The organism is Apibacter mensalis (assembly GCF_001418685.1).
GTDB lineage: Bacteria > Bacteroidota > Bacteroidia > Flavobacteriales > Weeksellaceae > Apibacter > Apibacter mensalis.
This window is the reverse complement of sequence record NZ_LIVM01000002.1, coordinates 1-115,343: the sequence shown is the minus strand read 5'-3', so window position 1 is coordinate 115,343 and position 115,343 is coordinate 1. Positions and strand designations below refer to the sequence as shown.

General features: G+C 28.8%; 97 protein-coding genes and 1 tRNA gene (1 of these 98 running past the window's edge). 55 read left to right on the top strand and 43 right to left on the bottom strand.

Features of this window, described 5'->3' with window-relative positions:
• On the top strand, positions 1-1,823 hold the 3' portion of the coding sequence (locus tag ASC36_RS01830) for a heavy metal translocating P-type ATPase (RefSeq protein ID WP_055424782.1). 163 nt of this gene lie to the left of the window's left edge; the window shows 1,823 of its 1,986 coding nt (coding positions 164-1,986); its start codon lies beyond the left edge, outside the window; the stop codon is at positions 1,821-1,823.
• A gap of 136 nt (positions 1,824-1,959) precedes the next feature.
• Here the strand turns inward: ASC36_RS01830 and ASC36_RS01825 are convergent, their stop codons facing one another.
• Entirely contained in the window at positions 1,960-2,958 is a 999-nt protein-coding gene (locus ASC36_RS01825) for a tyrosine-protein phosphatase (protein WP_055424781.1), read from the bottom strand.
• A 313-nt stretch (positions 2,959-3,271) separates the two neighbouring features.
• Between ASC36_RS01825 and pnuC the strand changes: the two genes are divergently transcribed.
• Entirely contained in the window at positions 3,272-3,901 is a 630-nt protein-coding gene (gene pnuC, locus ASC36_RS01820; RefSeq protein WP_055424780.1) for a nicotinamide riboside transporter PnuC, read from the top strand.
• Between the two features lie 29 nt (positions 3,902-3,930).
• Positions 3,931-4,170 (top strand): GlsB/YeaQ/YmgE family stress response membrane protein, encoded by a 240-nt coding sequence (locus ASC36_RS01815; RefSeq protein WP_055424779.1) that lies wholly within the window; start codon positions 3,931-3,933, stop codon positions 4,168-4,170.
• A gap of 50 nt (positions 4,171-4,220) precedes the next feature.
• Here the strand turns inward: ASC36_RS01815 and ASC36_RS01810 are convergent, their stop codons facing one another.
• The 7 genes from ASC36_RS01810 to ASC36_RS01780 form a co-directional block, all read right to left on the bottom strand.
• Complete coding sequence (locus ASC36_RS01810; RefSeq protein ID WP_055424778.1) at positions 4,221-4,823, bottom strand: superoxide dismutase; 603 nt, start codon at positions 4,821-4,823, stop codon at positions 4,221-4,223.
• A 180-nt stretch (positions 4,824-5,003) separates the two neighbouring features.
• Positions 5,004-7,601: a DNA gyrase/topoisomerase IV subunit A gene (locus ASC36_RS01805; protein ID WP_055424777.1), complete on the bottom strand. Its 2,598-nt coding sequence runs from the start codon at positions 7,599-7,601 to the stop codon at positions 5,004-5,006.
• Between the two features lie 37 nt (positions 7,602-7,638).
• Positions 7,639-8,124, bottom strand: a complete 486-nt coding sequence (locus ASC36_RS01800; protein ID WP_055424776.1) for a hypothetical protein — start codon at positions 8,122-8,124, stop codon at positions 7,639-7,641.
• Positions 8,125-8,174: 50 nt separating this feature from the next.
• Positions 8,175-10,013: a DNA topoisomerase IV subunit B gene (locus tag ASC36_RS01795; protein ID WP_055424775.1), complete on the bottom strand. Its 1,839-nt coding sequence runs from the start codon at positions 10,011-10,013 to the stop codon at positions 8,175-8,177.
• Positions 10,014-10,144: 131 nt separating this feature from the next.
• Positions 10,145-10,834, bottom strand: a complete 690-nt coding sequence (locus ASC36_RS01790) for a hypothetical protein (RefSeq protein WP_055424774.1) — start codon at positions 10,832-10,834, stop codon at positions 10,145-10,147.
• Positions 10,824-11,324, bottom strand: a complete 501-nt coding sequence (locus tag ASC36_RS01785) for an RNA polymerase sigma factor (protein WP_245630717.1) — start codon at positions 11,322-11,324, stop codon at positions 10,824-10,826. Before ASC36_RS01785 ends, ASC36_RS01790 begins: the two co-directional genes overlap by 11 nt.
• A 68-nt stretch (positions 11,325-11,392) precedes the next feature.
• Complete coding sequence (locus tag ASC36_RS01780; RefSeq protein WP_055424772.1) at positions 11,393-12,781, bottom strand: FAD-binding oxidoreductase; 1,389 nt, start codon at positions 12,779-12,781, stop codon at positions 11,393-11,395.
• A gap of 65 nt (positions 12,782-12,846) precedes the next feature.
• On the opposite strand from ASC36_RS01780, the gene ASC36_RS01775 reads away from it, so the two are divergent.
• Together ASC36_RS01775 and ASC36_RS01770 are read left to right on the top strand one after the other, a co-directional pair.
• Positions 12,847-13,866 (top strand): FecCD family ABC transporter permease, encoded by a 1,020-nt coding sequence (locus tag ASC36_RS01775; protein WP_082435375.1) that lies wholly within the window; start codon positions 12,847-12,849, stop codon positions 13,864-13,866.
• Positions 13,867-13,870: 4 nt separating this feature from the next.
• The gene (locus ASC36_RS01770) at positions 13,871-14,869 is read left to right on the top strand and encodes an ABC transporter ATP-binding protein (RefSeq protein WP_055424770.1); all 999 of its coding nucleotides are present in this window, start codon (positions 13,871-13,873) and stop codon (positions 14,867-14,869) included.
• Here the strand turns inward: ASC36_RS01770 and ASC36_RS01765 are convergent.
• On the bottom strand, positions 14,866-16,398 hold the full coding sequence (locus tag ASC36_RS01765) for an anaerobic C4-dicarboxylate transporter (protein WP_082435373.1): 1,533 nt from the start codon (positions 16,396-16,398) through the stop codon (positions 14,866-14,868). The genes ASC36_RS01770 and ASC36_RS01765 overlap by 4 nt on opposite strands.
• 180 nt (positions 16,399-16,578) lie before the next feature.
• Positions 16,579-17,757 carry a MalY/PatB family protein gene (locus ASC36_RS01760; protein ID WP_055424769.1) on the bottom strand — a complete coding sequence of 393 codons (1,179 nt, stop codon included), beginning with the start codon at positions 17,755-17,757 and terminating at the stop codon, positions 16,579-16,581.
• A gap of 253 nt (positions 17,758-18,010) precedes the next feature.
• Here ASC36_RS01760 and ASC36_RS01755 point away from each other — a divergent pair, with 253 nt between their 5' ends.
• Entirely contained in the window at positions 18,011-18,433 is a 423-nt protein-coding gene (locus ASC36_RS01755; protein ID WP_055424768.1) for a DUF4359 domain-containing protein, read from the top strand.
• Positions 18,434-18,615: 182 nt separating this feature from the next.
• Here the strand turns inward: ASC36_RS01755 and surE are convergent, their stop codons facing one another.
• Positions 18,616-19,392, bottom strand: a complete 777-nt coding sequence (gene surE / locus ASC36_RS01750) for a 5'/3'-nucleotidase SurE (RefSeq protein ID WP_055424767.1) — start codon at positions 19,390-19,392, stop codon at positions 18,616-18,618.
• Between the two features lie 153 nt (positions 19,393-19,545).
• Here surE and ASC36_RS01745 point away from each other — a divergent pair, with 153 nt between their 5' ends.
• The 14 genes from ASC36_RS01745 to ASC36_RS10410 all read left to right on the top strand — a co-directional run bounded on the left by ASC36_RS01745 (position 19,546) and on the right by ASC36_RS10410 (position 40,297).
• Positions 19,546-21,645 (top strand): carboxy terminal-processing peptidase, encoded by a 2,100-nt coding sequence (locus ASC36_RS01745; RefSeq protein WP_055424766.1) that lies wholly within the window; start codon positions 19,546-19,548, stop codon positions 21,643-21,645.
• Positions 21,646-21,752: 107 nt separating this feature from the next.
• Positions 21,753-23,810 (top strand): polyphosphate kinase 1, encoded by a 2,058-nt coding sequence (gene ppk1, locus ASC36_RS01740; protein WP_055424765.1) that lies wholly within the window; start codon positions 21,753-21,755, stop codon positions 23,808-23,810.
• Complete coding sequence (locus ASC36_RS01735) at positions 23,810-24,706, top strand: Ppx/GppA phosphatase family protein (protein WP_317038626.1); 897 nt, start codon at positions 23,810-23,812, stop codon at positions 24,704-24,706. Before ppk1 ends, ASC36_RS01735 begins: the two co-directional genes overlap by 1 nt.
• Before the next feature lie 407 nt (positions 24,707-25,113).
• On the top strand, positions 25,114-25,899 hold the full coding sequence (locus ASC36_RS01730) for a polysaccharide biosynthesis/export family protein (RefSeq protein WP_055424763.1): 786 nt from the start codon (positions 25,114-25,116) through the stop codon (positions 25,897-25,899).
• Positions 25,900-25,911: 12 nt separating this feature from the next.
• Positions 25,912-28,302 carry a GumC family protein gene (locus ASC36_RS01725; protein ID WP_055424762.1) on the top strand — a complete coding sequence of 797 codons (2,391 nt, stop codon included), beginning with the start codon at positions 25,912-25,914 and terminating at the stop codon, positions 28,300-28,302.
• Positions 28,303-28,395: 93 nt separating this feature from the next.
• Positions 28,396-29,943: an MATE family efflux transporter gene (locus ASC36_RS01720; RefSeq protein WP_073961183.1), complete on the top strand. Its 1,548-nt coding sequence runs from the start codon at positions 28,396-28,398 to the stop codon at positions 29,941-29,943.
• Between the two features lie 1,247 nt (positions 29,944-31,190).
• Positions 31,191-32,069, top strand: a complete 879-nt coding sequence (locus ASC36_RS01710) for a glycosyltransferase family 2 protein (RefSeq protein WP_055424759.1) — start codon at positions 31,191-31,193, stop codon at positions 32,067-32,069.
• A gap of 118 nt (positions 32,070-32,187) precedes the next feature.
• Positions 32,188-33,081, top strand: a complete 894-nt coding sequence (locus ASC36_RS01705; RefSeq protein ID WP_167336863.1) for a glycosyltransferase family A protein — start codon at positions 32,188-32,190, stop codon at positions 33,079-33,081.
• 2 nt (positions 33,082-33,083) lie between these two features.
• Positions 33,084-33,950: a beta-1,6-N-acetylglucosaminyltransferase gene (locus ASC36_RS01700; protein WP_055424757.1), complete on the top strand. Its 867-nt coding sequence runs from the start codon at positions 33,084-33,086 to the stop codon at positions 33,948-33,950.
• Positions 33,947-35,131: a glycosyltransferase family 4 protein gene (locus ASC36_RS01695; protein WP_055424911.1), complete on the top strand. Its 1,185-nt coding sequence runs from the start codon at positions 33,947-33,949 to the stop codon at positions 35,129-35,131. Before ASC36_RS01700 ends, ASC36_RS01695 begins: the two co-directional genes overlap by 4 nt.
• A gap of 646 nt (positions 35,132-35,777) precedes the next feature.
• Positions 35,778-36,476: an O-antigen ligase family protein gene (locus ASC36_RS10930; RefSeq protein WP_221400554.1), complete on the top strand. Its 699-nt coding sequence runs from the start codon at positions 35,778-35,780 to the stop codon at positions 36,474-36,476.
• Positions 36,477-36,631: 155 nt separating this feature from the next.
• Positions 36,632-37,735: a glycosyltransferase family 4 protein gene (locus tag ASC36_RS01685; protein WP_073961182.1), complete on the top strand. Its 1,104-nt coding sequence runs from the start codon at positions 36,632-36,634 to the stop codon at positions 37,733-37,735.
• Between the two features lie 49 nt (positions 37,736-37,784).
• Entirely contained in the window at positions 37,785-38,903 is a 1,119-nt protein-coding gene (locus ASC36_RS01680) for a glycosyltransferase (protein WP_055424754.1), read from the top strand.
• A gap of 41 nt (positions 38,904-38,944) precedes the next feature.
• Positions 38,945-40,297 (top strand): exopolysaccharide biosynthesis polyprenyl glycosylphosphotransferase, encoded by a 1,353-nt coding sequence (locus tag ASC36_RS10410; protein WP_073961181.1) that lies wholly within the window; start codon positions 38,945-38,947, stop codon positions 40,295-40,297.
• A 79-nt stretch (positions 40,298-40,376) separates the two neighbouring features.
• Here the strand turns inward: ASC36_RS10410 and ASC36_RS01670 are convergent, their stop codons facing one another.
• On the bottom strand, positions 40,377-41,618 hold the full coding sequence (locus ASC36_RS01670) for an OmpA family protein (RefSeq protein ID WP_055424753.1): 1,242 nt from the start codon (positions 41,616-41,618) through the stop codon (positions 40,377-40,379).
• Positions 41,619-42,196: 578 nt separating this feature from the next.
• Positions 42,197-43,525, bottom strand: coding sequence for an RIP metalloprotease RseP (rseP, locus tag ASC36_RS01665; RefSeq protein WP_055424752.1), 1,329 nt, complete (start codon positions 43,523-43,525; stop codon positions 42,197-42,199).
• Positions 43,526-43,637: 112 nt separating this feature from the next.
• Between rseP and ASC36_RS01660 the strand changes: the two genes are divergently transcribed.
• The 4 genes from ASC36_RS01660 (at position 43,638) to obgE (ending at position 46,403) form a co-directional block, all read left to right on the top strand.
• Positions 43,638-44,090, top strand: a complete 453-nt coding sequence (locus ASC36_RS01660; protein ID WP_055424751.1) for a universal stress protein — start codon at positions 43,638-43,640, stop codon at positions 44,088-44,090.
• Between the two features lie 107 nt (positions 44,091-44,197).
• Complete coding sequence (gene hpt / locus ASC36_RS01655) at positions 44,198-44,740, top strand: hypoxanthine phosphoribosyltransferase (RefSeq protein ID WP_055424750.1); 543 nt, start codon at positions 44,198-44,200, stop codon at positions 44,738-44,740.
• Positions 44,741-44,754: 14 nt separating this feature from the next.
• Positions 44,755-45,333 carry an adenylate kinase gene (locus tag ASC36_RS01650; RefSeq protein ID WP_055424749.1) on the top strand — a complete coding sequence of 193 codons (579 nt, stop codon included), beginning with the start codon at positions 44,755-44,757 and terminating at the stop codon, positions 45,331-45,333.
• An 86-nt stretch (positions 45,334-45,419) separates the two neighbouring features.
• Positions 45,420-46,403: a GTPase ObgE gene (obgE, locus tag ASC36_RS01645; RefSeq protein ID WP_055424748.1), complete on the top strand. Its 984-nt coding sequence runs from the start codon at positions 45,420-45,422 to the stop codon at positions 46,401-46,403.
• 113 nt (positions 46,404-46,516) lie between these two features.
• On the opposite strand, the gene ASC36_RS01640 is transcribed toward obgE, so the two are convergent.
• Entirely contained in the window at positions 46,517-48,073 is a 1,557-nt protein-coding gene (locus ASC36_RS01640; RefSeq protein ID WP_055424747.1) for a Do family serine endopeptidase, read from the bottom strand.
• Between the two features lie 229 nt (positions 48,074-48,302).
• Between ASC36_RS01640 and pdxY the strand changes: the two genes are divergently transcribed.
• Positions 48,303-49,163, top strand: coding sequence for a pyridoxal kinase PdxY (gene pdxY / locus ASC36_RS01635; RefSeq protein WP_055424746.1), 861 nt, complete (start codon positions 48,303-48,305; stop codon positions 49,161-49,163).
• Between the two features lie 812 nt (positions 49,164-49,975).
• Here pdxY and ASC36_RS01630 read toward each other — a convergent pair.
• Both ASC36_RS01630 and ASC36_RS01625 read right to left on the bottom strand, forming a co-directional pair.
• Positions 49,976-50,188: a heavy-metal-associated domain-containing protein gene (locus ASC36_RS01630; protein ID WP_055424745.1), complete on the bottom strand. Its 213-nt coding sequence runs from the start codon at positions 50,186-50,188 to the stop codon at positions 49,976-49,978.
• 755 nt (positions 50,189-50,943) lie between these two features.
• Entirely contained in the window at positions 50,944-55,995 is a 5,052-nt protein-coding gene (locus ASC36_RS01625; RefSeq protein WP_055424744.1) for a T9SS type B sorting domain-containing protein, read from the bottom strand.
• Positions 55,996-56,404: 409 nt separating this feature from the next.
• On the opposite strand from ASC36_RS01625, the gene ASC36_RS01620 reads away from it, so the two are divergent.
• Positions 56,405-57,604: a DegT/DnrJ/EryC1/StrS family aminotransferase gene (locus tag ASC36_RS01620; RefSeq protein WP_055424743.1), complete on the top strand. Its 1,200-nt coding sequence runs from the start codon at positions 56,405-56,407 to the stop codon at positions 57,602-57,604.
• 91 nt (positions 57,605-57,695) lie between these two features.
• Here ASC36_RS01620 and ASC36_RS01615 read toward each other — a convergent pair whose 3' ends face one another.
• Together ASC36_RS01615 and ASC36_RS01610 are read right to left on the bottom strand one after the other, a co-directional pair.
• Complete coding sequence (locus tag ASC36_RS01615) at positions 57,696-58,010, bottom strand: hypothetical protein (RefSeq protein WP_055424742.1); 315 nt, start codon at positions 58,008-58,010, stop codon at positions 57,696-57,698.
• Positions 58,011-58,012: 2 nt separating this feature from the next.
• On the bottom strand, positions 58,013-59,008 hold the full coding sequence (locus ASC36_RS01610) for a cation diffusion facilitator family transporter (RefSeq protein WP_055424741.1): 996 nt from the start codon (positions 59,006-59,008) through the stop codon (positions 58,013-58,015).
• A gap of 248 nt (positions 59,009-59,256) precedes the next feature.
• On the opposite strand from ASC36_RS01610, the gene ASC36_RS01605 reads away from it, so the two are divergent.
• From ASC36_RS01605 to ASC36_RS10600, 3 genes are all read left to right on the top strand, one after another.
• Positions 59,257-60,603 (top strand): MATE family efflux transporter, encoded by a 1,347-nt coding sequence (locus ASC36_RS01605; protein WP_055424740.1) that lies wholly within the window; start codon positions 59,257-59,259, stop codon positions 60,601-60,603.
• Positions 60,600-60,887, top strand: a complete 288-nt coding sequence (locus tag ASC36_RS01600; RefSeq protein WP_055424739.1) for a hypothetical protein — start codon at positions 60,600-60,602, stop codon at positions 60,885-60,887. Before ASC36_RS01605 ends, ASC36_RS01600 begins: the two co-directional genes overlap by 4 nt.
• A 470-nt stretch (positions 60,888-61,357) precedes the next feature.
• The gene (locus tag ASC36_RS10600) at positions 61,358-61,534 is read left to right on the top strand and encodes a hypothetical protein (RefSeq protein ID WP_156332301.1); all 177 of its coding nucleotides are present in this window, start codon (positions 61,358-61,360) and stop codon (positions 61,532-61,534) included.
• 148 nt (positions 61,535-61,682) lie between these two features.
• Here the strand turns inward: ASC36_RS10600 and ASC36_RS01595 are convergent, their stop codons facing one another.
• Positions 61,683-62,117 (bottom strand): hypothetical protein, encoded by a 435-nt coding sequence (locus tag ASC36_RS01595; RefSeq protein ID WP_055424738.1) that lies wholly within the window; start codon positions 62,115-62,117, stop codon positions 61,683-61,685.
• 3 nt (positions 62,118-62,120) lie between these two features.
• The gene (locus tag ASC36_RS01590; protein ID WP_055424737.1) at positions 62,121-62,780 is read right to left on the bottom strand and encodes a hypothetical protein; all 660 of its coding nucleotides are present in this window, start codon (positions 62,778-62,780) and stop codon (positions 62,121-62,123) included.
• 292 nt (positions 62,781-63,072) lie between these two features.
• Between ASC36_RS01590 and ASC36_RS01585 the strand changes: the two genes are divergently transcribed.
• Positions 63,073-64,041, top strand: a complete 969-nt coding sequence (locus ASC36_RS01585; RefSeq protein WP_055424736.1) for a hypothetical protein — start codon at positions 63,073-63,075, stop codon at positions 64,039-64,041.
• Positions 64,042-64,524: 483 nt separating this feature from the next.
• Here the strand turns inward: ASC36_RS01585 and ASC36_RS01580 are convergent.
• From ASC36_RS01580 to ASC36_RS01560, 5 genes are all read right to left on the bottom strand, one after another.
• Positions 64,525-64,600, bottom strand: a tRNA-Met gene (locus ASC36_RS01580).
• Positions 64,601-64,999: 399 nt separating this feature from the next.
• Complete coding sequence (locus ASC36_RS01575) at positions 65,000-65,686, bottom strand: hypothetical protein (RefSeq protein ID WP_055424735.1); 687 nt, start codon at positions 65,684-65,686, stop codon at positions 65,000-65,002.
• A gap of 82 nt (positions 65,687-65,768) precedes the next feature.
• The gene (gene lpxK, locus ASC36_RS01570; RefSeq protein WP_055424734.1) at positions 65,769-66,785 is read right to left on the bottom strand and encodes a tetraacyldisaccharide 4'-kinase; all 1,017 of its coding nucleotides are present in this window, start codon (positions 66,783-66,785) and stop codon (positions 65,769-65,771) included.
• A gap of 28 nt (positions 66,786-66,813) precedes the next feature.
• Positions 66,814-67,842, bottom strand: coding sequence for a UDP-N-acetylmuramate dehydrogenase (murB, locus tag ASC36_RS01565; protein WP_055424733.1), 1,029 nt, complete (start codon positions 67,840-67,842; stop codon positions 66,814-66,816).
• Positions 67,839-69,038 carry a pyridoxal phosphate-dependent aminotransferase gene (locus tag ASC36_RS01560; protein ID WP_055424732.1) on the bottom strand — a complete coding sequence of 400 codons (1,200 nt, stop codon included), beginning with the start codon at positions 69,036-69,038 and terminating at the stop codon, positions 67,839-67,841. Before ASC36_RS01560 ends, murB begins: the two co-directional genes overlap by 4 nt.
• Before the next feature lie 215 nt (positions 69,039-69,253).
• Here ASC36_RS01560 and ASC36_RS01555 point away from each other — a divergent pair, with 215 nt between their 5' ends.
• The 3 genes from ASC36_RS01555 to ASC36_RS01545 all read left to right on the top strand — a co-directional run bounded on the left by ASC36_RS01555 (position 69,254) and on the right by ASC36_RS01545 (position 70,309).
• The gene (locus ASC36_RS01555; protein WP_055424731.1) at positions 69,254-69,535 is read left to right on the top strand and encodes a YtxH domain-containing protein; all 282 of its coding nucleotides are present in this window, start codon (positions 69,254-69,256) and stop codon (positions 69,533-69,535) included.
• A gap of 65 nt (positions 69,536-69,600) precedes the next feature.
• Positions 69,601-69,939 carry a hypothetical protein gene (locus ASC36_RS01550; protein ID WP_055424730.1) on the top strand — a complete coding sequence of 113 codons (339 nt, stop codon included), beginning with the start codon at positions 69,601-69,603 and terminating at the stop codon, positions 69,937-69,939.
• On the top strand, positions 69,917-70,309 hold the full coding sequence (locus ASC36_RS01545) for a hypothetical protein (RefSeq protein WP_167336862.1): 393 nt from the start codon (positions 69,917-69,919) through the stop codon (positions 70,307-70,309). The genes ASC36_RS01550 and ASC36_RS01545 overlap by 23 nt, the downstream gene beginning before the upstream one ends.
• Before the next feature lie 124 nt (positions 70,310-70,433).
• Here ASC36_RS01545 and ASC36_RS01540 read toward each other — a convergent pair whose 3' ends face one another.
• From ASC36_RS01540 to ASC36_RS01520, 5 genes are all read right to left on the bottom strand, one after another.
• On the bottom strand, positions 70,434-70,706 hold the full coding sequence (locus ASC36_RS01540) for an HU family DNA-binding protein (protein ID WP_055424728.1): 273 nt from the start codon (positions 70,704-70,706) through the stop codon (positions 70,434-70,436).
• 153 nt (positions 70,707-70,859) lie between these two features.
• On the bottom strand, positions 70,860-71,915 hold the full coding sequence (locus ASC36_RS01535) for a diphosphomevalonate/mevalonate 3,5-bisphosphate decarboxylase family protein (RefSeq protein ID WP_055424727.1): 1,056 nt from the start codon (positions 71,913-71,915) through the stop codon (positions 70,860-70,862).
• Positions 71,908-72,921 (bottom strand): NAD-dependent epimerase/dehydratase family protein, encoded by a 1,014-nt coding sequence (locus ASC36_RS01530; protein ID WP_055424726.1) that lies wholly within the window; start codon positions 72,919-72,921, stop codon positions 71,908-71,910. Before ASC36_RS01530 ends, ASC36_RS01535 begins: the two co-directional genes overlap by 8 nt.
• 542 nt (positions 72,922-73,463) lie before the next feature.
• Entirely contained in the window at positions 73,464-74,468 is a 1,005-nt protein-coding gene (locus ASC36_RS01525) for an acyltransferase family protein (protein ID WP_055424725.1), read from the bottom strand.
• A gap of 249 nt (positions 74,469-74,717) precedes the next feature.
• On the bottom strand, positions 74,718-75,278 hold the full coding sequence (locus tag ASC36_RS01520; protein ID WP_055424724.1) for a helix-turn-helix domain-containing protein: 561 nt from the start codon (positions 75,276-75,278) through the stop codon (positions 74,718-74,720).
• A 130-nt stretch (positions 75,279-75,408) separates the two neighbouring features.
• Between ASC36_RS01520 and rpe the strand changes: the two genes are divergently transcribed.
• The 7 genes from rpe (at position 75,409) to ASC36_RS01485 (ending at position 85,436) form a co-directional block, all read left to right on the top strand.
• On the top strand, positions 75,409-76,062 hold the full coding sequence (rpe, locus tag ASC36_RS01515) for a ribulose-phosphate 3-epimerase (RefSeq protein WP_055424723.1): 654 nt from the start codon (positions 75,409-75,411) through the stop codon (positions 76,060-76,062).
• Between the two features lie 17 nt (positions 76,063-76,079).
• On the top strand, positions 76,080-76,958 hold the full coding sequence (locus ASC36_RS01510; RefSeq protein ID WP_055424722.1) for a diacylglycerol/lipid kinase family protein: 879 nt from the start codon (positions 76,080-76,082) through the stop codon (positions 76,956-76,958).
• Between the two features lie 401 nt (positions 76,959-77,359).
• A complete protein-coding gene (locus ASC36_RS01505) occupies positions 77,360-80,119 on the top strand; it encodes a 2-oxoglutarate dehydrogenase E1 component (RefSeq protein WP_055424721.1) in 2,760 nt (919 codons plus the stop codon).
• 26 nt (positions 80,120-80,145) lie between these two features.
• Positions 80,146-81,366, top strand: a complete 1,221-nt coding sequence (gene odhB, locus ASC36_RS01500; RefSeq protein WP_055424720.1) for a 2-oxoglutarate dehydrogenase complex dihydrolipoyllysine-residue succinyltransferase — start codon at positions 80,146-80,148, stop codon at positions 81,364-81,366.
• A 96-nt stretch (positions 81,367-81,462) separates the two neighbouring features.
• Complete coding sequence (locus tag ASC36_RS01495; protein ID WP_055424719.1) at positions 81,463-82,773, top strand: S28 family serine protease; 1,311 nt, start codon at positions 81,463-81,465, stop codon at positions 82,771-82,773.
• Between the two features lie 405 nt (positions 82,774-83,178).
• The gene (locus ASC36_RS01490; protein WP_055424718.1) at positions 83,179-84,003 is read left to right on the top strand and encodes a lysophospholipid acyltransferase family protein; all 825 of its coding nucleotides are present in this window, start codon (positions 83,179-83,181) and stop codon (positions 84,001-84,003) included.
• 86 nt (positions 84,004-84,089) lie between these two features.
• Positions 84,090-85,436, top strand: a complete 1,347-nt coding sequence (locus ASC36_RS01485; RefSeq protein ID WP_055424717.1) for a UDP-N-acetylmuramate--L-alanine ligase — start codon at positions 84,090-84,092, stop codon at positions 85,434-85,436.
• A 533-nt stretch (positions 85,437-85,969) separates the two neighbouring features.
• Here the strand turns inward: ASC36_RS01485 and recN are convergent.
• The 7 genes from recN to ASC36_RS01450 all read right to left on the bottom strand — a co-directional run bounded on the left by recN (position 85,970) and on the right by ASC36_RS01450 (position 93,145).
• Positions 85,970-87,622, bottom strand: a complete 1,653-nt coding sequence (gene recN, locus ASC36_RS01480; RefSeq protein WP_073961180.1) for a DNA repair protein RecN — start codon at positions 87,620-87,622, stop codon at positions 85,970-85,972.
• Positions 87,623-87,627: 5 nt separating this feature from the next.
• On the bottom strand, positions 87,628-88,560 hold the full coding sequence (gene porD, locus ASC36_RS01475; protein WP_245630716.1) for a type IX secretion system protein PorD: 933 nt from the start codon (positions 88,558-88,560) through the stop codon (positions 87,628-87,630).
• Positions 88,541-89,752, bottom strand: a complete 1,212-nt coding sequence (coaBC, locus tag ASC36_RS01470) for a bifunctional phosphopantothenoylcysteine decarboxylase/phosphopantothenate--cysteine ligase CoaBC (protein WP_055424715.1) — start codon at positions 89,750-89,752, stop codon at positions 88,541-88,543. Before coaBC ends, porD begins: the two co-directional genes overlap by 20 nt.
• Before the next feature lie 14 nt (positions 89,753-89,766).
• Positions 89,767-90,084, bottom strand: coding sequence for a DNA-directed RNA polymerase subunit omega (locus tag ASC36_RS01465; RefSeq protein ID WP_055424714.1), 318 nt, complete (start codon positions 90,082-90,084; stop codon positions 89,767-89,769).
• A gap of 24 nt (positions 90,085-90,108) precedes the next feature.
• Positions 90,109-90,990 (bottom strand): outer membrane protein assembly factor BamD, encoded by an 882-nt coding sequence (locus tag ASC36_RS01460; RefSeq protein WP_055424713.1) that lies wholly within the window; start codon positions 90,988-90,990, stop codon positions 90,109-90,111.
• Between the two features lie 119 nt (positions 90,991-91,109).
• Positions 91,110-91,997, bottom strand: a complete 888-nt coding sequence (dapA, locus tag ASC36_RS01455) for a 4-hydroxy-tetrahydrodipicolinate synthase (RefSeq protein WP_055424712.1) — start codon at positions 91,995-91,997, stop codon at positions 91,110-91,112.
• Between the two features lie 113 nt (positions 91,998-92,110).
• Positions 92,111-93,145 carry an acyl-CoA reductase gene (locus ASC36_RS01450; protein ID WP_055424711.1) on the bottom strand — a complete coding sequence of 345 codons (1,035 nt, stop codon included), beginning with the start codon at positions 93,143-93,145 and terminating at the stop codon, positions 92,111-92,113.
• A gap of 65 nt (positions 93,146-93,210) precedes the next feature.
• On the opposite strand from ASC36_RS01450, the gene ASC36_RS01445 reads away from it, so the two are divergent.
• From ASC36_RS01445 to ASC36_RS01430, 4 genes are all read left to right on the top strand, one after another.
• Entirely contained in the window at positions 93,211-93,561 is a 351-nt protein-coding gene (locus ASC36_RS01445) for a 4Fe-4S dicluster domain-containing protein (protein ID WP_055424710.1), read from the top strand.
• A 63-nt stretch (positions 93,562-93,624) separates the two neighbouring features.
• Complete coding sequence (gene serC / locus ASC36_RS01440) at positions 93,625-94,692, top strand: 3-phosphoserine/phosphohydroxythreonine transaminase (RefSeq protein WP_055424709.1); 1,068 nt, start codon at positions 93,625-93,627, stop codon at positions 94,690-94,692.
• Positions 94,693-94,713: 21 nt separating this feature from the next.
• On the top strand, positions 94,714-95,667 hold the full coding sequence (locus ASC36_RS01435; protein ID WP_055424708.1) for a D-2-hydroxyacid dehydrogenase: 954 nt from the start codon (positions 94,714-94,716) through the stop codon (positions 95,665-95,667).
• 62 nt (positions 95,668-95,729) lie between these two features.
• A complete protein-coding gene (locus ASC36_RS01430; RefSeq protein WP_055424707.1) occupies positions 95,730-96,980 on the top strand; it encodes a DUF1015 domain-containing protein in 1,251 nt (416 codons plus the stop codon).
• A 22-nt stretch (positions 96,981-97,002) separates the two neighbouring features.
• Here the strand turns inward: ASC36_RS01430 and ASC36_RS01425 are convergent, their stop codons facing one another.
• The 3 genes from ASC36_RS01425 to porX form a co-directional block, all read right to left on the bottom strand.
• A complete protein-coding gene (locus ASC36_RS01425; protein WP_167336861.1) occupies positions 97,003-97,551 on the bottom strand; it encodes a DUF4230 domain-containing protein in 549 nt (182 codons plus the stop codon).
• 198 nt (positions 97,552-97,749) lie between these two features.
• Positions 97,750-98,301 (bottom strand): hypothetical protein, encoded by a 552-nt coding sequence (locus ASC36_RS01420; protein WP_055424705.1) that lies wholly within the window; start codon positions 98,299-98,301, stop codon positions 97,750-97,752.
• Between the two features lie 272 nt (positions 98,302-98,573).
• On the bottom strand, positions 98,574-100,118 hold the full coding sequence (porX, locus tag ASC36_RS01415) for a T9SS response regulator signal transducer PorX (RefSeq protein ID WP_055424704.1): 1,545 nt from the start codon (positions 100,116-100,118) through the stop codon (positions 98,574-98,576).
• Between the two features lie 57 nt (positions 100,119-100,175).
• Here porX and ASC36_RS01410 point away from each other — a divergent pair, with 57 nt between their 5' ends.
• The 11 genes from ASC36_RS01410 to prmC all read left to right on the top strand — a co-directional run bounded on the left by ASC36_RS01410 (position 100,176) and on the right by prmC (position 113,029).
• Positions 100,176-101,405 carry an HD domain-containing protein gene (locus ASC36_RS01410; protein ID WP_055424703.1) on the top strand — a complete coding sequence of 410 codons (1,230 nt, stop codon included), beginning with the start codon at positions 100,176-100,178 and terminating at the stop codon, positions 101,403-101,405.
• Positions 101,406-101,446: 41 nt separating this feature from the next.
• Complete coding sequence (lpxD, locus tag ASC36_RS01405) at positions 101,447-102,466, top strand: UDP-3-O-(3-hydroxymyristoyl)glucosamine N-acyltransferase (protein WP_055424702.1); 1,020 nt, start codon at positions 101,447-101,449, stop codon at positions 102,464-102,466.
• A gap of 25 nt (positions 102,467-102,491) precedes the next feature.
• A complete protein-coding gene (locus ASC36_RS01400; protein ID WP_055424701.1) occupies positions 102,492-103,895 on the top strand; it encodes a bifunctional UDP-3-O-[3-hydroxymyristoyl] N-acetylglucosamine deacetylase/3-hydroxyacyl-ACP dehydratase in 1,404 nt (467 codons plus the stop codon).
• Between the two features lie 3 nt (positions 103,896-103,898).
• Positions 103,899-104,687, top strand: coding sequence for an acyl-ACP--UDP-N-acetylglucosamine O-acyltransferase (lpxA, locus tag ASC36_RS01395; protein ID WP_055424700.1), 789 nt, complete (start codon positions 103,899-103,901; stop codon positions 104,685-104,687).
• A gap of 33 nt (positions 104,688-104,720) precedes the next feature.
• Positions 104,721-105,287: an elongation factor P gene (gene efp / locus ASC36_RS01390; protein ID WP_055424699.1), complete on the top strand. Its 567-nt coding sequence runs from the start codon at positions 104,721-104,723 to the stop codon at positions 105,285-105,287.
• 43 nt (positions 105,288-105,330) lie between these two features.
• Positions 105,331-106,242 carry a UDP-3-O-(3-hydroxymyristoyl)glucosamine N-acyltransferase gene (locus ASC36_RS01385; RefSeq protein ID WP_055424698.1) on the top strand — a complete coding sequence of 304 codons (912 nt, stop codon included), beginning with the start codon at positions 105,331-105,333 and terminating at the stop codon, positions 106,240-106,242.
• 38 nt (positions 106,243-106,280) lie between these two features.
• Positions 106,281-107,153 carry a succinate--CoA ligase subunit alpha gene (sucD, locus tag ASC36_RS01380; protein ID WP_055424697.1) on the top strand — a complete coding sequence of 291 codons (873 nt, stop codon included), beginning with the start codon at positions 106,281-106,283 and terminating at the stop codon, positions 107,151-107,153.
• Positions 107,154-107,194: 41 nt separating this feature from the next.
• Positions 107,195-107,776: a porin family protein gene (locus tag ASC36_RS01375; protein WP_055424696.1), complete on the top strand. Its 582-nt coding sequence runs from the start codon at positions 107,195-107,197 to the stop codon at positions 107,774-107,776.
• A 630-nt stretch (positions 107,777-108,406) separates the two neighbouring features.
• A complete protein-coding gene (locus ASC36_RS01370) occupies positions 108,407-108,628 on the top strand; it encodes a DUF2795 domain-containing protein (protein WP_055424695.1) in 222 nt (73 codons plus the stop codon).
• A gap of 96 nt (positions 108,629-108,724) precedes the next feature.
• Entirely contained in the window at positions 108,725-112,057 is a 3,333-nt protein-coding gene (secA, locus tag ASC36_RS01365) for a preprotein translocase subunit SecA (RefSeq protein WP_055424694.1), read from the top strand.
• 99 nt (positions 112,058-112,156) lie between these two features.
• Entirely contained in the window at positions 112,157-113,029 is an 873-nt protein-coding gene (gene prmC, locus ASC36_RS01360; protein ID WP_055424693.1) for a peptide chain release factor N(5)-glutamine methyltransferase, read from the top strand.
• A 457-nt stretch (positions 113,030-113,486) separates the two neighbouring features.
• Here prmC and ASC36_RS10595 read toward each other — a convergent pair whose 3' ends face one another.
• From ASC36_RS10595 to ASC36_RS01350, 3 genes are all read right to left on the bottom strand, one after another.
• A complete protein-coding gene (locus ASC36_RS10595; RefSeq protein ID WP_156332300.1) occupies positions 113,487-113,639 on the bottom strand; it encodes a hypothetical protein in 153 nt (50 codons plus the stop codon).
• A 546-nt stretch (positions 113,640-114,185) separates the two neighbouring features.
• Positions 114,186-114,512, bottom strand: coding sequence for a hypothetical protein (locus tag ASC36_RS01355; RefSeq protein WP_141656167.1), 327 nt, complete (start codon positions 114,510-114,512; stop codon positions 114,186-114,188).
• Between the two features lie 126 nt (positions 114,513-114,638).
• Positions 114,639-115,343: RHS repeat-associated core domain-containing protein (locus ASC36_RS01350; RefSeq protein ID WP_317038625.1), on the bottom strand; the 705-nt coding region annotated here is incomplete at its 5' end.

Genomic DNA, 115,343 nt, shown 5'->3' with positions numbered 1-115,343 from the left:
TGTTGGCTATCGCTCTTATTTTAGATTATTCGCATACTTCATTTTTTAAATCTTGGCTAAGACTTGGAGGGTATATTTTAGCATACTTACCTGTGGGATATCCCGTGTTTAAAGAAATGTTGGAAGAGTTTAAGCATAAGGATTTTTTTAATGAACTATCTTTGATATTTTTAGCATCGGTAGGTGCTTTTTATATAGGTGAATTTCCGGAAGCGGTAGCAGTGATGCTTTTTTATTCCATAGGAGAAAATTTGCAATCGTTAGCGGTGGCTAAAGCAAAAAGTAATATTAACGCTTTATTGGATCAAAGACCTGATGAAGCCACAGTAATAGAAAATCAAACGGTTAGAGTTGTGAAAGCTAATGATGTACAAGTAGGAGAAATAATTCAGTTAAAACCGGGAGATAAAGTAGCTTTGGATGGAGAGTTACTTTCTAGTTCAGCTACTTTCAATACCTCGGCACTAACCGGAGAAAGTGCCCCTCAAATTAAGGAAAAAGGAGAAACTATATTAGCGGGAATGATTAATCTAACTACTTCTTCCATTGTAAAAGTTACCACACCCTATTCCGATAGTAAATTATCCAAAATATTAGATTTAGTTCAAAACGCTACCGGTCAAAAAGCAAAAACTGAGTTATTTATCAGAAAATTTGCTAAGATTTATACTCCTTTCGTTTTCTTTATAGCTTTAATGGTATTTATACTTCCGTATTTTTTTGTCACGAATTATGTATATGAAACCTGGTTGTATCGTTCATTAATATTTTTAGTTATTTCCTGTCCTTGTGCCTTAGTAATTTCAATACCTTTAGGATATTTCGGAGGTATAGGTTTAGCTTCCAGAAATGGGATTTTGGTTAAAGGATCCAACTTCCTGGATATTTTGGCAGATGTTAAGCAAGTTGTGTTCGATAAAACAGGTACTTTAACAAAAGGAAATTTTTCTGTTGAGACCGTACACATTGAACCGGGTTTTGAACAAACTCAAGTTTTACAATGGATAAATATGGCAGAATCTCATAGTAATCATCCCATTGCTGCTGCTATTCTTGAATATGTTGGCTGTAAGCCGGATGTAACTAAAATTACTACCATGGAAGACTTCCCGGGTAAAGGTATAAAAGTGGAAATTGAGGGTAATGAAATATTAGTTGGTAATTTTAAATTACTGGAAGCTTATGGAATTTCTTATCCTAGTAATAGTAAGGAGATAATTAATACGGTAGTTTTAGTTGCAGTAAACCATAAATTTGCCGGGTATTTGGTAATAGCAGATCAAATCAAATCAGGAGCTAAAGAAGATATTAAAAGTATGCATGAATTAGGTATAGGTTTAACAGTTCTTAGCGGTGATAAAAGTTCAATCGTACAAAAAGTAGCAAAAGATTTAGGGATTGAACATGCCTATGGTGAGCTTTTACCTGAAGATAAAGTCTCTAAAATGAAAGAAATAAAATCCTCTATTACCGAAAAAGTAGCTTTTGTAGGTGATGGATTTAATGATGCACCGGTTATTGCATTAAGTGATGTAGGTATAGCTATGGGAGGGCTTGGTAGTGATGCAACGATCGAAGTGGCTGACGTGATCATCCAAGATGATCAAATCTCTAAAATACCAATTGCTGTTAAAATAGGAAAAGCAACTAAATATGTGGTATGGCAGAATGTGTTTTTAGCTTTTGGAATCAAAATTATTATTATGATTTTAGGCATATTTGGTAATATCCATTTATTGGAGGCCGTATTTGCAGATGTGGGGGTAGCTCTTTTAGCTATATTAAATGCAGTTCGACTGCAAAAATCCAACTTGGGTAAATAGTAACTTCACAATTAAAAATAAATATTTACATAGCTAAGAACAGGTAAGTAAATAATTTATTTACTTATCTGCCCACACTGTTTTTACGAAAAAATGCTCTAAATTATCAATTAATTTTAATTAAAATGCTAAAAAATTAATACAATAAATTCTGCTTTAACTTTTCCGTATTTAAATGCATTCTATGTATAAGAAAGTTATGAACCGTACCATAATTTTTTTCAATTTCGTTCAAAGCACTTTCTAAATATTCAGGAATAACAGTATATAAATATTTATTGAAAGGATTTTGTTCAATTAATGCACGATATTTATCAATTAGATAATCATTGGATGCCAAATAATCCTTAATAATTGTTTCCTTTGGAATATCCAGGGCATAAAGCAACAATGCCGCTGCCAAACCTGTACGGTCTTTCCCGGCTGAACAATGAAAAAGGATAGGTAATTTTTCTTGAGCTTGTAAATAAGTGAAAAATTCTTTATATGCGTTTATATATTTATCATCTGTTACTAAAATTTTGTATAAATGCTTCATCGCATTGATGACATCAGTTTTGTTTGTATGGACACTTTTAGCAAATTCTTTTAAACGTCCGGGCTCAATACATAAATAATAATGATTTTTAACACCTGCGGGAATTTTGTCTGGTAAGGCGTTATATTCCTCTTTGGATCTAAAATCAACGATAGTAATAACAGGTATACTGGATAAATAGGTTAAATCGTCATGGGTTAAATTGTATAAATCATCAGTTCTAAATAATTTACCCCATTTTATTCTTTTTCCATTTTTAGCTTCTAAACCTCCTAAATCTCTGAAATTATATCCCCCTTCCATAGGAAGATGTGTTTCTGCAAGTATAGCCGAACCTTCCGAAGTTTCTAATTTAAAATAACTTCTTTTGGATGGTAGCACATATAAGGGATAGATTCCATAATCTTTACCTTGAGCTATCGGTTTTTCTGTATTAATAGTTTGTACTGAATCTCCAGAATATAATTTCCACTCACCTGAAATATTAATATTTAAATAAGCTGACTTCGTATGCTTTTCACGTATAATTTTACATCTTTTTAAAATGTTCATATTATTATCTGAATTTCCTTTTTCTTGGGTCATACTTGCTATCATACTATTGTTTGAATTATATTACTAATTAAAAACTTAAAAAACATTAAATTTATTGCCATAAAAATTATTGAAATAATCTACATTTTAGTTATTCATAAAAGAATACAAATTAAAGTAAGACTTTTTAATATCTTTGCAGGTAAAAAATTAAATTAGTATACGAATTCAGAAATATTATCTATTGATTAATATGCTTAATTTTTGTAAAAATAGTTGAACATTATTTTGAAAATTATATTGAAATCGTGAAAAACTAAAGACGTATAAAATTATAAGATCGTTAAAGTTTAAATTTTTAAATAAATGAGTTTATATGGTTTCAATAAGTGAATGGTGGTTAATTTTAAAACAACAATTTTATCAAATTTCATATCTTGAAGCTATAGGAGTTGCTTTTGGTGTTGCTGAAGCTTTTCTCGCTAAAAATAATAAGGTTTGGTTGTATCCTTGCGGATTAATTAATATTCTTGTTACCATGTATATCTATTTAGATATCCGTTTATATGCAGAAATATTGTTACAGGGATATTATTTTGTAATGAGTTTATATGGATGGTTTATATGGGCTAGTAAAAAAAATAATACAAACCATGTAAGTTTATGTACTACCAAAGATAGGTTAATAGCGTGTTTTATAGTGATCTTTTCATGGATACTTTTATATTTTTTCCTTACTAAATACACCAATTCAGATGTTCCTGTATTGGATTCATTAGTCAGCGCGTTTGCCTGGGCCGGTATGTGGTTGTTAGCAAAAAGAAAGCTGGATAATTGGATTTTTTTAAATATAAGTAATTTTATATCTGTTCCTTTATTAATACATAAAGGGTTAATATTATATTCTATTTTGACAATATTTCTATTTATTATAGCAATTTTTGGCTATTTGGATTGGAAAAAGCTTGTTCATTTACAAAATTTAAAACTAAAAAATAATCCATAATTTTGATGATATAAATACCCTTAAAAATAATGTGGACAATAATTATAGGAATATTAGCCGGTTTTTTGGCTGGAATTTTAATTAAAGGTCGAGGTTTTGGATGCTTTGGAAATTTATTGGTAGGTATTGTTGGCAGTTTTTTAGGAAACTGGATATTTAATTTTCTACAAATTTCAGTGAGTGAGGGCAGTAAAACGGCTATGTTGGCCATGTCGACCGTAGGAGCAATTGCACTTTTATTGTTGGTGTCAATTTTTAATAAAAGATAAAAAGCCATCTAAAAAAGACGGCTTTTTATTAAATTATGCTTTACAAATACTTATTTACTTGATTCAAAAAGTTCAGCAACTTTATTCCAATTAACAACCTTAAAGAAAGCATTGATATAATCAGCTCTTCTATTTTGATAATTAAGATAGTAGGCATGTTCCCAAACATCTAAACCAAGAATAGGTGTTCCTGTAGCACCCACTCCAGGCATTAAGGGATTATCCTGATTAGCTGTTGATCCAATACTTAATTTACCGTTATTGGATAATAACCAAGCCCATCCAGATCCAAATCTTCCTGCAGCTGTTTTTGAAAATTCTTCTTTAAAAGCATCAAAAGAACCAAAAGATTCATTTATTGCTGAGGCTAAACTTCCTTCCGGCTTACCTTTACTATCAGGTGTTAACCACTCCCAAAATAAACAATGATTCAAATAACCTCCTCCATTATTTCGGATAGGAGTTTTATCAAAACCTTTAATTATAATCTGTTCTATAGGTAAATTTTCAAGTTCAGTGCCAGCGATAGCATTATTTAAATTAGTAGTATATGTACCATGATGCTTAGTATAATGGATTTCCATGGTTTTTGCATCAATATAAGGTTCTAGTGCATTGTATGCATACGGTAATTTAGGTAATTCAAATGCCATATTCTCTTGTTTTTAATTAATAATTAAACTTAACTTAAGTTTTTAAATTTATTAAACAAATCTAGTAAATTTAGCAATAAGATTTCATCAATGGTATTATATTATTTGATATAGATATTTAAAATTAATATCAAAACAGATAGTTACTATTTTTAGTAACTAAGATATAAAAAAAGTTTTTCAAAATAGATTAATTTGCTCTCCTTCTGAATCTAAATTATTATCCTGAGAATTCTTGTGTTTAGTAGAATATTCTTCAGATTCAGCAACGGAATTTACCTCATTTTCCTGCTCAGAATACTCTTCTGTTATGGTAATTTTTTTTATTTTTTCTTTAGAAATTTGATTTCCCTGAGCCTTTATACCTTTAATTGCTATAAATTCTTCTAAATTGATAATTTCTTGACTTTTGTCTTTTCCAAAATTGATTTCAGCAATTAATTTCCATCCGGTTCCTGCCCATTCTATAAAAGATCTTGGGTTTTCTGAAATGAAAAATGGTTGAGGATTCAATGTATCATCTAATAAAAAACGTTTAATATAATAAATGGATTTATCCCCATCATAGTATATACAACAAACAGGCTTTTCGGGATTCCATTTTTCAAGAATTAAAAATTCATCATCAAAATGATTTAATAAATCGCATGTGTGAAGCTTAGCAATGCCAGTAGAGGAAAGGGTTAATATTTTATCCGATCCTTTAAATGCACCTAGATATTTACCTCGGCCTTCAACATTTAGGCGTTGCACAGATTCGTCAAACCATATTTTTCTGGGTGCTAAGGTTGAAATTCCTGATTCTTTTAATTCAATTTTCTTTATATAATTTTTTGATACCAAGTTTCCTTTAGAGCTTCTTCCTTTTATAGCCAATTCAGAAAAATCAATGTCGAATTTTAGTTTTTTCAATCTTTGATTGGGCTTAAGAAAAATGGAAACCGATTCTGCTTCTCCATTGGGATTAGCAGTAAAATATTGAATTTCTGAACCTTTAACTAAAGAAGCTAAATTATATTCTTTATCCCTGGTTATAGAGGTAACCGGAAATCTTTTCATATACCAGGGTCCCAATTTTCCTTCCCGATAAATCATATTGTAAATGGTACGAGTATCATTCTTTTTCCAAATTCCGACATGAATAATATTTTTTCCAACAAAGGTTTTTGCATCTGCTTTTGTAACCAACATTACACCATCTTTTCTAAACACAATGATATCATCAATATCTGAACAGTCAAAAAGGTATTCATCTTTTTTGAGGGAGTATCCAATGAACCCTTCTTCACGATTGACATAGAATTTAATATTCGCTACCGCAACTTTTGCTGCGTCGATTGTATCAAAGGTCCGTATTTCAGTTTTTCTTTCTTTGTCTTTTCCGTATTTTCTCTTTATGTTGATAAAATAATCAATTGCATATGGAATTAAATTATTCAAATGATATTTAACTTCTTTTATTTTACCCTCTAATGCAATAATATTTTCTTCTGCTTTATCCAGATCAAAGCGAGTGATTCTTTTAATTCGTATTTCTGTCAGCTTGTTAATATCTTCTTCGGAAACTTTTCTTATCAAATGGGAAGTAAAGGGTTTTAAACCTGTATCGATAGTAGAGACCACATCTTCCCACTTATCAAGCTCTTCAATTTGGTGATAGATCCTATTTTCAATAAAAATTTTTTCTAAAGAAGCAAAGTGCCATTGCTCTTGCAGTTCTGTAAGCTCAATTTCTAATTCTTGTTTAAGAAGGTTTACTGTATTTTCGGTATTTCTTCTTAATATTTCCGAAACACTTAAAAATTCAGGTTTGTCTACATTTATCACACAAGCATTGGGTGAAATTGAAATTTCACAGTCTGTAAATGCGTATAAGGCATCTATCATTTTGTCAGGAGAAACATCATGAGGAAAATGAATTATAATTTCAACCTCAGAAGCAGTATTGTCTTCAACCTTCTTTATTTTAATTTTTCCCTTCTCATTGGCTTTAAGAATGCTGTCTATTAGAGATCCTGTATTAGTTCCGTATGGGATTTCATTAATTAAGAGAAGTCCTTTTTCATAACTTGAAATTCTGGCTCGAGCCCTTATTTTTCCTCCTCGTTCTCCATCATTATAATTTGTAACATCAATTAAACCGCCCGTTTGGAAATCAGGATATAGGGTAAAAGGTTTTCCTTTTAAGATTGCTATAGAAGCATCGAGTAATTCTAAAAAATTATGTGGTAAAATCTTTGTAGACAAGCCTACAGCAATTCCTTCAACACCTTGAGATAAAAGTAGAGGGAATTTTATAGGTAAGTTTACAGGTTCTTTGTTTCTTCCATCGTAAGAAGGCTTCCAAACTGTTGTTTTGGGATTGAAGATAACCTCCAAGGCAAAAGGGGTTAAGCGAGATTCGATATAACGGGCAGCTGCCGCGCTATCACCGGTATATATATTCCCCCAATTTCCTTGAGTATCAATTAATAATTCCTTTTGTCCTATTTGTACAATTGCATCAGTAATAGCAGCATCTCCATGTGGATGATATTTCATAGTATTTCCAACCACATTGGCAACTTTATTATAACGGCCATCTTCTAATTCCTTCATAGAATGAAGTATTCTTTTTTGTACGGGTTTTAAACCGTCGAAGATAGAAGGAATAGCCCTTTCAAGAATAACATAAGAAGCATAATCTAAAAACCAATTCTGGTACATACCAGATATTTTTTGTATAGTTTCAGTATTAGAATTATCTTTATTTATGTTTTCCTGATTGTTTTTGTTCATTATTAGTTTAAAAGTGTTTTTTTATGATTTTAAAATTTTATTGAAAAGTATCTTTTTTATTTTCATTAATTACCTTATTGAGGGAAATTCGTATATCTCTTATCTGTTTGGAATCAAGATAAGAGATATCAAAATTCACTTTAGATAGTCCCGAACTCACCCGTTTGCTTGAGATGTAAATTTCCAATACTTTTTTAAATAAGGGCTTATTTTTTATTACAAATTTAATAAGTTTTCTTTTAGGGAAATCAGATAATGATTCTTTGACTAAAAAGGAAATCGGAAGTGATTTTTCATTTTGGAATATTAGAGTTTCTCCATCGCTATCATATCTAAAGAATGGACATCCTAGATAAGCTAAATAAATAAGTAATAATAGACTTATTAATAACACAAATTCATCACTTCTTCCAAAAGCAGGTATATTTAAATAGATAAATACAAAGCTTGTAAAAAAAATAATTAGTATTACTATATTTATAATTGCAACTTTACTTTTGGTTTTTGGGTTTTGAAATTTCATAAAAACTAGCTTTTAAGTCATTCTTCACATATGTTTTTTAGTTTATACCACTAAAAATTATCAATTACTAAATTATTGATTATAAATTCTTGTCTGGTTTGAGTATTTTTTCCCATATAAAAGTCTAATAGTTCTTCTATGGGAGTATTTTTACTTAGCATAACGGGCTCAAGTTTAATATCTTTACCAATAAAATTTTTAAATTCATCAGGTGAAATTTCCCCCAAGCCTTTAAAACGAGTTATTTCCGGATTTTTTCCTAACTCGTGGATTGCTTTTAATCGTTCTTCATCTGTATAGCAATACCGTGTTTCTTTTTTATTTCGAACTCTAAATAAAGGAGTTTGGAGAATATATAAATGTCCGTTCTTGATCAAATCCGGAAAAAATTGTAAGAAAAAAGTAATCATAAGCAACCTAATGTGCATTCCATCAACATCTGCATCAGTTGCAATTACCACATTATTGTATCTTAAATCTTCTAAACTGATTTCAATATTTAATGCAGATTGAAGTAAATTAAATTCCTCATTTTCATATACTATTTTCTTGGTTAATCCGTAACAATTTAATGGTTTCCCACGAAGACTGAATACAGCTTGTGTTTCCACGTCTCTACTCTTGGTTATGGATCCTGAAGCAGAATCTCCTTCCGTGATAAATATAGTGGATTCCAGTTTTCTTTGGGACTTTTGATCATTATAATGTTGACGACAATCTCTTAATTTTTTATTATGTAAGCTTACTTTTTTTGCTCTTTCTCTTGCCAATTTTTGAATGCCGGAAAGTTCTTTTCTTTCTTTTTCGGAAATAATAATCTTTCTTTGCAAGGCTTCTGCTGCCTCCGAATTTTTATGTAAAAAATTATCTAAATGCTTTTTTAGAAAATCATTTATATAGGTTCGAATTGTAGGTAAATCAGGGCCCATTTCACTGCTTCCCAATTTAGTTTTAGTTTGTGATTCGAATACTGGTTCGATGATTTTAATCGAGACTGCTGCTATTATTGATTTTCTAATATCGGAAGCATCATAATTTTTATTATAGAATTCGCGTATAGTTTTTACAAAGGCTTCCTTAAAAGCATTTAAATGAGTTCCCCCTTGTGTAGTATGCTGCCCGTTGACAAATGAAAAGTATGCTTCTGATTGAGAACGTTCGCTATGAGTGAAAGCTACTTCTATATCCTCATCTTTTAAATGTATGATGGGATAGATGGTATCTCCTTCTATATTATCTTGAAGTAAGTCCTGCAAACCATTTTCCGAAAAGTATTCTTCTCCATTTAAGAAAATTTTTAACCCGGGATTGAGATAGACATAATTTTTAAGCATTTTGTCTATATATTCTTTCCTAAACTTAAAATTTCCGAATATGGAAAAGTCCGGTTCAAAAGAAATTTCAGTACCTTTTCTTTCTTTGGATTCTATTTGAGGACTTTCGTAGGTAAGCACTCCTTTCGAAAACTCAGCATATCGTGAAAACCCATCACGAATGGATTTTACTTTAAAATAGGATGATAGTGCATTGACAGCTTTAGTACCCACTCCGTTCAGTCCTACAGATTTTTTAAACGCTCTGGAATCGTATTTTCCTCCCGTATTCATTTTGGAAACCGCATCAACCATTTTTCCTAAAGGAATTCCTCTTCCATAGTCTCTTATTTTTACTATAGTATTATCAAGAGAAAGATCAATTTTTCTACCAGCCCCCATTACGTATTCATCAATGGAATTATCTATAATCTCTTTTAATAGAATATAGATACCATCATCAGGGGAAGAACCGTCACCTAATTTACCAATATACATTCCCGGACGGATACGTATATGCTCCTGCCATTCAAGAGTTTTAATATTATCCTCGGTATACTGAGTGTTTTGATTCATTTTTTTCCAACTAATATATGCAAAAGTACAATTTTTAAGTTAAAAAAAAATCATAAACAAATAGTATATTGTATATGATTTTGTAATAGCTTTTGTTGTAAGTGTCTACCTTATGTATTTATAATAAATCATTAGTTAACTTTTTCCAATTTTTGAATTTCTTTAAGATTTTTCTTTAATTTTTTAAGTAATATCCCATAAATTAGTAAATAATATGCAATGATTATTAAAAATAAAATTATGCAAATGATAATAAATACAAATATATTTTCAGGATAAGAAAAATTTAGTTGAATTTGGTCAATGTCTAAAATATCTGTTGAATTAAATCCTCGACCCAATCTTTTTCCATACATGAATTCATAAAAACCGGTTAAAATAAGTATAAGTAATCCTAGAAAAATATTAATGATAATAAACCAATTTACACTTTTTCTAAATCTTAATATATTGTTAATTAGATCTTTAGTAGAGTACAGGAGATTAATTTTTTTATAGCATCTGTAGAAATAAAAGATAAATCCAATAGAGGTAATTAGATTAAAATAGATGAGCAACCTACTTATGTGATAATTACGAATATAAACTTTTAGAGCTTCACCTCCCAAGTTTGGCATGATAAGATTCATATCCGCTGCAGTAAAAAGGAGTGAGGTCATTAAAATTATAAATTCAATAATACTTATGATAACAATGTATTTAACATTGTTACGGGATTTTTTATTAAGCATCAATAGTAATTCTGCCTGAGAATATTGATTAGTCTCAGTTTGCTTTTGCCAAGATTTTTTTAGACTGTCTATATCCAATTCATTCTTCATTTTTATTCATTATTTCTTTTAATTTGGTTTTAACGCGATTCATCTTTACACGAGCATTGACTTCTGTAATACCCAGTGTTTCAGAAATTTCTCTATAGGATAAATCTTCTAAATATAGCAATACTAATGCTCGCTCTATTTCAGAAAGTTTTTTAATAGCCTCGTAAAGTCTATTAATTTGCTCTTGTTTTTCGCTAAAATCATCGTTTTCAGAGATTTTATATAAGGTGTTATCAATCTCTTGAGTATTGATGCTTTTAGTTGATTTTCTAAAAAGCGTAATAGCTGTATTTAGTGCAACTCTATACATCCATGTAGTGAATTTAGAATTTCCCTGAAAACTTTTATATGATTTCCAAAGTTGTAATAGAATTTCTTGAAATAAGTCTTGAGAATCTTCTTCATTGTTTGCATAAATTCTGCAAACTTTATAAATAATTCCCTGATTTTTTTCAATTAATTTCGAAAATTCTAATTCAATTTTTTTCACAAGTTTAGTTATTAAATTATAAGTAATTACATTAAATATTTTGTTACATAAATAGAATTCGGATTATTTTAATCGGGGATTAATTTTCCAGGATTCATAATGTTTTTAGGATCTATAGCTTTTTTTATGTTTTTTTGTATTAACAGATTTGCCTTTGAAAAAACAATGGGCAAGAAAGGTTTTTGAAGCAATCCAATTCCATGTTCTCCGGAAATAGTTCCTCCAAGCATATGGATATACTCAAATAGTTCCTTAAGCATGGCATTAATGTTGGGATTTTGGTATGAGTTTTTATATTCGGGATGGTTGAATCTCATGTGTAAATTACCATCTCCTGCATGTCCGTAGCATACTACTTTCATGTTATTTTTTTCTGCTAATTGATGAGCAAATTTTATTAAATCAGGTAACTTTGCTCTTGGTACTACGGTGTCTTCTTCTATGGTATATCCGTTTAATTTTACAATTTCAGAAACTTTTCTTCTCAATTCCCATAAACGATTTTTGTCTATTTCATTGTCGGCAAAATAAATTTCTTCAGTGGGGTAATGTTTAATAACATCTATAGTTTTTTCCATCAAGGGTAACAATTCTTCATGAGAATTACCATCAAAATTAATTAATAAATGTGCTTGAACATTCTTCTGTAAAGAAATAGAATTTTCTTCTAAATGCAATAATGTTTGTTCCAAGGCATTTCTTTCCATAAGTTCAAGTGAGCAGGGGATCAGTCCGCTTTTAAAAACTTCAGTTACAGCCTTTGCCGAATCTTCAAGGTGATGAAAGGGAATTAGTAACGTAATGTCTGTTTTGGGTTTGGTAAGTATTTTCAAAACGGCTTTAGTAATTATTCCTAACGTACCTTCGCTACCAACAAACAATTGGGTAAGATTATACCCGGTTGAATTTTTAAGAGTATTGGCTCCCGTCCATATGATTTCTCCATTAGGGAGAACTACTTCCAAATTCAATACAGCAGCAGCAGTTACACCATATTTCACGGCTCGTAATCCTCCGGCATTAGTCGCTATATTTCCTCCTATATAAGAGCTGCCCCAACTGGATGGGTCCGGACCGTAGAATAACCCGTACGGTTCTAATGCTTGTTGAAGTTGAAAATTTATAACCCCTGCTTCAACGGTCGCTTGAAAGTTTTGAGTGTCAATATCTATTATTTTATTAAGTCTTTCCACGGATAAAACGATACCTCCGTTTATTGGTAAAGCTCCTCCCATAAGTCCGGTTCCTCCGGATCTGGTCGTAATAGGTATATTTTTTTCATTACAGAATTTAACTATTTGAGAAATTTCTTCCGCGTTTTTAGGTTTAACGACCAATGAAGGTTTAAATCTTAAATTTTCAGTATGATCATGTGAATAATATTCAAGACTTTGCTCGTCGTTGAAACAATGTTCAGGACCTAATAATTCAATAAAAAATTCAATATAATCAGGCATATGGTTAAAAATTCATTGCAAAAGTACTAATTTGATTAGAGAATTTAATAGATTATTCTCCACAAATGATTGGGTTGTTTTTTATATTTGTATGTATGTTTTCAAAAAGGTTTATGCTGCTTATAATTATACTTTTGATAAGTTGTATATTGTTATTTATGGTTAATTTATTGACAGGATTTGAAAATATAACTTTATATGATCTTTTTTTTACTCAAGAAGAGACTAAAAATTTAATCATATCTTATCGATTTAACAGAGCTTTAGCTGTAGTATTGGCAGGAATCTCATTGCCAGTAAGCGGATTTTTACTTCAAGAATTATTTAAAAATCCATTGGCAGAACCCTCTGTTTTAGGGATAACATCAGCCTCTGCATTAGCAGTTGCCTTGGTAATTTTCTCAGGCGGAGGCGTTGTCTTGTTACATTATCAATGGTTAAGTGGATGGTTACTAATAGTAAGTGCTTTTGTTGGAGCGTTGCTAACTTCACTATTGTTGTTATTTATTGCTAGAGGAATAAAAAATGTTTCCACATTTATTATTATTGGTTTTCTTTTATCTTCATTTAGCGGCTCCTTGATCAGTACTTTACAATTTTATTCACAATCTGAATCCCTTAAACAATATGTATATTGGTCTTTTGGCTCATTTGAAGGATTATCCGGAAAACAAGTTTTAGTTTTTACAATTTGCACAATAATAGGCTTGCTTTCGGCTTTTATATCGGTAGAAAAATTAATAGGTTTTCTCATGGGGGAAGAATATGCAAAGGTTTTAGGTGTAAATATGACTAAACTTAAAGTTAATATATTGATAGCAGTTTGTTTACTCACAGGAAGTACAACTGCTATGTTGGGGCCAATAGTATTTGTTGGTATTATTATTCCACATTTTTGCCGACAGATATGGAATCCGGCAGCGCTTTGGATGCAAATTAATTTAAATATTTTAACCGGGATCGGATTCATGTTATTGGTAAGCCTTATCATGAGTTATACGCAATTGCCTGTAAATATACTTTCCTCTTTGATTGGAGTACCTACCATATTATTTATCATTTTAAAATACAGAGTTAAAAATTAATCGTTTGGAAAAAAATAGTAATCCTATACTTGAAATTAATAATCTTTCCATAGGTTATCAATCACCGATTCTTTCCGGGATAAATACAACAATTAAAAAAGGAGAAATTATATTATTAGTAGGCAAAAATGGAAGTGGAAAGACAACTTTATTGAAATCTATTTATGGTGAAATTCCTTTGTTAAAGGGAAAGATAAAAATAGAGGGTAAAAACATTTCTGAAATTTCTCCTATGGAAATAGGCAAGCACATCGCGGTAGTTCTTTCACATAATCCAATTAATCCCTCATTACGTGTATTTGATTTAGTCGCTTTGGGTAGGTATCCTTATAAAAAATGGTATCAAAGACTTACAAAAATGGAGATGGATGGTATTAACCATATATTACGAATTTTGAATCTTAACCAATATAGGGAATATTATATTACTAATCTTTCCGATGGGAATCTTCAAAAGGTAATGATTGCCAGGGCTTTAGTTCAAAATAGCCCATTGTTGATTTTAGATGAACCTACTTCACATTTAGATATAAATAATAAATTGGAAATAATGAGAATTATCAAAGCTTATGCTCGTGATCAAGGAAAATCCATTTTACTTACTTCTCATGATTTAGCTTTAGGCCTTGCTATATCTGATCAGTTATGGTTTATAAAAGATAATTTTTTACATACAGGATTTACTGAAGATATTGCTATTAAGCACAATCTATTTGATTATTTTACCAATGATAATGTACGGTTTGATTATCAGGCTAATGAATATTGTTTTTTAAATTCTCATAATCATAAAATTATACAAATAAATAACAATTCACCAGCTATTTATTGGTTAAAAAAAGCCCTGATAAAAAATAATTTTACTATTTCCGATCAAGCTCCCATCCAAATAGTTGAAAAAAATTCTATATTTCATCTAATTGATAAGAATGAAATTGAGTATTGCTTTACTTCTATAGAAGAGGTTATCAATTTTTTGAATTTAGAAATTTCAAGCAATTAGTTGACTACATAGTTGGATAAAAACAATGCTATTGCAGTTGCTGAAATTACACCAATTAATCCCGGAATCATAAAACTATGGTTAAGAATATATTTACCGATATGTGTGGTTCCTGTTCTATCAAAATTTATTGCGGCTAAATCCGAAGGATAAAAAGCAAAAAAGAAATAAGCGTAAGAAGCTGGAATGCATCCGATTAAAATAGACACAGGTATGTCTAACATAAATCCTATGGGCATCATGACTAAGAGGGTGGCTGCCTGACTTTTTAAAAACATGGACACACAGAACATGGCTATGGCAAAGGTCCAAGGGCGTTCTTTTACCATATTACTTATTAAAGATAATAAGTAGGTTTCATTATTTTTTATTACAGTTTCACTCATCCAGGCAATACCGAAAATCATTATTACAGCAATCATTCCTGCATTAAAGACTTTGGTATCCGATATCGATTTAGCTTTAACTCGGGTTATTAGTACAATTAAAGCGCCTACTCCTAACATAGTAAATTGCAATACGCTGGTCATGGGTATAGTTTTACCGTTATTTTTCGGTAAAATCAAATCAGGAAATAATGCAATTAGTATAATAAATAAGATTCCAATAAAAAATAAGCTTAAAGAAATTTTGGCATCTTTTGAAGGTTTTATATTTACTGATCTTTCTAAATCACCTACAATATAAGCTTTCATATCGGGATCTTCCATTTTTTTTAAAAACATAGGATCTTTATAGAGGTCTTTACCTCTGTTTAAACTCCAAGTTGCAGCTAACATAACCCCTATAAAACAAGAAGGAGCAGTAACTAATAAAATGTCAATTAAGTTTATGGTAATTCCTGCTTTATATGCTACTCCTATCATTGCTGCTGTGGCAGCTGCAATCGGACTGGCCGTGATTCCCATTTGACTGGCTATAGAGGCTACAGCCATAGGTCTTTCCGGCCTTATTTTTTGCTTAAAAGATACATCGTATATAACCGGTAGTAAAGGATAAACTGCATGTCCGGTTCCCACGAGCATGGTTAATAAAAAAGTGGATAGCGGAGCTAAATAAACAATATATTTTGGGTTTTTACGTAAAATTCTCTCTGCAAAATTTACCAACATACCTAATGCTCCGGTGGCTTCTAACGTCGATGAGGCGGTAACTACAGCCAGGATAATTAGCATTACATCAATAGGGGGGAATCCGGGTGAATCTCTGAATAATAAAACTAAAATTGCTACTCCCAAACCTCCTAATAAACCTAATGAAACTCCCCCTTTTTTTATTCCAAAATAAATAATAATTAATAATAAGCCTAATTGTGTAATAAATTTGACAGGGGCATTATTTTTATTAGTAGAGTTTGATGTTTCTTGTCTAGTTTTTTTTGATTTAATTTCATTAAAATCTGATAGCGATAAATTTTTTTGATTTAATTCATTAGTTGTAACTAATACATTTAAACTTAAAATATGAGAGTTAACAATAATTGGTGTTAATAAGATAAAAGTTAGTAATATAATATAAATGTTTTTCATATAACTTCTTTTTCAAGGATAAAACTAAGCAATTTATCATTTTTTATTTATATGATTTTTAACATAAATTATTGAATTTTGATCTAATTCAGTGATACACTGTGAATATAAATTTAAGTTATGAGGTTTTAATTTATTTTAATTATAAATTAGTTGATTGTTAAGTCAATAAAATTTAATTTAAAATAGTGAATGGGTGGCATCCATTAGTTGTTTCAAAGCTTTTTCCAATGTAGTACGAGGGCATCCTACATTCATCCTCATAAATCCTATTCCTTCTTTACCAAACATGGCTCCATCATTGAGCGCTAAACGGGCTTTATTTATAAAAAAAGAATTTAATTCTTTTTGGGAAAGCTTTAATTCTCGACAATCCAACCAGATAAGAAAAGATGCTTCCGGTAATACAACCTTTATTCTTGGAAAATTTGCTTTTAAATACTTATCAACAAATTTTATATTTTCTTCTATATAATGCTTTAATTCATTCATCCAATCTTCCCCTTTTTCATAAGCAATCTGTATTGCCATATAGGCAAAAATATTTCCCTGATTCAACTCATTACTAACTAAATATTTATGATAGCGCTCTCTTAAATTTTTATTTTTAATTATAGAATAGGAGGTTACCAAACCGGCAATATTAAATGTTTTAGAAGGTGCACTTAAGATAATACTGTTTTGTTCTGCTTCCTTGGAAACCGTTGCAAAAGGAATATGCTTATTACCAAAAAGAACAAGATCGGAATGAATTTCATCCGAGATAACCAAAACTTTATTTTTATAGCATATTTCTGCAAGTTTTTTCAGCTCTTCCCGATTCCAAACCCTTCCTCCTGGATTATGAGGATTTGATAGTAATAAAATTTTACATTTGTTTGTTATTAATTTTTCCAATCCATCCAAATCCATTCTGTATTGATCTTCCTCTAAAATTAAAGGATTAATAACGACCTCTCTTTCGTGTAATTGAGTAATAATTCGAAAAGGATGGTAAACGGGTGGTTGAATAATAATTTGGTCACCTTTGTCAGAAAAAACATCAATAGCGAACGCAATTCCTTTTACTACACCGGGTAAATAACTAATCTCTTCTTCGCTAACTTTCCACTGATGTTGTTGCCATTGCCAATTAGAAATTGATTGATAATATTCTTTTGAAACAAAAGGATATCCAAAAATTCCGTTCTTTGATCTTTCAACCATAGCATCCACTAATTCCTGTGGAGATTGAAAATCCATATCTGCAACCCAGAGAGGAATTAGATCTTCTCTTCCGAATCTTTCTTTTAGTGCTCTGAATTTTAGCGAATCTGTATTTTTTCTGTTTATAATTTGATCAAAATTATAGTTACCCATTTTCGAATAATATTTACACAAAAATATGAGTTTTTTTAAATTAAAAGTGGAATTTTTTATTTAACCTATCGTAGAATTATTTTGTTAATCAGTGCAATGCGACAGTTTTATTAAAATTTTTATTTAAAAAATGAATGCCAATCTTGTTAGGTAATTTTTTTTGTAAATACGATAATATAAGTGTAAATTAAGTTGGTTATAAATAGGTTTTTATAAATTTAGAGTAAATTTGTAACAGTTTATTTATATAGTTATGAAACTAAGATATCTGTTTACTCCTGTTTTTATTATACTGGCTGGCATACTTTTTTTTACTAATCCTGATAATGAGATGCATAGAACATTTATAAAGGGGAAGTTTATATCTATAGTGAATCAAAAAATGGATGATGAATTAATAAAAACGAAAGATCCCAATATTAAATTCTTCGCTAATTTAAGTAAGAATATATTCCCGTCTTTAGGCGATAAATTTATCACTCATATGATGGATACTCATGTACGAAGAAAAAATTATTTTCTGTTTTCTACCGTACAAATATTATATAATGATCAGTGGAGTACCGTCGGATTGGGAATATTTAATACTATGTTTTTATTTCCTAAAGTTGAAGAAGAACTTCAGAAAGTTGATGTTAAGAAAGAACTTTATAACTTATTGCAATTTGATCCTTAATTTTAATAGGATTTAAAGATTGGATATCGAAAAAATGATAAAATTAATTCTATTTTTTATTATTTAATATAGCAAATAAAACTACTCCCAAAATTGCAAAAATACAAATACCGATAACAACCATCTTTTTTAAATTATTTTTTTAAGATAATGCAATACCTTTTAAAGATAACTAAATTACATTATTCTATTTTAAAATTCCATTGTTTTATTTTTTCAATAAAATGATAAGCTGTTAGATCATATTGTGTTGGAACTATGCTTATATAATTATTATTCAAAGCCCATTCATCCGTATCGTCTCCCTTGTCAGTGTTACACCAGTTTCCGGTCATCCAATAGTAAGTTTTTCCTTTAGGATCGATTCTACGATCGAATTCTTCATCCCAATGCGCAACTGCCTGTCTGCAAATTTTAATCCCTTTGATATCCTTTTCTTCGGCTTTAGGAATATTCACATTTAGAACAATCCCTTCCGGTAATCCGTATTGTAAAATATTTTCACAAATAGATTTAATATGCCTTCTTGCTGCTTTAAAATTCGCAGTATAAGAAAAATCGCAAAGAGAAAAACCAACCGATGGAATTCCTTCAATACCTCCTTCAATTGCTGCAGACATAGTCCCTGAGTAAATTACATTAATTGAAGAATTAGAACCATGATTAATCCCTGAAACACAAATGTCCGGTTTTCTAGGTAATAATTGATCAATGGCTAATTTAACGCAATCTACAGGAGTGCCGCTACAAGCCCATTCTCTGCGTGTATCATTTTCGGTATACATTTTTTCAGCCCGAATAGTGGAATGAATAGTTACAGCATGTCCCATTCCACTTTGAGGTTTATCCGGAGCAACTACATATACTTCACCGATTTCATTCATTATGTCAATCAGTTCACGGATACCTGGAGCATTGATACCGTCATCATTAGTTACTAGTATTAAAGGCTTTTCCATAGGATTTCAATGAAATTTAAAATTTATAACAAAACTAAGATTTTTAGTTGTAAAAATATAGTATCTTTGAATTTATTTTTTAAAATTATAAATAATATACGTAAACCGATGCTTAATTTAAAAAAGACATGGATATTTTTATCGCTATGTTCCATGAGCCTGTTAGTATTTTGTTTTAATGCTTCTTCTCATGATGATAGAGAAAAAGAGTTAATGAAAAGAGTTAGAGAAACATTGCTTTATACAAGCTATGCTCCTAAAAATTTGGATTTGGCTTATTCGAGAGATGTTTTTAAAAAATACATGGAAGATTTAGACCCTTTTAAAAGATATTTTTTAGAATCCGATATGGATGAGTTTTCCGAATATAAAGATAAAATGAGTGATATGTTTATTAATAACGATATTTCATTTTATACATTAACCATTGATAGGTTATATAAAAGGATTGATGAAACTGAACAATATGTTAATGATATTTTCAGTAAGCCGATTACTTTTACTGATGATGATTACTTTTATACAGACGATAAAAAAAGAAAATTTCCAAAAAATAAAGATCAAGCAAAACAATATTGGAAATCCTATATTAAATATAGAGTGTTGCAAGAAATATTTAATAGCCAAAGGGAAAAAGATAGTATCAATACCGTTAATCCGATAAAAACTGATTTTGTTAATGAAAAAAATATTAAAAAAATAGAAAAGCCTAAAACAAAAGAAGAAATACAAGCTGATGCGGTAAAAAAAGTAAAGGAAAACCTGTCAGAATATTTTAGACAAATAAAACTTAGAAAAAAATCGGATTTATTTTCTATATTTATTAATGCATACACAGAGGTTTTTGATATCCACACAACCTATTTTTCACCTAAAGATAAAGAAAATTTTAATAGTTCAATCAGTGGTAAAATTATTGGAATAGGAGCAACCTTACAAGATATTAAAGGATATCCTACTATAAGAGAATTGGTAATTGGCGGTCCGGCGTGGAAATCTAAGGAAATTGAGGCAGGAGATAAAATCATAAAAGTGCAACAAGGTAAAAACGGTAATCCGGTAAGTGTAGTAGGGATGTTGTTGGATGATGCCATACGATTAATAAGAGGTGAAGAAAAAACAACCATAGTATTAACTTTAGAGAAAAAAGACGGAAGCACCAAGACGGTTTCTCTGGTAAGAGAAGAAATAGAAATTCAGGAAACTTTCGTTCGAAGCGCAATTATAACAGACGATAAAGGTAATAAATTCGGAATTTTATATCTGCCAGAATTTTATATCAATCTTGATAATAACAGTAAAGGGAGAGATTGTTCCGATGATATTAAAAGAGAAATTAATGAATTAAAAAAGCAAGGAATTACCGGTTTAATCATGGATGTGAGAAACAATGGAGGAGGATCACTATCTGAAGTTGTAGATATAACCGGTTTGTTTATAGGAAAGGGACCTGTAGTACAAGTTAAAGATACCAGTGGAAAAATTAAAGTATTAAACAGTAAAGAAAAAGATATTGTATGGGATGGTCCATTAATTCTTATGACCAATGAGCTTTCAGCCTCAGCATCAGAAATACTGGCCGGAGCTATGCAAGATTATAAAAGGGCTGTTGTAGTGGGACCTTATCAAACGTATGGAAAAGGAACAGTACAAACCATTTTTCCGTTAGATAGATTTGGTATGAAAGACGATAAATTCGGTGTTTTAAAAGTAACTATTCAGAAATTTTACAGAATAACCGGAAGTTCTACCCAATTGAAAGGGGTTAATTCCGATATTGTTATTCCTGGGATTTTTTCTTACTCCGATATATTCGAAAAAACTCAAGAATATGCTTTGCCTTGGGATCAAATAGCTCCAACTAATTACACCACTTGGCAAGGTACTCCGAAAATAGATTACGAATATTTAAAAGCAAAAAGTGCAGAAAGGTTAAAGGGTAGTACGTATGTTTCATCTATTGAGAAAGCAGGTAAGTGGACAAAAGAACTGGAAAAGGTCGATAAAATTCCGCTTAAATATGATAAATTTATGCAGGAAATGACAAAAAGGATTAATCAAGGAAAAGAATTTGAAAAAGAAACAAATTTTGATGCTAAAATTAAAGTTGAGGCTCCGGCCTATGAATTAGTCAAGTTTAAGGAAGACACTGTCCTTAAAGCAAAGCGCGAAGATTGGTATAAAGGAATGAGAAAAGATTTTAACCTAAAAGAATCTGTAAATATTTTAAACGACATTATAACAAAAAAATAGTTGAACGACATTATTGAAAGCAATCCATAGATTTTATGGGTTGTTTTTTTTAAATTTATTTGAAAATAAAGTAAATTTTTTAAATATAATTATATAATTTTTAAGTTATGGGTCAATCTAATAATCGTTATATCAATAGAGAAATAAGTTGGCTTAAATTTAACTCTCGTGTACTTCAGGAAGCAATGGACAAGAAAAATCCTTTATTGGAAAGGCTTCGTTTTTTAGGAATATATTCGAATAATTTAGATGAATTCTATAAAGTTAGATATGCCTATATAGCGCGAATGATTCAGTTCAATAGAAAATATAACAATATTGTTGAGGAACAAGAGGATGTTAACTTATTGGAAGAAATTAATATGACAGTTGCTCATCAACAAGAAAAATATGATAAGTTGTATGAACAGATCATAAAAGAATTAGCCAAAGAAAAAACTTTGTTAGTAGATGATAAAACCTTACCTGAAAGTTTAAAACCTTTTGTTCAAAATTTTTTTGAAAATAAATTAAGTCATAATCTAACAATTTTGTACTGGAAACAAGGAGATAAAACGATCAATCTTAGAGATAATGTTTTTTATTTAATAGTAACCATGACAAAAAAAAATGGAAATAAGCAATATGCACTTATTGAAGTACCTTCCGATAGATTTTCACGTTTTTTGGTATTACCGGATATTAATGATAAGCATTATGTAATATTTCTGGAGGATATTATCAGGTATCATTTAAGAGATATATTTCAGTTTTTTAAATTCGAGACTATTGAAGGTAAGTCTATAAAATTAACTAAAGATGCAGATTTATCCATAGATAATGATGTGCAAGTCAGTTATGTAGATAGCATAGCAGGGGCTTTAAAAGAAAGATTAAAGGGATTACCGGTTAGATTGGTATATGATAAAACTATAGATTCTAAAACTCTTCAATTCTTAAAGAAAATGTTTGATCTTGATGAATACGATAGTTTGGCTCCCGGAGGAAAGTATCATAATAAGAAAGATTTTATGAAATTTCCTACTTTAGGTAGACAGGATCTTGAATATAAAAAAATAGATCCGATTATTCCTAAAATTTTAAAAGGTGAAAAAAACTATTTTAAGGCTTTTGCAAAAGAAGATACTTTACTTTATACTCCTTATTATGATTACTCTGTTTTTTTAAAATTTCTTAGAGGTGCAGCTATAGATCCCAAGGTAAAAAAAATAAAAATAACTATTTACAGAGTTGCCGGAGATTCACAGGTTCTTAGTGCTATACTAAATGCTGCCAGAAATGGAAAAGAGGTAACTGCAGTATTGGAATTAAGAGCAAGATTTGACGAGGCTCATAATATAAAATGGTCTAAACAATTACAGGATGAGGGAGTAAAGGTCATTTTTGGAGTTCCCGGATTAAAAGTTCATTCTAAAATTGGAATTGTTGAAAGAGAACCTCAACGCGGTGCTGCAACTAAGTACGCATTTATTTCTACTGGGAATTTTCATGAAGGAACAGCAAGATTATATACTGATTTTACTCTTTTTACAGCAAATGAAGCTATAGTTAAACAGGTAGATCAAGTTTTCGATTTTTTCAATACAAATTATTTAGTTAAACATTATAAAGACATAGCGGTAAGTCCATGGGGAATACGTCGCAAACTCATGCTTGGCATAGAACGTGAAATAAAAAATAAGAAAAATGGTTTACCGGCACAAATTAATATAAAAGTGAACAGTATATGTGATAAAGAAATAATTGATTATTTATATGAGGCTAGCAAAGTGGGTGTAGAGGTGAGGATGGTGGTAAGGGGGATTTGCTCAATAATTCCTCAAGTACCGGGTTTAAGCGAAAATATAAAAATAATTAGTGTAGTTGATAAATTTTTAGAACATCCAAGAATTTATTGGTTTAAGAATGGTGGAGATGACCTTATATACATATCATCTGCTGATATTATGGCAAGAAATTTAGATTACAGAGTTGAAGTAGCTTGTCCGGTAACCAGTATTAAAAATAAACATGAAATTATGAAAATTTTTGAGCTAGGATTTAATGATAATGTTAAAGGACGCTTAATTAAAGAAGGCTTTGAAGAACCGTATCAAAAAAATAGAAAAAAGAAAAACAGATCTCAAGAATCAATCTATCAATATATCAAAGAGTTAAATAAATGATGAATATACTAACATATGCAGCTATAGACATAGGGTCTAATGCTATACGGCTACTAATAAATACTATTTATGAAACCCAGGAAACAGTAACATTTAATAAAACGAGTTTGGTACGCGTACCTATACGATTAGGGCAGGATGTTTTTACAGAAAAAAAAATATCCAAGAAAACGATGAATAGATTAAATGAAGCTATGACAGCCTATAGCCTATTGATGAAGGTTTATAATGTTGATAAATATAGAGCATTTGCAACTTCAGCTATGCGAGAAGCTTCAAACTCAAAAGATGTTATAGATTACATAAAAGAAAAAAGCGGAATAAAGATAGATATTATATCAGGAGAAGAAGAAGCAAAAGTGATATTTAGTACTGATCTTAAAAATTTTTTATACTCAGATAATTATTACTTATTCGTAGATGTGGGAGGAGGAAGCACAGAAATATCTCTATTAAATAAAGGTAAAGTTCATTACAGTCAATCCTTTCCTATAGGATCAGTCAGATTATTGGATAAAAAGATCGACGAAAGTTATTTGACAAATATTGTTAAACCATGGGTGACAAAAATAACTAAAGGAAAGTCTGTAGATGTAGTAGGATCGGGAGGAAATATTAATTTTATATTTAAAAATTCGGGAAAAAAAGAAGGAAAATTCCTCTCATCGACTTATATACATCATCAATACGAGTTATATAAAAGCCTTACATATGAAGAAAGAATTGAAAAATTTAATATGAAACCCGATCGGGCTGATGTAATCGTTCCTGCTTTGTTAATATATAGTTCAGTGATGAAATTTGCACATTCTACCCGTATTCACGTTCCCAAAATTGGATTGGCTGATGGTATGATCAATTTAATGTATAAGATGAAGAATAATAATGGAATATAAATAAAAATTTAATTTCATATTGTGAAAAATATTAATTTATACTAATTTATAGTATATAATAAAATTGGCTAAAAAATAGAATTTTCAGCATTAAATTAAATGTGATGGTTTTTTGTTTTATATAATTAAACCAAAAAGTATAATGTATCATTTAATTAGATTTATATTTTGAAATTATTAATAAAATAGATTATTTTTGGCACATAAAATTTAGGTTAAATTGTTTATTAATATTATCCATAAATAAAAATTATTTAAGTATTGTATTTTGAGGTAAATAATATGATTGTAATTGGTATTTAAAATTGAGAAAGAATAAAATCATAATATATATAAATAATTTCTTTTAAACTATTAAATAATAAATTATTTTTTAATAAGTTTTAAATTGTAAAACTAATAAAATAATGAAAAAAACTAGTTCTTTTATCGTTCCTTTAATAATTTTATTTTTTATTTTTAGTCTACTGTCTTGTGCTTCAAAAAAAAATCTTTATTACTTTCAAGGAAATGAAACAGTTTTAAACGAAGTTTATAAATATACTCCCACATTAAAACCTGATGATTTGCTTATTATAACTATTTCTGCTTTGGATATGGAATCGACACTTCCATTTAATCAACAAAGTCCATATAATGTAAGCTCTTCAGGATCAGAAAGTATTACTTCTACCAATCCAAGGTTGAAAACATATTTAATTGATGAAAATGGAGAAATAGATTTTCCGGTACTTGGAAAATTAAAATTAGGTGGATTAACTCGATCTCAAGCTATGGATTTTATGAAAGATAAATTAAGAGTTTATATTAAAGACCCTTCTGTAAATATTCATATTTCCAATTTTAGAATTACTGTTTTAGGAGAAGTAGCTAAACCTGGAACTTATACGTTATCCAATGAAAAAATTACGATTTTAGAAGCGTTAGGTTTAGCCGGTGATTTAACCATATATGGGAAAAGAAAAGATATTATGGTAATTCGAGATAAAGATGGGGATAAAACTTTTACCCATGTTGATTTAACTACTAATGATATATTTAAATCCCCTGTATATTATTTATCGCAGAATGATATAATATATGTACATCCTAACGGTGCGAAAACGAATTCCTCAGCCTATAGTGCTACAAATTCTATATTTATATCTTTAGCAGGAATAATTTTATCTGTTATTTCAATTATTACCCGTTAAATATTTAATATTATGAAAAAAAATCATAAAAATTTATATTTTGAAAATGATAATGATTTAGATATAAAAGAATTAGCCTATCGTTATTTAAAATATTGGAAATGGATAATTTTATCTATGATATTAACTACAGGAATAGGTTATTTATATTTAAAAATTACTCCAAAAAAGTATTTATCTGAATCAAAAATTCTTATCAATTCAGGGAATAATGAAAATTTAATCTTTTCCGGCTTACCTGAAATATCTGATTTTTCCGATTTATCGAGAAGTAAATTAGAAGATTGGATTGAAATGTTAAAATCACGTCGATTGTTATCTAAGGTAATTGAAAAATTAAATCTTAATATACAATATGCAGAAAAAAATGGATTATTATCCAAACAAGTATATGAGAAGGATGCAAGTGTTTATATAAAATTTGTTGATGAAAAATCGAAGTATTTAATTGATAAATCAACAAATCTTGAAGTAGTTATTTTTAATAACGATAAATTTATATGTAAAGATATTGATACTAAGAATGAATTTCATGGAAATTTTGGAAAACCTGTTAAATTTCCTTTTGGCGATATCATTTTTTTACGTAAACCCATATCAAAACCCGGAGATAGAGTCTTTATAACTATCAGACCAATTATTGATGTTACTTTAGAGTGTATTAGCGCACTTGAAATTGAAAATATAACCAAAAATGGCAATACAATTAGCGTTGGAATGCAAAGCATTTTACCTGAAAACGCTAATAAATTAATAGATCTACTAGTTTTACAACTTCAAGATGATATAATTGATGATAGAAATAAAATAGGGCAAAATACTATATCATTTATAAATGAAAGATTGTCATTGATATCGAAAGATCTGAGTGATACAGATCATAATATGGAAAAATATAAATCGGGTAAAAGGATTATTAGTGTTGAGACTGAAGGTAGTAAGGAAGTTCAAGAATCTTCAAGAATAGAAGAGCAATTAAAACAGTTTTCTATACAATTAAGTCTAATTGATTATATGGAAAAATTTATTACTTCTAACAACAATTCTTTATTACCTTCAAATATAGGGCTTACGGACGCATCTCTAATTTCTACCACCCATGAATTTAATAAATTAGTATTAGAAAGGGATAAATTGTTAAAAAGTTCAACAAAGGAGAATCCTATAGTAAAAAATTTAGATATACAAATTCGCGATTATAATAATAATTTAAGAAGGAGTTTAAGAAATTATAGAAATTCAACAAGCATAGCTATTGGAAATTTGCAAAAGCAAATGGATCAAGTTTCAAATAATATTTCAGAGTTGCCTGCTAAAGAAAGAGGATTTAAAGATATTTTTAGAAAGCAACAAACTGTTGAGGCTTTATATCTATTGTTACTTCAAAAACGAGAAGAAATGGAAATAACTACAGCATCAACACCTAATGTTATCAAAGTGGTTGATAAGTCCTTTTATTCTAATAATCCGGTTTATCCTAAATCATATATTATTTTATTTATATCTTCCATAATTGGTTTTATAATTCCTGTGGGTATTTTGTATATAAATTTCTTTTTTGATAATAAAGTAAAATCTAAAAAAGAAATTGAAAAAGTGGTTCCAAATATTCCATTTATAGGTTATATACCCAAAGCAGAAACTAATATAGTAGATATCCAAAGTACAAATTCATCTTCTGCTGAAGCATTTAGAATATTACGTACAAATGTAAATTTTTTACTTCCTGAATTTGAATATCCAACTAAATGCATATATGTTACCTCTACTATTAGCGGAGAAGGAAAAACCTATACTTCAGTAAATTTAGCATTTACATTAGCTCTAGCTAATAAGAAAGTTTTGTTGATTGAAGGCGATATTCGAAAACCTAAAGTTAGAGAAAATTTAGGTATAACAGATAAATTAGAAGGTATTTCAGAATATTTATCTGGTAATATTACAGATTTATCCAGTAAAATAACATCAATTTTTTATTCTTATAACAAAAATTCCTTATCTTCCTTAAAAATAGATATACTTACTTCCGGAAAGATACCTCCTAATCCTTCAGAATTATTAATGAATGGAAAATTTGCGGATATAATTGACTTTGGTCGTAATAATTATGATTATGTTATTGTAGATACAGCTCCAGTGGGAGTAGTGACTGATACCTTATTAATAAATAATTATGCTGATATGGTTTTATATCTAATACGCGTTAATTATTTGCAAAGGAATATGTTAGATGTTTTAGTACAATTGCAAAGAGAAGGAAAATTAAATCTTCATAAAACAGCTATTTTGATCAATAATGTAGATTCCAAAGGTGGGTATGGATATACTTATACATATGGATATGGTGAAACAAAAAAGCCTTGGTTTAAAAGATTTATAAACAATTATATATTAAAATCATAAAATTTTTAAAGATGAAATATGTATATATATGATTCAAATTTAAGATTAATACTTTTTTAAATCCAGACAAAACCAACTACTAATTACTAAATTATGAACAATAATAAACGTATAATAAAAAATACGCTTTTCCTATATATTCGAATGATATTCACTATGGGAGTGAATCTATATACTTCTCGTTTAGTATTAGAGACATTAGGAATAGAGAATTATGGGATATATAATATTGTTGCAGGAGTGATTGTAATGTTTGGCTTTTTAAATGCTTCAATGAGTGGAGCGACATCCAGGTTCTTAACATTTGAACTTGGAAAAGGTAATAGAAAGAGCTTATTAAAAACTTTTTCAGCTTCTTTAACCGTACATTTTATAATTGCAGGAATCATACTTATTTTAGGAGAAACTTTTGGTTTATGGTGGATGAATACTAAATTAGTTATTAGTCCAACTAAATTATATGCAGCACAATGGGTATATCAATTTTCAATTATAAGTGCTATATTTAGTATTATACAAGTGCCGTATAATGCGATTATTATAGCGCATGAAAAAATGAATATTTATGCTTATATAGAAATTTTTAATAGTTCACTAAAACTCGGTATTATTTTATTATTAAATATTTTAAATTATGATAAATTAATATTATATGCTTTTTTAATATTATGCGTATCTGCTATCATTACGATTATCTATAGAATATGTTGTATAAAGATTATAAGTCCATTTAAATTTAATTTGAAATGGAATAAGGAAGTTATTTTGCCCATGTTGAATTTTTCTACTTGGGATTTATATGGTAATATGAGTGTAATTGCAAAAACACAAGGCGTAAATATGCTTCTAAATTTATTTTTTGGGGTATTAGTTAATGCTGCATATGGAATAGCTAATCAAGTTCAGGGTGCCGTGAATAGTTTTTCAAGTAACTTTTTGTTGGCGACACGACCGCAGGTTATGAAATATTTTGCGTCTGGTGAAATAGAAAAAATGAGAAGTTTAATGAATAATTCATCAAAATTTGCTTTTATTCTAATGTATCTATTAGAACTTCCCTTTATATTAGAATGTAATTTTATTCTACATCTATGGTTGAAAAAGGTTCCTGAATATGCTTTAGTTTTTACTCAATTAAATTTAATACCGAGTTTAATATACACATTATGTTCCCCTATGGTTTTTGCTATTCATGCTTCAGGAAAAATAAAAAGTTTTAGTTTTATTACCGGAACAATTTATTTATCAGTAATTCCCTTTTCTTACTTTTTTTTTAAAATGGGATTTTCACCTATAATTCCGTATATATTGAATATCGTTTTAATGATGATTCTTTACATTGCAGTAACTTTAGTGTTGCATTACCTATTGCCCCAGCTTTCATATAGTATTATATCTTTAAAAAATGCTATCTTATCTTTGATTATGGTTGTACTATCTTCTATAATTCTAATTTACATTCACAATTGTTTTCCGGAAGGATGGATAAGATTAATTTCAACCTGTTTATTATCGATACTAATAATCCCTTTATTGAGTTTTTTTGTATTATTTGATAGGAAAATTAGAAAGAAAATAATAAAATTAATTATGGATAAACTTATTTTTTTAAAAAATTTCTTAATAAATAAAAATATATAATTATGAATTTAATTTATTTGTATTAGATTTGTGCAACTAATTATAATATGTAATTTATCAATAATTTTATATGTAAAGTAAAAAATTAATTCATTATTAAAAATTATATTATGACTGCCTTATTATGTTCTTGTATTTTATACCATTTAACTTATTAGCATTTATTTTTTGTTTAAATATTGAATAAATTGAAACTTATTAAAATAATTTTTAATTTATGAATTGATTATCCATAGTAAAAATTTTGATTTTGGGTTTTATGCGTCTGATCTTTATGTATTAATTATTAATAAATTTTCTCAGAAATTTTAACGAATGAGATATAAGCATTTTTTTAATTATTGTTCCAATTTACAATTTTGAAAAATATCTTTCAAAATGTATATATCTTTTAATAAATCAAATGTATGTTGGCTTGGGAATCAATTATTTTTGTAAATGGAGGATTAACATATTGTATCGGGAAAATATGTGATAGGTTGCTTCACATGATAATAGAATTAAAGTAATTTATAAAAAAAGGATTATCAGGAGCTAGAAATGCAGGATTAGATATTGCAAATGAAAATTTTTTAGATTTTAAAGACAGTGATGATTTTATAGTTATATATAAATATTTATGAAATATTGTACAAAATAAAATATGGATCGAATTAAGTAATGATTTATCATTTTGTGATTTAGAATGTTTTTCAAACTTTGATGAATTGAAAAACATTCACTTTAATGATTTTACTATAAATATTTTTTTAGTAGTAAAAGTTTTCGATCATTTTTATAATAAATTTAGTTTAGTTAAATATGTCCTAGTATAAAAAAATTTTACGAAAGAGATATTGAATTCTTTAAAATTTTCTATTGAAAGATTTAATGAAGGAAGAAGAATTATATATCCTGATATATTTTATAATAAAAAATTGCTGAAGTATACCAATATACCAAACAGTGTATTATTATCTACAAAGAGAAAAAAGTATGATGAGTAATTACAAATATTTATACAAACTTAATGCTACTTTAAACTTAAATGCTCTTAAAATTGAAATTGGTCAAAAAAAATTTGTTTAAACTATTTAAAAATTTTATTCTAAAAAAAGATTAATTAATATTTATATACTAATATCCTATGAAAAATTTATGCCATCAATTAAATCAAAGATTAATAAATCGTGGATTCAATAATATAGTTTAAGAGATAAATTAAAAACCATAATTGTTTATTTTTTAAATATTTTAAAATTGAATAAATGAATCCGCTCGTATCGATAATTATCCCTGTTTATAACGTTGAAGAATATCTGGATGAATGTTTGAATTCAGTAATCAAGCAAACCTATTCTAATATTGAAATTATAATTGTAGATGATGGATCTACAGATCGAAGTAAAGATATTATAAAAATATATAAAAAAAACGATCGTAGGATAAAATTTTTTTCGATTAATAATAGTGGTCAAGGTAAAGCAAGAAACATCGGTATCAATAATTCTTTAGGAGAGTATATTTATTTTTTAGATTCAGACGATTTTATTGAATCACATACTATTGACGTTTTGGTAAAATCAATACACACCAATCATATTTGTGTTTTTAATGCAATTTCATTTATGCACGAATCAGGTAAAATTGTTTCCTCAAAATATTTTGAAATAAATAATGATGATCTGATCAGTGAAATAAAAAAAGGAAATCATATTAAATATTTAGCACCATGTATCTCTCCATGTTTAAAATTATATTCAGCAGAATTTATAAAAAAACATACAATTTATTTTCCGGAAGGTATATTTGGCGAAGATGTAGAATTCTGGTTGAAGTGTATTACCAATACTAACCAAATAAATTATATAGAATATAACGGATACCATAGAAGATATAGAAAGAACTCTACCATGACTGGGGGTAGTATTAAAAACATAAAAGATAGAATTTATTCCATGGACAGATTATTAAATATAACTCATCATTCTAATCAGCTAAGACGTTTTATTTTACAATATCTATTAGATATTTGGGGGCAAGCATATAAAAAAAAGGATCAAGATCTGATAAAATACGCTCAATCCAAATTTTCTGAATACGACGTTGATAAATTATGTAAAGATAAAATATTTTATATAAAATAAGATATAATTTGTTCAAAAAAACCATTATTAAACAATTATATGATAATACTATATTTAGATAAATTGTTAATTAATTTAATGAAATTCTGTAACTTATTTAGTTTTAATGATAAATGAAATGATCAATTACACTATAATAATTCCACATAAAAATACTCCAAAATACCTTCAAAGGTGTTTAGATTCCATCCCTGAAAGAGATGATATACAAATAATTATTGTTGATGATAACAGTGATTACATCGACACAATTAATTTTCCGGGATTAAATAAAAAAAATACTGAAGTATATTTTACTAAAGAAGGTAAAGGAGCAGGATATGCAAGAAATATTGGATTATCTTGTGCGAAAGGAAAATGGTTATTATTTGCAGATGCTGATGATTATTTTAATAAAGGATTTCTTGATATTATTGATAAATATCTAAATTCAGATAACGATGTAATATATTTTTCGGCATCAAGTATAGACAATAAAACAGGAAAAATAGCAAATAGAAACAAAGATATAGTAAAAGTAATTAATAATTTTAATAAAGAAAAGTATAAAACTGTAGAAAATTTAATTTTTAAGAATTGGACGCCTTGGAGCAAAATGTTTAAACATAATTTTATAAAACATAAGAATTTATTTTTTGAAGAAGTAAAAGTAGGAAATGATGCATTATTTGTTTTAGAATCTGGTATCAATGCAAAAAAAATTGCTGTAGATAAATTTCCGATATATTGTGTTACCTATAGCATTACCAGTTTGACATTTTCTATAACCAATGAAACTTTTTTTGATGAAAGATTTAATGCAAAAATTAGAATCAATAATTACCTAGACGATAAAGGTAAAGATAGATATAAAATACCATTAGGTGATGACATAGTTATTTCAATTAATTATGGATTTAAAAAATTTTTTAATACAATTAAAAAAGCAAAAATTAATAATAATAAAATTATTTTAAGTACTATTCAATCATTAATAAAAAGATTTTTAAAAATTTTAAATTTTAAAAATTAACTATGAAACAAGCGATATTAATATTAGGTTATAAAGATATTAATAACCTAATTAGAATAATACATTATTTTGATGATAACTTTAAATTTTATATTCATATAGATAAAAAAAGTAAAGCCGATTTATCAAAACTTTATACGATCAAAAATAAATCAATAAATATTTACAGAAAATATGTAGTGAATTGGGGAGGAGTTTTCTTTATGAAAGTTGCATTATTTTTAGTTAAAAAAGCATTAGAAAATGATAATAATAAATATTTTCATTTGATCAGTGAACAAGATTTTCCAATTAAACCATTAGATTATTTTTATGATTTAGCTAGAGAAAATAAAAACTATTTAGCGTTTGAAAAATTGCCTAGGAAAGTTTGGGATGGAAATGGAGGACTTGATCGAGTACATTATTATCATTTTAATGATATCTTTAATGCAAGGAAATACGGACGTGGAAAATTATTGAACTTATTGGTTCATTTTCAAAAAAAAATGAACATTACGAGGCCTTATGGTGAACACTTACCTCAATTATATGGAGGCAGTATGTGGTGGAGTTTAACAAGAGAAGTTTTACTATATGTTATTAAAGAAAGTGAAAATAATTCTTTTCTAATAAATAGATTAAACCATACCCTTCTTCCGGATGAAATATATTTTCAAACAATTCTAGTCAATTCACCCTATTTAAAAGACATTATTAATGATAATTTAAGATATATAGATTGGACCTATAGGGGAGGCAGCAGACCTGCTTTTTTGGATATGAGCGATTATAATAAATTGATTACTTCGAATAAAATATTTGCTAGAAAATTTAATGAAAATTCGCAAGTTTTAATTAATAAATTATGTGGAATAATAAAAAAATGAAAAAAATTTTATTAATTAATACTTTATATCATCCATATATTGGTGGCGGTGCAGAAATAATTTTCCAACAACAAGTGGAAGGTTTAAAAAAAAGAGGATATGAAATATGTGTATTAACAACAGGTAAAAACGAAAATTTAATTAAAGAATATGTAAATGATATTGTAATATATAGAGCGGGTATAAAAAATTTTTATTGGCATTATGGAAATAATAAATCAAATAATAAATTAATTAAATTATTTTGGCATGTAAGAGATTCTTATAATATACAAATGAAAAAGTACATTAATTCAATTTTGGATATGGAGAATCCTGATATTGTCATATGCCATAATCTAGCTGGATTTTCAATTTCAATATGGGATGAAATAAAAAAAAATAATTTAAAAATAATTCAAGTATTACATGATATGTATTTATTGTGTGCTAATAGTACGATGTTTAGAAAAGATCATACTTGTAAAAAGCAATGCACCATATGTAAAGTACTAAGAAAAATACATAAAGGTAAATCAGAAAAGATTGATGTTTTAGTAGGGGTTAGTCAGTTTATAATCCATAAAATGTCCTCTTACAATTATTTTAAGTCAGTTAAAAAACAAGTAATCTATAATGCTCAAAATATTAAATATATAAACAAAGAAAAAATATGGGATGGGACAGATGTACTTAAAATTGGTTATATAGGATCTTTAACCAAGTCAAAAGGTATTGAATGGTTGATTACCCAATTTAATCAGTTAAATATTAATGCAAAATTATTAATTGCAGGTAAAGGAGAATTGATATATGAAAAATATCTTAAAAAACTTGCAAACAATAAAATTGAATTTTTAGGATATGTTGATTCTTCAGAATTTTATAAAAAAGTAGATATAATTTGTCTTCCCTCTATATGTGAAGATAATTTACCTGGAGTAGCTTATGAAGCTACTGCAAACAGTATACCTGTAATTGCAACTAAGCGTGGAGGGATACCTGAAATTATAACTGATCAAGTAAATGGAATATTAATAGATCCTGATCATGAAAATTCTTTAGGAAAAGCTATTTTAGAATTATATAAAAATAAAAAATTATTTAATAGTTTATCAGCACAAGCTAGAAAAAGCGTTGAATCTTTTTTAGATGTTGATAAAATGTTAGATGAATATGAAACTATCATTCAAAATCTATGAAATTATTATCAATTTTTTTATAATAACTATTTATTAATTAAACTAATATTTAAACTAGCTATTTATGAATTATAAATCTCTATTTAAACATATTTTTATAAATAAAGAAATTTCTGCAAAAAATCTTTATTTCAGTATAGAATATCAGTATTATAATTAATATTTATAACATATTAATTTTTATAAAAATCAATATGATAAGAATTCCATAATATTTTTAGAAATGTTTTTTAAAAAAATATATATAATATTAATTTTAATTTTCTTAATAATATTTCCAAAAGGTGGATTTAAGGTGGGAGATATTCCTATAACTTGGGGATATTTGCTATTAATATTTTCAATACCCATATGTTTATTAAGTAAAAATAGGTATATAAATAAAAATAGATATAAAGTATTTATTCTAACCTTACCATTTATAATATATTCATTTATTGTAGTATTATTAAGAATGGAGAAAATCAATTTAGGTTATACTTTATCGTTTTTTTTGAGCTTATTAATTTTACCTTTTGTATTTCTAATTCTATATGATAACATTATAGATAGTAACATTTTTAATAAAATATTTCCTAAAATATTCTTATGGGGAATACGAATTGTGGTTACTTTTGGCTTATTATTATTCTTCTATAGATTATACTTGGGTACTAATTTAGAGATACCTTATCTAACAGTTAATTTTGATGATAATATGGAAGAAAAACACAATAATAGATCAGGAATATCAAAATTATACTCAACATATAATAATGGAAATTTATATGGTATATGCATGATCATATTAACACCATTATTTCTAAAACATGAAAAAAACAATATTTATCGTGCATTATTTTTTATTACACTTTTTTTGACGTTATCAAGAACAATCTGGATAGGAATAATCATCTATTTTTTATTTTTTATATTGAAAAATTTTACAAAAGGTAAAAATATATTCTACATAATATTCGTAGCTCTAGTTTTAATTGTTGGTTTCCCTTATTTATTAAGTTTTATGAATAAGGATATAAGTTTTATCATGGATAGTAATTTAGGTGGTAGAAGATATCAACTTAATATTTTGAAAAATGCCTCTTTATTTGGACAGGGATCATTCAAAGGTATTGCTGAAATTGTTTATCTAACCATTATCGATAAATTTGGAATTATTGGTTTTTTGCTATTTATATTATATTTATCATCTCCAATAATAATATACAAATTAAAGAAGAACACCAGTAATCTTTATTGGGGATTAATTCTATATATGATACTTTGTTTTTCAGACGGTGCAATATTATTAATTCCGGTTATGTCTTTTTATTGGTTTATTGCCTCTTACATGTTTAAAGAGTAAAATACTTATATAAAATTTTAACAATCACATACTATTAAATAAACAGGTTGAAAAGAAAAACCTTATTTCAATAGAGTTATCTAAAAAATATAATGTCGTCGAAAATTAGTATAAATAGCTTATTTATAAGTAATTAAATTAGTAATGTTTATAAGATGAGAAAATTACTTTGTATAGATTGTAGAATGATTTCTATGTCAGGAATAGGGAGGTACATTTCAGAATTATTACCGTATATAATTAAGGAGCTTAAAGAAGATGTGGTCTTATTAGGTAAAAAAAAAGATCTATTACCCTATGATGCTAAAGTTATAAAATTTGATGCACCTATTTATTCCATACAAGAACAAATGGGATACAGGAAAATTATACCTGAGTCGAAATTATTTTGGTCTCCACATTTTAATATTCCCTTATTACCTATTAATTCCCAAAAAAGGATTGCAACTATTCATGATGCTTATCATTTAGCCTATTGTAAAGAATTATCTCTATTACAAAAAATATATGCTAAGAAAGTAATTAATTCAGCCTTAAAAAGATCTGATAAAATTATAACAGTTTCAAATTTTTCAAAAAAAGAGATTTTGCATTATACTGATCAGAAATACAAAGATAAAATAGAGGTTGTGTATAATGGAGTTTCAGATAATAAATTAGAATTAATTAACTACCCGAATGAATTAAACAAGAAACCCATTCCATATCTATTATATGTTGGGAATATAAAACCACATAAAAATTTAGAAAGAGCCATTGAAGCTTATGCTCTTTTTTTAAAAAACCATCCCGAAGATAAGATAAAACCGTTATTTAAAATTGTAGGAAAACGAGACGGATTTATCAATGGAAGTAATAATCGATTAGAAGAACTATTAAACGAACAACCCAATTTAAAAAATTTTATTGTTTTTACAGGTTATATTACAGATATTGAATTGTATAAATTATACTCTGAAGCAATAGCTTTAATATTTCCCTCTAAATATGAAGGTTTTGGGCTACCTCCTTTAGAAGCTATGAAGGTAAAATGTCCGGTATTAGCTTCAGATATACCATCTATTAAAGAAATATGCGGAGATAGTGTTCTCTATTTTGACCCGAATTCAATTATCGATATTTCAAAAAAAATAAATATGATATATTCATCTAAATATTTGCGTAACTCACTCATAATTAAAGGGAACAAAAAATATAGAGAATATACTTGGAAAGAGTCTGCCAAAATACATTTAAATATTTTTAAGAAATTATTGTAATTTTTTTATAAATTGCAATCACTAGCAACTAGATATTCATTGATTTAATATGAACAAAGCATTGGTCCACGATTGGTATTGTACTATAGGTGGTGGAGAGATGGTAGTAAAAGCCCTAAATGAGATATGGGACGATTTTGATCTTTTCTCATTAGTAGATTCTTTTGATGATAAAAAAAGAGATGAAATACTAAATGGCAAAAAAGTTACTACTAGTTTTATACAGAAAATACCTACGGCGAAGAAAAATCATAGAAAATTCTTACAATTATATCCCCAAGCTATTGAGCAGCTGGATGTAAGTAAATATGATTTAATTATAAGTTCTTCCTCTTCTATCGCCAAAGGTGTGTTAAGTCACACTAATCAATTACATATATGTTATTGCCATTCTCCGGCAAGATATGCTTGGGATTTATACCAAAATTATTTATTGGAATCAGGTCTAAATCAAGGTTTGAAAGGTTTATATGCAAAATATATTCTTCACAAATTTAGAATATGGGATGTGATTTCTTCCAATAGAGTAGATTATTTTATAGCTAATTCAAATAATATAGCAAAAAGGATAAAAAAAATTTATAATAAAGATTCTGAAGTTATATATCCGCCCATTGATACAGAATTTTTTAGCTATTATGATCAAAAAAGCGAATTTTATTTAGCAGCCTCAAGAATGGTTCCTTATAAAAAGATGGATCTAATTGTAGAAACTTTCAACACTATGCCGGACAAGAAATTAATAGTAATAGGAGATGGACCAGATTTTAAGAAAATAGCAAGTATAGCAAAGGATAACATTGAACTTAAAGGGTTTGTATCCAATGAAACTTTAAAATTTTATTTACAAAGAGCCAAAGGATTTATTTTCGCAGCAGATGAAGATTTTGGTATATTTCCCGTTGAGGCTCAAGCATGTGGAACTCCGGTTATAGCCCTAGGAAAAGGTGGAGCACTTGAAACGATCATACCTGGAGAAACGGGTGTGTTTTTTAATAAACAAAGCGTTAAAAGTTTAAAGGCTGCTTTAGAAGAATTTTCTAAAATAGAATTTAACTATAAAAAAATAAGAGATCATGCATTAAATTTTTCTAAAGAAAAATTTAAAAATAAAATAAAAAAATTTGTATTAGAAAAATATAAAGAGTTTCAAGATACAAAGCCGTAAGAATTTTAAGAGTGTTAAAGTAATAACATAAACATCTTGTAATGAATCCATATAAATTTTTTATACCAGTGATTCAATTTCTAATTGATATTTTTATTATTATTTATTTGTTCTTCCGTTTTTTAAAATTCCAATATGAAACGCAAGGCGATAAATGGAATCTACTGCTATTATTTGAAAATCACCACAAAGCATTATTGCTATTCATTGTAAGTTGGTATTTTATTTCAGAAAAAACAGGATTATATAAAATAAAAAATAGTAACAATTTTGAATTAATAAGAAAAATTTTTATACAAGTAATTTTTTATGCACTAATAGTATTTGCAATATCAGGATTAAAAAGCAAATATTTATTCAATAACAATATAACATTTCTATATAATATTACGGTTTTAATATCTATCACTTTAATCCATATTCTGGCAGATCTTTATCAAAAACAAAAATTTTCCAGGGCTGTATTTATAGATACTAATAATAACACTAATAATATCATTAAGCATTTTGTACATGGAAAAAAGATACGAAACTTTGGAGAATTTGTTAAATTTCCTCAGAAAAAAGGTCAGTATAAATATGATTTCAACCAATTAAATTTATTCATAAAAAATCATAACATACAAATATTGGTTTTCTCATTAAATGGGGCATTAAGTAAAGAAGTAGAGGACACCATAATTAAATTTTCAGACAGTAAATACATGATTTATATTATTCCGGATTTATCCTATGAATTTTATAAAAATTCGAGTTTAAACTATTTTGAAACTCTACCTATTTATCTTTATAGAAGAAAATTGAATTTATTTAATAAACTTTTTAAAAGAATATTTGATATAACACTTTCATTGATTTTCATTATATTTATATTAAGTTGGCTATTACCTATAATAGCTTTGATAATCAAATTAACCTCAAAAGGCCCCATTATATATAAACAAGAGAGAATGGGTTTACATAGTAAACCATTTAAAATAATGAAATTCAGGTCTATGTATACTGATGCAGAATATAGTGGTCCAAAATTAGCCTCAGATTCAGACCCGAGAATAACATCTATTGGTAAAATTATGAGAAAATACCGTATAGATGAATTTCCACAGTTTATTAATGTACTAAAAGGAGAAATGTCTATAGTAGGTCCACGTCCCGAAAGAAAATATTTTATTGATAAAATTTCAAAATTAGATCCTAATTATAAAAAATTACATAAAGTAAAACCCGGCATAACATCAATTGGGCAAGTATATTTTGGTTATGCAGAAAATGTTGAAGAAATGGCTCAACGTTTAAAATATGATTTATTGTATCTTCAAAATGAGAATTTCTTTTTTGATTTAAAAATTATATATTTAACATTAGTTGTTATGATTCAAGGTAAAGGTAAATAAGTTCTCTATTTCAATAATTTCAGATTAAAGCTAATCCTATTTCATAAAGGGTAGCCTTATAAAGTAACCTTTTTAAAAATTATTTTGAATTAATTAGGGTTAAAATAACTACACGATTATAATAATTTTTAGGATAAGGCTGAATTGTATCCCCTTTACCTGATGAAAAAATACGGTCAGGAGAAATACCATAATCCCTAATTAGCTTATTTTCAATAGCTTTAGCTCTCTTAATGGACAATGCTTCATTGAATTGAGATGAGCCGGTATTTTTATCAGCTAAGCCTACTATTTCAATACTAAAATCTTCATTCTTTTTAAGGAAATCAGCTATATCAAAAATAAGAGTTTCCTGTTTAGGATCAATAGAGCTGCTATTAATGTCAAACTGAATAGAATATGAATTATTTTTAACTATCAGATCTTTAATATATACAGTTTTAGGTTGCAAATTTCTTTGATTTTCCAATTCTCGAAGTAAATTTCTATTTTCCTTAGTTAATGAATCTAATTGTTTAGATAAATTGCTTAATAGCGCTTCTTTGATGGTATATTCAGGTTTAATTGTATTAACGGTATCACAACTTATTTTATCAAATTTTTGTTTATTACTTAATCCTATTATTAATCCCAAATTTACTGAGCCAATGCAATTCCAATCCTGTTTTTTATACGATTTAACCCACTTTCTTTGATATTGAGCATCATTAAATTTGGATTGTACAGTTTGACCTGAAATATCAAAACTAAAAGTTAATTTTTCGTTAATGCGAAAAGTATTAAGTAAGCCCAAAACAATTACCGGTGAATTATTGTCTATTAAATTCCTATCCGTACCCATACCTGCTCCGGCGTAGGTAATTAAGTTATAAAATCTTTTATCTTTATAACCATACAATAAATTTGAAAAATTAAACATTGCATCGGCATGTACCGTAATATAATATCCTCGTGTCATATGATGTATTTTGCTAGGATCAAGTGTATTTAAATCAATAGGTTCTCCAGTGTTGATATCGTAAACAGGTTTTCCATTAACGTTAAAAGTATGTTTTTTTCCACCTTGTAATGTTAATCTTGCTCCTATTAATGGAGAAAACCATTTTCCGACACTTAATGTAGTAGCCCAATTTAATCTTTCAATAAAGTTAGCTTCTTTATGTTGCTTACCGCCAAAATATACACCGCTACCACCTCCGAAATTAAAAAACCAATTATCCCAAAAATTGTTTAATACATATTTTTGATTATCTATAGTTTCCTGAGAGAATAAATAAGATGAACACAGAGATAAAAAAAGAACTAATACTATCTTTTTCATGTAAATTATAAATATAATGTGCAAATATACTATTAAATTATAGTAAAAAAAATAAAATTTAATATTATATTTAATAAAAAAATATAAAATACAATTATTTTATTATATATAAAGTATAGTTATTTCTTAATTTATTCATATAAATAAAGAGAGATTTTTATAAATTTTAATTTATATTTATTAATAATAAATTATCATTTAATTATATTTTTTTTATATAAATTTGTAGATTAAAAATATTTAAATAGTTTTTTAAATTTAGTATTTTTAAAGAAGTTATAAATTTAAAAAAAATGAATTAGAAATTTTTTTAAATCTAAATTTCTGATTTATCTAATTTCAATAATAAAAAGATAATTATTTATATATATTATAAAGATAAAGCAATTGAATGCTATATAATTTATGCTTAGCTTTAGGATTATTTTTTAGTTTTGATTTAAAAAAGGTTGCATATTTTTTAATATGCAACCTTTCTTTATGAATTTGTAATTATAGTTGAATAATTGTGATATTTAATAAAATATTGTATTATTATTCTTAAATTTTAATCATAGTCATAATATAGATTGGATTAGTTATTTGTTTATAATACTTTGTACAATATTCCAAATATCGTTTCCAAATACCAGTATCATTAGTCCTAGAAGAATAAAAATGCCAACCATTTGAATCTTTTCCATGGTTTTATCACTTAATTTTCGGCCTGTAATCATTTCAGCAATAGTAAATAGAGCATGCCCCCCGTCTAACCCTGGAATAGGTAATAAATTTAAGAAAGCAAGCCAGATGGAAAACATAGCAGTAAAACTCCAGAATTGTCCCCAATTCCATTCAGGTGAAAAGGCTTTGTATAATCGTAATGGTCCGCTAACTTGTTTATATGCTTCAGTTTTAGGATTTATAATAAGTTTGAATTGTTTTATTTGTACCAATAACATTTCCCAAGATAATACTGGAGCTCTTTTAATGGCATCTATAAAATTATATTTTTTATAGGCTGTTGCATTTTTTAAATTTGAAGCACTAGGGACAAATCCAAGTACGGTACTATCAGGCACAAAAAGTTTTACATTTATATTTTGCCCATTTCGATTTATACCTAAAGTAATACTGTCATTTTTATGTTTATTAAGTTCAAATTTAAATTCATCTAAATATTTAATGGATTGTCCGTTAAAACTGAAAATAACATCTCCTTTATTAAGATACTTTGAAGCTAATGAATTAGGTAAAATCGAATCCACATCTACAATTATTCGTGGCGAAATGAAACCTCTTCCTTCTTGCTTTAAAACATCTTTTTTTTCTTCAGGAAGAAGATTGAATTTAATAATTTTTCCATCACGCTTAACTGTTACATTATCACCGAATAAAAGTGAAACAGGTAAATAATTAAAAGTAGGAATCGCTTTATTATCAACCTTTAAAATAATATCTCCATTTTTAAAGCCTAATTTTTTTCCTACATCAGAAAAAGCATACCCGTCTTTTAGTTGATCAGTATTAATAGTTTGTTCACCGGTTGTCATTAAAATTCCTGCATAAATGACAATGGCTAACAGAATATTTACAAAAATTCCGGCAAGCATTATAATTAACCTTTGCCAAGCCGGCTTAGAACGAAATTCCCAAGGTTGAGGTGGATTTTTCATTTGCTCAGTATCCATACTTTCATCAATCATACCGGCTATTTTAACATATCCCCCCAAAGGCAACCAACCAATTCCATATTCAGTATCGCCTATTTTCTTTTTAAATAAAGAAAACCAGGGATCAAAGAATAAATAAAATTTTTCAACCTTTGTCTTAAAGTATTTTGCCGCTAAAAAGTGCCCCGCTTCATGAAATACAACTAAAATTGATAAACATAATAATAATTGGGCAATTTGGATAAATATATGCATGTTCAATATAAAACTTAGTTTGCAAAAATAATAAAATTTATTATATAGAAATTTTATGATAAAAATAAAAATATTGATTAACTTTAAACTGTATATATAAAACAATAGGGTTATGAAAACGATGATAGTACCTGTAGATTTTTCAGCTTCTACAAAATATATTTTGAAAGAAGCTGTCATCTACGCTAAAGCTACCGGAAGTAAAATGTGCCTTTTACATGTTGCCAGTTTAGATCTGGGTTTTATTATAGGGGATATCGGTTTTCAATATCTCCCGGAATTGGAACAAGCGGGTATGAAGGAAGAAACCGGACAATTAGTAGAATATGAAAAATCTATCAAAGAACAAGGAATTGAAGTAGAAATTGTAATTAAACAAGGTACTCCGGCAGACATAATTTTAAAAGAGGCAGAATTAAGAAAAGCTAATCTTATCATTATGGGGTCACATGGACGAGGTATACTCATGGAAGCAATTCTGGGTAGTGTTTCAAAAAATGTTATTAATAAATCTAAAGTTCCCATTCTTATTGTTCCCCCCAATCAACATCATCACGAAAAATAATATAATATTTTAAGATGGTAAATTTATCTAAAATTAAAAAATATAGACTTCAAACTTTGATATTTTGTCAATATCATTATATTTGCGCATAGTAAAGATAGTTATTTATGGAAGAAATTAAGATTCTGGATAAAACTTTTACCTCTTTTATCTCTTCAGAAGAAATAGACCATTCCATACAAAGGATGACGAATACTTTGTATGAAGAATACAAAGATAAGATACCTGTCTTTATAGGGGTACTCAATGGAGTTATTATGTTTTTCAGTGATTTTTTAAAAAATTATAAAGGTAATTGTGAAATTGGCTTTCTTCAAGTATCCTCATACAAGGGTGGATTGCAAAGTTCAGGCACTGTGGATTTAATTGCGGATATGACAGTAGATATTACAAACAGGGATATAATAATACTTGAAGATATTATTGATACCGGAAATACCCTGGAATATCTATATAAATTACTAGAAATAAAACCTGTAAGAAGCATTAAAATAGCAACCTTGTTCTTTAAACCGGATGTATACAAAAAGGATTTAAATATAGATTTAATAGGCATGAATATACCTAACAAATTCGTAATAGGTTATGGATTGGACTATAACGGATTAGGAAGAAATTTTAAAGACTTATACCAATTAAAAGGAGAATAAACAGAATTTCAAATATGAATATAATTGTTTTATTTGGCCCTCCCGGAAGTGGAAAAGGGACACAAGCAAAAATTTTATCAGAAAAATTTCACTTAGAACACATTTCCACCGGAGATTTATTCAGATATAATATAAAGAATAATACGAAATTAGGACAAGAAGCCCAATCTTATATAAATAAGGGAAATTTAGTTCCGGATGAACTTACCACCGAAATGCTGATTGACGAACTTCGAAGAAATTCAAGTCAAAAAGGATTTATTTTAGATGGGTATCCAAGAACTAAAAGCCAGGCTGAAACGCTTGATAAATTATTAAATACCATATTTCGAACTCAAGTTGATGTGACGTTAGCACTATATGTAAAAGATGAAATTCTTGTAAAAAGAATATTAAAAAGAAGTGAGGCCAGCGAACGTTTAGATGATGCAGATGAAAGTATAATTCGAAACAGAATCAATGAATATTATGAAAAGACAGCTGTTGTGTCTAATTATTATAAACAACAACATAAGTTGGTAGAATTAGATGGAGAAGGAAATATTGAAGAGATTACAGCAGCTTTGTCTAAAGAAATAGAAAAGTTTATTTAACGAGTACATACATGTACGTACCTACTTATAAAAAAGGATTATTATGAAAAATAATAATCCTTTTTTTACAAAAATAAAAGATAGTTATGCAGTCGAATTTTGTTGATTATGTGAAAATTTTTTGTAAAAGTGGACATGGCGGTGCAGGTTCTGCACATCTTCACAGGGCAAAATATATACCTAAAGGAGGTCCCGATGGAGGCGACGGAGGAAGAGGAGGACATATAATTTTAAGGGGCAATGCTCAATTGTGGACATTATTGGCTTTAAAATATTCTAAGCATAATAAAGCTGAAAATGGTCAACCGGGCGGAAAGCAAGAATTAACCGGTGCCAATGGAGCCGATTTGTATATAGAGGTTCCTGTTGGAACCATAGTTAAAGATGAAAACGGAAATATTGTTGGCGAAATAACTAAAGATAAAGAAGAATTTATTTTATTAGAAGGAGGAAAAGGAGGATTAGGAAATTCACACTTTAAATCTCCAACAAATCAAACTCCACGTTATGCTCAACCCGGCTTACCGGGTAAGGAAGCTAATTTTATTTTAGAGTTAAAATTATTGGGCGATGTAGGATTGGTAGGTTTTCCTAATGCAGGAAAATCAACACTGTTATCTGCTATTACTTCAGCAAAACCCAAGATAGCCGACTATGCTTTCACCACTCTGGTTCCCAATTTAGGAATAGTTAAATACAGGGATTTCCAATCATTTGTAATTGCAGATATACCCGGTATTATTGAAGGAGCATCCGAGGGGAAAGGATTAGGTCACAAATTTTTAAGACATATAGAGAGAAATTCAATCTTATTATTTTTGATTCCGGCAGATGCAAAGGATTATTATCAAGAATATCAAATTTTGTTAAATGAGCTCAATAAATATAATCCGGAATTGAACGATAAAGACAGAATACTTGCAATTTCAAAATCAGATTTGTTAGATAAAGAATTGAAAGAAGAAATAAGAAAGACTTTTCCAGAAAATTTTAAATTACTATTTATTTCTGCTATAACGGGAGAAAATCTTATTCAATTAAAAGATGAACTTTGGAAATTATTACATTAGTAAAAATCAAATAATCATACTTATTTGTATATAAAAAATTGCAACTTTTTAAGTTAATTAAAAAGTTGCAATTCAATTTACTAATTAATTATATACTAATCACTATGCGTTTTTTATTCCATTTTAAATCCTCTTCGATAAATTCTACCATAAGGATCAACATATCTAACAGAAACAGTCCCTTTATAATTTTTTAATATTTTTTCAATATCTTTTTCACTATTAACAGGTTTATCGTTTACCTCCATCAAAATATATCCTTCGCCAACTCCTGCTAATTTTAGTTTTCCATTAGAATCAATTCTGGTTACTACCATACCGGATTCTAAACCATAGTTAACTTTCTGGTCATCACTCAATTCTTGAAATTCAGCACCCAACTTTTCGGCAACACTTAAATCGTTTTTAGTTTTAACAGAAGTACCACCTTTTGCATCTTTAATTCTTACATTAAATGACTTATAGGATTCGTCTCTTAAAACAGTAACTTTGACTTGATCACCCGGTCTTTTTTCTCCGATAATTCCAGAAAGTGTAGGAAAGTTTTTAACATTGGTTCCATCAATTTGCTTGATAATATCTCCTTTTTTCAAACCGGCATCTTTAGCTCCCCCATCATTTTGAATTTCGGTAATAAGTACTCCTTCTTGAGATTTATAATTGGTTTTGTTTTGTAGATTGTATTGTTTAACTGCAGAATCATCACTTAAATCTAGAGCCCCTATCCCCAAATATCCACGCTGAACCAAACCATATTTACGAATATCTTCAACTACTTTTTTAGCTATGTTGGAAGGAACAGCAAAACTGTATCCTTCAAATGTTCCGGTCCCGGAATGAGAGGCAATAGCAGTGTTAATACCTATTAGATCTCCGTTTGTATTAACTAATGCCCCCCCACTGTTACCGGGATTTACCACTGCATCAGTTTGAATAAAAGATTCTATAGGACTTCTGGAATTTGAACGTAATAAATCCAAACTACGACCTTTAGCAGAGATGATACCAGCAGTTACTGTTGAAGTTAATCCAAATGGATTTCCTACAGCTAATACCCATTCACCAACTCTTACGTTATCGGAATTATAGAAATTTAAAAAGCTAAGCCCTTTTTCATTTATTTTTAATAGAGCAATATCTGAATTTATATCGGTTCCGACTAAATTGGCAATATATGTTTTTTGGTTGTTAAGAGTAATTTCAATTTTATCAGCTCCATCAATAACATGGTTATTAGTAACAATATATCCATCACTAGAAATAATTACCCCTGAGCCTAAACCATTAGGAGTATCTTTTGGATTTTGTTGTTGTCTTTGTTGACCTTGGGAATTAAACGGATCACCAAAAAAGAAATCAAATGGATCTAATGAACGTCGTTGTTGTTGCTGCATATAGGAAGAATAACATTTTACGCTTACTACGGCATTTACTGTTTTTTCTGCTGCAATGGTTAAATCAGGAGGATTTAATCCAACAACGCTATTGGTTGTAGTAGCTGAAGTAAAATAAGCTTTTTCGTTATTAGTAGAATTTTTAAATATTTCAAAATCGTTTAAATTCGAATTTTTTGTTATAGAGGAAATTGCGCCTGCAGAAATTAATCCACCTAGCATACCTACTAAAATATAAGAACCTATTTTTTTAATTTCAAACTTATTTTTTTTCATAGTACAATTTAATTTAAATAAATACTGTAATTTTTTATTTCAAAAGTAATACCAAATTTCAATTATTTTGCTGCTTTAACGGTTTTTAACAAGAAATTAATCTTTATTTATATGGTTTATTAATTTTTTACCCTTCATCATTAAATATATATATATTGAACAATTCTTTTAAATTACTGCTTATTGCAGATTAAAGTTTATAAATTTGTATATACTAATTGTAAAACTAATGAAAAATATTTTATCTATCCAATCTCATGTAGTGTATGGCCATGCCGGAAATAGTGCGGCTGAATTTCCAATGCAACGTTGCGGGGTTAGAGTATGGTCATTAAATACGGTACAATTTTCAAATCATACGCAGTATGGGCAATGGACGGGTGATGTAATGTCTGCAAAACATTTGCTGGATATTGTACAAGGAATTGACAACATCCATCAATTAAAGAAATGTGATGCAGTTTTAAATGGATATATTGGCTCTCCTGAACAAGGAAAATCAATTTTGGAAATAGTTAAGAAGGTAAAAAAAGAAAATCCGGAAGCCATTTATTTTTGTGATCCTGTTATGGGGCACCCGGAAAAAGGTTGTATCGTTGCTGCCGGTGTATCGGATTTTTTCAAAAATGAAGCGATGGGAGTAAGTGACATTATGGCACCTAACTTATTAGAATTGGAAATTTTAACCGGTAAAATGATTACTTCGGTTGCTGAAGTGATTTCTGCTGTTGATATAATCCATAATAAAGGAGTAAAAACAGTACTAGTTAAGCATTTAAGTAGGGCAGGGTATCGTTCAGATAAATTTGAAATGCTTTTATCTACCTCTGAAGCGAAATGGCATATATCTCGTCCTTTAGTTGATTTTGGGGTTCGTCAACCGGTTGGAGTAGGAGATCTTACCTCCGGTTTATTACTAACTAATATGTTGTTAGGAAAAACTTATAAAGATGTATTAGAACACACGACAGCAGCTGTTTATGCCGTTATGTTAGAAACTCATAGACAAGGAGAATATGAATTGCAAGTGGTTGCAGCTCAAGATGAAATTGTAAATCCGACACAAATGTTTGAAGCTGTTAAATTATGATTTGTTAGCAATAGAGTTTTCAGTATGATTTATTCTAATTTACTTTATACTATTTGCCAATGTTCCTATTTAATAATTTGATTTAAATTAGGATAAACTGATAGTACAGATACTTAGCCTAACTATTAATTTATTTTTTAAATCTTAAAAAATTGGAAATAATTACATTACATTAATAATTTATAAATTTTAATCTTTTATATAATAATAGGTTCAAATAAGATCTCTATTTATTAGACTCAATAATATTTTCTGGATAGTCTTAATAATGTTAAACAAATCATTAAGTTACGTTTCAAATAGTCTTTCTGCAACGATTTTGCATATTGCATAGACTATCTTTTTCGTTATTTATTAGAATGTAGTTCTTTACTGCATAATTAATATAAATTTTTTAGACGATCTTTTTCAGCATGGATTTTAATTACAAATATTTTTATAAAATTTCGATAGATCGATCCAGTTATTCCAGAAATATCTCTATGTATTTTTTGTAAAATTTTCTACATGGATATTCCGTTTGAATGTTCCGCTAATAAATTATGAATAATAAATTATTATGAAGGCATATCCAACTTTTCGATAATACAATTTTCTGTTAAGTAGATTCTCATGTAGATTTCCTAATTAAAATAATTGGTAAGCGATAAAATTTTCTTGATCCTAGTTGTCATTGATAGGTGAGTTACATACAAAATTTTTTAAAATGTAAAGTTAAATTAAAATTATAATAGGATTAAAAATATAACTTAGATATTAATAAAAAGAACCTTTATTTTTTTTAAGGTTCTTTGAGCAATTTTATTGAAAAACTAAATTTTTTCAATAGAAAAACCAGCTTTTTTTACTGCACTTAGTATATCTTCTTCTGTAGCTCCATCCAATTGTACAGATAATATTTTATCTGGATTGGACGTGTCAACTTGCCATTTTGAAATACCTTCCACTTTAGACAAAAATGGAGTTACTGCTTTTACACACCCCCCACAATCTATATTAGTTTTAAACTTTAATTCATTTTTCATTTTTTCATTTAATTTATTTGCTATTACAAATTTAAACTTAAATTAATACTATTAAATTATATAATTCTGGAAACTTTTTATAATGAATAATAAGGTAAATGAAATGGAAAAGTTATTTCAATCAATCGACATGCATAAATATATTCAGAAAAATGTATTATTTTTATTCATAATGATTTTATGTTTCATATAAAGAATTAAATGAAATTTGTTAAAAAACATAAAAGAAAATTTTCCAAATAACATATATCTCTGATCTTTAAATCATAGAAGCTCAACAATCGCTATTATTTGATAAGTATAATTTCAACGAGATCGTTTTTAAATTAGGTTTTGAAAATTATTTTTATTTTTACTATAAAATGATATAAATATTTGAAAATGAGTAGTAAATAATAAATATATACATTTCACCACTCTATTACTTCTTAATTATTGGTCGTGTCTATAAAAATTTTAATTTAATGGTTTTAAATTTTTAATCTTATCTACTTTTATATAAGACTTCTGATTGATTTGACCGAGTTAGAATGGTTTATTTTTATGGATAGCAAGCTATAAAATTTAATGTTATAACATCAGATCTTATAATTTCTTACCTAATTTACATTAATTATTATTTCTATTGAAGTTGTATAAATTAGATTAAATTCATAAAATATACAGACATATAATCTTAGTATGTAAATTAAATAATAAATTATATGCCTGTAAATGTTTTAAAGATTGAAATTTTTATGAGAACAATTCATCAATTAATCAACTTGGTTGTTATGGTTTCTTAAAGCTATCCAGCCGGTAAATTGTCTTCCATCGGCAATATCGATAACGTACCAATAGGATGTAGTTGGTAAAGGGCGACCTAAGTAATATCCATTCCATACAAAGCAAGTATTAGAACTTTGTGAAAATACCACTTTACCATATCTGTCAAAGATTTTAATATGAGAAGGAAGTGAGTCAAAATGTTCTAAACCACATAATCTCCATGCGTCGTTGAAATTATCTCCATTAGGAGTTATCACATTATTTATTTTAAATAAAACTCCTTTCCTTTCAGGAGAAAAGCAACCATTGGCCAGTGATCTGACATAAAAAGTATATATGCCCGGTTGTAGATTATAAAATGTATTATTGGATTGCCAATTTTTATTATCTATTGAATACTCTAAAGGAGCATCCCCTTCGGCAATGACTGTGATATAATCATTACCTTCCCTTAAATCAGTGATTTTTGTTTTAGGATATTCCGTTACATTCGTTGTATAAGTATACTTACATCCTTTTGTATTGGTAATGGTTACCGTATAAATTCCTGCTTTAGAAATCGTAATAGTATGCTTGTCATATCCTTTTTCTCCGGTGCTCCACTCATAAAAATCTTTCGGGTTTTTTGTGTCTGCAAATAGTTTGAGGGTGCCATTGGGACATATTTTCAGATCTTTTTGCAATATGCTCACCGGAACCGGTAAAACTTTAAGATTTAGTATGCTTAATGAAGGGCAATAATCGGGAGAGGATACACGTATATATACTTTATCATGATAAGGTACTACATTTTTATAGTTATACGGATCTAATATAGGATGGGTTTGATTTTGGGCATCGGTTAAGTTACTAAAATACTCAAAGGTAGCTTTTGGATCATTAGTTATAGATGAATTTTTTGTAGTAATATTAAATAATGTTAATCCATCAAAATCATCATCACAACTTTCAATTTCAATAGAATTGGAATTAACTTTTATTTTATCCTTGGTGTATAAAGTTACCGTTCTTATGGAACTACATCCATAGTTATTGGTTGCTTTTAAAACTATTTTTTCATTAAAACTATTAACAGTATAGGAATGTATATTTTCAATTATGTTAATGTCTTTTGTGGCATCTTCAAGAGTATGGTAATAAGAAAAAGTATACCCTTCAGGGTTGAATATTACCGTATAGCGAAGTTCATCTAAATCTATCTTATATATACCGTCAAAGTCTTTATCACAAACTAAATACTTAGCATTAATGAGTTTTGGAAGAGGTTCCAAATTAATTTCTAAATATCTGACCGTATAACAACCGGTAGTAGGATTGTCCATACGAATCCAAACATAATCTTTAGCCAGTGTTACAGAATAACGATCAGGGTTTTTTATAAGAGTTTGTACATCTTTATTGTTGGCTCCTTTTTCCGTTTTATAATAATTTATGATTAAATTTTGTTCAGAAGTGAGTAAAATTTCAGATATATATTTAGTTAAATTTACATATTCTTGCATATCTGAACCTTCATCGCAAATATGAATTTTTTTATTTTGAGCCAGTGTCTTTTCTGCACTATTAAATGTTAATTCAGCTATGGAAAAGCATCCGAATGAATTTGAAATTCTAACAAAAATGGTGGAAGGAAATTTTTGAATTACGTATTCTTTCGTATTATAAATCATTAGTTTATTGTTATAAGCGTTTTCGAAAGAGGTAAAATAGGAATAATTGTAATTTGATTTTGAATCATCAATTAAAAAATCTTCATACAGGGTTAAATTAACTATTTCCGTATCATCCGCATTATTGTCACATATTTCTACTGTTTTATTATGAACTAGAGGAGATGATTTTAATGTAAATCCTAATTTTTGAATCACCTGACATTCATTCCCGGAAGAGATTTTAACATACAATTCCGTTGAGCTCTTAATAGTATGCTTGATCAGATTATTTATATTATTTAATGCATCTTTTTCAGTATAATAATAGGAGAAGGTAAAACTTTGATAATTATTAACTAAATGAGAATTTAAATCACTCAAAATTATTTCTTCTTGTTGATCATTATTAAAATCACATATTTCTAAATTTGATTTCAACACCTGAGGAAATGGATTTAATTTTAATTTCAAAGGCTTTACCTCATAACATTTTGTTTTTATGTTAGTAAAACGCACAAAAACTGTAGTTGTATTATAAAGAGAAAATGAGGTGGGGTCTGAAATTTTTTCATTATTATTTTGGTTTTGAGCGCCTTTTTGAGTAAGATAAAATTCCATTGAAACCTGGGTATTATCTATACCACTCTCATCAATAGCAGAAATTAAGTTAACGGTTTTGTTATGACTATTATCGATATCACATATCTCTATCGGATTTAAATCTGAGACCATTACAGACTCAAGTAAATTTATTTCTACCGGTACGATACCGGGACAACTTTTTTCATAATCAGTTCGCACATATACTTTATTATCATGAGTTATACTTATGGGATATTGATTTATATTGTTTATTGGATTAGTTTCTTTAAAAGCGTCGTTCTCAGATTTATAAAATTTCACTGAACTATAATCGGATAAATTTAAATAGCCTATCAAATCGTTCAAATTGTAGTTTTCTATTCCATCATTGTTTTTATCACATAGAGAAATATTTTGCAATTCGGATAGTTCTAAAGATTTTAAAATCAGATCAATTTTATGAAAGAATTTACAACCGTCATCAACTTTAATTTTTACGTAAATAAATTTATGGCCTTTTATGATTGTTTCTGTAACGGGATTAGTTTCATTATTGTAATCCTCTAAAGTTTCATAAAATGCTATTGAGGAAGGAGGATATCCGGCAAGAAAAATGGGTCGTAATGTATTAAGATTAAAATTACTTTCCCCTGAATTATTTAAATCACACACATTGTAAGTTGGATCTTTTTCTATTTTATCTCTAATTTCCAATTTTATTTCACGAATATACTCACATTGGGTTCTATTATCATAAAAACGCACATAAACTATTGAAAATGGGGATTTTACGGTGTAATTCCTTAAATTTGAAATGATTTGTGATTGATCTTTGTCCATAGCTGCTTGCCAACTATAATATATTCCGTCAAGAACTATATCGTGCCCGCTTTTCATTTCGTTGTAAAAGTCTAAGAGATTTACATTTATTTCATGCGATTTATCATCACATACATATTTATGCATATTTTGCACTAAGGTATTTTTAAAAGTAAAAGATAAGGTATTGATAGAAGAGCAATATCCGGGACTGGATATAACCACATAAATTATTTCTTCATTTTTTACCGAATATGAATCGGGATTTAGTATAGGATTTTTGTTTTGTAAAGCATCGGATTTGGAATTATAATAGTTAAAAGAGAGTTTTTCGTATCCCGTTATAGAGGTTTCATATAATCTTAAATTATAAATTTCTTGACCATTTAAATTTTTATTACAGAGAATAATTTCTTGAGGTCGAGAAACTATCGTTTTTTGAAATTTGAAAGTCACAGGAATTATCGAAAAGCAGTCATTAAATTCTTTATTACTTGCTTTAGCATATACGGTAACTGTCGATGACAGGGAAAGGGTGCTAATTGGATTAGTTCCATTAAGAGCATTAGTATAGGAATCAAAATAATCTAGAGTCATCCACTCTTCATATCCCTTAATTTGATCATTATAATTGTTTAAGTATATTATTTCGGAATCATTAGTATTATTACTGCATATAATTATAGGTTCCATTTCTTTAAGTCTTGGTTTTCTTTTTAAGTGTACTGTTATGACCGAAGTAGAATAACATTCTTTACCTTTTGAAGCACGTAAATAAAAAGATTTTGAATTTGAAGTTATGGGATAGGAATTTAAATTAAATATGGGATTTAGCCCTGAGTTGGCATCTTCCATATTCAGATGTAATGTAGTAATAATATCCGGATTGGTTTCGGAAGCTTCTTTCATCAATTCCTCCAAATCAATTATTTCATTAGGATTTGTTCCTTCATAACATTTATTTACTATCAAGTCTTTCACTTTGGGATAGTCCGGTGAAAAGATAATTTGAAATTTATCATTGAGGGTAACAGGCGTACATCCGGCATAAGATACATTGACATAATAGGTAGTAGACTCTTTAGGACTAATTTCAGAAGAAGAAAGTATTGTTTGATTGGAATCTCTCCATTCTACGTTGGGTATGGTAACAGTGCCTTGAGGGGAAAATCTCCATGCTTCATTATGGGCCTCCCAAATTCCGGTGTTTCTTTTTTCGGGTGAGATACCCTTAGAGCCGTCGGAGTTGGAAATTCCAATAAGAGCCCTTTTTTCATTACCAATATCACAAGTTAAAGGTTTGTCTTTAATATATATTTCTATAACATTAGTAGTTTCATAAAGTATTATTTGCAGGGTCGATTTTGAATATTCACACCCAAAATGATTCATATTATAATAATTGATAATTGTTTTTCGGAAGGGCATTAATCCTGTAGTATACATAGTAATTTTACCACAGTCAGAAGTGCAACCGAATACATCACCATCATTGGTCATATCGTGGTAAGCTCCAAATATAGTATTATGCATTAAATTAGGGCTAGGTAAGGATCCGGCTATGGCATAGGGACATTCTGTTCCTGCATATTGAGTATCAAAGCTGATCACTCCATTATCTCCTAAGATTATGGAGTTATAGATATTCCCAAAAAAACAAAATTTAAAAGGAAGATTTTGTACATTACTCCATTTATCATCACTATCGATTGTAATTTCTTCGCCATCAGAAAAATTCCCGAACGGATTATAGGGAATAGATGTAACGGTATATGAAGAAGTGCTTCTAAGTTCCGGATATTCAGCCTTTAATAGAATTTTATGATTTTCATTAAACTTATAATTACAATCAATGGTTACAGGACTCTTGTTGTCATTATGATCTTTTATTGTCACCGAAGGTGTCGTCATAATTTGGGCAGGGGTTAAATTGAATATTCCAAAGAATATCAAAAAGAGAAAATGGTAAGGAGCTTGTGTGCTCATATTCTTTTTAATGTTAATGTTAGTATAACAAAGTTAACAATTTTTAACTTTTATTTTTATGTAATTACAATTTTTTTCTCAAATAAAATAAAAATCCATGATGAAAAATTGAAAATATTTCAATATTTCCCAAATTGTTATTTAATAAAATTTTAGAATAAGTAAATTAATTAATGATAGTTAACATACCACAAATAGATCTTATATGTAATCGAAACAATATAAAAAAGTTTTATTTCCTCTTGTCTTATATAACAATACATTTAAACAACTACGAAGAGTAAAAATTATAATTTTATACAGTCCGGTTATTAACGTTTTTTTATTTGTTTTTTAAAGATTCTTTTCAGTCATTTTGTTACCTTTGTTTAACATTTTTTAAAAAAAAATAATATAAAATACTTTTATTATGCCAGGATATGAGCTTTGGGGTGAAGAGGAAAAAAAACACCTGAATGATATAATTGAGAGTGGTATTCTTATGCGTTATAACTTTGAGTCTGTACGGAATAATCATTGGAAAGCAAGGGAGTTTGAACAGGCGATTCAAAAAAGAATGCATGTAAAGCATGTTCAGCTAACCAGTAGTGGTACTACAGCTTTATTGACTGCTTTGAATTCTGCCGGAGTTGGAGCCGGAGATGAAGTTATATTACCAACCTTTACTTTTGTGGCTAGTTTTGAGGCGGTTCTAAGTGCGGGAGCTATTCCGATTTTGGTGGATATCGATGAAACATTAACCATGGATCCAAAAGCAGTAGAAAAAGCTATATCTCCCAGAACAAAAGTAATTATGCCCGTACACATGTGCGGAGCCATGGCGGATGTTTCAGCTTTAAAGGAATTAGCAAAAAAATATAATTTATTATTAATTGAAGATGCCTGTCAATCTTTCGGGGGTACCTATAGAGGAAAATACCTCGGAACTATAGGCGATTTAGGGTGTTTTTCATTTGATTTTGTTAAAACTGTAACTTGTGGGGAAGGAGGAGCTGTTTTAACTAATAAGGAGGAGTATTATGTGAATGCCGACCAATATACTGATCATGGACATGACCACCTCGGAAATAACAGAGGAGCAGAAAATCATCCCTATTTAGGATTGAATTATAGAATCTCTGAATTACATGCAGCTGTTGGTCTGGCTCAATTTGAAAAATTAGATAAAATACTTTCTATTCAACGTAAAAATAAAAAAGTATTGAAAGATGCTCTAAAGGAAGTTGATGGAGTTAATTTCAGAATATTACCGGATGAAGCCGGTGATAATGCTTCTTTTTTAAGTATATTTTTACCGAATAAAGATTTGGCCAAAGAAGTATCTCTTGAATTAAGCAGTAAAGGTATAGGAAATGCGTATTGGTATGATAACAATTGGCACTATATTAGAAAATGGGATCATTTAAAATTATTAAGAACATTAGCACCTCTTTATAAAGAACATAAAGAATTATTACCCAATTATGCCAATGCAGATTTTTCACAATCTGATGTTATTATTAGCAAAACGGTAACTATTCCTATTTCTTTATTATGGACAGATGAAGAATTGGCAAAAAAATCAGAAATTATAAAATCTATAGTATCTAATGTTTTAGCTAATAAATAATACTATAAATAATATAATAGTTTTAGAAAAGAAAAGCTGCTACCAATAATTGGAGCAGCTTTTTATCTTTTTATAAATTTAATTGTTTAATTTATTTGGAAAATTCACTAGTTAAAATCTTACTTCTGTAACTACCAAGGATAATAAATATAAGAGCGAAAAAAACTATTTTAAATGATGAGTAAGAATAATTTTTCCACATAAGATTTATCCATTTTGAAAAAGGAATTTCTCCGGAAAATAAAAATTGGGAAGTGTAATGATTATCTACAAAACAATGAAGTATAAAATCTACCAAAACCATCAAAAGTGAAAATATACCAACAAATATTATGATATACCCGGTTTTTCCTAAAGACTTAAAAACGGATTCTTCTATACATAAAAAATTTTTTTTCTTACTCATATTTATTTATCTAAATTATGGCGATTATCCATCTCTATATTTTCCTTTGTCCACAAAATCTCCTTATCAAAAAGGTATTTACGATAAGGGCAATTTGCCTTTTTACAAATTTTGCAAGAAATAGTTTCGCAACAATCATCTACGTGAACAAACATTTCAAAACTATTACCAAAATTATCAATAATAACCTTCTTAAGTTTATCTAATTCTTGATGAGCTTCCCTTACATTAAAATACCAAGGTAAAGTTAAATGACAGTCCAAATGTAAGCTGCTGCCGTATTTAATAAATCGCACATTATGTATATCAATCCAATTAGGATTTCTATTTTTATTTAAAGTTTCAACCAACTGAACAATAAGCTCTTCATCTGCTTCATCCATAATACCTGCTAAGGATCTACGAATAATTTTTAACCCGGTATAGATGATAATCATAGCAAAAATTAGGGCTATCAAACTATCCAGCCAGTAGATTTTAAAAAAATATATAACCCAAAGACCTAAAACAAGACCGATAGTGGAATAGGTATCTGATTTTAAATGCTCACCCCCCGATATTAAAGCCAAAGATTTATTTTTTTTACCTTTTCTAATTGCTGTAACTCCCAAAATATAATTAATAAATCCAGCAATAGCAATTAATAAGATCCCAGAATCCAGCTTTTTTATTTCATGGACATTGAAAATACCAATTACAGATTCATAAATGATTGATATTCCTGCTACAGTAATAAGGCTACCTTCAATTCCCGCCGAGATAAATTCAATTTTACCATGTCCATAAGGGTGATCTCGATCTTTTGGCTTAGAGGATATATAGAGACTGTATAAAGAAAATAGGCCCGCAGCAACATTAATAATACTTTCTAAAGTATCAGTTAAAATTGCTATAGACTGAGTAAGCTGCCAAGCAATAACTTTAATAATGAATAGTGCCGTTCCGACAATAACCACAATTTTTTGAAAAAAATAATTTTCTTTTGCAGGGGTATTCATGCATTAGTGTATTACATTTATAAAGGACATAATGCCCGGCTCTTCAAAGGTACATCTTTTGTTTTGTACATTCAGAAATTATTTTTAGAATTTTTAAAGTTGACTCTTATATAAAACAAAATGCTATTAATAATTTTAATTATGTTGAGTAATGTTAAAATTAGTTAAGTATTTAGTATAAAGATTCATAATTTGAATTAAACGAATTTCTGTAAAATTACTATCTTTGCAGGCTCTAATAAAAACAAATGGATCTGAAGGGACATTTTAAAGCAAATATAAAATTAGCACTACCTGTTGTTATAACTCAATTAGGTCAAGTTTCTGTGAATTTTATTGATATAATTATTATAGCTAATTTAGGCGAAAGGGCAGTAGCCTCATCTTCATTGGCAACCAGTTTATTTTTCATATTTTTGGTTTTCCTTTTAGGATTTTCATACTCCATGTCGCCTCTTATATCTTCCTCAGTAGCTAATGGAAATACAGATAGGGTAAAAAAAATATTTACACATGGAATGGTTCTGAATGTGTCTTTGGCCTTAGGGGTGATTCTTTTACTTGAGTTATGCTCTCCGTTGATGTATGATACTGGACAAGATGTCTCTGTTATTCCCGATGCAATTACTTTTCTTAATATAAGTGCATGGAGTTTACTGCCTTTAATGATTTTTCAGTCTTACAGGCAATTTTCTGAAGGTATTTCCATGACTATTTTAGTTACTGTGGCTACAATTATATCTAACATTGTAAATATTGTATTGAATTTTGGGTTAATTTATGGATATTGGGGTTTGCCAGAGATGGGGTTAAAAGGATCTGCAACGGCTACTTTATTGGCACGTATTTTAATGATGTGCATTATTATTGTGGTTTTATACAGTAATAAAAAATCTTTATTTTATCTTAAAGGCGTTCAATGGAAAAATTTTCAAGCAGCCTATTTTCGTAAACTCATATCAATAGGATTGCCGTCATCCTTACAATCCTTATTTGAAATAAGCTCATTTGCCCTTGCAGCTTTTATAGCAGGGATGCATAGTTATTTAGATACTTCAGCACATTCTGTAACTTCCAATTTAGCATCTATAACTTTTCAGGTATGTACCGGTTTCGGTGTGGCGGCAACAGTGAGGGTAGCAGGGTATTACGGAGTAAAAAATATGGCAGATTTAAAAAAAGCCGGAATGGCAAATATTTATTTGGTAGTTGGTTTTATGACGATATGTGGTATACTTTTTATAATTTTTAAAGATCAGCTTCCTTTGATATTTTTTGATGAAAGTAAAATTGAAGTTATATCCATAGCGTCCAAATTGGTCATTTTAACGGCGTTATTTCAAATATTTGACGGAATACAAGTGGTAAGCTTGGGGTGTTTACGAGCCATGAGGGATGTTAAAATTCCTACTTTAATTTGTTTTATAGCGTATATTGTATTGGCAATTCCTATTGGTTATTATTTATGTATTAATCGAAAACTAGGAGCTGTAGGAACCTGGGTAGGATTGTGTATTGGATTAGGATTTGCTGCCGTAATGTTATTATGGCGTTTTCATATTCTTACCAAACATAAAAATAAATTCATAAAATGATTTCAATTTATATAGAAAATAGTTCGAAATTATTTTCTATTAAAAGAGAAGAGGCTTTACCCGCATTAGAATCGCAAGTATTGGAAATTTTTTCCAAAATCAATTCATTTGAAAACGCCTTGTTGGGGTTGTTGATAGATACTGCATTGGAAATAAAAATTCAATCGTATAATAAATATATATGGAAAGTTGAGAGTATAGATATACCCCATAATAAAATTTCTTTGAATTATTATTCCGCTCAAAGAGTTATACTGTTGATTAAAAATATTTATGCAGTTTAACTTACTCTAAAATATTTAATTTTCCCGTAAAATTGTATCTAAAAATTCAAATTTGAGGTAGGGAAGAAGTTTTTTAATTAATTTCAGCAAGCTATAAATATCAATCCGTAATTCATGTTACTCCGTTGAAGTATTGCTTTCCAATGAAAACAAAAGAATTTGATAAATAGTTAGCATTGAAAGAATAGTCAACACTAAATGTTTGTAACTTCCCATATCCATATTTATAAATTGTTTAACTTGCTCTTTTTTTAATTTATTGATCCAATCTTATATATATTTAATAGAACTTGTTATTAACAATAATTATATTTTTTATAAGTAAATTAATTATAAATAGATAAGATAAACTATTATTACACATAATTCGAACAGAAGTATTCAAATTGGAATCCAAAGAAGAAATTAAAAAAGATATACTTTCTTAAAATACCTGTGGATGCGATAGAAATTTTAATGATGAAGGCTCTTTGAACTTTATTGCAAATACGGTTGAAACTTTTCATTATAGATGTATATTTAATCCTATTGGAAAAATCATTGAAATTTATACCGAAAAAGAAGAATTATATAAGGGAAAACAAAAACCATATGAACGCATGATTCAAGAAAAAAATGATTTGATAGATAAGTTATTGAATACATAAATTTGTTTTGCATTCCTTAGGAATACATCTAATTTTATTAGGTAGTTACCGGATATTTATAGTAGTAAAATGATTGAAATTTTACATAATAATTTTCATTAATAATTGTAAATTATCCATTAATTATTAAAAATAGGTAAGTAATAATTTAAAATTCAGCATCTTTATCCCAGATAAAATGGTCAATAGGTTTCCACCTGTTATTTATTTCTTGGTACCAAATAGTTAAATTTTGTTTAACGTTTATTTTCCATGTAATTTCTTTTATTTTTATATTATTATTTTTGATTTCTTCCTCTTTAAATAGATTCAATAATCCTATCCGAAATTCAGTTATAAATCCTCCTTCTTTACCGAGAATAAAGGTTTCGTCTTCAATGGGCGGATATGCTATGGTAGCATCTTCCATAGGCATATTTTTTATCCGTTCATAAGTAATGAGCTTAGTTTGCATTCTATTTTGTGATTGGATTGATTGATATTTTCTTGATAAGCTTTTATTAATATTTCTTGGATTTTTAATTTGAGATTTATTACAAGAGAATGTAAGTAGTATTAGTAATATTAATAAAACATTTTTCATAATTTAGACAATATAAAAAGTTGTATTAGGAATCATAGTATTTAATTGGACTAAAATATAATCTAAATGTCTGTTTCGTAACTCATTTCCAATATTCATAATGCTAAAATAATCTAATCTAAATCCACCGTTTACTCTGTTGTCTGCACTATATTCATCTCCATGCACACTTTTTCTTCCTTTTAAAGCATGATAACTATTACCAATTGTATGCCCGAATTCATGTGATATAGGATATTGATAATAACTAGTTCCTGCATAGACACCTTTACCAATCAATTTAGTATCTTCTGTATCTAGATTAATAATTCTTTCATTCCATTTAACATTACTTCGTTCAAATCCTCCCGGAGCAATTTTAGTAATATTAACTTTCCAATGAGAGTTCAATAACACCCATTTGATATCAAAATTTACCGTAAAAATAGTATTTTTATGTTTTAAAGCAAAAGAGGAAGTTCCTTTCACTTTCAGTTTAAAATATCCTCCCCAGTTTTTCCAAATTCTAGAATCAGCCATTTCATGAAATTTTCTTTTTTCAGTTAAAGTCCAGGGAGTAACCTTAGTTAACCAATTATATTCCCATTTTTCCTGAATACAAATGATATTTCTATCTTCTTCAATATAAATATCCATTCTATCCGTATATTTGATAATATTCATTAGTATTTTTAATTTATCAATATATAAATATATGTTATATAAATAAGTAAAAATAAATTTGTAATTGCTATATATTATTCCTGTTTTAGTATTTTATTAAATTTTAATGATTTTATTTTTTTTATGTAAATTTTTATTCGCTGTTTTATCACTTCACAAAAATTAAAATTTATTTTCAACTGTTTATAACTTCTTAATATCTTTTTATAAATACATGAAGTTTATCTTGGATAATCTTTTTAATTTTATCTTTAAAATTAGTTCTTTTACAAAACAATCATATAATTTTAAAATGGATAATAAATTTTTAAATCAAGAATATTTAGAATTACATTACTTTTTTAATGATAATTCTCATTCCATGGATGCTATCATTTATAATAAAAATATTGCAGAAATTTTAAAAGTTATAGGAATAATAGCTGATTCATTTAAAATTGAAGTTAATATTGAAATAGAGCCAGTAGAAGAAGGCGGACTAATTTCTTGGTTAAAAATAATTACTAAATCACCTAAAGAAAATTCTGTATTATCTGCAATTATAATCACATTAGCAACCTCATATTTTGTTAATACACCCAGTGAAATGATTCTTAAAATATTTGATCATTATATTACTTCAGAATTATATCAAGAAGAAGTAAAAAATAAAAAATTAGACAATGAAACAAAGCAAATTAATAATGAGATAAAAAAACTTGAATTAGAAGAGCTAAAATTTAAAATTGAAAATAAGAGAATAGAATTATTGCAAAAAAATGATACACTTAAAGAAAATATTGATGTAAAGAATAGTGTTTCAAATTTTTATAAAAATTCAGATAAATACAATAAAATAGATAAAATAGGTTTTCAAATATATAACTTTAAAAAAGAAGCACGAACAGAAGAATTTATAGTTGATAAGTCGCTCTTTAAAAATTATATAGTAACAAATGAAAAATTAGAACCGCTTATTGAAAATAATGTAATAATAGAGATCGTTTCGCCTGTTCTAAAAAAAGGAGCTAATTATACATGGAAAGTTTTAATAAATGGTAATAGAGCTAATGTAAGAATGGAATCAAATAAATTTAAAAGCTTAATTCAAGCAGGGACAATTGAATTTAAGAATGGTTCAAAAGTAATTTGTGAATTAGAAACTAAAAGAAGATATGATGCTAAAGGCGAGATAAAGGTATCATCTTATAATATTTTAACAGTATACAAATATATTATAGATTCAAAAATTATTGATATAGAAGAGGAAAAAAGTGTCTAAATCCAACACAATTATAGCCTAGCTATTACTAAACTAACATAATAAATATTAATATAATTTAGTTTCTTATATAAAAACTAAATAAGCATACTTTAGCTAACTTACAATTATCTTAAATAAATGTATGGTTATACAAAAAGTATTAAAATATTTATGAGAATCCATTCTTTATTTCTATATGGTAATCTAACCAATATAGAAAACATTGATAAGCCACAATCCCCGGTCTTTTAAATATTTTCATTAAAATTTAATGCATTATCATTCCCTCTCAAAGGCGTATTAATACAATTAGATTTAGTAGCTTAAGTAGACAGATTATCCATTTTACTTAAACTGATTTCTCCTTACTGAGTGCAAGCAAAATATCTCAGATTAAAAATAATAATATGCAAAATTAAATATCAATAATTATAAAAAAGATTTAGTTCATTGATGAATACAAAAAAGAGAACCAGTTTTCTGATTCTCTTACTTGTTACTTGGTAGCGGGAACAGGACTCGAACCTGTGACCTTCGGGTTATGAGCCCGACGAGCTACCTACTGCTCCATCCCGCGATGTTTGTGATTGCAAATATACAATAATTTTCATTCAATACAAATATTAATTAAAATTTTTAAATTAAAAGGTAAATATTTTTACAATTTGAGGGGGATTTATCAGGTTAAGAGAGAGAGTCAATACTAGAAATTAAACTATATCAATAACTTGAATATTAAAAGTGAGAAAATACCTATACTAACTTTAATAAACTTATAATAGACTTATATAGGTATGCGTAAAAAATTTATAAATCTGTAAAATAGAAAGATTATTTATTGGTAAATATAGTTAGAGGTAAATAGAATCAAAAATAATTCGACTTTCTAATTTCCTTTTTGTTAAAAAAAATTTCATTATAGTAAATGTCCGGAAGGTTCAACCTTTTAAATTAAATAAAATGAATAAGCGTTTCTTTAAATCAATTTTTGCAAAGCATGGAAATCGTTCCATTTACCTTTTGCTGCCAATTCTGCAAGTTGTGGCCAATTGTTTGGGGTGTGTATACGATAAGAAGCTCCTTCATAGAGTTCAAGAATATTTTTTAGCGATTCAACAGATTGTTGAGAAAGTTGTTCCCAAGTATAGATACCACTTTCATTTAAAAAGAATTCAATTCGTTCACCGATACCTTCAATAACTTTTAAATCATCTTTTTTTATTAGAGCGTTGATTTTATTATCGTTATCTTCTTTTTCTTCTTCTTTTTCTTTAGCATAGATGGGAGAGAAGCTCTCAATTGTATTTAGCTTCCTTCTTCTAATTTTTCCACCGGTATATAAAACTTTCATTGTTTCTATCTTATCAATGTGAGTGGCTATTTCGTTTTTTAACTGTTCATTTTCTTTTTCTATTTCTGTAAAATATTTTCCCTCTTTTTTACCGAACAACAAACCTATAAAATAAAAAAGCAAAGCAGTAATTAATAAGGGTATGAACACCACCGAAACTGCTTTTAAAAAAGCTTTAGTATTTGGGTCATTACTACTTAAATTTAATTTGATTAAATCTAAATTTTCAATCCATATATACCAATAACCAGCTCCTAAAATCCATATTATTCCTGTAATAAGAAAAACCCAAAATAATATTTTTTTATTCATGTAAAGGTAAATTAAGTTATAAAGATAAGGAAATCCATTAAAATATAGATAATTATCTATTTTTAAAATTTTAATTCTTTTTTTATCCGACGAATTTATTAATTAGCTTTTTAAACTCTTCCGGTCTATCTAATTTAATATTTATAGGAAGATAAAACAGGAAATCTTTAATTTGTTGAAAATGCTTTAAACGCATAAAGTCTTTTTCAGTAGTTAAAATAATAGCTTTTTCATTTAAATTTTGATATGTTTTTTCGATTTCCACAATATCGAATTCAGAAAAATTATGATGATCTTTAAATTGTAAATGGGTAACCGATGAAAATTTTTCCTCTGCAAATTCCAATATATCTTGATACTTAGCAATCCCCGTTACCAAAAGGATATGGTAAGAGAGCAAATCATCAATAGGTAAAGTAAGGGTAGAGGATATGATTTGTTTTTCATATATGATAGTGGAAAAAAATAACGATTGATAAGGTTGTAAGTTTAATTTTCTCTCGATAACCCTTTTATTTTCATCAGCTAAATCTTCGGGGCATTTCGTTACCACTACTATTTGAGCCCTTTTAGCTCCGTATCTTCCTTCACGTAAACGACCTAAAGGCAAAATTTGATCCTCGTAGTACGGATGACTGTAATCCGTTAATAGAATATATAAACCGGCTTTTACGTAGCGATGTTGAAAAGCATCATCCAGGATAAAAAGATTAGGGTTGAAATCTTTAATTAGATTGTCAATTCCATGTATTCTCTTTTCATCTACACCTACAATAATTTTATTTTTAAAACGTAAAAAAAATTGCATAGGCTCATCTCCAATATCTTCATAGCTAGTTGTATAATTTGCAAAGTGGAAGCCCTTAGTTTTTCTACCATAGCCTCTGCTCATAACGCCTATAAGATGAGAGTCTTTCAACAAGTCTATAAGGTATATTACGAAGGGAGATTTACCGGTACCTCCAACGCTTAAATTTCCAACTGTGATAATTGGTTTTTTATAACTTTTTGATTGTAAAAGTCCCCAATCAAAAAATTTATTTCTAATATATGTAATCAGCCAGTAAAGACCGGCAAAGGGATAAAGGAATATCTTCATATTTAAATTATGAAGCAAAAATATAAATTTATAAAATGATATTTACTTCTCGCTCTAATTGAATATTAAAAATTTTATTAACATCCTCTATTATAGAATTGGATAATGAAAAAATTTCTTTTCCGGTAGCAGTACCCAAATTAACTAAAACTAGTGGTTGTTTTTCGTGTACTCCGACATTCCCTATTTTTTTACCTTTCCATCCGGTCTTTTCAATTAACCATGCAGCAGGAAGCTTAACAAAGTCATTAGAAATAGTATAGAAGGGGATATTCGGGTAATTTTCTCGAATTTTAATTAATTGATAGATCGGAATAATAGGGTTTTTAAAAAAGCTTCCTGCATTTCCCAAAACTTCAGGATCAGGAAGTTTCCGTTTTCTGGTTGCTATTATTTGATTTCTTATTTCTTTTAGGCTTGGTTCAGATATTTTATCTTTATTAAGCTCATCCATTATATCTCCATAAGATAGTTTAAGTTTATGTTTTTTAGTGGTTAATTGAAAAGTTACTTCAAGAATAACATAGTTATTCCTACCCTCATTTTTAAAAAAAGACTCTCTATATCCGAAATTACAATCATCGAAAGAAAAAATCTCAATTTCACGAGTTGTAAGATTAAGGGCTTTAAGTTGGTAAAAAGAATCTTTCATTTCAACTCCATAGGCACCAATATTCTGTATTGGAGAAGTTCCTACATTACCGGGGATTAATGATAAATTTTCCAATCCACCGTAATTCTTATTTATGCAATAACTAACAAAAGAATCCCAATTTTCACCGGCCATACCAGAAACAAAAACTTGGTTATTATGATTACCTAAGGTTTCTTGAATTCCTTTTAAATTAACTTTAATAACTAATCCGTTAAAAGTTTTATTAGTAAATAAAATATTGCTTCCACCCCCAATAAATAAAACGGGCAATTTATTATTTACAGAAAAATTCAAAGCTTCATTGAGCTCTTCCAGTGTAAATATTTCTGTAAAAAATCTACAAATTGCGGATACATGAAAGGTCGTAAATTTTTTGATATCAATATTTTCCTGAATAATCATTGAAGTGTATTATATTTTTCTAAGCCCTTTTTGATAATTTTAATGGATTGGGTAATGTCATCTTTATTTATAACATAAGCAAGTCTGACTTGTCTTTTCCCATGTTCTTGATTGGAATAAAAACCTTGTGCAGGAGTAAGCATAACTGTACCGTTCTCATATTCAAAATCTTTTAACATCCATAGACAAAAATCTTCTGCATTTTCAACCGGCAATTCTACGGTACAATAAAAAGAACCTTTAGGTTTAGGACAAACAACCCCCGGTATTTCATTAAGTAGTTTTACTAATAAATCTCTTCTTTCTGAATACTCTTTTTTTACATTTTCAATATAAGAAATAGGTTGCTTATGTGCAGCATTCGCAATAATCTGACCAATTAAGGAAGGGCTCAAACGAGCCTGTGCAAATTTTAATGCAATTTCCAAAAATTTTTTATTTCTGCTAACTAAGAAACCACAACGTATTCCGCAAAGACTATATCGTTTAGATTCCGAATCAATTACAATTACATTTTCCTTAAGCTCGGGAAATTCCAGTACAGAATGGAATGGTAACCCATCATAAACATATTCTCGGTATACCTCATCAGAAATAAGAAATATATCGTGTTTAACCGCAATATCGGCCAATTTTTGTAATTCTTCTTTAGAATAAAGATATCCTGTAGGATTACTCGGATTAGTAATTAAAATTGCACGTGTTTTGGATGTAATTAATTCTTCGAATTTCTCAATATCGGGTAGTGAGAATCCGGTATCAATAGTTGAAACAATTGGTACAATAGTAACGCCAATAGATTCGGCAAAACTATAGTAATTTGCATAAAACGGCTCCGGAACAATAATTTCATCTTCATTGTCACATAAGCAACTTAAAGTAAAAGATAATGCTTCTGAACCTCCATTAGTAATTATAAAATTATCTCTGGTTAAATCTTCAAAACCTAAAGAGTGATAATATTCTTTTAGAGTCTCCTTGTAATCAAAATTTCCTTCAGAAGGGGTATATGCAAAAATATCTAAATCTATGTTTTTTAAAACATCTATTGCTGTTTGTGGAGATTTGATATCCGGCTGACCAATATTTAAATGGTATACATGTAATCCTTTCTCTTTAACTTTTACTGCATAGGGAGCTAGTTTTCTAATAGGAGACTCAGGCATATTTAAACCTCGTGAAGAGAACTTTGGCATAATTTTTTATATTGTTTTGGAAATTACAAATTTATTGAGTAAATTTGTTTAAGGCAACAAAAAAATTAAAATAAGTTTCAATAATTTATGATAGCTAAAACAAATTAGTGTTAAATTATATAGTAAGCTGAATAATTATAAATCTTACTTATTTTAAGCATATATTGGATTAAAATTTAAAAATAAAATTATAATAATATTTAATAGTAATTAATATGGGAAATAAAAATGCTCAAAATGTTTTAACCGGCATGATTTTAGGTGCTATTGGAGGCCTGCTTGCAGGAGTTTTAATAGCACCTGATAAAGGAAAAAATACCCGTAAAAAGATAAAAAGTAGAGCAGAAGATTTGGGTGATAGCCTTAAAGATTCTTATCATAAATATAAAGATGAGCTGAGGGAAGGGTATGATAAGTACAAAAAAGAGTTTAATAGAAAAAAAGAGGAAAAAATTGATCATCTTGCAGAGGAATACGATGAATTGACAAAAAAATAAGTACTGAAAATTAAAAAGAGTCTGTTTTAATGACTCTTTTTTAGTTTTACCACTATATTTTAATTATGCTAGGTTTTTTAAAAAAATATATCAATAACAGAATTGAACTTTTAAAATTGGATTTGACAGAGACCATTTCCGGATTATTAAGTATAATAATTTGCATCATTATAATATTCAGTATAGGAATGATGTTTCTGTTTTTAGCCAGTTTGGCTTTTGGTATAATGATGGGTACTCATTTTAATAATATGGGTTTAGGGATTTTACTTATTTCCTGTATATATTTCATAATTTTTATTATTCTTCTTTCCAATTATTCAAATATTAGAAAATATATTATGAAAAAAATCATTGAATTGCATTTAAATGTAAAAGAAAATGAACTTAATGACAAAAACTAACGGAAAATACACATATGATGACTTTTTATTACGTAAGCGCGTATTAAAAAATGAGATTTTTGATATGGAGAATAAACTTTCACTAGAGCATTTACCCAAAGCATTAGGTTTAATTAGTGATAATGTACGAGATAAGGCTTTACATCTGGTCAACAGTCCCAGTCTCTTAAATTTGCTGATTAATTTTGCAATAGGATTCGGTACTGAAAAGATGGTATCAAAGTTTGTTAATAAGAAAACCCTATCAGGAAAATTAATTCTATTAGCTTCTTCGTATATAACTCCGATGCTACTATCAAAAGGTAAAAACGTTTTATCAAATATTCGTAATAAAAATCAAGCAAAAGCTTTAAATAATTTTACTGAATAGGATAAAATTTAATTGGGTTTTAGTAATGCTAGAAGAAATATCTATAATTTATTAAGTATAAAAATAAAAAAGGCTGTGTTTAAACAGCCCTTTTTATTTTTTAAATTTAATTATTTTAGCTTATCTAGTTAACTGCAGAAGATAATTCTGCGCCTGCTTTAAATTTAGCAACTTTCTTTGATGGAATTTTAATTTTAGCTTTAGTTTGAGGATTAATTCCTTCTCTTGCGCTTCTTTCAGAAACTGAAAAAGTCCCAAAACCTACAAGAGTAACTTTATCTCCTTTTTTTAATACATTAGTAACATTATTCAAAAATGAATCTAAAGCTTTTTTTGCTGCCGCTTTAGTAATATCAGCATCTGCTGCAATTGCATCAATTAGTTCTGATTTGTTCATGATGATTTAATTTTAATAAGGTTATTTATCTTAATTTAACAAAGGTAGTATTTTGTTTGGTAAAAACAAGCATATTCTCTCTTTTTTTCGTTCTAATAAAGAATACTTTACATTTTTAAGTAAATAATCATGCTATTTATTTATCCCTTATATTTAAAATAAAACCCTATCTGATATTAAATTACCATTTTCTGTATATTTTATAAGATCATTTTTAATAAAACTGTTAATCACTCCTTTTTCTCTTTCGGGATAGAGTAAATGAATGTTAGCTCCGGCATCAAGGGTAAAATACAAATGTGATTTAGAATCTTGTCTGAATTTCCAAACCTTATTGATAATTGCTAATGTATTAGGCTTAATCAAAATATAGGGAGGAGAGGAGGTCATCATCATGGCATGAAGTGTTAACGCTTCGTGTTCAACTATTTCACCGAATATTTCCAAATCTCCGGATTGTATAATTTTACAAATTTCAGATAAATTTTTACTTGCTTGTTTGAAACGTGAAGTTGCATAAGGATGCTCTTTCATTAAGCTATGGCCAATTGAGCTGCTAACTTGTTTATTTCCTTCATGTACCAATAATATTGTATCTTGAATTTCTTTAAAAATGGGGGATATTTCATAGGGAAAAGGAATGGCATATAAATCGGAACATGAAATAATATCCGGGCTTTTTCCCCATACAACCAGACCCTTGTAAATAGACCTGCACGCGCTTCCTGACCCTAGCCTAGCCAAAAAAGAAGCTTTCGTTAACTTAAATTCTTTAGTATTACTTTCTCCTAATAATTCACTCATATTCATAAGACATAATGCTAATGCACCAAAACCGGACGCTGATGAGGCAATTCCACTACTATGAGGGAAAGAATTTTTTGTATGTATTGTATATGAGTAATTATCAATAAATGGTAAATACTTTTTAATGGAACGAAAATAAGTATATATCTTTGAAGCAAATCCTTCTTGAATTTGATTATCAAGATACAATTTAACAGAAAAGTTATCTGATTTTTTAAATTTAATAGTAGTTTCTGTAAAACTTTCGGTGAGGGTGTAACTTATAGAAGGATTTGCAGGTAATTGCATATCAAATTTACCCCAATATTTGACTAATGCTATGTTTGAACTGCATTTAGCTTTAATTTCTCCATGTTCAATATTTTTATACGATTCATATGGGATAAAATTTTCTTCAGTCATTATTTAATTTTTTATATTGTAGATAATTTTTAGCATGCATTTTTAAAGAATCCTGAATAGGTATGAATGGATATGATAACACTTTTTTTATCTTGTCATTAGAGTATTTGTTTTGAGAAGTTAAAGCTAAAAAGGCAGGCTTACTTATTTTTCTCTTAATGGGTAATAAATGAGAAAAAAGAGATATTTTTTTAAGCATAAAATTGGATATTTTAACGGGAGGTTTTCTTTTAAACTCTTTTCTTAACATGAACATGAGATCCATATAAGAGACATTATCTGCAGTCAAAATAAATTTATCATTGTGTATAGTTGGATCATCCATGAGCCTAATGCATATTTCCGCAACATCTGAAGCATCAATAAACCCGGTATTACCTGTTGTATAATATGCTCGATTTGAATATGCTCTGTCATAAAGTATCCCATTACCTCGCTTCCAATTACCCGAACCTAACACTATACCCGGATGTACAACCAATACGTTTAATCCTTCTTGTGATCCTCTCCATACTTCCATTTCAGCTCCATATTTTGAGCATGCATAGGAAGAATGATTGAATTTAAAATTCCACTCAGCATTTTCATTGATATATAATTGCTCAAAATTGGAGTCTAATGTAGCTATAGAACTGATAAAACAAAATTTATATATATTATTGTTAATAGATAAATTTACCATATTTTGAGTTCCCTCAATATTTATTTTATGTAATTCTTTTTTATCTTTTTCTTCAAAACTAACTTTTCCGGCTACATGATATACTTCTGTTATATCGGAAAAAGCTTCTTGTAAAGATGTAATATCGAGAATATCTCCTTTTACCCATTGTAATGATTCAAATAATTTTTTAAATCTTTTTGGCTCATATAATCTAAACAAGTCATAAACCTCATGTTTGGAAGAATCAGTTCTATATAAAACTTTAACCTGCTTAGATTTACCGGCTAACTTTAGTAATAGGTAGCTACCTACTAAACCCGTACCTCCTGTAACTAATATCATAATGAATTGCTAAATTACTGATTTTTAATTATATTTCTCATTGAACTTAGGATAAATTTTTGAATTCTTTAGCAATAAGTTTTATTGAATTTTACCAATTACTATTTTTTCAAATTCTGCATACGATTAATCTAATTAACTTTTAAAAAATATATAAATTATTTATACCTTAATATAATTATTTGTAAAAATACTATTTTAAAATATATTTTTTTAGATTTAGTAAATTATATGACAAGTTAAATTAAAACTTGATATTATTGTAAAGAAGCTTTAAGTATGAATGAATATTTATAATAAGGTCAAATTGTTAACAATTGCATACACAATTGTAAAATTATGATCATGTTGATTTTATATTATAATTTATATGTACTTGTGTTGATACTCTAATTGTGAAAGAGAATAAATCAAGTTTATGCATCTAAAATTAATTTTTATAAAATGCATATTTGAATCAATTCATAATTGTATTATATCAATGAAATTATATTTATATTATTAATAATAAAAATGCCTGTAATAATTTACAGACATTTTTATTATTTTTTTTGAAAAAACATAATTGGATTCATCCAATATTGAATCGGCTTTATTTCAGATAAATATAAACTTATAATCGCAATTACCATTGCTAATGGAAACTCAAAAAGAATTGGATAAGATATGTTTATTGGAGGAAGCAAATACATTCTGATTCCCGCGATAGTAAATATAACACAAGGATGCACTAAAAATATACCAAAAGAATATTTCCCTAATTTATAGAAATAATCTGTGGCCAAATTTATCACACAATTAATACTGATTATACTAATTAAGTAGAAAGAAGCTCTATATAATAATCCTTGGAAAACAGTTGGATAAGTAGATTTATAAGAACCCTCTCCAAAAGTAGACATTACAAAATAAAATAGGTTTTTACTCAGAAATAAACCAATAAATATTATCAATAATATAATAATTGGAAATATGGGTTTAATTTTTCTAATTCTATTGAACATTTGTTCATTGCAATAATAACCTAAAACAAAATACGGGAAAAAGGTTATAACTCTAAATGCATTTAATTGTATATCAATAAAACCAAATAATAAAGGTACGATTAAAGATACACTGAATACTAAAGGGAATTTTAAATTAAATTTTGCAATATAGTATATAAGTAATCTCCAAACTAAGAGTCCAACTACATACCAAAGTCCTCCATAAGGAAGAATAAAAATAGAAATGATTTTTTCAATAATATTAAATCGTTCAGGCGGAAGTGTTACCGCTTGTACAATTATAAAAGGTATGGAATAGGTTAGTTGGGCTGCTAAGTAGGTGAGACCTAAAGATTTAAAAGACCTTTTATATTTATCCCATGTAACATTTTTTGAAAAATAGCCGGATATAAATATAAATAGTGGCATAGTGAAAGTCGAGAGAAAACTAACTAAGACTGCTGTTCCTCTATCTTTGTAAAGATTTTCAGTAGTATGAGCATATACTACAATACAAACTAATATAAATTTCAAAGAGTCAAAAGTCTTATTCCTGTTCATTGTTTATAAAGCAATTAAAATAGCGACGGCAAAACTATAAATATAATACTAAATGTCCAAATTATTAAGTGTATTATAAAAAAATTTATTTAACAAGTTAGATTTTATATATTAAATTATATAAAAAAAACAGATATCATAATCTTAATACCTGATAATTGGTATATTGTTATATTAATTAAAATTTATTTGCTAATATAGTACAATATTTTAAAATAAAAAGTAATATGTCATAATATTTTGGTAATATTATATTATATTATCTATGCTTTTTCTTTTTTTTATTTTCTGAGATTTGAATTGAGAAGGAGTTTGTCCGGTCATTTTTTTAAATTGAGCAGAAAGATGGGCCACACTGCTGTATCCTAACCTATAAGAAATTTCTGATAAATTTAATTCTTTATAAGACAATAATTCTTTTACCTTTTCAATTTTTTGTAGGATAATATAATGTTCGATGGTTATGCCTTCAATAGTTGAAAATAGTTTACTTAGATAAGAGTAATCTTTATTTAATTTTTCAGATAAAAATTCTGAATAGGTAATAGATTGTGCTTTATGTTCTCGAATTTGAGAAATTAATATTGACTTTATCTTTTCAATTATTTTTTGATTAGAATCACTAATAAGTTCAAAACCAAGTTTTTCCAATTTGATGTTAAATATATGCTTCTCTTCATCACTCATTTCATCATTTAAAGTAACTTCTCCCAGCTCAATATTGACAGGTTTTATATGAATTTCTTTCAAAATTTCCTTAACTGCAAGAATACATCGAGCACAAACCATATTTTTAATATATAAAGTCATACTTGAAATTTTATACAAATGTAATGCCTAAATTCATCAATATAAAGTAAAGCTTATTAACATTTATTCTTATTTATAAGATAAATTTCAGTGCCTGATAATAAATTGTTTTTTAAATTTGTATAAAAAAATGGCATTATTGGCACCTTCCATTCTTTCTGCTAACTTTGGTAATTTAGATAAAGATTTGGATATGATTAATTCGAGCGAAGCCGATTGGTTTCATATAGATATTATGGATGGGGTATTTGTTCCTAATATCTCTTTTGGGTTTCCGGTTTTAGAAGCAATCAATAAAAAAGCTAAAAAGATTAAGGATGCTCATTTAATGATCATTAATCCTGATCAATATTTTCAAACTTTTAAAAAGTTAGGTATAGATTATATAACTATCCATTATGAAGCATGTATACATCTAAATAGAACTATTCAAGAAATTAAAAATTTGAATATGAAAGCCGGTGTAGCGTTGAGTCCTCATACTAATACAAATTTATTGGAAGATATTATTGATGATTTGGATTTAGTGTTAGTGATGAGTGTAAATCCCGGATTCGGCGGTCAAAAATTTATTGAAAATACTTATAGAAAGATAGCCAGTTGTAAGGATCTTATTATTCGAAAAAATTCCAAAGCATTGATACAAGTTGATGGAGGAGTCTGCTTAGAAAATGCAAAAAAACTTACTGATTCCGGAGCAGATGTATTGGTTGCCGGAAGTTGTATTTTTAATGCTAAAGATCCTTTACAAATGATAAAAGATTTAAAAATAAGTACTAAATAAGTTCATTGAAAATTTTAATGAAAGATAAAAAAATTCATTTTATCATCAACCCAATATCCGGTAAAGGAATAGGTAGTAAGGTAAAAAATAGGATTGAAGAAATTTTTGTAAACTACAATAAACAAATCAAAGTAACAAGAAAAAAAGATGATGGGTATAACTATGCATTGCAATCCATTGAAGATGGGGCTGACATTATCGTCAGTTGTGGTGGAGACGGAACCCTCAATGAAGTTGCAACAGCCTTAGTAAATAAACAAGTCTCATTAGCGATCGTACCGATAGGATCCGGAAATGGATTGGCAAGACATTTAAATATCCCTCTTGCTTTTGAAGATTCTTTACAATTGATAAAATCTTCCAAGAAAATTATAAAAACAATTGATTGTGGAAAGATTAACGATAAGTATTTCTTTAGTAATGCCGGTATAGGCTTTGATGCCACCATCGTGAATGTTTATGCACACCAAAAGAAAAGGCAATTATTGGGATATGTTAAAAGTTCAATACTAAGTATATTTAAATTTAAGCCCATTCAAATTGATTTGCATTCTGAAGTAAAAAATTATAAGGGAAAAGCTATGATGTTAAATATCTCTAACAGTAATTGTTTAGGATATGGTTTTTCCATATCACCTAATGCCTCATTACAAGATGGAAAATTTGATATTAACTTGATAGCTCAATGTTCCTGGAGTGTATTTGGTTTACTGGGTATAGGATATTTATTTAAAGCTAATTTAGGGAGTAAGAAAAAAATGTTTTTTAAATCCAATCAATTAGAAATTTATTTTGATTCTAATTTTTTACAAATTGATGGTGAATATATACCCGAATCAACTAAAAAACTGAATATTTGCTTATTGCCTAAATCAGTTAAGGTGTTAGTAGGTTAAAATAATTAATACATTCATAATTTGTGCTGCTTATTGTCAATATTCCATCACGTAATTTATGCATAATAAATTAAGAAGTATACTATACTACATTTCTACAAGTTTTCCGATTAAGTGAAACAATTAGTTCACTTAAAGTTTAGATAAACTCCAGAATAGTTTAAATTATAATAAAATTAGAATAGTTATCAATTAGTTATTTAATATGATATACATGTAGAATATATTTATATCAATATACTTATAAATTAAAAAATAAGATTATTTTTTTTTAAATAATTACTTACTAATTGATATATAATTTATAATATAAAAAATATTTACTTTGAAGGTATTATCAAAATCATTAGATTTGAACCTGTTCAGTAAATAAAATATACCCGTTTAAAGCAAAAAATAAAATGGACCAATTTTCATTTTTAAATGCAATCAATTTAGAACATATAGATGAATTGTACCAAAAATATTTAAGATTTCCCGATAGCATAGAACCCAGCTGGAGAAGTTTTTTTCAAGGATTTGATTTTGCAAACAAATTCTATAATAAAATATCTATCAATAAGTTGAATAACGATACTAACTCTTTTAATAGATGCGAAATTTCGGAAGATATAATAAGAGAATTTAAAATAATAAATTTGATAAATGGTTACAGAACAAGAGGTCATTTGTTTACTAAAACGAATCCGGTTAGACAAAGAAGAACCTATACTCCCGATTTAAGTATTGAAAATTTCGGTCTTAGTGAGTCAGATTTAACAGTACCCGTTAATGGTAAAATAATAGGGGTGGAAGGCGAATATACCCTAAAGGAAATAATTGATATACTTAATAAAGAATATTGCAGCTCCATTGGTATAGAATACATGTATATTCGAAAACCCGAAGAAATTCTTTGGATTCAGAATTGGATAAACCAAAACTTTAATCAGCCGGTATTGGATGTAGAAGAGAAGAAAAGAATATTAAAAAAATTGTCACATGCCGTTGCTTTCGAAAACTTCTTACATACCAAATTTGTAGGTCAAAAAAGATTTTCTTTAGAGGGAGGAGAAACTTTGATTCCCGCATTAGATGAAATTATTAATCATTCATCAGAATTGGGAGTTGAAGAAATTGTTATCGGAATGGCACATAGAGGTAGATTAAATGTTTTAGCCAATATATTTAATAAATCATATTCACAAATATTTACTGAATTTGAAGGGAAAGATTACTTAGAGACTATATTTTCAGGAGATGTAAAGTATCATTTGGGTGCCTCTAATAATTATATTACAAAAAAAGGTAAAACCGTAAAAATAAGTTTAGCTCCTAATCCTTCGCATTTGGAAACAGTGGATGCTATTGTTGAAGGAATCGTAAGAGCCAAAACAGACCATGACTATCAAGAAGATTACGGTAAAGTAATGCCTATACTTATACATGGAGATGCTGCAATCGCCGCACAAGGTATTGTGTATGAAGTAATCCAAATGATGAACTTGGAGGGTTATAAAACAGGAGGAACCATTCATATAGTAATCAATAATCAGATAGGGTTTACCACCAATTATTTAGACGCACGTTCCAGCACCTATTGTACAGATATTGCCAAAACGGTTTTATGTCCGGTGCTGCACGTAAATGCAGACGATGCGGAAGCAGTAATTCATGCAATACGATTTGCATCCGATTATAGAAATACTTTTAACAAAGATGTTTTTATTGACCTCCTAGGATATAGAAAATATGGACATAATGAAGGCGATGAGCCACGATTTACACAACCACAATTATATAAAATAATTGAAAATCATCCGAATCCCAGAGAGATTTACCGGGCAAAGCTTGAAAAAGATGATATCATTACCAAAAAAATGGTAGCTGATAGTGATGAAGAATATAGAAAATTGCTGGATAAGAATTTGGAAGTTTCTAAAGAAATAGAACAAGCTACCATTGAATTATTCATGCAACATGAACGAAAAGACTTTGATAGAGTAGGAGCCACTGAGCTTTTAGCTTCCGTAGATACCACTTTTCCATTGGATAAACTGCGTTCCATAGCATATAAAATAACCGAAGTTCCTGAAGGAAAGAACCTTTTTAATAAAACCAAACGTTTACTGAAACAAAGGCGGGATATGATAGAAATTACCCATAAAATTGACTGGGGAATGGTAGAATTACTGGCTTACGGAACTTTACTTACAGAAGGACATCATGTTCGATTATCCGGAGAAGATGTTGAAAGAGGAACTTTTTCACATCGACACGCGGTAATAAAAACTGAAGATACAGAAGAAGAAATTATTCTTTTAAATAGCTTAAATACAAAAGCAAAATTTTATGTTTATAATTCTTTACTATCAGAATATGGAGTTTTGGGATTTGAATATGGCTATGCTATGACTTCTCCTTATTCGCTTACTATTTGGGAAGCGCAGTTTGGAGATTTTGCTAACGGAGCACAAATTGTGATTGATCAATACCTGTCGGCTGCAGAAGATAAATGGAAAATGCAAAACGGATTAGTAATGTTGTTACCTCATGGCTTTGAAGGCCAAGGTGCAGAACATTCTTCGGCGAGGATTGAGCGATTTTTGTCATTATGTGCTAATGGAAATATGTATGTGGTAAATGCAACTACTCCGGCAAATTTCTTTCACTCATTAAGAAGGCAATTGAAAACTAATTATAGAAAACCGTTAATTGTTTTCTCCCCCAAAAGCTTATTAAGACATTCTCAAGTAGTGTCTACCTTAGATGAATTAGCTGAAGGAGGATTTAAGGAAGTAATTGACGATGCAAAGGCTGATGTAGAAAAAGTAACCCGTATAGTTCTTTGTTCAGGTAAATTGTTTTATGAATTGGATAAGAAAAGAGATGAACTTAATGAAGAACGAATTGCCATAGTGCGTTTAGAACAATTATATCCCTTACATTGGGATAAAATACATCAGGCATTAAATAAATATACTTTTAGAAAAGAATTAATTTGGGCACAAGAAGAACCGGAGAATATGGGAGCATGGTGGTATATACTTAAAGAATTTAGAAAATTTAATATAAAAGGTATATATACATCCGAAAGTAGTTCTCCTTCACCGGGCTCTCATAAAAGATACGATAAAATACAGAAAAATCTGATTAATTCTGTGTTTGAAAATGTAAAATAAACCCTTAAAATAAAATATTAGAACTTATGATATTTGAAATGAAAATTCCCTCTCCCGGGGAATCAATAACAGAAGTAGAAATTTCAACCTGGTTGGTTAAAGATGGAGATTACGTGGTAAAAGATCAGACTATAGCAGAAATAGACAGTGATAAAGCCACATTGGACCTTCCGGCGGAAGCTTCAGGTAAAATAATTTTGAAAGCTCAAGAAGGTGATACAATTCAGGTAGGACATATTATATGCTTAATCGATACGGATACCGTTAATACAATAAATGACAATATAGATACTATACAAAATGAAAAAGAAGGAGCTGCTCATACAAAAGATTCTGGAAACTATCAAGAATTACCGTCAAATTCTTATGCAAAAGGAACCTGTTCACCGGCTGCCAGAAAAATAGTTAAAGAAAAAAATATTTCCCCTGCCGATATACAAGGAACAGGAAAAGATGGAAGAATTACTAAGAATGATGCATTACAAGCTGTACCGTCCCTGGGAAACTCAACAGGTAATGGAGTCAGGACCTATCAATCAGTTAAGTTATCGGCTCTTAGAAGAAAAATAGCTGAAAGATTGGTATCCGTTACAAACCAAACCGCCATGTTGACCACTTTTAATGAAGTGGATATGAGTGAAATTTATCGTATAAGAAATCAATATAAAGAGGAATTCAAAAATAAACACAATGTAGGTTTAGGCTTTATGTCTTTTTTTACTTTAGCTGTTGTAAGAGCATTGCAGCTTTTTCCGGATGTAAATTCAATGATTGACGGGGATAATAAAATCACCTATGATTTTCAAGATATCAGCATAGCTGTATCCGGTACTAAAGGATTGATGGTTCCGGTGCTTAGAAATGCAGAAACGATGACATTTAGGGGAGTGGAGCAAAATATAAAGAATCTTGCAGATAAAGTCAGAGACGGAAGAATTACCGTGGATGAAATGACCGGAGGAACATTCACTATTACTAATGGAGGAGTCTTTGGATCCATGTTATCCACACCTATCATAAATCCACCACAAAGTGCAATTCTTGGAATGCATAACATTATAGAGCGACCTGTTGTTAAAAATAAACAAGTTGTTATTGCCCCCATGATGTATATCGCTCTCTCTTATGATCATAGAATTATTGATGGAAAAGAATCAGTTAGCTTTCTGGTAGCAGTGAAAGATGCTCTTGAAAATCCTTTGGAACGCTTGATGAATAATAATATAAATAAGGCATTAGAATTATAAAAAATAATATAGCTGATGTTTGCGGTTGTATTCATGTAATACTTTTTTATTATATAAATAATACATCATAAAAGCAAGCATTTAATATATGTTAATATGAAAAGAATACATTTATTCATTATTATACTATTTTCCTTTTATATTTTATCAGGTCAAGAATCAGACAGGAAAAAACTAGAAGAATTTTTATCAAAACAACAAGATTTAACATTTGAAAAAATAGAAACTTTAAAAGGTGGTCCCTTAAAATATAAATTATCAATTAAACAACCCTTAGATTGGTCGGATCCGCTTAAAAATTATTTTAACCAACAGGTCATCTTGACGCATACAGGTTTTAATAATCCCATGGTAATGGACACGCAAGGTTATCAGATGTATAATGTTAAAAACGAGTTACAGCAAATATTAAATTCAAATTTCTTAAATATAGAACATAGATATTTTGGAGAGTCCACACCCGATTCAATCATTTTTAGCTGGAAATATTTGACTCTTAATAATGTAGCTCATGATTTACATCATATAAATGAAATATTTAAAAAAATATATGGAGAAAAATGGATAAGTACAGGTATTAGTAAAGGTGGCCAAACAACAATCTATTATCGGTATTTTTTTCCGGAGGACGTAGATGTATCTATTCCTTATGTGGCTCCCATAAATTATTCACTAGAAGATCCCAGAATATATGATTTTTTAGACCATGTGGGTACTGAAAAATGCAGAAAAAAAATTAAAGATTTTCAACTGTTTTTACTACGTAATGAAGAAGAAGCGTTAAAATACGTAAAAGCATATTCTGATATGAAAGGTCTTACATATAATTATGTAGGATCAATAGGCAAAGCATTTGAATATACTGTTTTGGAATATCCATTTTCATTTTGGCAATGGGGATATTCATGTGATTCCATATCTCAATTAATCGATATTGCCCAAGGAGTAGATTATCTTATTAATTCAGTTGATATAAGTTTTTTTAGTGATCAGGAAATAAAACAATATGCCCCCCATTATTATCAGGCAGCCGTGGAAATGGGATATTACGGTTATGATGTTTCACCATTTAAAGACTATTTAAATTATTTTAATGAAAATCCTTTGGCAGTATTTCCACCTAAAGAAGCTGGAAAAATAACTTTTTCGTCGAAACTCAATGCGAACTTAAAAAATTGGTTAAATTCTAATGGGAATAATTTCATATACATTTATGGAGAATTGGACACCTGGAGTGCCACAAAAGTTATACCTACACACAATACCAATTCCATTATATTGGAACTTGTCGGAGCTAACCACGCATCTGCTAGAATCAAAAATATGAATCAGGCCATGAGGCAGCAAATTAGTGATATTTTATATCAATGGATAGGTATTAGACCGAACTATGATCTTCTATATTAAAATAGTCTAATAAAATTTTAAATAGAAAATTAGATCTGAATTTTATTATACCTCGAAGAAATAGATTTTGTAATTCAAGATTTATATATCATAATTTTTTTTATTCATTTAATTTTAATACGATTTAATTGAAATTAATATAGTAATTGAGTAAATAATAAAAAATTTATTTATCAATAATTAATAAGATATAAATAATATTATTGTGTAAAAATAGACTTTTATATAGTAATAATTAATTGACAAATTGTAAAATGCATATATTTTAATTAATATTTAATTAACAAAAATTCTGCATATAAATTATAATTTTGTGAAGTCATTATATTTTATAATGAAATGGACAAAACAAGTTATAATTTTAAAAAGTAATAAATTTGCAATTTTTAAAATCTGGATGAAAAAATGGAAAAAGGAAAGAAGAAGAAAAGAATATTTAGAGATGCATTTGGTCACTGGTTTGTCCTAAAAAGATTTCTCATATTTACCTTTGGGGTAATATCTTATAATAGGTTCAACGGATTTAATAAATTGAAACTTAAAGGAACAGAAAATCTTTTAAAACTCCCGGATACCAATGTATTATTTGTATCCAATCATCAAACCTATTTTGCGGATGTATTTGCTATGTACCATGTATTTGGGGCCGTAAAGCATGGCTATATTGACACAATTAAAAATCCCATATATCTGTTAGACCCCAAAATAGATCTATATTATGTGGCGGCAAAAGAAACCATGAATAAGGGAATACTAGCAAAATTATTCTCCTTGGCCGGTGCTATAACCGTAAAACGAACCTGGAGAGATGCCGGCAAAAATGTAAACCGAATAGTGGATATGAGTGAGATTGATAATATTTTGAAGGCTTTGAATAGTGGATGGGTAGTTACATTCCCACAAGGTACCGTAACCCCTTGGTCTCCCGGTAGAAGAGGGGCTGCAAAAATTATTAAAAAAAATAAGCCCATTGTAATTCCGGTTGTAATCGATGGATTTAGAAGGGCTTTTGATAAAAAAGGTCTGATAGTAAAAAAACGGGGAGTTGAACCTAAAATGACATTTAAAGCCCCTTTGGAGATAGATTATGAGAACGAAAATGCAAATGAAATACTGGCAAAAATTATGATAGCAATAGAGCAAGATCCAAGTTTTTTAAAAGTCAAAACAGTTGAGGAATTAGAAGCAGAAAGGGAAGAAGAAAAAACCAGATCATTCTTTGAGCTTTAATTTATCACTAAGATAAAAAAAGACAACTATATTTAACTGTCATTTTTAGTTTAAAAAAGTATCTTTGTTTTGAAAAATATCGATAAATGAAAATACATTTTATTGCGATAGGTGGAAGTGCCATGCATAATTTGGCTTTAGCCTTAGCTCAAAAAGGCTATACTATTACAGGTTCAGACGATGCGATTTTTGAACCCTCTCTTTCAAGATTAAAAAAACAAGGTATTGCACCGGATCAACTGGGATGGTTTCCAAGCAAGATTACTGCGGATCTAGATGCTGTAATTCTAGGTATGCATGCACACTCAGACAATCCGGAGCTTCGAAGAGCAAAAGAATTAAATTTAAAAATTTATTCATATCCTGAATTTTTATACGAACAATCTAAAAATAAAACTCGGGTGGTAATTGCAGGTTCTCACGGCAAAACCACTATAACCTCTATGATTCTCCATGTTCTAAACTATCATCATGTAGATGTCGATTTTATGGTTGGGGCTCAATTGGAAGGTTTTGATACTATGGTTAAACTAACAGATCATAATGAATTTATGGTATTAGAAGGAGATGAATATTTGTCTTCACCGATAGATTTACGTTCCAAATTTTTATTATACCAACCCAATATTGCTTTAATCAGTGGGATCGCTTGGGATCATATCAATGTTTTTTCAACTTTTGAAACTTATAAACAACAATTTATATCTTTTGTAAGTAGCGTAAGTCAAGGAGGTGCTTTAATCTATAACGAAGAAGATAAAGAAGTCGTAGACGTTGTGGAGCAATCAAATAATTATATAAAAAAATTTCCTTATCACACACCCGGTTATGCAATAAGAGATGAAAAAGTATACTTGCAAACATCTGAGGGAGAATTACAGTTGTCCTTATTTGGAAGACATAATCTTTTGAATTTGGAAGGAGCTCGGCTGGTATGTAATCAAATAGGTATTCAGAATGAAGAATTTTATGAAGCAATTATATCTTTTAAAGGAGCTTCTCAAAGACTGGAAAAAATATATGAAACAAAAGATTATATAGTATATAAAGATTTTGCACATGCTCCCTCAAAAGTGTTGGCAACAGTTAAAGCAGTTAAAGAAAATTTTTCCCATAAGCGCCTGGTAGCTTGTTTAGAATTACATACTTACAGCTCACTAAATCCTGAATTTTTAAAACAATACAAATATTCGTTAGAAGAAGCTGATGAAGCAATTGTTTTCTATAGTGAAGAAGCATTGAAAATTAAAAGAATGGAGCCGATTTCAGAAGAATTAATTAAAAATTCTTTTAAAAAAAGTGGTTTAAAAGTCTTTAGTGATTCTATATCATTGGAAAAATATTTAAAAGAAATTGATAAAACTAATTCTGTTTTTCTAATGATGAGCTCAGGAAATTATGGAGGCATAAATTTGAATTCAATTTTTAAATGAGTATTATTCTATAGATAAATATAGAAAACAAAAATCACTCTTATTAAGCTGATAAAAAGTGAGAAATACTTGTTTTTTATTTTCCATTTTGTGTCATTATTGTACACATACTCCTATAACTCAAATCATTTTTTGTATGTTTTTTGTATTAAAAATCAGGTATGTTGTAAACATGCAAACGGGTTATACATAACAAGGTATAAGGAATGGGGATAGTAAGAAAACAAAAAAACGGTATTTTAAGCCGTTTTTACATGGTTTTGCCCTGTTATGCAGGAGCTTGGCTACATAGGTATTTTATTAATCCTAATGTATCTTTTGTTTTGTTCATGGCTTCGAGGTAAAAACAATCTGAAATGCGCTAGTAATCGGCCTTTTTCGCCTTTTTTTATTTCTTTATTTGGGTGTTATTTGAATTAGAGAGTATAATTTCTATATATCATGTCTGAATGAAATAAAACAACAACTATAATGTTGCTATAGTTTTTTGAAAATATGGATTAATACATATGTTAAAAAATAATAAGTTAATATTATTTTAGTAATTCAAGAGCTTGTTTTCTAGCATTTTCAGTGATATTTGAACCACTTATTAGCTGTGCAATTTCCTCTACTCTTTCCTCGTGATTCAGTAAACGTATTCGAGTTTGAATTTCTCCCGAATTTTCTGTTTTTTCAACCTTAAAATGACTGTTTCCCTTTGCAGCTACTTGAGGTAAATGGGTAATGGAAATTAATTGCATGGATGAGGCCATTTGCTGCATTAATTTTCCCATTTCATTTGCTATTCGACCAGAAACACCGGTATCAATTTCGTCCAAAATTAAAGTTGGCAATGCTTCTTTTTCAGACATAATTTTTTTTATGGCTAACATAACTCTAGAACGTTCGCCGCCTGATATGGCTTTAGCTATTGGTTGTAGAGGTATACCGGCATTTGCGGAAAATAAAATACGAACGATGTCTGTGCCATATACAGTAAAATTATCCGATTTTTGAATGGAAATTTCAATTTTGGATTTTTCCATTCCTAAATAAGAAAGGTTTGAAAGTATTTTGTTTTCTAATTCAGGAATATGTTTAGCTCTAATGTTGTGAAGAAACTCCGCTAAATTAGCAAGTTGTGAAGAAAGTGCTTTAATTTTTTCTTGACATGCTAGGATTTGATTTTCCAAATTCAGCAAATCAGAGGTATCTTTGGATAAAGAATCACGTATTTCTTTCAATTCCTCTATACTGTTTACTTTGTGCTTACTATATAAAGAATGAATTAAATCAATTCTTTGCATAAGTTCTTCATATCGCAACGGATTAAAGTCTAATTTTTCCAGAAAAAATTCGGATTCAGAAGAAATATCTTGTAACTCCAGCCTAATACTACTTATTCTTTCTGATAATTTCATTAAATCGGAAGAATACTGAGAACCTTTATCCATACGGGAACATATTTCTCGTAATTGATTTAAAACACCAAGTTCATCATTATTAAGAATTTGTTTGATTTCAGTTAATATTTGAGCTAAATACTCTGAATTTTTCATTAAATTCAACTCATTTTCTAATTCAATATAATTGATTGAATCTAATTGGGAGTTGATCAACTCTTCTAATAAATAATTTTTATAATCAATCTCTTCCTTACCTAAAATCAATTTATCCTTTAAGTAGGTGAGCTTATTTTTTTCAAAGACGTATTTATGATAAACATTTTGATACTCTTTCAAATCTAAGGTAGTGCCCGAATAATTATCCAATAGATGAAGTTGGAATTTTTCATTCATAAGGTCTGATGAATCAAACTGAGAATGAATATCAATTAACTTTTTGGTCAAAGATTGTAATATAGTTAATGTAACCGGAGTATCATTAATAAAAGCCCTTGATTTACCGGAGGGTAATATTTCCCTTCTTATAATTGTGTTGGAATCAAAATCCAATTCGTTTTGAATAAAAAATTTACCAAATAGTTCATTATCCAACGTAAATTCCGCCTCTACGAAGCATTTTTCTTCGACATTTTTCAAAGATTTGTAATCTGCCCGTTCACCTAAGACTAATTTTAATGCTCCTAAAATTATGGATTTACCAGCCCCGGTTTCACCTGTAACAGTTACCATACCGGAGGGAAAGTCAATATCCAGCATATCTATCAATGCATAATTACGAATTGATAAATGACATAGCATAAATTTTAATTTTTAATTTTATTCCAGTAATCGTTACTATTTATTGGATTTATTTTTTGTAACAGAGTTTTTAATTCGGAAATGTTAATAGATGTAACCGGAATTCCGCCGGAGAAAATATTTGCTATTTCTTCGCGTTTTGCGGTTAAAAATAGATCTAAGGGATAAAACTGATAATTGGAAGAATATTCATTTAACTTCATTAAATAGGTTGCAATATGAGTTTTAGCTTGTAATTCATTGGAAGACATCACATCCAATCCCAAACGATGATAATTGTATGAAATATTTCTTAACATTTTTGATTTATCATTGACAATATCAGCAATAAGAGAACCTCTGGTTTTGGGACCATCAAAAGTATTCCATCCATTGTATCCCTGATTTATGGAATTATCCGATATTTTTTGAGCTTTATCAAAGTATTCAGTTCCGCCATATCTGGAAAATGTATCAGCATCATATCCAAGAATCATATAAATATAAAATGCAATTACATCGGTTAAATTTTTTCCACTGAAACGGGTTTCATTAAATACTAAGTTTTCGGATTCAATATAGTTAAATGTGAAATTGGTATCTTGATAATTTAGTACCGGAGTTATATAGGAAGAGTTATATACCGGTCTGCTGGATTGTATTAATAAAGTGGCTTTAAATTTATCTGTTGAAATCCTTTCATCAATAATAATTCCAAATGAACATTTAATACGTTCCTTCATTAACAATTTTTTATCCTGGATCCAATCTGTATTATTGATAAATTCTTTCAAATCTTTTTTCAATGTAGTAAAAACTTGATTGTTCGATCCTTGAACTTTACTAAAATTAATATTAACATCAGCCAATAGTTGTTGACAAGTAGCAAAAAGTGGTAATAACAGCAATAAAGTAAATAAAAATATATGTTTCATAACTTCAGGTTTTAATTTTTTCATGAATAGATTTTAAAATATTTTCAGCTACTTTTTCTTTGGTTTGAAGATCAAAATACTCTATATTCCCTTTATTGTCTAAAATGGTTATTTTATTGGTATCGTAAGAAAATCCGGCGCCTTTATCTTGTAAAGAATTTAAAACAATCATATTTAAATTCTTTTGTTGTAATTTTTTAAGAGCATTTTCCTCTTCATTATTAGTTTCAAGGGCAAATCCAACCAGAAATTGATTTCTTTTAGAAGCACCTAACTCTAAAAGTATATCTTTATTTTTTATTAAAGGTAAAGAAAATGATTCTTCATTTTTCTTAATTTTAATTTTAGATATTGTCTCAGGTCTATAATCGGATACTGCTGCAGCCATAATAACAATATCAATATTATTGTGATAATAGTCAATAACAGCTTGATACATTTCTTCAGAAGACATTACATTTATTCTTTCAATAGAAGAATAATGGGAAAGTTTTTGAGAGCAAGGACCGGATATTAGCGTAACATCTGCTCCTAACTTTTCGGATGCTTTAGCTATCTCGAAGCCCATTTTACCTGAAGAATGATTTCCTATAAATCGTACAGGATCAATAGGTTCATAAGTAGGACCGGCTGTAATCAAAATTTTCTTTTTATAGAAAATTAAATTTTTTCTTGCGAAATTTTCAATAAAATTTAAAATTTCTTCCGGTTCAGCCATTCTTCCTTCTCCCTCCAATCCACTGGCAAGTTCTCCTTTATTAGGAGGAATTAGGATATCTCCTTTTTGTTGAAGTTTTTCAATATTTTCTTTATTGAATGGATTTTTATACATGTCTAAATCCATTGCAGGAGCAAAGAAAACAACATTCTTTGCAGATAAATAGGTAGCTAAAGCTAAATTATCAGCTTTAGCACTTGCCATTTTAGACAAAGTATTAGAAGTTGCAGGGGCTACTACTATATAATCAGCACTTAAAGCTAAATCAACGTGATTGTTCCATTGTCCTGTTTTACCATCAAAAAATTGTGTATATACAGGATTTTTTGATAGAGTTGATAGTGTTAGCGGAGTTATAAAATTATGAGCCTCGGGGGTCATAATGATTTGAACTTCACACCCTCGTTTCACGAAAAGTCTTACAAGGGAAGCTGTCTTATAGGCAGCTATGCCACCCGTTATTATTACTATTATCTTTTTCCCTTCTAAAACCGACATTTGAAAAATGGATATTATGCGTCTGTTTTTCTAAAATAAACTTCGTTATCTAACCATTCTTGTATGGCAATTAACGTAGGTTTAGGTAATCTTTCATAATATTTAGAAACCTCAATTTGCTCTCTATTTTCAAATATTTCATCAAGAGAATCGCTGTTAGAAGCAAATTCATCCAATTTTTGATTTAAGTCATTTTTTATAATAGTATTGATTTGTTCCGCTCTTTTACCTATGATCACTATAGCTTCATAAATGTTACCTACTTTACTTTCAATTTGTTGTCTGTTGAAAGTAACGGTTGTGTTGGGAGCATTTAATTCTTTTAAATTCATATTTTACTTGGTGTATATAATTAGTTAACTTATTTTATTTTTTCTTTCTTTTTCTGCCGATTTTAATTTATCTTCAGATTGATCTTTTGCTTCATTAATGTTATTTTCTTTATTTTGATAAGTAATTCTAGCATTCTCCAATCGATTGTTTAATCTTTTGGCTTCATCTAAATAATCAGAATTTGGGAACAATTTGCAGAAATTATTATATGAATTAACGGCATCGTTAATTCTTTCATTTTGCAATCTATGTATAGAATTTACAGCTAATTCTGTTTTTGCTCTCAATGAATAAATTAAAATATCTTCACGCAATTTAGTATCCGGAAAATCGCTCAATACATTATCAAAAGAAATAATGGCAGCCTTATATTCCGTTACTTTGTATAAGGTTTTAGCATTTTCAAAGGCCTTCTTTTCCAATTTTCTTGTCAAATCATCCATCATTCGGTTGCATTCTGCAATCTTATCCGAATTAGGATACGTATCAATATATAGTTGTAATTCTTTTAACGCATCACGCGTATTAGTTTGATCAAGATTATAATCAGGGGAATCTACATAGTAACAATAAGCAGCCATATATGCTGCTTCATCAGCTCTTGAATCCTTAGGATACGACATCACAAAATTTTTAAATTGATGAGCCGCAAGTCTGTAGTTTTTATCCAGGTAATTTAAGTATGCGGTTCGATAAGAAACTTCAGGAGCTTCATCTGTTCCTACTATAAATTTGTTTGCGTATTCGTATAAGCTTATGGCTTGAGAATATTTTTTTCTTTGTTCATATTCTTCAGCAACTTTTAATATCAAGTTTTTATCAGTACTTTTCAAAGCTTGATTTAATCTTCTCTCACAACTAATTAAAAGGAGAAATGATAAACCTAGTAGAGGTATTTTTTTCATCTAACTACAAAATTACATCTTTTTATAATTTAAAACAAATAAATAACATTTATTGGTATAAATGATGGATATAGTAAATAGCTAATAAATAGACAGGTAAACCCTTATTGCAATAAAATTTAAGATAGGATAGATAATTTTTCTAATTCTTTTTCTAATTTATCGATAAGTTTAGCAGACGCAGGAGTTAATGGTAAACGTGTATAAGGTTTACAAATTCCTTTAAGAGATAATAATGCTTTTATGCCGGAAGGATTTCCTTCAGCAAAAATTAATTCAAATAGATTTTTTATTTTATAATGAATTTTATATGCTTGATCCACTTTCCTGTCTAACCCCATCATCATCATTTGAGAAACTTCATGAGGAAAGGCTTGACCCAAAACGGATATTACACCACATCCTCCGGCTAATACCATCGGCAAAGCTAATTCATCATCACCGGAAATTATTATAAAATCTTCTGGTTTATCTTTGATAATTTGAGTGGACTGTAAAAAATTGGGGCTTGCTTCCTTAATTCCAATGATATTTTTGCAGTCATTGGCCAACCTCAAAGTTGTAGCTGCTTCAATATTGGAACCTGTCCTTCCAGGAACATTATAAAGTATTACAGGCTTACTGCTGTTTTCTGCTATACTTTTATAGTGAAGATAAATTCCTTCTTGAGAAGGTTTATTATAATACGGTGATACGGAAAGTATTGCCGAAAAATCATCAAGATCGGCTGTACGTACTTGATGTAATATATCTGCTGTGTTATTTCCACCTATACCCAATACCAAGGGTAATCTATTGTTGTTACTCTTCTTTATGCAATCAATTACCTGTTTTTTTTCTTTTGAATTTAAAGTAGCATTTTCAGCAGTTGTTCCTAAAATTACTAGATAATTGGTACCACCTTCTATATTATAATTTACTAATTTTTCTAATGATGAAAAATCAACCGACCCATCTTCGTAAAAAGGTGTAATTAAAGCCACACCTAATCCTTGTAATGATTTCATAAGAGTAACAATTTTGTCTTTATACTATAAAAAGTAAAAATACTATTAAATATTTAAATATGTAAAAAAAAGAATATGAGATCTAAATTTTTTCTATCTTAAAAATAAGCACCTTATAAATTTGTCAGAAATTCTAAGATGTCAACTCCATCCGCATAATCATTTATTTTAGGATTTTGTGCCTGCCCGGGTAATACAGTTTTAAATCTATCAAACGGTTGAGCACTAACAATACATTGTAAGTAATCGGTGTTTTGAGAGATAAAATTTGCAAGCTCTGAATTATCATAATAAGTACTGAAATATAAAGTACCGATAGGGCTAAACAAATTTCGGGATTCCTTAAGTAATATAAAATTATTATCCCAAAACTTCTCTAGGTTCATTAGATATATAGCTTTATTATATTCGTAATTATTCGAATATTTAGAATGATTAATACAATCTTTATAAAAAATAAAAACATTAAAAAGTGGTTTAAGATCGTAATTTACCGGTATAAATAGTTGAGTTACACTTCTACAGCCTAATCCGAAATAAGTAAATATGTCATCAGCTATGCCAAGTAAATCTGCCTTTGTTTCATTTCCGTTAATTATGGCAATAGAAGTTCTGTTTTTCCGTATTATATGTGGGATATTTTTAAAGTAGTATTCAAAATACCTGGCAGTATTGGTTGTACCGGTAGTAATAACTGCATCACAATGAGGAAGCTTTTCCACGAATTCAAATTCCAGATCCTTACAAAATTCTTTCCATAAATTAAGTAAAAAAGGGATTAGAACTGAATCTTTAGATGATAATTTTATTTTTGCCTGATTACCGGTCAGTAGGGTACTGATACAGTCATGAAAACCAACCATAGGTATATTACCCGCTAATACCAGTCCAATAGGTTTTGATTTATTAAATTTAATCGTATAATTAGATAGCCAATTAGTAAGCGTTTCTTCAGTAAGAACACTGTTCCAATACGTTAAAACCGAAAGAATGCTTTTTTCAGTAAACCAAGGATTTTTTATCTCTGCAAGTGAGATAAGATTTTTAAATTCTGAATAAGTTTGTGAGTCTACATACTTTTTATTAAGAAATTGATCTAAAACGTTTCTCACTGCAACTAATGACTTTATTCTTTGATCTAAACTCATTTTTACTTATGATATATGTGAAAAAAATTGTATAATTTTGCACAAAAGTAAATTAAAATTAAATAATGGCTATAAAAATTACGGATGAATGTATAAATTGTGGAGCTTGTGAGCCGGAATGTCCTAATAATGCAATATATGAAGGAGCTGTTGATTGGAAACTGTCTGAAGGAACGGGTTTAACCGGTATGGTAGTTACAAAAAGTGGTCTCTCCATTGATGCTGATGCTCCTCAAAAACCTATATCTGACGATATTTATTATATAGTTGCAGACAAATGTACTGAATGTAAAGGGTTTCATGAAGAACCTCAATGTGCAGCTGTATGTCCTGTCGATTGTTGTGTTCCTGATGATGCTCATGTTGAAACCGACGAAGAACTACACGCTAAAAAAGATTTTTTACATCCTTCTTAAGAAGAAGTTGAACGTATTTACTTTATTTCTCAATAAGATAAAACACATTATATTTATTAAATAATGAAAAAATATAACTTTAGTGCAGGACCTTCTACTTTACCGGAAGAAGTTATTCAACAAGCCTCACAGGCAGTATTGGACTTTAATAATAAAGGGATCTCTTTAATTGAAATATCTCATAGAAGTAAAGATTTTATAGCCATCATGGATGAAGCCAGAGCTTTAGCTAAGAAATTAATGAAGTTGGATGATAATCATGAAGTATTGTATTTGCAAGGAGGAGCCAGTTTGCAATTTTCTATGGTTCCTTACAATTTACTTAAGTCAAAAGCGGCTTATGTAGATAGTGGGAATTTCGCTTCAATGGCTATAAAAGAAGCAGAAAAAATTGGAAAAATAGAGATTATTGCTTCCTCAAAACAAGATAAATACACGTATATACCAAAAGATTATGCTGTACCTTCTGATGCGGATTATTTACATATCACTTCCAATAATACGGTTTATGGAACAGAGATAAAAACATTTCCTAACACCAATATTCCTATAGTTTGTGATATGTCTTCAGATATTTTAAGCAGAAATATAAATTATAATAAATTTGCTATATTATATGCAGGTGCTCAAAAAAATCTGGGTCCGGCCGGCGTTACTATGGTTGTAGTAGATAAGACATTATTAGGTACAACAGGACGAAATTTGCCCTCTTACCTAGATTATGAAGTACACCTTGCAAAAGACAGCATGGCAAATACTCCACCGGTGTTTGCGGTTTATACTACCTTATTAAATTTACGCTGGTTAGATAAACAAGGTGGTCCGGAAGGAATTGAGAAAAAAAATAAAGAAAAAGCCGAATTATTATATAATGAAATAGATAGAAATCCTTTATTTAGAGGTATATGTGTGAAAGAAGACAGATCGCTTATGAATGTATGTTTCTTTTTAAATGATGAAGAAAAACATAAGGCCATATTTGATCAAATGTGTAAAGATGCCAATATTGTTGGTGTGGGTGGATATAGAACTGTAGGAGGCTATAGAGCTAGTATATATAATGCTATGCCTTTAGAAGGAGTGCAAGTTTTAGTTAACGTTATGAAAGAACTTGAAAAAACGCATAATTAATAAATTTTAACATTAATACATATGAGAATATTACCCAACGATGGTATTTCTTTATCAGCGATTGAATTTTTAGAAAAAGAAGGACATGAAGTTTTAAAACATAAAGTTGCTCAGGAACAATTAATTAACTTTATAAACGACAACAAAATAGATGTTTTACTGGTGAGAAGTGCTACCCAAGTAAGGAAAGATTTGATAGATAAATGTCCGTCTCTAAAAATTATTGGTAGAGGAGGAGTGGGTATGGACAATATAGATGTACAGTATGCCAAAGAAAAAGGAATACATGTGATTAATACACCAGCCGCTTCATCAAGATCAGTAGCAGAATTGGTGTTTGCACATATGTTCACTTTATATAGATATTTGCAAGATTCTAATCGCAATATGCCTTTAGAAGGGGATACTAATTTTGCAGCATTAAAAAAATCTTACTCCGGAGCAATGGAGCTTGGAGGTAAAACTTTAGGAGTAATCGGATTTGGACGAATAGGTGTGGAAGTAATCAAAATAGGATTGAGCTTTGGAATGAAAGTACTGGTTTCTGATGTCAACGATATCACAAAAACGATTACTTTGGATTTCTTTGATGGTCAACAAGTACATTTTGAAATATCAACAGTACCCATGGAAGAAGTTATTAAAAATTCAGATGTAATTTCCGTTCATGTACCTAAACAAGAGAAATACATAATAGGCGAAAAAGAATTAAATAAAATGAAGGAAAATGCAATTATTGTAAACGCTTCAAGAGGAGGAATCATTGATGAAGTGGCTTTAATGAATGCATTGAATGAGGATAAAATATTTGGTGCTGCTCTGGATGTTTTCGAAAAAGAGCCCAAACCGGAGATCACCTTATTAATGAACCCTAAACTGTCATTATCACCCCATATAGGAGGTAACACTAAAGAAGCTCAGGAAAGAATAAGTATGGAGTTAGCTGATCAAATCATTGAATTAGTAAAAAAATAGCATTTTATACGATACGGTAAAAGTATTTGATTAGTTCTTACATTGTTCTTAAATGGTTTTGTATGATAAATTTTAAACCTTTTAAAGGAATTCATGCCAAAGAGGAAAATTTTAAAGATTTTCCTATATATTCACTGAATATATATACTGATGAGCAAATAAGATTGAAACTAAGAGGCAAAACACATTCTTATATTGATCTCATTAAGCCCATTTTTTTTAAAGGAGAAAGTCCCTTGGAAAATCGTTTAAAAAAAGTAAGAAAAAGGTATGAAGATTATATAAAAGAAAATTTGCTTGAACTTGATCCGGCCTCATTTTACATTTATGAACAGAAAAAAAAATCTGGAGAAACTTATAAAGGTATTTTAGGATTACTTTCCGTTGAAGATTTTGAAGGTAAAAATATAAAAGTACCTTCATTTTCTAACGAAACAAAAGTCAAAGATTTTACTCAATTTTTAGATTTGACTTACTTACAGACTAATCCAATATTACTCTGTTATGAATCAAATTCAAAAATAGAGCTATTGATGGATTTAGAAATGAAAAGTAAATCTTTTATACAGTTTGAAGATGAAATGGAAATTTCACACAGATTATGGCGAATAGACAACAGATTGAAATTAGCACAATTTAAAGAAGTAGTTTCCAATTTACCCTCTTTATATTTAGCCGATGGATATTATAGATTGATGGGAGCTATAAAACATTCAGACAAGATAAAAGACAAAAGTAAATCTAAAAACTTCTTATTAGACCAAAACCATCAGGTATTATCTCTATTAGTTTCAGGTCAAAACCTTAAAATTATTGAATACAACAGACTCTTAAAATCATTAAACGGATTATCTAAAAAAGATGTATTTACAAAGCTGGAACAATATTTTACTATAAACTATAAAGGAAATGACCCTTATTTTCCATCACATAAACATCATATAAGCATGTATATAGATGGAGAGTTTTTTGGCTTGTATATTAAACATGAGTTTAGAGGAATGTCGGAAGGTTTAGGCAATATAGACACCTATTTATTTAAAAAGTTTATTTTAGATAAAATCTTTAATATAATGGACTCTGAAGAAGAAATGAAGTTAGTATCCTATATAAAAGGTTCTAATGACATTGAAGGCATAAAAAAAATGAAACATGAGGTAGATATGGGGGAATTTAAAATAGGTTTTGGTTTTTATCCTCCATCATTTTCAGACTTACAAAAAGTATTAGAATTAGGAGAAAAGCTACCTGAAAAAATCACTTATATTGAACCGAAATTTCCTACGGGAATAATCATGTTAGATATGAAATAAATAATTGTACAAACAAAGTACTTTAATCTTTAATCGTTTGCAGTTGATAGGCATAAGGAGTATCGTCAATGATTTTCCAATTATTAAGTTTAACCATGTTATATAATTCTTTTAAATTGGAAATCAATTGTTTTTTAGCTAAGGATTGTATATTAGATTTTTGAACTTCTTTAGTAATATCCTTTTTACCTTCTTCCATAACTTCATTTAGCTCTGATTTTGAAAAATCATTTAAAAAACCGCTTTCCATGCTATATATTTCAACATCTGGATACACATGCAATTCTGGTTCCGGTATGGATATGATATGAACTATTTTATTGGCCGAATCAACATTGATTTTCATCTTTTTCATATCATAAGTTACTTGCGCCATTGCAGTAATATATAATACAATATTTTTATTTAGAAAATCGAAATATTTTGGATTAAAGTTGTTGTACTTTTTAGACTTAAAAGAAGAATAATTTTGTTCAATAACAATCATTTTATTCAATCTTTGAATCTCATGATTAATAATTCTAGTTTCAGATTTAATATTTTCTTTACCGGATTGCCTTATAATAAACATGAATAGTAATAAACCTATGATTAAAAATATTATGGATATGAGATATTTTTTTAAAAATTTAAGGATTATCATTATATTTTTTTTTAAATAATATTGCATAAATCATGCAAAAAAAACAATAAAATAAAAAAGATTTTAAGGTAAAGTTGCTATAATTTTATGTGTAGTTATACTTAATCATAATATTACTGCTTTATTTCATTTCCGGTAAAAATTAAGAATTTTATACAAATCCAATTCCAGAGATTCATTTGGTGATTCTATTATTCTACCAATCTCCATATCACGACGTTTGGGATTATTATTGGCTTTATATAATATAAAAGTAGGTATTTTAATTATATTTTTTTGGTTTTGTTCTCCATAAAAGCTTTCCTTTTTACGATTTACAGCATAAAGCTTTAATTTTCTCTGAGGATAATTGGCTTCATCAAGAATTTTCAAAAATCTAGGAAGTTGCTCATGTGTATCGCTGCACCAGGTGCCAAGATAAATTTCAATCCGATAATGTTTAATTTTATTTTTAATTTTATTGATAACATTACGATCCGGAATATATGAATTATATTCATCTGAATACCAAGAGTTAAATTCAGATTGTTTTAAAGCCTCCCGCGTAATTTGACCTATTAAAATGGTTTCGCCTTCAGGGTCGATTAGCTTTTTATTAACAATAATTTTATCGGTTGTTCTACAACTTACAAGTAGAGTTAGAATAAATAATAAAATAAAGAGTTGTTTTAACTTCATATAAATAATTATAACTTTGTAAATATACAATCTTCATATATTATCTTAAAAATATTATATCAAAGAATTTAAAAAGTTCTTATTCTACTAACCTTAATTTAAATTTATTTATAATATAAAAAATAAGTTTTTAGTGTTGATTTTAATTATTATATAAAAAAAATAGGTAGTAACTATAGTACTAAACAATTTATTTATTATATGCATAAAATACTATTGTTTATTATCTCCCAGATCATTTATTTCGATAATAGAAATGTTAGATTCAATATTTATTCCAAAACAGCTATAGGAATAATCATTTCTTCAAGTGAAATTCCTCCATGCTGATAGGTATCCTTATAATAATTCACATAATGATTATAATTTTTAGGGTATGCAAAAAACCTATTTTCTTTAGCAAAAATATATTTTGAATTTAAATTAACTTTAGGTAAAAAATAATCTTCCGGATCGCTTACAGCATATACATCTTTTTCATCATATTGCAGGTTTTTTCCTAATTTATATCTAAGATTAGTTGATGATTCTTTGTCGCCTATTACTTTACTTGGCTTTTTAACGTAAATGGTACCGTGATCGGTTGTAATTATTAACTTATATCCTTCTTCAGCCGCTGATTGAATTATTTTTAATAAACTTGAATTCTCAAACCAGGTATAGGTTAAGGATCGGAAAGTTTTGTCATCTCTAATTAATTCATTAACAATATTGTTATTCGTTTTAGCATGTGAAAGAATATCTATAAAATTGTAGACAATGGTAATAAAATCCGCATTACTGCTGTGATGTTTAAATTCATCAGAAATTTTTTTCTCGAATTCCGCATTTAATATTTTAAAATATTTATTCCTTATATTTTTTAATCCTAACCGTTGAAGTTGGGCAGTAAGCAATTCATTTTCATATTGGTTTTTATGTTCATCATCATTCTCACCTATCCAATATTGAGGAAATTTTTTTTCAATTTCCAAAGGTAAGAGACCTGCAAAAAAAGAATTTCTTGCATATTGGGTAGCGGAGGGGAGAATACTGAAATAGGATTTTTCATTCACTGAATTAAAGTATTTAGAAAATAAGGGCTCGATAATTTTCCATTGATCGTAACGTAAATTATCAATCATAAGCAGCAAAACTTTATTATGATTACTAATCACCGGTCTTACAACATCATTGAAAGCAGTATGTGACATGACAGGTTTATGCTCCGAATGGAGCCAATCATGATAATTATTTTCAATAAACTTTGAAAACAAGCTGTTTGCTTCTTCTTTTTGATTACTTAAAATTGCACTCATTTCAACATCAGAAAGTTTGTCAAAACTAATATCCCATTGTATAAGCTTTAAGTAGAGCTGTATCCAATCCTCATATGATTGTGCATACATCAGATCCATAGAAATTTTTCGGAATTCTTGTTGGTAATTTTTAACCGTTTTTTTCTCTATAATTTCGTCACTTTTAAATATTTTTTTGAGACTTATTAATACTTGATTAGGATTTACAGGCTTAAGAATATAATCAGTAATTTTTTCTCCAATTGCTTCTTCCATAATATCCTCAGCCTCATTTTTTGTTACCATAATTACAGGTAAATTATATTTTATTTCCTTAATCCTTTGTAGTGCTTCTAAACCACCAATACCGGGCATATTTTCATCAAGTAGAACTACATCAAAATTGTTTATGGGAATCAATTCTAAGGCTTCGGCAGCATTGTTGACATATATGACCTCATATCCTTTGTTTTTTAAAAAAATTATATGAGGTTCTAATAATTCAATTTCGTCATCAATCCATAATATTTTTTTACCCATTCCTAAATAGTTATTTATTTACATTAATTTTGCATTAATGTACAAAAAATATGCCTTTTGGAAAAAATAAATAAAAGGAAAATTTTTAATGATCCGGTATTAGGATTTGTTTCTATATCAGACGAATTACTATTTGATATAATTGAACATCCGTATTTTCAAAGATTACGAAGAATATCACAAACAGGGTTAAGTCATTACGTTTATCCAGGTGCTACTCATTCAAGATTCCTACATGCATTAGGGTGTATAAATTTGATGCAAATAACTCACAAAGTTTTAAAAAGTAAAGGAGTTGCCATTTCAAAAGAAGAAGAAAGAGCCTCACTTATAGCAATATTATTACATGATATTGGACACGGTCCCTTTTCCCATGCATTAGAATCTACACTGTTGGAAGGGATACATCATGAAAATCTATCTGTAACTTTTATGAATATATTAAATGAGGAATTTAATAATGAATTAACGTTAGCCATCGATATTTTCTTAAATAAATACCCACGTAAGTTTTTTCATCAGCTAATATCGAGCCAAATAGATTTAGATAGATTGGATTACTTAAAAAGGGATAGTTTCTTTACCGGTGTTTCTGAAGGAAATGTTAATTCAGAAAGAATTATAACCATGATGAATGTTGTTGATGATGAATTGGTAGTAGATAGTAAAGGAATATATTCTATTGAGAAATATCTGACATCACGAATGTTTATGTATTGGCAAGTATATTTCCATAAAACATCCGTAACAGCAGAGACGTATTTAATTGAGGCTTTAAAAAGAGCAAAACAATTAGTTAAAAAAGGTAAAAATGTACCTTCCTCAGATGTATTAAAATATTTCTTTGAAAAATCCGATTTTGTTGAAATTAATAAAAAAGATTTAGATAAATTTGCTCAACTTGACGATTCTGACGTAGTTTCAGCACTGAAATTATGGCAGGCTAATGAAGACAAAACGTTAAGTTTATTAAGTCAATTTATAATTCAAAGAAAACTACCCACTTCACTTATAATTTCAGAACCAGTTTCTAATGAAAAATTAGAGCTAATAGAAACTGCTGTTAAAAAACTATACTCTGTAAAAGATGCCGGATATTTTGTACATCAAAAAGAGTTAAGTGTATTAGCATACAATGATACCCAAGATCCTATCCGATTACTTTTAAAAAATGGTAAAGTATTGGAATTGCAAAAAGCAGATAATCAAGTCTTAGTTAAAGATTTAAGAAAGAAAATAACCAGATTTCATTTATGCATACCAAGAGAAGTATATGATATTAAATAAAGATTTTTATAATCATAATAAAATGTTTACATTTGCCAATCATGGAATTTAGCGCTGAACAAGTAGCAAATTTAATAAATGGGGTTATAAAAGGTAACCCCCAAGAAAGAGTATCTTATATATCGAAAATAGAAGATGGGAAGCCTGGTACCATAACATTTTTAGGTGATGAAAGATATCAAGAATATTTAAAAAATACTAAAGCATCTATAGTAATAATATCAAAAGATTTATTACCGAAAGATATTTCCAATTTACCAACTATTATCGTTGTAGATAATGCATATTCAGCTTTTAATAAATTATTGACAATTTACAACGAGATGAAAGTAAAAAAACAGGGTATAGAAAACCCTGTATTTATATCTTCATCTTCAGTTTTGTCAAAAAATGTTTATGTAGGGGCTTTTGCTTATATATCAAACCATGTAAAAATAGGCAACCACACTAAAATTTATCCTCATGTTTTTATAGGTGATAATGTTAGTATTGGAGATAATTGTTATCTAGGTCCTGGAGTAAAAATTTATGATGATTGTGTTATCGGTAATAATTGTTCTATTCATGCAGGGACAATAATTGGGGGTGATGGGTTTGGATTTCAGCCAACCAGCGAAGGATATGAAAAAGTACCCCAATTAGGGAATGTGGTCATTGAAGACAATGTAGAGATAGGATCTAATTGCACTATTGATCGTGCCACTATTGGATCAACAATTATTAAAAAAGGAGTTAAATTGGATAATTTAATTCAGGTGGCACACAATGTAGTAATAGGAGAACATACAGTTATAGCTGCGCAAGCAGGTATAGCAGGTTCTTCGAAATTAGGAAAATGGAGCATGATCGGAGGACAGGTTGGTGTTTCCGGACATCTAAATATAGGAAATAAAGTTATAGTTCAAGCACAAAGCGGAATAACTAATAATGTAGAAGATAACCAAAGGTTGTTTGGTTCACCTGCAATACAATATTTAAAGTATCAAAAAAGTTATATATACTTTAAGAAACTTCCGGAAATCGTCAATAGATTAGAGAAATTAGAAAAAGGTAAAAAGTAAATCTTCAACCAGTAATTTATATAAAATGTCAGATAAGCAAAAGACACTTAAACAAGAGTTTACATTAAAAGGAAAAGGTCTGCATACGGGTAAAGAAGTTGTCATGACAATAAAACCTGCACCTGTAAACACAGGATTTGTTTTTGTTAGGGTGGATTTGGAAGGGCAACCTACTATTGAAGCTGATGCAACTTATGTAACTTCAACAGAAAGAGGTACGGTTTTAGAAAAAAAAGGAGTTAAAATACATACTTGTGAACATGTATTAGCAGCATTAACAGGAATGGATTTGGACAATGCATACATTGAGATGGATCGTTCAGAGCCTCCTATAATGGATGGGTCATCCAAATATTTTGTTGAAGCAATCGAAAAAGTTGGTATAATTGAACAAGATTCAAATAGGGAATACTTCACTATAAAAGAAATAATTTCATACACAGATCCGGAAACAGGTTCAGAAATCACGGCAATACCTTCAGATCATTTCGAAGTGGCAACTATGGTTGATTTTGGTACGAAAGTATTAGGAACACAAAATGCTACGATGAAAAGTATTGAAGATTTTAAAACCGATTTTGCCAATGCCAGAACGTTCAGTTTTCTTCATGAATTGGAAAATCTATTAGATTCTGGACTGATAAAAGGCGGAGATATTAATAATGCCATTGTTTATGTAGATAAAGAGCTTTCATCCGAAACTTTGGATAAACTCAAAGCAGTTTTTAATCAGCCTAAGGTGAGTGTAAGACCCAATGGAATATTAGATAATGTGACCTTATACTATCCCAATGAAGCTGCCAGACATAAGCTGTTAGATGTAATCGGTGATTTGTCTTTGGTAGGAGTTAGATTAAAAGCTAAAATAATAGCAACTAAGCCCGGACATCATTGTAATACGCAATTTGCAAAAAAACTTAATAAATTATATAAATTATTTAAAAGAAAAAATATACCGGAAATAGATTTGCATAAAGATCCGGTTTATGATATAAAAGATATAATGAGAATGCTTCCTCATCGACCTCCTTTTTTATTGGTAGATAAAATAATGGAAGTCGATGATAAACATATAATTGGGGTTAAAAATGTCACTATAAATGAACCTTTTTTTGTAGGTCATTTTCCGAATGAACCCGTTATGCCGGGAGTATTACAAATTGAAGCTATGGCTCAAACAGGAGGTATATTTGTCTTAGAAAACGTAGATGATCCTCAAAATTACTCTACATACTTAATTAAATTAGATAATGTAAAACACAAGAAAAAAGTAATACCTGGAGATACCTTAATTTTTAAAATCGATTTATTAGAACCTATACGAAGAGGAATTGTGCATATGCAAGGTTATGGCTACTGTAATGGACATATGGTAGTTGAAGCTGAAATGATGGCACAAGTAGTGAAAACCAAAGAAGATAAGGAGTAAAAAATGATCCAGCCATTAGCATTTGTACATTCCGATGCCAAAATTGCAAAGAATGTTGTTATTGAACCTTTTTCATCAATTTATAAAGATGTTGAAATTGGAGAAGGAACATGGATAGGTTCTAATGTAATTATTATGGAGGGTGCTCGAATAGGAAAAAATTGTAAAATATTTCCCGGGGCAGTAATTTCAGCAGAACCTCAAGATTTAAAATATAAAGGTGAAAAATCATTAACTATTATAGGGGATAATACAGTATTAAGAGAATGCGTAACAGTAAGTAGGGGTACTTCAGATAAAATGAAAACTGTCATAGGTGAAAATTGTCTGATTATGGCTTATTCTCATATTGCTCATGATTGCGAAGTGGGTAATAGTTGTATATTTTCTAACAACACAACTTTGGCAGGACATATAACTGTAGGTGATTACGTTGTTATGGCAGGCATGACAGCCGTGCATCAATTTTGTTCTATCGGAAATCATGCTTTTGTAACTGGAGGATCACTTGTAAGAAAAGATATTCCGCCTTTTGTTAAAGTTGCCAGAGATCCATTGTCTTATGTTGGAATCAATTCAGTCGGATTAAGAAGAAGAGGTTTCAGTTCCGATAAAATTGCGGAAATACAAAATATATATCGTGTTATTTTTCAAAACAAATTAAATATTACACAAGCCTTATCAGTTGTAGAGGCTGAATTTGAGGCAACTCCTGAAAGAGATGAAATAATCCAATTTATACAATCAAGCATGAGAGGAGTAATGAGAGGGTTTAACGCTCAGGGATTATAAATAATAATATTAAAAAATTTAAATTATATACATATGGCTGGAATGGGAGATATAAAAAAAGGACTTTGTATCAACTTTAATGATGACATTTATAAAGTTATTGAGTTTTTACATGTAAAACCGGGTAAAGGACCTGCATTTGTAAGGACGAAATTAAAATCGTTAACATCGGGAAAAGTTGTAGATAATACATTTTCAGCAGGAAGTAAAATAGAAGATGTAAAAATTATTACTCGAAAATATCAATACTTATATGACGATGATCATGGCTTTCATTTCATGAACAATGATGATTTTTCTCAAATTTATATTGATAAAAATTTGATTGAAAATTCACAATTTATGAAAGCAGGAGAAGAAGTTATGATTATCTTAAAAGAAGAAGATGAAACTCCATTGTCAGCAGAATTACCGGCAAGTGTCATTATGGAAGTAATTGAAGCTGAGCCGGGTGTTAAAGGTAATACCGCCACTAATGCGCTTAAAAATGCAATCATTGAAACCGGGGCTAAAGTTCTAGTACCACTATTTATAGAAGTTGGTGAAAAAATAAAAATTAATACAGATGATGGATCTTATATAGAAAGAGTTAAAGATTAAGAGGTATTAAATATATTCGTACATTTACTTATTATTTTATATCATGAAATTTCCACATTCATTTACACTAAAAAAAATTGCATCAATTATAGGATGTGAATATGTCGGAAAAGAAGATTTTCCAATTTACGGAACCAACGAAATTCACCGCGTAAAAGAAGGAGAAATAGTTTTTGTAGATCATCCCAAATATTATGCTAAAGCTTTACACAGTAAAGCAAGTGTAGTATTGATTAATAAAAAGGTTGAATGTCCGGAAAATAAAGCACTTCTTTTATCTGATGATCCTTTTAGGGATTTCAATAAAATAAATGATTATTTTGTAAAGTTTATTCCTCAAAATAAGTTAATTTCCGATGATGTTCAAATTGGAAAAAATACTATTATACAACCCGGGGTATACATTGGTAAAAATGTTAAAATTGGTAATGATTGCATAATTTTTCCTAATGTAACTATTCATGATTATACTGAAATAGGTAATAATGTCGTTATTCAGTCAGGAACTGTGCTTGGAGGAGATGGCTTTTATTATAAAAATCGGGGTAGTTATTTTGAACGATTGAAATCAGTAGGGAATGTTATAATTGAAGATAATGTTGAAATTGGTTCTAATTGTACCATTGACAGAGGAGTCACGGCTTCTACAATTATTGGCAAAGGTTCAAAATTAGATAATTTGATTCAAATAGGTCATGATACCGTTATTGGAAGAAAATGTTTAATAGCTTCACAAGTTGGTATTGCCGGTTGTTGCACCATTCACGACGAAGTAAGTATTTGGGGACAAGCAGGTTTTGCATCTTCACTTACTATAGGAGAAAAAGCAATAATATTAGCACAATCGGGAGTTTCAAAAAATTTAAAAGCTGGAAAAACATATTTTGGATCCCCTGCTGAAGAAGCTAAAAAGAAGTTAAAAGAATTGGCTACACTTAAGAACTTAGCTAAATGATTTTAATTAAAATGATTATTCATCTTTAATTTATATATATGTCTATCTTAGTTGATAAAAACTCTAAAGTAATTGTTCAAGGATTTACAGGTAAAGAAGGTTCCTTTCATTCCGAACAAATGATAGAATATGGAACTAACATTGTTGGAGGTGTAACTCCGGGAAAAGGAGGAACCACTCATTTAGATAGACCTGTTTTCAACACAGTTGAAGATGCAATAGAACAGACAGGAGCAAATACTTCTATAATATTTGTACCTCCTGCGTTTGCATCAGATTCAATTATGGAGGCAGCACAAGCGGGAATAAAAGTTATAATATGTATCACTGAAGGTATACCTGTGGAGGATATGGTCCAAGTTAAAAATTACCTTAAATCATACGATTGTGTATTAATTGGTCCCAATTGTCCGGGAATTATTTCTGCAGATGAAGCAAAGGTTGGAATTATGCCCGGCTTCATTTTTAAAAAAGGAAAGGTTGGAATAATTTCTAAATCCGGTACTTTGACATATGAAGCTGCTGACCAAGTGGTTAAAGCAGGCTATGGTATTTCGACTGCTATAGGAATTGGTGGAGATCCTCTAGTTGGAACATCCATCAAAGATGCCTTACAACTTCTTATAAGAGATAAGGATACAGAATGTATTGTTATGATAGGAGAAATAGGAGGTCAACTTGAAGTAGAGGCAGCATTGTGGTACCAATCTATTAATACTACAAAACCAATTATTGGATTTATTGCAGGAATAACAGCTCCTAAAGGCAGAACTATGGGACATGCCGGAGCAATTGTTGGAGGAGAGAACGACACTGCACAATCAAAAATGAAAATTATGTCAGAGTGTGGTATACACGTGGTTAATTCTCCTGCAGATATAGGAAAAACTGTTGGCAAAATATTCATATAGTAATTTTTGCTCTATCTACATAAAACAAACATTAGATTATTATGAGAAAAAGCGTTCTTTTATTTTTATTAATTCCAATTTTATCTTATTCACAAATACGATTCGGTATTACAGGTACTCTCCAAAATTCAAGTGTTACAAAAATACATAACAAATCCAGCAGTAGGTATGCAGGGTCTATTGGAGCATTAGCTCAAATTCAATTAGATAATTATTATAGATTTTTTATACAACCTGAGGTCTCATATTCTTTACAAGGTGAAAAAGATAAGATTAAACTTTCAGGAAAAAGTACAAAAGCTAAATTTTTTCAAAACTATATAAATATACCCGTTTATTTTAGAGCTTATTTTTCCGAAGCTGAAAGTGAATTTTTTAGTGAAATTGGCCCTCAATTAGGAATACTTATTTATCAAAAAGATAAAAAATTAGAAAAAGAACGATATGGATCTAACCCTAAGAATCTTGATGCCTCAATATCTATAGGATTTGGATATAGTATATTTAGAAAATCAGAATTTTTCATTCGTTATAATTACGGTTTTATAGATATTTATGACAAATTTTACAGGAAACAAAATACATCAATTTTAGCTTTTGGATTTGCTTATATTTTTGATTAATACATATTCAAAAAACATAGGTATAAACGAAATTAATAATATATTTATTCATTTCATTTTGCATGATAGCATAGCTAATTATATTTTATAGAGAAGAATGTTTGTATAAAAATTTAAACTTATATTAATTATTCAGAATATAAATATTTAACTTGGGGTTTGAAATTTTTAAGCATCTTGTAATACACAGTATAACTTGATTAAAAGTATTATTCATGAAAATATGTCATGTTTATTATATGACACATTGGGCAGAAAATTTAAAACGATATTTTTTATAAATTTATAAACTAAACTTATAAAAATTTATTATAAAATTGAAGGTTTATTGTGATTAAATATATTTTATATTCAACTTTTAATTTTATTAATAATTATTCTAAAATTCATATTTTAAACATAATATTATTCATAATTATATTCTGTGCAATCTTTAGCTTAATTGTTTTAATAATAAATTATTGATTACCTTAACCATTAAAATTAAGTGAATAAATTATCTATAATTTTATAATAATTAAATTAAAATTAATACTATTTTTATTAAATAGAAATAAAAATATGAAAAAAAATTTGGCTTGAAGTTTGATGTGTGGAAGGAAAAATTAATCATAATATAAATTTTACCTTATGTATTGGACCTTAGAATTAGCGTCTTATTTAAGTGATGCGCCGTGGCCCGCCACAAAAGATGAATTAATTGATTATGCTATAAGAACCGGTGCCCCTTTGGAAGTAGTTGAAAATTTACAGGCAATTGAAGACGAGGGCGAGATTTACGATAGCATTGAAGAAATATGGGCGGATTATCCAACTGATGATGACTTTCTCTGGAACGAAGATGAATATTAATTAATAAGCCCTAGCTCGTTTAGGGCTTTACTTTTCATAATTCTCACTAAAAAGCTTTTTTTTAGTACATTTGTAGGTATAAATTAATTACATATAATGAATATATTAAATTCAGTTCTCAAATTATTTATTGGGGATAAACATAAAAAAGATCTTGCACAATTAAATAAATATCTGGATAAAATTAAAAAAGAAGAAGCAAGTATTTCCTCCTTATCATTCGATGATCTAAGATATAAAACTATTGAGTTTAAAGAAAAGATATCTCAAGCCACTTTAAATATTAAAAATAAAATTGCAGAATTAAAAGAACAGACTCAAACAGTTGATAATATAGACGAAAAAGAACGATTATACAGCGAGATTGAGAAATATGAAAAAGAATCCTATGAAGTAGAAGAAAAAATATTAGAAGAAATACTTCCTAAAGCTTACGCTTTAATTAAAGAAACAGCAAAGCGATTTGCTGAGAACAATACTATAACTGTAACAGCAACTGAGTTTGATAAAACCTTGGCTTTGACCAAAGATTATATTACTGTTGAGGGTGACAAAGCTGTATGGAGAAATTATTGGAATGCAGCTGGTAAAGATGTTAAATGGGACATGATTCATTACGACGTTCAATATATAGGCGGTACGGTTTTGCATCAAGGAAAGATTGCCGAAATGGCAACTGGTGAAGGTAAAACTCTCGTAGGAACTCTTCCTATGTATTTGAATGCCTTATCAGGACGTGGGGTTCACGTAGTTACAGTCAATGATTATCTGGCAAAACGAGACTCTGCATGGATGGCACCACTATTTGAGTTTCATGGATTAAAAGTTGATTGTATAGATAACCATCAACCTAATTCTGAATCTCGAAGACAAGCTTATCTTGCAGATATTACGTATGGAACCAATAATGAATTTGGGTTTGATTATTTACGTGACAATATGGCAAATTCTCCTAATGATTTAGTTCAAAGAGAACTTAATTATGCCATTGTTGATGAAGTGGATTCTGTACTTGTTGATGATGCACGTACGCCGTTGATTATATCCGGTCCAGTACCGAATGGAGATAAACAAGAATATCAAGAATTAAAACCAATTGTAGAAACTATTTTTACTGCCCAAAAAAATGAAATTTCAAAATTATTTCAGGAAGCAAAACAACTTATAGCTTCAGGAAATAAAAAGGAAGGCGGGTACAAATTGTATCAGGTGTATAGAGGTTTACCTAAACATAAACCTTTAATTAAATTTTTATCCGAAGAAGGTAATAAAGCTATCCTATTAAAAGCTGAAGCTTATTTTATATCGGATAATAACCGAATGATGCCAGAAGCAGATAAAGATTTATTTTTCTCAATTGATGAAAAAAATAATCAGGTTGAGCTTACCGACAAAGGTATTGAATTTTTGTCAAAAGGAAATTCTGATCCTAACTTCTTTGTATTAGAAGACCTAGGAACTGTTTTTACCGACATTGAAAATAAAAATTTATCCAAAGAAGAAGAACACAAGGAGAAGGAAGAATTCTTACGATATTTTGCAATAAAATCAGAACGAATTCATTCTTTGAACCAATTACTCAAAGCATATACCTTATTTGAGAAAGATATAGAATACGTAGTAATTGATGGACAAGTTAAGATTGTTGACGAACAAACCGGTCGTATTATGGAAGGCCGTCGTTATTCCGATGGACTACATCAAGCCTTAGAAGCTAAAGAGAATGTTAAGGTAGAAGCCGCAACTCAAACTTTTGCGACGATTACTTTACAAAATTACTTTAGAATGTATAATAAATTGGCTGGAATGACCGGTACTGCTGAAACGGAGGCAGGAGAGTTTTGGGAGATTTATAAATTGGATGTAGTGGTGGTACCTACCAATAAACCTGTGATTAGAAACGACCAGCAAGATTTAGTATACAAAACTAATAGAGAGAAATTTAATGCCGTTTTAAATGAAGTTATTCGATTATCACAGGAAGATAAAAGACCGGTATTAGTAGGGACAACTTCTGTGGAAATCTCCGAATTATTAAGTAAAGCTTTAAAATTAAGAAAAATACCGCATAATGTATTAAATGCTAAATTACATAAAAAAGAAGCAGATATAGTAGCGGAAGCCGGTAAACCCGGAGTGGTAACTATTGCTACCAACATGGCAGGACGGGGAACGGACATCAAGCTTACCGATGAAGTAAAAGCCGCAGGAGGATTAGCAATTATAGGTACGGAAAGACACGATTCGAGACGGGTAGACAGACAGTTAAGAGGTCGTGCAGGTCGTCAGGGAGATCCGGGATCTTCACAGTTTTATGTTTCTCTTGAAGATAACTTAATGCGTTTATTCGGGTCTGACAGAATTGCCAAAATGATGGACAGGTTGGGGCATAAGGAAGGAGATGTAATTCAGCATTCCATGATAACCAATTCCATTGAAAGAGCTCAGAAAAAAGTAGAAGAAAATAACTTTGGTATTCGTAAAAGATTATTGGAGTATGATGATGTTATGAATAAACAAAGGGAAGTAATTTACAGCAGACGTAAAAATGCCCTATTTGGTGAAAAGTTGAGTATCGATATTGCCAACATGATTTACGATACAGCGGCTTTATTGGTAAAAGTTAACAAACAAGATAAAAACTATAAAAATTTTGAATTTGAATTAGCAACCGTGTTCGCTATGGATACTCCTGTAGATGAATCGGAATTTAATAGACTATCTGAAAAAGAATTGAACGATAAAGTTTTTGAACAAGCTGAAGCATATTATAAAGAAAAATTGGAAAGTACGGCACAACAGTTGTATCCTATTATATCTAATGTCTTTTTGGCAAGAGGAAATACATTTAAAAATATCTCAGTTCCATTTACAGATGGAGCTAAAGTATTAAATGTAACAACTAATTTGGAAGAAGCTTATAATTCTGAAGGAAAAGCTTTACTAAAAGACTTTGAAAAAGGAATTACCTTGGCTTTAATTGATGAAAATTGGAAGGAGCATTTAAGAGAGATGGATGAATTAAGAAAATCCGTACAATCAGCCGTTTACGAGCAAAAAGATCCGTTAGTTATATATAAACAAGAATCTTTTGCGTTATTTAGAGATATGTTGGATAAAACCAATAAAGAAATTATATCCTTCTTATTCAAAGGTGGATTACCCTCAGAACCTGAGGAATCCAAAATTGAGCAGGCTCGTGAGGTAAAACAAAAGATTGTTGAAAGCAGAGAGTACGTAGAAAACGATGATAACCCAAGTCAAGAAAAACCGGCCTCGGAACCTTTGCGTGTCAACAAGATTGGAAGAAACGAAGTTGTCCATGTACGTAATTTGAGAAACGGAGAAGTAAAATCTATGAAATTTAAACAAGCACAAAATCTTATAGAGGAGGGAGGTTGGATATTAGTAGATCAGGATGATGAATAACCTCTTATATAAATAGATAAAAAATTAAACCGGAATAGTAATTTATTTATTATTATTCCGGTTTTTTTAAAATAAAAGTCACCCGTAATGCATTTTACCATGAAATCATTAGCAGAAATAAGAAATGAATTTATTAAAAATCTTTCTTCGCACTATTCGCCTAAAGAAATCGATATCATATTTTATGCGTTGGCAGAAACGTATTTGCATAAAGATAAAATCACCTTAAAATTAGGATTAGATGAAATGCAGGAAGATTCTCAAATGAAATCTACCCTTTTTCAAACAGCCTTATTTTACTTAATTAGTGGAATGCCTTATCAATATGTGCTAGGTCACATCGATTTTTTTGGTTGTAAAATATTGGTAAATCCAAATGTATTGATACCCAGGCCTGAAACTGAAGAATTAGTAGCATGGATTTGTAAAGACTTTGGGAATAAAAATGAGGAGTTGAATATAATGGATTTGTGTTCCGGCAGCGGATGCATAGCTATAGCTTTAGCTAAAAATGTAAAATCGAAGGTTTCGGCTCTTGAAATTGATGAAAAAGCTATGGAATTGGCAAAGAAAAATGCAGAAAACAATCTGGTCTCAATAGATTTTATACAAGCCGATTTACTCAATACTACTAACCATAAAATAAAAAATAATGAAAAGTATGACATCATTGTTTCTAATCCTCCCTACATCCGAGAATATGAAAAAAAAGCTATGGAGGGCAGGGTTGTAAATCATGAGCCAGCAAAAGCGTTATTCGTCCCCGACAATGATCCACTTATTTTTTATAGAAGCATTATACATTTTTCCCAAAAAAATTTAACAGCACATGGAAGTGTGTATGTTGAGATTAATCAGGATTTAGGAGAAAAAACCAGACGCTTGTTTTTAGATTATTTTAATTATGTTGAGCTAAAACAAGATTTATCCGGTAATTTTAGAATGATTAAGGCTAAAGAAATATTGTCTTAAATGAGATTTTTAACAAGAAAAGAATAATTATTTTTAAAAATTTATTAATATATCAATTTCAATTATTATTTCCTGTATACCTATACAGGTTCCAATAAATATCTTAAAATAGATTGCTTTTAAATTTATAATTATCATGCTTCATACTCAAAAAAGAATCCGTATGACTCGAATTTAAATGTATTATATTTTTAAATAAATTCAGACTCTATTTATAGAATAATACATTCTAAATGATAAAATTTTAATTCTTTATCTGAAACATGAATTCCTTCTAATTTAATTCATCTACGGTTCCTAGCCGAAATGCTGGATTCATTACCATTTAAAGGCCTGCGATATGTATATATAAAATCGTGTGAATTTGGGATTTTAATTGAGAATCTTTTATCTTTATATACGTTAGGTATAAAAGTAATTTTTCCGCTTTCAAAAGCTTTAATTAATTCAAACAAGTTTAAAAGGGTATGGCTAGTAACGGAATTATTGCTATAATGATCATTAAAATATTTTTTTCCTTATATGAATCCTTGAATAAATGATTTCTCCTAAAATCAAAACCAAATGTACAAGAATACTCGTCTTTACCGATTTTAATTTTCTTTCCCATATGTAATCAGAAGCTTACATAATTTTTTTATAAAAATACATGATTAAACATTAATAATAGGCGTAAATTATAATTTATTTTATATTTATTATTTATGAATTGATAGAATTTTATGTACTAATAATAAATTAGAAATATTAATGTTAACTCAGGTTCTTCTTAGTGGTAAGTTAGTTTCCAATAACTGGTCTCTTTGATTATTTTTATTATGCAATCTAAAAATATAATAAGTTCTTTCATAAAAACAAAAACTTTAATTCTAAGGAATTTCTTCTCACTATGAAAATATTTAAACAATTAGAAAGTTACTTGAATTTAATTTTTCACCCTTAAATCTCTCTGTAAAATTGCACAAACAGCCCTTTTGTCCGAAACTAAATGCAGAAGCCTTACTCTTTACCACAAACCGCTGAACTTATTTAATATCTTTAACCTTATTGAAATCCTTGTTCCCGAGGATCAACTTGAACTCCTCGATAAGCTGAACTCTTAAAAAACTAAAGCCTACGCTAAAGGTTGGCTTTTTTATTAAATTTAATTCTCACTTTATAGAATAAATTCGTCAGACCATTTAATTGTGATGTTATATGGGGCTAATTTTAATTTTCTATATAACTTATCAGTTGATAATGTTGCTATGATAATATTATTCTCAATAGATAATTCACTTAATCCGCTTGCAAAATTAGATGCTATTAGGATTTCGTTAAAATATAAATATGTTGAAATTATTTTATCTATCGAATATGTAAAATCCAGTTTGAGATTATTTTTTTTAAACTGATAAGTCCATTGAAAATAATCCCTATCAAATTCCAAAGGTTCAAAGCCTAAATTTTCTAAAATTACATTATCAAAATTTTGAATCATCATAATTTAGGTATTAAAGTTATTAATCTAGCTAGTAGATTCAAATAGAGCGAATTTACCACTAGGTCCAGCAAATAAAGATTCTTTGACAATAAAATTTCCTGATCCTCCTTCCCAAACTTTTGTGAATTAATTATATATATTAGTAGGATCTTTATATGCATTTATCAAATGGTCTGTTAATAGTTTTCTTCCACTTGCTGTATCATGAACTCCTAAATGTTTCATCACACCGGCTAATTGATTTGATCTTGCTGCATTATGATTATTAGATGTCACACGGCCGAATAAGTAATCGAATTTACCATCTTCAATTTTAATACCACACTCACTAAGTCCGAACACATCAAACATCGTATTCGAATCACTTACATACGCATAAAAATTCGGGTTATTACCTGCTAGCCCTATCGGATCTTGACTAATATATAAGCCGGTTTCAGGATTATAATACCTAAACCGATTATAATAAAGCCCCGTTTCTACATCCTCATATTGCCCCAGTTGCCTGAATGGAATAAACGGCTGATTGTTAAAGGTATCTTCCCGTATTCTGCCATAGATGTCAAACTCCACCTGCCAAACCAGTTCTCCTTTGTCATCATAGGCCTGAGCGGGGCGGCCCAAATAGTCCGATACAATCGAGTAGGACTTGCCTTCGCATAGCTTTGCGGTGGGGACTAAACTTCCTTCCTCATAAACCCAAGTGGTCAGGTTTTCGACCGGTTCGGGTCGGTCCAACATAAGCATTCCCAGCTCGTCAGTAATAACCTTAGGACGCCGTGCACACTGATAATGCCATTCATGCAATAAAACATTACCATCCCAAAGATA

Coding starts and splice junctions, on each gene's coding strand:
- ASC36_RS01825 (WP_055424781.1), bottom strand. CDS start 2,958: ATGATAGCAAGTATGACCCAAGAAAAAGGAAATTCAGATAATAATATG.
- pnuC (WP_055424780.1), top strand. CDS start 3,272: ATGGTTTCAATAAGTGAATGGTGGTTAATTTTAAAACAACAATTTTAT.
- ASC36_RS01815 (WP_055424779.1), top strand. CDS start 3,931: ATGTGGACAATAATTATAGGAATATTAGCCGGTTTTTTGGCTGGAATT.
- ASC36_RS01810 (WP_055424778.1), bottom strand. CDS start 4,823: ATGGCATTTGAATTACCTAAATTACCGTATGCATACAATGCACTAGAA.
- ASC36_RS01805 (WP_055424777.1), bottom strand. CDS start 7,601: ATGAACAAAAACAATCAGGAAAACATAAATAAAGATAATTCTAATACT.
- ASC36_RS01800 (WP_055424776.1), bottom strand. CDS start 8,124: ATGAAATTTCAAAACCCAAAAACCAAAAGTAAAGTTGCAATTATAAAT.
- ASC36_RS01795 (WP_055424775.1), bottom strand. CDS start 10,013: ATGAATCAAAACACTCAGTATACCGAGGATAATATTAAAACTCTTGAA.
- ASC36_RS01790 (WP_055424774.1), bottom strand. CDS start 10,834: ATGAAGAATGAATTGGATATAGACAGTCTAAAAAAATCTTGGCAAAAG.
- ASC36_RS01780 (WP_055424772.1), bottom strand. CDS start 12,781: ATGCCTGATTATATTGAATTTTTTATTGAATTATTAGGTCCTGAACAT.
- ASC36_RS01775 (WP_082435375.1), top strand. CDS start 12,847: ATGATTGGGTTGTTTTTTATATTTGTATGTATGTTTTCAAAAAGGTTT.
- ASC36_RS01765 (WP_082435373.1), bottom strand. CDS start 16,398: ATGAAAAACATTTATATTATATTACTAACTTTTATCTTATTAACACCA.
- ASC36_RS01760 (WP_055424769.1), bottom strand. CDS start 17,757: ATGGGTAACTATAATTTTGATCAAATTATAAACAGAAAAAATACAGAT.
- ASC36_RS01755 (WP_055424768.1), top strand. CDS start 18,011: ATGAAACTAAGATATCTGTTTACTCCTGTTTTTATTATACTGGCTGGC.
- surE (WP_055424767.1), bottom strand. CDS start 19,392: ATGGAAAAGCCTTTAATACTAGTAACTAATGATGACGGTATCAATGCT.
- ASC36_RS01745 (WP_055424766.1), top strand. CDS start 19,546: ATGAGCCTGTTAGTATTTTGTTTTAATGCTTCTTCTCATGATGATAGA.
- ppk1 (WP_055424765.1), top strand. CDS start 21,753: ATGGGTCAATCTAATAATCGTTATATCAATAGAGAAATAAGTTGGCTT.
- ASC36_RS01735 (WP_317038626.1), top strand. CDS start 23,810: ATGAATATACTAACATATGCAGCTATAGACATAGGGTCTAATGCTATA.
- ASC36_RS01730 (WP_055424763.1), top strand. CDS start 25,114: ATGAAAAAAACTAGTTCTTTTATCGTTCCTTTAATAATTTTATTTTTT.
- ASC36_RS01725 (WP_055424762.1), top strand. CDS start 25,912: ATGAAAAAAAATCATAAAAATTTATATTTTGAAAATGATAATGATTTA.
- ASC36_RS01720 (WP_073961183.1), top strand. CDS start 28,396: ATGAACAATAATAAACGTATAATAAAAAATACGCTTTTCCTATATATT.
- ASC36_RS01710 (WP_055424759.1), top strand. CDS start 31,191: ATGAATCCGCTCGTATCGATAATTATCCCTGTTTATAACGTTGAAGAA.
- ASC36_RS01705 (WP_167336863.1), top strand. CDS start 32,188: ATGATCAATTACACTATAATAATTCCACATAAAAATACTCCAAAATAC.
- ASC36_RS01700 (WP_055424757.1), top strand. CDS start 33,084: ATGAAACAAGCGATATTAATATTAGGTTATAAAGATATTAATAACCTA.
- ASC36_RS01695 (WP_055424911.1), top strand. CDS start 33,947: ATGAAAAAAATTTTATTAATTAATACTTTATATCATCCATATATTGGT.
- ASC36_RS01685 (WP_073961182.1), top strand. CDS start 36,632: ATGAGAAAATTACTTTGTATAGATTGTAGAATGATTTCTATGTCAGGA.
- ASC36_RS01680 (WP_055424754.1), top strand. CDS start 37,785: ATGAACAAAGCATTGGTCCACGATTGGTATTGTACTATAGGTGGTGGA.
- ASC36_RS10410 (WP_073961181.1), top strand. CDS start 38,945: ATGAATCCATATAAATTTTTTATACCAGTGATTCAATTTCTAATTGAT.
- ASC36_RS01670 (WP_055424753.1), bottom strand. CDS start 41,618: ATGAAAAAGATAGTATTAGTTCTTTTTTTATCTCTGTGTTCATCTTAT.
- rseP (WP_055424752.1), bottom strand. CDS start 43,525: ATGCATATATTTATCCAAATTGCCCAATTATTATTATGTTTATCAATT.
- ASC36_RS01660 (WP_055424751.1), top strand. CDS start 43,638: ATGAAAACGATGATAGTACCTGTAGATTTTTCAGCTTCTACAAAATAT.
- hpt (WP_055424750.1), top strand. CDS start 44,198: ATGGAAGAAATTAAGATTCTGGATAAAACTTTTACCTCTTTTATCTCT.
- ASC36_RS01650 (WP_055424749.1), top strand. CDS start 44,755: ATGAATATAATTGTTTTATTTGGCCCTCCCGGAAGTGGAAAAGGGACA.
- obgE (WP_055424748.1), top strand. CDS start 45,420: ATGCAGTCGAATTTTGTTGATTATGTGAAAATTTTTTGTAAAAGTGGA.
- ASC36_RS01640 (WP_055424747.1), bottom strand. CDS start 48,073: ATGAAAAAAAATAAGTTTGAAATTAAAAAAATAGGTTCTTATATTTTA.
- pdxY (WP_055424746.1), top strand. CDS start 48,303: ATGAAAAATATTTTATCTATCCAATCTCATGTAGTGTATGGCCATGCC.
- ASC36_RS01630 (WP_055424745.1), bottom strand. CDS start 50,188: ATGAAAAATGAATTAAAGTTTAAAACTAATATAGATTGTGGGGGGTGT.
- ASC36_RS01625 (WP_055424744.1), bottom strand. CDS start 55,995: ATGAGCACACAAGCTCCTTACCATTTTCTCTTTTTGATATTCTTTGGA.
- ASC36_RS01620 (WP_055424743.1), top strand. CDS start 56,405: ATGCCAGGATATGAGCTTTGGGGTGAAGAGGAAAAAAAACACCTGAAT.
- ASC36_RS01615 (WP_055424742.1), bottom strand. CDS start 58,010: ATGAGTAAGAAAAAAAATTTTTTATGTATAGAAGAATCCGTTTTTAAG.
- ASC36_RS01610 (WP_055424741.1), bottom strand. CDS start 59,008: ATGAATACCCCTGCAAAAGAAAATTATTTTTTTCAAAAAATTGTGGTT.
- ASC36_RS01605 (WP_055424740.1), top strand. CDS start 59,257: ATGGATCTGAAGGGACATTTTAAAGCAAATATAAAATTAGCACTACCT.
- ASC36_RS01600 (WP_055424739.1), top strand. CDS start 60,600: ATGATTTCAATTTATATAGAAAATAGTTCGAAATTATTTTCTATTAAA.
- ASC36_RS01595 (WP_055424738.1), bottom strand. CDS start 62,117: ATGAAAAATGTTTTATTAATATTACTAATACTACTTACATTCTCTTGT.
- ASC36_RS01590 (WP_055424737.1), bottom strand. CDS start 62,780: ATGAATATTATCAAATATACGGATAGAATGGATATTTATATTGAAGAA.
- ASC36_RS01585 (WP_055424736.1), top strand. CDS start 63,073: ATGGATAATAAATTTTTAAATCAAGAATATTTAGAATTACATTACTTT.
- ASC36_RS01575 (WP_055424735.1), bottom strand. CDS start 65,686: ATGAATAAAAAAATATTATTTTGGGTTTTTCTTATTACAGGAATAATA.
- lpxK (WP_055424734.1), bottom strand. CDS start 66,785: ATGAAGATATTCCTTTATCCCTTTGCCGGTCTTTACTGGCTGATTACA.
- murB (WP_055424733.1), bottom strand. CDS start 67,842: ATGATTATTCAGGAAAATATTGATATCAAAAAATTTACGACCTTTCAT.
- ASC36_RS01560 (WP_055424732.1), bottom strand. CDS start 69,038: ATGCCAAAGTTCTCTTCACGAGGTTTAAATATGCCTGAGTCTCCTATT.
- ASC36_RS01555 (WP_055424731.1), top strand. CDS start 69,254: ATGGGAAATAAAAATGCTCAAAATGTTTTAACCGGCATGATTTTAGGT.
- ASC36_RS01550 (WP_055424730.1), top strand. CDS start 69,601: ATGCTAGGTTTTTTAAAAAAATATATCAATAACAGAATTGAACTTTTA.
- ASC36_RS01545 (WP_167336862.1), top strand. CDS start 69,917: ATGAACTTAATGACAAAAACTAACGGAAAATACACATATGATGACTTT.
- ASC36_RS01540 (WP_055424728.1), bottom strand. CDS start 70,706: ATGAACAAATCAGAACTAATTGATGCAATTGCAGCAGATGCTGATATT.
- ASC36_RS01535 (WP_055424727.1), bottom strand. CDS start 71,915: ATGACTGAAGAAAATTTTATCCCATATGAATCGTATAAAAATATTGAA.
- ASC36_RS01530 (WP_055424726.1), bottom strand. CDS start 72,921: ATGATATTAGTTACAGGAGGTACGGGTTTAGTAGGTAGCTACCTATTA.
- ASC36_RS01525 (WP_055424725.1), bottom strand. CDS start 74,468: ATGAACAGGAATAAGACTTTTGACTCTTTGAAATTTATATTAGTTTGT.
- ASC36_RS01520 (WP_055424724.1), bottom strand. CDS start 75,278: ATGACTTTATATATTAAAAATATGGTTTGTGCTCGATGTATTCTTGCA.
- rpe (WP_055424723.1), top strand. CDS start 75,409: ATGGCATTATTGGCACCTTCCATTCTTTCTGCTAACTTTGGTAATTTA.
- ASC36_RS01510 (WP_055424722.1), top strand. CDS start 76,080: ATGAAAGATAAAAAAATTCATTTTATCATCAACCCAATATCCGGTAAA.
- ASC36_RS01505 (WP_055424721.1), top strand. CDS start 77,360: ATGGACCAATTTTCATTTTTAAATGCAATCAATTTAGAACATATAGAT.
- odhB (WP_055424720.1), top strand. CDS start 80,146: ATGATATTTGAAATGAAAATTCCCTCTCCCGGGGAATCAATAACAGAA.
- ASC36_RS01495 (WP_055424719.1), top strand. CDS start 81,463: ATGAAAAGAATACATTTATTCATTATTATACTATTTTCCTTTTATATT.
- ASC36_RS01490 (WP_055424718.1), top strand. CDS start 83,179: ATGGAAAAAGGAAAGAAGAAGAAAAGAATATTTAGAGATGCATTTGGT.
- ASC36_RS01485 (WP_055424717.1), top strand. CDS start 84,090: ATGAAAATACATTTTATTGCGATAGGTGGAAGTGCCATGCATAATTTG.
- recN (WP_073961180.1), bottom strand. CDS start 87,622: ATGCTATGTCATTTATCAATTCGTAATTATGCATTGATAGATATGCTG.
- porD (WP_245630716.1), bottom strand. CDS start 88,560: ATGAAAAAATTAAAACCTGAAGTTATGAAACATATATTTTTATTTACT.
- coaBC (WP_055424715.1), bottom strand. CDS start 89,752: ATGTCGGTTTTAGAAGGGAAAAAGATAATAGTAATAATAACGGGTGGC.
- ASC36_RS01465 (WP_055424714.1), bottom strand. CDS start 90,084: ATGAATTTAAAAGAATTAAATGCTCCCAACACAACCGTTACTTTCAAC.
- ASC36_RS01460 (WP_055424713.1), bottom strand. CDS start 90,990: ATGAAAAAAATACCTCTACTAGGTTTATCATTTCTCCTTTTAATTAGT.
- dapA (WP_055424712.1), bottom strand. CDS start 91,997: ATGAAATCATTACAAGGATTAGGTGTGGCTTTAATTACACCTTTTTAC.
- ASC36_RS01450 (WP_055424711.1), bottom strand. CDS start 93,145: ATGAGTTTAGATCAAAGAATAAAGTCATTAGTTGCAGTGAGAAACGTT.
- ASC36_RS01445 (WP_055424710.1), top strand. CDS start 93,211: ATGGCTATAAAAATTACGGATGAATGTATAAATTGTGGAGCTTGTGAG.
- serC (WP_055424709.1), top strand. CDS start 93,625: ATGAAAAAATATAACTTTAGTGCAGGACCTTCTACTTTACCGGAAGAA.
- ASC36_RS01435 (WP_055424708.1), top strand. CDS start 94,714: ATGAGAATATTACCCAACGATGGTATTTCTTTATCAGCGATTGAATTT.
- ASC36_RS01430 (WP_055424707.1), top strand. CDS start 95,730: ATGATAAATTTTAAACCTTTTAAAGGAATTCATGCCAAAGAGGAAAAT.
- ASC36_RS01425 (WP_167336861.1), bottom strand. CDS start 97,551: ATGTTTATTATAAGGCAATCCGGTAAAGAAAATATTAAATCTGAAACT.
- ASC36_RS01420 (WP_055424705.1), bottom strand. CDS start 98,301: ATGAAGTTAAAACAACTCTTTATTTTATTATTTATTCTAACTCTACTT.
- porX (WP_055424704.1), bottom strand. CDS start 100,118: ATGGGTAAAAAAATATTATGGATTGATGACGAAATTGAATTATTAGAA.
- lpxD (WP_055424702.1), top strand. CDS start 101,447: ATGGAATTTAGCGCTGAACAAGTAGCAAATTTAATAAATGGGGTTATA.
- ASC36_RS01400 (WP_055424701.1), top strand. CDS start 102,492: ATGTCAGATAAGCAAAAGACACTTAAACAAGAGTTTACATTAAAAGGA.
- lpxA (WP_055424700.1), top strand. CDS start 103,899: ATGATCCAGCCATTAGCATTTGTACATTCCGATGCCAAAATTGCAAAG.
- efp (WP_055424699.1), top strand. CDS start 104,721: ATGGCTGGAATGGGAGATATAAAAAAAGGACTTTGTATCAACTTTAAT.
- ASC36_RS01385 (WP_055424698.1), top strand. CDS start 105,331: ATGAAATTTCCACATTCATTTACACTAAAAAAAATTGCATCAATTATA.
- sucD (WP_055424697.1), top strand. CDS start 106,281: ATGTCTATCTTAGTTGATAAAAACTCTAAAGTAATTGTTCAAGGATTT.
- ASC36_RS01375 (WP_055424696.1), top strand. CDS start 107,195: ATGAGAAAAAGCGTTCTTTTATTTTTATTAATTCCAATTTTATCTTAT.
- ASC36_RS01370 (WP_055424695.1), top strand. CDS start 108,407: ATGTATTGGACCTTAGAATTAGCGTCTTATTTAAGTGATGCGCCGTGG.
- secA (WP_055424694.1), top strand. CDS start 108,725: ATGAATATATTAAATTCAGTTCTCAAATTATTTATTGGGGATAAACAT.
- prmC (WP_055424693.1), top strand. CDS start 112,157: ATGAAATCATTAGCAGAAATAAGAAATGAATTTATTAAAAATCTTTCT.
- ASC36_RS10595 (WP_156332300.1), bottom strand. CDS start 113,639: ATGGGAAAGAAAATTAAAATCGGTAAAGACGAGTATTCTTGTACATTT.
- ASC36_RS01355 (WP_141656167.1), bottom strand. CDS start 114,512: ATGATGATTCAAAATTTTGATAATGTAATTTTAGAAAATTTAGGCTTT.